We start from the raw sequence: 112,540 nt of genomic DNA, 5'->3' as shown, positions 1-112,540 counted from the left end.
CCCAGCGGACTGCCCAGGCCGCCGACGATGGCGGCGGCGAAGATCGGCAGAAGGATCTGGAAATAGTTGAAGGGCTTGAACGCCTTGTCCAGGCCGTACAGCACGCCGGCGATGGTCGCCAGGCCGGCGGCGATGATCCAGGTCATGCGCACGACCTTGTCCGGGTCGATGCCCGACAGCAGCGCCAGATCCTCGTTGTCGGAATAGGCGCGCATCGCCTTGCCCGACCGGGTGCGATTGAGGAACCAGAACAGCGCCCAGACCACGATCACCGCGACCACGACGGTCAGCGCCTGCGTCGATTTCAGGGCCAGGCCCTCTTGCAGGCCGGTCATCGCCTTGAAGTCGCGCACATTGATGACAAAGCGGGCGCCGTCCGCGAAACGCTGTTCATCGACTCCGATCAGCAACCGGGTCAGCCCGTTCATCAGGAACATCACGCCGACCGAGGCCATGACCAGGATGATCGGCGCCGCTCTCTGGACGCGGTAGAATCGATAGACCGCCCGATCCGTCACCAGCGCCAACGCGGCCGTCGCCGCAATCCCAACCGGCAGGGCCAGCAGCGCCGTGGGCAGCGGCCCCAGCGAGACGCCAAGCGCCTGCAGGCCCCAGGTGACGAGGATGGTGACGGCGGTGCCGAACGCCATCGTGTCGCCATGGGCGAAGTTCGAAAAGCGCAGGATGCCATAGATCAGCGTCACCCCGAGCGCCCCAAGCGCCAGTTGCGCGCCATAGGCCGCGGCGGGAATGAACACGAAGTTCAGGAACACGACAAGGGCGTTCGCAATGTCCATGTCTCAGCCCCCCAGGAAGGTGCGGCGCACCTCGTCATTGGCCATCAGTTCCTTGCCGGAACCGGTATGCGCATTGGCGCCCTGGACCAGCACATAGGCCTTGTCGGCGATCGCCATGGCCTGTTTGGCGTTCTGTTCCACCATCAGGATCGGCAGGCCGCCGCGCGCGATGGCAATGATGCGGTCGAACAATTCGTCCATCACGATCGGGCTGACACCGGCCGTCGGTTCGTCCAGCATCAGCAGGCTGGGTCGGGTCATCAGGGCGCGGCCCACGGCAAGCTGCTGGCGCTGGCCGCCCGACAATTCGCCCGCCGCCTGCCGGCGCTTGTCCTTCAGGATCGGGAACAGATCATAGACCTGCGCCATCGTATCCGCGATATCGTCGTCGCGGATGAATGCGCCCATTTCAAGGTTTTCTTCGCAGGACATTGATGGGAATGTGTTATTGACCTGCGGAACAAAGCCCATTCCGGCCCTGACGCGATCCTGCGGGTTCAACGCGGTGATGTCGCGGCCGTCCAGACGGATACTGCCTTCGCGCAGATCCAGCATCCCGAAGATCGCCTTCATCGCGGTGGATTTGCCGGCGCCGTTCGGACCCACGATGACCGCGATCTCGCCCTTTTCGACGGCGATGGTGCAATCGTGCAGGATGTCGGGGCCGCGCCCGTAGCCGCCGGACATGCCTTCGCCGATCAGGAACGGATCGTCCCTGCGGCCCGGCCCGGCCGCCCCGGATTTGCGGCTGCCCTCGAAGGTTCCCGCGGGGCGGGGATTGACCACCGAGGCGTCGCGGTTGCCGCGATTGCCGAAAGCCTGATCGCTCATGCGCCCACCATGTCCTTGTTCTTCAGCCCGGTGCCCAGATAGGCCTCGATCACCTCTTCATTGCTCATGATATCCTTCGCGCTGCCCCGCGCCAGCACGTGACCCTGCGCCATCACGATGACCGGATCGCACAGCTTGCCGATGAAATCCATGTCATGTTCGATCACGCAGAAGGTATAGCCGCGCTCGCGGTTCAGGCGGATGATGGCATCGGCGATGGTGCCCAGCAGGGTGCGGTTGACGCCCGCGCCGACCTCGTCGAGGAACACGACCTTGGCATCGACCATCATCGTGCGGCCCAGTTCCAGCAGCTTTTTCTGCCCGCCCGACAGGTTGCCCGCCTTTTCATGGCTCAGGTGACGGATGGTCAGGAAATCCAGAACCTCATCGGCGCGCTTTCGCAAGGCCGCCTCTTCGCGGTCGATCCGGCCGCGCTGGAACCAGGTCTTCCAGATCGTCTCGCCGCTCTGACCGCCGGGAACCATCATCAGGTTCTCGCGGACGGTCATCGAGGCGAATTCGTGGGCCAGTTGAAAGGTGCGCAGCAAACCCTTGTGAAACAATTCATGCGGGGGCAGGCCGGTGATGTCCTCTCCATCCATGAAGACGCGGCCCGAGGTGGGGGCAAGATCGCCCGCGATGACATTGAACAGCGTCGATTTTCCCGCGCCATTGGGGCCGATCAGTCCGGTGATCGAGCCGGTGTCGATGGTCAGGCTGGCGCCGTCGACGGCGCGGAAGCCGCCGAAATGTCTGTGCAGGTCTTCGACCCGGATCATGGTTCCGTTCCCATCCTCGTCTTGTCCGGTGAATCATGACCGCCCCGGGCCGTGGCTGTCACGAAAAAGCTGCGCCCTGGCCGCCTCGTCCCGTTCCGGCTCCACCAAGATCGGAATTCGCCCCGAGACGCGGCAGCACCGGGGGGCGTGCGGTTTCGATCCTGGGCCTTTTCCATCCCCGGCCCTGAAAAATGGCCCGGCACCGCGCGGGTGCCGGGCCGGAGCAACGGGTTGCGGTTCAGCGATAGCCGACGACTTCCATCTTGCCACCGTCAAAGGTGACTTCACGATAGATGCCGGCGGATTCGCCTGCGCCGACCAGTTCGACCGAGGTCGCGCCGACATAATCGATGTCGCCCCCGCCATTCAGGATCTCCAGCGCCTTGGCCAGTTCGCCGGGCAGGATCTTTTCACCCGGCGCATTGGCCACATCCATGATCTTGCCCTTGTATTCGGCCGGATCGCTGGATTTCGCGGCCGCCATCGCCAGCAGCATCAGCGATGCGGCGTCATAGGCCTCGGCCGAGAAGGCGCCGGTGCCGTCGAAGCCCGCTTCCTTGGCCATCGCGACATATTTGTCGCGGCCCTCGCCTTCGGCGGCGGGGTTCTGCCCGAAGCTGCCGTCGATCTCGGACTTGAAATTATCGACAAGCTGCTGGCCGACCATGCCGTCGGGGAAGACGAAGGTGTCAAAGGCGCCGGTATCCAGCGCCGCGCGCACGATGCCCGAGCCGCCCTGATCGACATAGCCCGCCACGACCAGCGCGTCGCCGCCCGCGGCGGCCAGCGCCGCGACCTCGGCCGAATAATCGGCCTTGCCGTCGTCATGGGCGCTGTTCACGGTGACGGTGCCGCCCTTCTTCTCGAACGCGGCCTGGAAACTGTCGGCCAGCCCCTTGCCGTAATCGTTGTTGGTATAGGTCACGGCGACGTTCTTGATGCCGCGGTCCAGGATGATGTCGGACATCACCTCGCCCTGACGCGCATCCGACGGCGATGTGCGGAAGAACAGATCGTTGTCTTCGATCGTTGACAGCGCGGGCGAGGTGGCCGAGGGCGAGATCATGACGATGCCGTTCGGCTTGGCCACGTTTTCCAGCGAGGCGATGGTCTCGCCCGAACACATGCCGCCGACGATGCCCTTGACCTTTTCGGCGGTGATCAGGCGCTCGACGGTCGCGGTCGCGGCGGCCGCGTCGGCGCAGGTCGAATCGCCCTCGACCGGGGTCACGGTCGATCCGTCCAGCAGCAGGCCGGAATCGCTGATTTCCTTCATCGCCAGTTCGGCGCCGTCGCGCATCGCGGGCGCCATCGATTCCAGCGGGCCGGTGAAGCCCAGCGAAATCCCCATCTTGATCTCCTCGGCGCCGGCGGCACCGGCGATCAGTACGCCGGCGGCACTGGCCAGAAGCAGCTTCTTCATTGACTTTTCTCCCAGTTGGAACGTTGTCCTGCGCGTCAGGTTAGAAGCCCGCTGCCCAAAAGAAAAGCACGATGTCGCAACGTCACGCCTGCCTGTTCGGGCAGGCTTGGGGCGTCGCGGTCAGGTGCGGCGGCGCGCTTGCGGCGATCAGCGCCAGCCCAGCCGTTCCCGGCCCCCGCCCAGCAACAGGCGCGGCAGAGAGGCCAGCAGCCAGCCCAGAAGAAATCCGATGCCCGCGGCAATCAATCCCGCGCGGGTCACGGGAAACGCGGGCCGGAAATCGCCCCAGGTGGCCTTCAGCGTCTCGCTGTCGCGCAGGCGATGGGGCAGGGCCATGCGTTCCAGCGGACCGGCCAGCCGCAGCATCTGCAAATCGGCGCGCGCACGGTCCAGCCGCCGGAAGGTGCGGCGCATGTCGGCCTGATGGGCGTCGCGGAAGGTGCTGCCCGACAGGTCGGCCAGCGCCTCGACCCGTGTCAGCCCGGCGCGTTCGGCACTGGCGTCGAATTCGGCGGCGACACGCGCCAGGGCATCGACCCGACCGCCAAGGCGCTGGACATACTGATCCGAAAAGGCCGGGAACTGCGACAGCGCGGCGGCAAATGCCACCGCCACGACCAGCCGCAGCAGCCCGATCACGGCGCCGGGGCCGGCATCGCGAGGATCGGGCGATAGACCCCGGTCACCCGCGCGATGGCGTCCTTGGGCGACATTTCCTCGCTGTCGCCGGTCTTGCGGCAGGTCAGTTCGACCCGGTTGTTCGACAAACCGCGCGGACCGACGGTGATCCGCCAGGGCAGGCCGATCAGGTCCATGGCCGCGAATTTCGCCCCCGCCCGTTCGTTCCGATCGTCATAGAGCGGGTCCAGCCCGCGCGCCTGCAATTCGGCATAGATCGCCTCGCAGGCGCTGTCGGTCGAGGAATCGCCCTGCTTCAGATTGACAAGGCCCACATGGAAGGGCGTCACGCCTTCGGGCCAGATGATGCCCTTGTCGTCGTGGCTGGCCTCGATGATCGCGCCCAGCAGGCGGCTGACGCCGATGCCGTGGCTGCCCATGTGGACCGGAACCCTGGCGCCGTCGGGGCCGACGACGGTGGCGCCCATCGGTTCGGAATACTTGGTGCCGAAATAGAAGATCTGGCCGACCTCGATGCCGCGGGCCTGGCGGCGGCGTTCCTGCGGGATCTGATCGAACAGTGCCGGGTCGTGGGTTTCGTCGGTGCGGGCATAGCGGCTGGTGAATTCGTCCATCACCGCCTGGCATTCCTCGTGGCTGTCGTAGTCGATCTGCCGGTCTCCGAAGGTCAGGTCGGTGATTGCACTGTCATAGAAGACCTCGGATTCGCCGGTCTCGGCGAGGACCAGGAATTCATGCGTGTCGTCGCCGCCGATCGGACCGCTGTCGGCGCGCATCGGGATCGCCCGCAGCCCCATCCGTTCGTAGGTGCGCAGATAGCTGACCAGGTGCCGGTTATAGGCGTGCAGCGCGTCTTCCCTGGTCAGGTCGAAATTATAGCCGTCCTTCATCAGGAATTCCCGGCCCCGCATGACCCCGAAACGTGGCCGGATCTCGTCGCGGAATTTCCACTGCACGTGATACAGGGTCAGCGGCAGATCCTTGTAGCTGTTCACGCCCGACCGGAAGATGTCGGTGATCATCTCCTCATTGGTGGGCCCGTAGAGCAGATCGCGCTTGTGGCGATCACGGATGCGCAGCATTTCTTCGCCGTAATCGTCATAGCGGCCGCTCTCGCGCCACAGATCGGCGGGCTGCAACGTCGGCATCAGCAGCGGAACATGGCCCGCGCGCTGCTGTTCCTCGTGCACGATCTGTTCGATCCGGCGCAGCACCTTGTAGCCCATCGGAAGCCAGGAATAGATGCCCGCCGCCTGCTGCTTGATCATGCCCGCACGCAACATCAGCCGATGGCTGACGATCTGGGCCTCTTTGGGATCCTCTTTCAGGAGGGGCAGGAAATAGCGCGACAGACGCATGGGCGGAATCCTTCACCTGGCTCGGCCGCAGCGTTAGCGGATCGGCCGCCGGTTGCCAAGAACCGGCCGTCTCGCGGCAGGCGAAGCCTTGCAACCGCGGCTTGAGACAGCCACATTCGCGACAATGTGAACATGACGAGGCCGGCAATGCACATGCCCGTTCAGCGGCAACTGATCTGGTGGGGCGTCGCGGCGCTGGCCCTGCTGATCGCCATGTGGCTGCTGGGTCAGGCCGTGCTGCCCTTCATCCTCGGGGCGGGCATCGCCTATCTTCTGGATCCGCTGGCCGACCGGCTGGAGCGGGCCGGCCTGTCGCGGACCATGGCGGTTGCGGTGATCACCCTGGCGGCGATCCTGCTGTTCGTTGCCGTGAGCCTGCTGATCGTGCCGATCCTCGTGCGGCAGGCGGTCGCGCTGATCGACACCGCGCCCGAGATGTTCGATCAGGCCCGCGCTTTCGTCACCGCCCGGTTTCCGCAACTGATGCCCGAAGACGGCACCGTCGCCTCGGCGATCAGCGATCTGGGCAAGGCGATGGGCGACCAATGGAGCCGGATCGCCCAGACCATCATGAGCTCGCTCGGCGGTGTGATCAGCACCGTGGCGCTGCTGGTCATCGTCCCGGTCGTGGCCTTCTATCTGCTGCTGGACTGGGACCGCATGGTATCCGAGATCGACCGGCTGCTGCCGCGCGAACACGCCCCGGTCCTGCGTCGGCTCGCATCCGAGATCGACCTCGCGCTGTCGGGATTCGTGCGCGGGCAGGGGTTGGTGATCCTGATTCTGGGAACCTGGTATTCCATCGCGCTGATGCTGGTCGGGCTGCCCTTCGGCTTCTTCATCGGGATCATGGCGGCGGCCTTGTCCTTCATCCCCTATGTCGGGGTTCTGATCGGCGGCATCACGGCGATCGGCGTCGCCCTGTTCAGCTTCTGGGGCGATCCGCTATGGGTTGGCGCGGTGATCGCGATCTTTGCGCTTGGACAGGTGGTCGAGGGCAACTACCTGCAACCCAAGATCGTCGGCGGCCATGTCGGGCTGCATCCGGTCTGGCTGCTGCTGGCGCTGTCGGTCTTCGGCGCGCTGTTCGGCTTTGTCGGCCTGGTCATGGCGGTTCCGATGGCGGCGGCGCTTGGGGTTCTGGCCCGCTTCCTGACCGAGCGTTACCGCGAAAGCGCACTTTATACCGGCCAGACCGTGCCGGCCGAACCGGACACGCCGACGCTGGTCGAGATCGTGCCGCGCGGCACCGTCGCGAAGGCGCTGGTCGAGGCGCGGTTGCAGGCCGACCGCAGCCTTGCCGCCGCGCAGATCGAGACGATGCAGGAAGACCTGCGACGCGACCGCGAGGCGTGAGGCCAGGATGTCGCGGCAACTGACGCTGGATCTGACCACCCCGCCGGCCCATGCGCGCGCCGACTTCCTGCCTGCTTCGGCCAATCAGGCGGCCCTGGCGATGCTGGATTCGCCACAGGCATGGCCGCAGGGACGGATGTTGCTGATCGGCCCGGAAGGGGCGGGCAAGACCCACCTCGCCGCCTTCTGGGCGGCCGAGAACGGCGCGCGCCGGCTGTCGGCCGCCAGCCTGCGGCCGGACGCGGCCGATGCACTGGCCGCTGACGGCGGCGCGCTGGTCGTCGAGGATGCCGATCATGCGGGCTTTGCGGCCGGCGCCGAACAGGCGCTGTTCCATCTGTGGAATCTTTGCGGGCCACGCGATTGCCTGCTGCTGATGACCGCGCGCCGGGCGCCGCGCGACTGGGGGCTGGTGCTGCCCGATCTGCGTTCGCGCATGGACGCGATGCCGCAGGTCCGACTGGGCCCGCCGGACGAGACGCTGCTGGCCGCCGTGCTTGTCAAGCTGTTCGCGGACCGGCAACTGGCGGTTCCGGCCGGGCTGATCGACTGGCTGGTTCTGCGCATGGACCGCGATCTGGGGCTTGCCCGGCGCCTTGTCGCGGCGATCGACCGCGCCGCGATGGCCGCGCAGGGCCCGGTGACACGCCGGATGGCGGCCGAGGCGCTGGACATCCTGACGCCTGCCGAGGCATGATCGGCGCCGTTTCCCAGCATTGTTGCAGACGCGATGACCCAGGCCGATTTTCTCCGCCATCCCTTTCCCGAACCGCAGGACCTGCCCGGAGGCCCGCCGCAGGGGGCGGCGCGGTTCTTCAACCGTGAAATCAGCTGGCTGTCCTTCAACTGGCGGGTTCTGGACGAGGCGCGCAATGCCCGCGTTCCGCTGCTGGAACGGCTGCGCTTCGTCTCGATCAGCGCGACCAATCTGGATGAATTCTACACCGTCCGCGTGGCGGGGCTGCGCGAACTGGTGCGCGAGGGAAACACCACGCCCTCCGACGACGGACGCACCGCCGCCGAGCAACTCGCGCTGATCAACACCGACGCCCGCCGCCTGATGAGCGCGCAGCAAGGCGTCTGGAACCGCCTGCGCCGCGAGATGGAAGAGGCCGGCATCGTCATCCTGTCGCGCAGCAACATCACCCGCAGCGAAGAGGAGTTCCTGCACCGCTATTTCGAGACCAGGGTCTTTCCGGTCCTGTCGCCGCTGGCCATCGACCCGGCCCATCCGTTTCCCTTCATCCCCAATACCGGCTTCTCGCTGGCGCTGGAACTGGCCCGGCAGACGGATGGACGTCAGATGCAGGCCCTGCTGCCGATCCCGGCCCAGCTTCCTCGCTTCGTTCCGCTGCCGGGGGGCGGGCGATTCCTGCGGCTCGAGGAATTGCTGCTGATGCATCTCGGCAGTCTCTTTCCCGGCTATCGCGATATCGGCCATTGCGCCTTCCGGGTCTTGCGCGACAGCGATCTGGAGGTCGAGGAAGAGGCCGAGGATCTGGTCCGTGAATTCGAGACCGCGCTGAAACGCCGCCGCCGCGGCAGCGTGATCCGGCTGAAGATCACCCATGGCGCGCCCGACCGGCTGCGGCGGCTGATCATGGAGGAACTGGAAGTCGGCCCCGACGAGGTGATCGAGGTCGAGGGCCTTCTGGGGATGGCCGATCTGCGCGAACTGGTGCTGGATGATCGTCGCGACCTGTTATGGCCCGGCTTCACCCCTCGTGTGCCGGAACGGGTGCAGGATCACCACGGCGACATGTTCGCCGCGATCCGGCAAAAGGACATGCTGCTGCAGCATCCCTACGAGACCTTCGACATGGTGGTGCGTTTCCTGCAGCAGGCGGCGCGCGACCCTGACGTGCTGGCGATCAAGCAGACCCTGTATCGCACCAGCCGTGACAGTCCGATCGTCGATGCGCTTTGCGAGGCCGCCGAGGCGGGCAAGTCGGTGACCGCGCTGGTCGAATTGAAGGCCCGCTTCGACGAGGCCGCCAATATCCGCCAGTCGCGGCGCCTGGAGCGGGCCGGCGCCCATGTCGTCTACGGCTTCGTGAACTACAAGACCCACGCCAAGATCAGCGCCATCGTCCGGCGCGAGGGCGAAAGCCTGGTCACCTATACCCATTACGGGACCGGCAACTACCACCCGATCACGGCGCGAATCTATACCGATCTGTCGCTGTTCACCTGCGATCCGGCCCTGGGCCGGGATGCGACGCGGGTCTTCAACTATCTCTCGGGCTATGTTCAGCCGGCGGGGCTGGAAAACCTTGCCATCTCGCCCATCGGGCTGAAAGACCGGCTGCTGGAACTGATCGCGCGCGAGGCCGAGATGGCCCGGGCCGGACGACCCGCCGCGATCTGGTGCAAGGCCAATTCGCTGATCGAAAAGGACATGATCGAATCGCTCTACGCGGCCAGCGCGGCGGGGGTCAAGATCAGCCTCGTCGTACGCGGAATTTGCGGAATAAGGCCAGGTATCAGTGGCTTGTCTGAAAATATTCGCGTGAAATCCATTGTCGGCCGCTATCTGGAACATTCCCGCATCATCTGTTTCGGCAACGGCTTTGGCCTGCCGTCGAAAAAGGCGCGGGTGTTCATCAGTTCGGCCGACCTGATGGACCGCAACCTGAACCGGCGCGTCGAAACGCTGGTCGAATGCGTCAACGAGACGGTCAAGGCGCAGATCGTCAGCCAGGTCATGGCCGCCAACATGGCCGACGAGGCGCAAAGCTGGCTGCTGCAACCCGACGGGCGTTTCGTGCGCTATCTGCCCGATGGGCGCGATGATCTGTTCAACTGCCACCGATTCTTCATGGAAAACCCCTCGCTTTCAGGACGCGGCACGGCGGGTGCGCGCGACGTTCCGGCGCTGACCCATTCGCCGGATTGACCGGGACGCCATCACGGGCCATTAACGGGGCCAATGCGCAAGCAGGGGGCCTGGGAATGAACGGCGTGCGGACCAATACCGGCCGGCAGATCGAGCCTTTCGGCAAGATGTTCGACACACTTCCCAAACGGGCGTTGAAACGGGTCGGCGTGGTCGATGTCGGTTCGAACTCGATCCGTCTGGTGGTGTTTGACGGTGCCGCGCGTTCGCCCGCCTATTTCTACAATGAAAAGGTCATGGCCGGTCTGGGGGCCGAGATGGCCTCGACCGGGCGCCTGAACCCGGCGGGCGTCGAGCGTGGCTTTGCCGCGCTCAGCCGGTTTGCCGCGCTGGCCAAGGGCATGGATATCGAGCCGCTGACCTGCGTCGCCACCGCCGCCGTGCGCGAGGCCGAGGACGGGCCCGACTTTCAGGCGCGAATCGAACGCGAGACCGGCATCAGGATGTGGGTCATCGACGGCGAGGAAGAAGCCCGTCTGTCCGCGCAGGGCGTGCTGCTGGGCTGGCCCGGCGCGAACGGGCTGGTCTGCGACATCGGCGGCAATTCCATGGAGCTGGCAGAACTGAAGGATGGCAAGGTCGGACGGCGGGCGACCTCGCAACTGGGGCCGTTCCGGCTGCAACAGATCAAGGGCGGCAAGGACGGGCTGAAAGCCCACATCCGTTCGATCATGGCCGATCTGGCGCAACGGATGGGCACGGATCACCAGCGGATCTATCTGGTCGGCGGATCCTGGCGGGCCATTGCGCGGCTGGACATGGAACGTTCCGATTATCCGATGACGGTGCTGCACGAATATCGCATGACGCCGCAGGCGGTCGCGGACACGCTGGACTGGATCGGGGCGAACGATTTGAACGAATTGCGCGGCCGGGTCGGGATCTCGTCTTCGCGAATGGAACTGGTGCCGCTGGCCTCGCAGGTGCTGTCGGAACTGGTCGAGACCTTCGGCCCCGCCGATCTGGCGATCAGCAGCTACGGCATCCGCGAGGGGCTGCTCTACGAGCATATGTCCGACACGCTGCGCAAGCGTGATCCGCTGATCGAGGCGGCCCGCTTCACCGAACGCCAGATGGCGCGGATGCCGGGCTTCGGCAAGAAGCTGTATCAGTTCCTGCTGCCGATCTTCGGCCGGGTGCCGGCCGATCGCGAGCGCCTGATCCGCGCGGCCTGCCTGCTGCACGACACGACCTGGCGCGCCCATCCCGACTACCGCGCCGAGGCCTGTTTCGACAACGTGACCCGTGCGAACATGGCCGCGCTGAGCCATCCCGAGCGCGTGTTTCTGGGTCTGGCCCTGCTGCATCGCTACAAGAACAGCCGGTCGAAATCGCCGATGCTGCCGCTGTTTGCCCTGCTGAGCGAGGCGGAAATCCGCGACGCCGAAATCCTGGGCAAGGCGATGCGATTCGGCGCGATGTTCTCGATCGACGATCCTTCCGACGCCGGCAGCTTGAAGCTTGCCGCCAGGAAATCGGTGCTGGAACTGACGCTGACCCGGACCGGGCGGCAATTGATGGGCGAGGTCGCCCATTCCCGTTTCAAATCGCTGTGCAATGCCATGGCGGTGGAGCCTCTGGTCAAGGATTGAGACGGCGCCGTTTCGCGGCCCGGGGCTGCAGCACCGCAATGAAAAAGGGCGTCCCGAAGGACGCCCTTTCCGTTCTGCCAAGGGCAGGGGGGATGATTACATCATGCCGCCCATGCCACCCATGCCGCCCATGTCGGGCATTCCGCCACCGCCCTGGCCTTTCGGTTCGGGCTTTTCGGCGATCATGGCTTCGGTGGTGATCAGCAGACCCGCGACCGAGGAAGCGTCTTCCAGTGCGGTGCGCACGACCTTGGCCGGATCGATCACGCCGAACTTGAACATGTCGCCATATTCCTCGGTCTGCGCGTTGAAGCCAAAGGCCTTGTCGCTGGATTCGCGCACCTTGCCCGCCACGACAGCGCCGTCGACGCCGGCGTTTTCCGCGATCTGCCGCATCGGTGCCTCAAGCGCACGGCGCACGATGCCGATGCCGGCTTCCTGATCCGAGTTCTCGCCCTTCAGGCCTTCCAGCGCCTTGCCACCCTGAACCAGGGCCACACCGCCGCCGACGACGACACCTTCCTGAACGGCCGCGCGGGTCGCGTTCAGCGCGTCATCGACACGGTCCTTGCGCTCTTTCACTTCGACTTCGCTCATGCCGCCGACGCGGATCACGGCAACACCGCCGGCCAGCTTGGCCACGCGTTCCTGCAGTTTTTCCTTGTCGTAATCCGAAGTGGTTTCCTCGATCTGCTGGCGGATCTGGCTGACGCGGGCCTCGATCTCGGACTTTTCACCGGCGCCATCGACGATGGTGGTGTTGTCCTTGTTGATCGTGATCTTTTTGGCCGTGCCCAGCATGTCGATGGTCACGTTTTCCAGCTTCATGCCCAGATCTTCGCTGATCACCTGGCCGCCGGTCAGGATCGCGAGATCCTGCAGCATGGCCTTGCGCCGGTCGCCGAAGCCCGGCGCCTTGACGGCAGCGATCTTCAGGCCGCCGCGCAGCTTGTTGACGACCAGCGTGGCCAGAGCCTCGCCTTCGACGTCTTCGGCCACGATCAGCAGCGGTTTCTGCGACTGGATCACCGATTCCAGCAGCGGAACCATGGGCTGCAACGAGGAAAGCTTCTTCTCGTGCAGCAGGATGTAGCAATCTTCCAGTTCGGCGACCATCTTGTCGGGGTTGGTCACGAAATAGGGCGACAGATAGCCACGGTCGAACTGCATCCCTTCGACGACTTCGACCTCGGTCTCCATGCCCTTGTTTTCTTCGACGGTGATGACACCCTCGTTGCCGACCTTCTGCATCGCGTCGGCGATCTGGCGGCCGATCGACGCTTCGCCGTTGGCCGAGATGGTGCCGACCTGCGCGACTTCGTCGCTGTCGTTGACCGGACGCGAGGCGGCCTTGATGGCTTCGACGACCTTGGTGGTGGCCAGGTCGATGCCGCGCTTCAGGTCCATCGGGTTCATGCCGGCGGCAACCGCCTTCATGCCTTCCTTGACGATGGCCTGGGCCAGAACGGTGGCGGTGGTGGTGCCGTCGCCGGCCTCGTCATTGGTGCGGGCCGCGACTTCGCGGACCATCTGCGCGCCCATGTTCTCGAACTTGTCGGTCAGTTCGATTTCCTTGGCGACGGTGACGCCGTCCTTGGTGATCCGGGGTGCACCGAAGGACTTGTCGATGACGACGTTGCGACCCTTGGGGCCCAGCGTGACCTTCACGGCGTCGGCCAGAATGTTGACGCCTTTCAGCATCCGGTCACGGGCATCCGTGCTAAACTTGACTTCTTTACCAGCCATTTGTTTCTCCTGAATTTATCGTTGAAGGAAGCGGGACGGATCTCAGGCGATGATGCCCAGGATGTCGCTTTCCTTCATGATCAGCAGCTCTTCGCCGTCGATGGTGACTTCGGTGCCCGACCATTTGCCGAACAGGATGCGATCACCCGCCTTGACCGACGGTGCGATCAGCTCGCCCGAATCCTTGCGCGCGCCCTCGCCGACCGAGATGATCTCGCCCTCGGCGGGCTTTTCCTTGGCGCTGTCCGGAATGATCAGGCCGCCCTTGGTCTTTTCGTCGGATTCGACGCGGCGGACCAGAACCCGGTCATGCAGCGGTTTGAATGCCATTGGAACACTCCGTGTTTCAGGTTGCAGTGCTGTTGGCACTCACTCTCTATGAGTGCCAATGGCGGTGATCTAGGCTTGGTCACGGCCGGTGTCAACGCCGCAAGCGGACAAAAATCGCGCTTCGGCTGGTCGCTGCCGGGCGGATATGTCAGCCTGTGCGGAACGGATTGCCAGACAAGAAAGGGCAGGCATGAATCGGGTCTTGTTGGCTGGCGTGCTGATGCTGTGGTCGGGGGGGGCTGCGGCCACGGCGGAATGTGTCGGCACCGACCTGATCGCCGCCCTGCCGCAGGATCAGCACGAACAGCTTGACCGCGCGGTTGCCGATGCGCCTTTCAACCGGGGCATTCTGTGGCAGGCCCGCAAGGACACCATGGTCATGACGCTGGTCGGCACCTTCCATTTCGCCGATCCGCGTCACGATTCGACGATGCGGCGGCTGTCCGGGCCCATGCAGGACGCCGCCGCGCTGTATGTCGAGGCGGGACCGAAGGAAAAGGCGCGGCTGAAGCAGGCCCTGGCCGAGGATCCGACGCTGATGGTGAACCCCGACGGCGCGACCCTGCCCGAGCGTCTGTCCGGGGCGGAATGGTCGCTGCTGTCGGATGCGATGGCCCTGCGCGGAACGCCTGCGATCGTGACCGCGAAGCTGCGGCCGTGGTACGTGGCGATGATGCTGGGAATCAGTCCCTGCATGATGCGGCAGATGGCCGGGAATGGCGCCGAGGGCGGCGGCCTGGATGATAGGCTGATCCAGAGCGCACAGGCCGTTGACCTGCCCGTTCGCGCATTGGAGCCCTGGAACACCATCTTCGCCCTGTTCCGGGATCTGAGCCCCGCGCAGGAACTGGACATGATCCGCGCCTCGCTGCCGATGGCGGCCCATGCCGACGATTATGCCGTGACGCTGGCCAACGCCTATTTCCGGGGCGATGTCTGGGCGATCTGGGAATTCAGCCGACAGGACGCCTATCGCGAATCCGGTCTGGACCGGCAGTCTGTCGATGAACAGATGACGCTGGCCAGGACGCAGTTGATGGATCGGCGCAACCAAAGCTGGATCGCGCCACTGACCCGGGGCGCGGCCGAGGCCGCGAAATCCGGCAAGGGCATCATCGCGGGATTCGGCGCGCTGCATCTTCCGGGTGATCAGGGCGTGCTGCGGCTTCTGGAACGGGATGGATGGACGATCGAAAGGCTGGATGGATGAACCGGGATTTTTGGGCGACCGAGCAGATTTTCTGGACCGGCAGCGCCGCCGAGGCGATCCGCAGGCTGGACGAGGCGGCGGTGATGGTCTTCGCCCCGACGGGCATCCTTCAGGGTCGCGCCATCGCCAGCAGATTGGGCGGCGCCCCGCGATGGGACAGCATCGTCATGGACCAGCGCCATGTCACCGAAAGCGATGATGTGACGATCCTCGCCTATCGCGCCACGGCGATGCGCGAGGGCATCACCTACAGGGCGTTCTGTTCCAGCACCTGGATCCGGCGCGACGACGGCTGGCGGCTGATCGCGCACCAGCAGACGCCCCTGTGATCCGATGCGCGGCGTCTGGCGCAGGCATTCGCGGTTTCTGGTCGCGCTGGCGGTTGGTGCGCTGGCCGTGCTTGTCGCGCCGCGCGGCATCATCGACCGGGTGCTGCTGGGCGGGGATCTGTTCTTTGCCGTCTATCTGGCGGCCTCGGGCCTGCACGCCCGTCACCTCACGGCGGGTGATCTGCGCCGGCATGGCCGCGAGGACGACGAGGGCGCCGGTCTGATCGTCGCACTGGCGGTCGCCGCCATCGCGCTGTCGCTCTCCGCCGTGATCGGCGCGCTTGGGACCGCCAAGGGTCAGGACAGCGCGCTGCAGCCGCTGCTGGCGGTCCTGTCCGTGCCGCTGGGATGGGCCACGCTGCACATGGTCATGGCATTCCACTATGCCTCGCGCTATTACGCCCGGCAGGGCAGCGGCAAGGCGGCCGGGGGGCTGGATTTCCCCGACACCCATGATCCGGGCGTGTGGGATTTCGTCTATTTCAGCTTTACGCTTGGCATGACGGCGCAGACCTCGGACGTCGCGATCCGGGACACGAGGCTGCGGCGTATCGCGACGCTGCATTCGGCGCTGTCCTTCTTCTTCAATACCGTGATCCTGGCGCTGGCGGTGAACCTTGCCGTATCCTTGGGTTGAAACCGCAATCAGAACCGTCCGCCAGGCCGCGGGCCAGGGCCGGCGGGACCAAGTCCGTGTTCGGGATCGGCTTCGTCCGCTCCGGCCGGGTAGGGGTCGGATTTCTCGGCAAAGCGTTCCAGAAGCGCCGCTTCCAGCGTGCGGTTCAGTTCGCGGCTGCGGGTGATGTAGGCTTCGTTCTGGTCCAGTGGCAGGCCCGGCTTCCAGATCTCGGCCAGTTCCCGCAGCGATGCGCGGTCCAGCCGGTAGAAGATCTTTTCCAGTTCGGACGCCTCGTATTCCGACAGGCCGGCGTTTTCCAGCACATAGCGGCCGGCGCGCAGCGAGCTGTCGAAGGTTTCGCGCACGATGTCGTTCGCACCGGCAGAATGAAGTTGATAGACGTTCACCCGGTCGCGGGCGCGGGCGATGATATGCAGGTCGGGGCGCCGTTCGCGGGCATAGCGGATCAGCTTCAGATTGGCCTCGGGATCGTCCAGCGCAGCGACCAGGATGCGGGCCTTGTCCAGTCCGGCAGCGGTCAGGATCTCGGGGCGCGAGGGATCGCCGAAATAGCCCTTGAACCCGAATTGCCGCATCAACTGGATCAGTTTCAGATCGTGGTCCAGGACCGTGGTTCGGAAACCCGACATGCTGACCAGACGGTTGACCACCTGACCGAACCGGCCGATGCCCGCGATGATGATCGGCTGCTGTTCGTCGATGGCGTCGGGCTGTTCCTCGGCGCGGGCATCGCCGATGCGGCGCGTCGCCTGATCATAGAGGATGAACAGCAGCGGCGTCGCCAGCATGCTGAGCGCGATGACCAGCAACATCGCCTTGGCAAGATCGGCGGGAAGGATCAGCAGCACGACGGCGTAGGAGACAAGGACAAAGCCGAACTCGCCAGCCTGCGCCAGCGACAGCGTGAACAGCGTGCGCGCCCGTCCGTCCATCCGGTGGGACCGGGCAATGACCCAGAGGATCGCGGCCTTCACGGCGATCAGCGCGGCCGCGGCGGTCAGGATCGGCAAAGGGCGATCGGCCAGCATCGCAAAATCCATGCCCGCGCCGACGGTGATGAAGAAAAGCCCCAGCAGAAGACCCTTGAACGGTTCGATCTGGGCTTCCAGCTCATGACGGAATTCGGACCGCGCCAGCATCACCCCGGCCAGAAAGGTGCCCAGTGCCGGCGGCAGCCCGACAAGGATCATCAGCGAGGCGATGCCAACCACGATCAGCAGCGCCATGGCGGTCTCCATCTCGCGCAGGCGCGAGGCGATGACAAAGCGGAAGACCGGGCGGATCAGATATTGGCCCAGCACGATCACCGCCAGCACGGCGCCGATGGTCACCAGCGCCGTGCCCCAACCGGGCAGCCCCGCCATCATGGACTGGCCCAGATGCTCGCCCTCCTGGGCCCCGACCTCTGCGGCGGGCTGTCCGAAGGGCGCCAGCAGCGGCATCAGCGCGATCATCGGGATCACCGCAATATCCTGCGCCAGCAGGACCGAGAAGATGGATCGCCCGCCGGCCGTCTGCATCAGCCCCTTTTCGGTCAGGGTCTGCAGCACGATCGCGGTCGAACTGACCGACAGGATCATGCCCAGAACGATCGCCTGCGGCCAGGCCGCGCCGAAGGCCGCAGCGATCAGCGCGAAAATGGCCAGCGTGATCAGGACCTGCGCCGCGCCCAGCCCGATCAGCCGACTTCGCATGTCCCACAGGCTGCGCGGCTCCAGTTCCAGCCCGATCAGGAACAGCATCATCACGACGCCGAATTCCGCGAAATTCTGAAGATCCGACATCCGGCCGCCGGTCAGGTTCAGCACCGGCCCGATCAGGATGCCGCAGATCAGATAGCCCAGGACCGAGCCCAGCCCCAGCCGCGCCGAAATGGGCACGGCCACCACCATGCTGATCAGATAGACCGTGGCCAGCAGCAGAAAGCCTTCCATCCCCGCTATTGGCCGTTCAGCACCGCAAGCTGCTGCGCGCGTCCGCCCTTCACGAAGGTGATCCGGCTGTTGCCGATTTCGGTGATGGTGCCGCCGTTGATCCTGTCGCCCAGACGCAGGGTCAGAACGCGACCGTTCGACAGGCGGATCAGGGCCCGGCTGGCCTTGCCCGCGCCGATCGTGCCGATGATCTGGGTGCGGTTGACCTGAATGCCCTCCTTGACGGTTGCCGTCGCCGCCGCGGTGGTGGTGATCCGGCCATCGGGCAGGGCGCCGCGGACCTCGGGTTCGTTCTCGGCCTCGGGCGGGGTGTATGATCGCTGGCGGCGCGTGGCGGCCAGACGCTCGGCCTCGACCTGGGCGCGGGCGCGGGCCTCGGCCTGGGCGCGGGCCTGCGCCTCGGCGCGGGCATCGGCGGCGGCCTGGGCCCGCGCCCGCGCCTCTGCCTGGGCCTGCAATTCGGCGTCTTGGCGCCGCTGTTCTGCCAGCGCGGCTTCGCGGGCGCGTTCTTCCTGCTGGGCTTCGGCGGCGGCGCGCAGGTCGTCGGCCGTGGGCGCCGCCGGCGCGGCGGCGGTTTCGCTTGCGCCCCCGTTGCGGCGCGGCGGAAGCGCGGATGAAGAAAGCGCCGTCAAAGCGACGGCGCCCGGCATGGCTGAACTGTTCGAGACGGCGCTGGCGATGGCATCGTCGATGGCGGCCCGCGTCAGGCTGGCATTGCCTGGTCCACCGCCGCCGGCGTCACCTTTGGCAATGTTTCTTTCGCCGGGCCGGGCGGGCGGTCTGACGGACCGGGCGAGGCGGGCAAGGCGGTCATCGCGGCGGGCGCCGACATCCGCGCCGGATCGCGATTCGGGCCTGGCCGAGCTTTCGATGGCGGCGGTCAGCGCGTTCTCGACCGCGCTCTGCGCGGCGGCGCCGACCGAGACCGGCTTGCGCTGCGGACGGGCCTGGGCCAGCACGATCAGCGCGCCGCGCTCGGCCGCATCAAGGCCGGTAGGACCGACCTCTGCCTTGCGCAGATCGCGCAGCAATTGCAGCGCCGACTGGCGTTCGGCCCGGGTCAGCTGCTTGGGCTGACCATCCTCGGCCGCGCTGCCTTCCTCGATCGAACCCAGATTGTCGGGGCGCGAGGGAGGACGGCGCGACGAGCCGGCCGGCCTGGTGGCCGGAACCTCGGGCGGGGTGGTCGCCGCCGATGCGGGCGCCGGTGTCGCCGCGGGGCGCGCTGTCGCGGGGGTTGCGCGCGGCGTGCCGGCGGCGGGCCGCTCTGGCGGGCGGATACCGGCGACGCGCGGCGGTTCGGGCTGGCTGCGCTGTGCGAAGGGTTGCGGATCGCGCGGCACGCTGGGAACACCATCCGGGCGGGCGGGCTGCGTTGCCCGCGCCGGCGCGGCGCGCGGCGGACGGGCGGAACTGGCCAGATTGTGAGCCGCGGCCGGTGCGTCGGGGGCGGCCGCCGCCTCGGGGCCGGGCTGCCTTTCCGCCGTTGGGGCCGCGGTGGGCCGGTCCGCCGTTGTCGTCGCAGCCGTGGCAGTTTCGGGCGTGGCTGTGCCGGTGGGGGCGTTTTCCAGCGCAGCGCTGGCCATCGTCGCGGCGCTGACCGGGCTGGACCCGGCCCCGGCGGGTTGTTGTGAAACCGGCTGCCGCGAGGCAGCTTCCGCGACGGATTGTTGCTGTGTCATCGCCTCGCGCAACGCGCGGGTCAGCGCGCCATCGGCTTGTGAATCGGGCTGGGCCGGGGCTTTGTCCGGGACACCGGCCGCCGCTGCCGGATCGGCCGAGGCGATCGTGTCCAGAACCGGCGGTTCGGCTGGTTCGGACGGCGTCGTTGCCGCAGCGGTAACCGCGGGCGTCGCGGGTTCCGGCGCCGTGGCCGCGGGTTCGGCGGGGCTGGCAATCCCTGTCTTGTCGCCGCGGCCGCCGAAAAGGACAAGAACCAGCACCAGCATCCCGACCAGCGCGGCCATCAGCACAGAAAGACGACCCGGGTTGAACTGACGCAGGCGCATCAGCAACGCGGACGCGGCCGGGGCGGCGGGTTCGCTTTCGCGGCGGGCGCGGGCGTCGCCGGCGCGGGCATGGATCGCCTCGGCGCGGGGGGACAGACGCGGTTTCGGGCCTCCGACAGGCAAGGGCGTGGCGATCGGCTTGCGCTCGCCATGCCGGATCACCGGCGCTGCGGAGGGATCCGTATCCGGCACGGCGGCCATGTCCGCGCGCCCGGCCCGCGCATCGCCCGCGCTTTTCGTGGATGATTGTTCCAAGTCATTGGACGGGGCACCTTCGGCCGATGCGGCAGCAGGCTGAACCGGCGCCGCGTCTGGCAGCCGTCCCGCAGGCGCAACGGGCGCCACATGCGGCACGATGCGCGAGATCGCGGCCGGGGCCCGCAGGCCGTCATCGGTGATGACCGGGGCGGTGATGCGCGCCCGGCTGAGATCGGGCTGGCTGAACGGCGGTCTTTCTGTTTGCTGCCGCGCCAGCTTGCTCAGCCCGAAATCGGGCAGGCCGTCAAAGCGTTCATCGCCTGGCCGCGAGAGATAGCCGGAGGGGCGGAATCCCTGCGCGCGGGCGAATTCCTCGGCCTCGTCCAGCGTGCGGCGGGCGACGGCGGCCACCCGCAGCGTCTCGATGTCTCCATTGGCAGCGGGGCACCAGTCGAAGGCCAGATCCTCGGCCCGGTAGGGGGTCATCGATTCGAGGATCCGCCCGATCACGGTCGGCGTGTCGGATCCGACCGGCACCGTCACCGAGGTATAGAGAACCTGATCGTCGGGAATCACCAGAACGACGTCGGCGGCATCGTCGCCGCTGCCGCCTGCCTCGTCGCGCAGCGCGTTCAATGTCGCGGCCATGCCGCCGCCCGCGAACAGCGCCTGTCCCACGGGCTGCCAGTCATGGCCCTCGCGACGTTCCAGACAAACCGCGTCCTGGGTAAAGCTCATGGCGAATTCGGGTCCGGCGGCGCGCTGGTTCATGATGGTCTGTCGCTCGATGTTATGTCGTCGCGGGTCTTTTGCCGCGATCTGTTGGCAATGTCGCGAATCTACTGCAATTTGTGGGGTGAGAAAAGCAAATCTGGCGTATCTGTGATCAGCGCCCGCGGAAACATCCGGGGCCGGCGCGGCGTTGCCTGCGCAGTCTTCGGCAACGGGAAAGAGAGAACGGCGAAATGACAGGACTTTCATGGAAGCGCGGCCCTGCGGCGCTGGCCGCCGGGGCGGCGCTGGCCGCCATGATTTCGGGGCCGGCCCTGTCCGCTCCGCAAGCGGGCAAGGCGGGGCACGATGCGCGCCCGATGTGCGGTGGCCAGATGTCGCGGCTTTCGGTCAGCGGCACGGGCGAGGCGCGGATCGCGCCCGACATGGCGACGATCCAGCTGGGGGTCACCACCCGCGCCGACAGCGCCGCCGATGCGATGCGCAGCAATGCGACCCAGCAGAGCGCGGTGATCGAGGCGCTGAAAGCCGCCGACATCGCTGAAAGGAACATCCAGACCTCGGGGCTGAGCCTCAATCCGGTGATGGATTACAGCCGAGACCGCGCGCCCACGGTGACGGGCTACGAGGCCAGCAACATGGTTTCCGTCCGGGTCGGCGACATCGCGCGTCTGGGCGAGGTGCTGGATGCCATTGTCGGCGCCGGGGCGAACCAGATCAGCGGTATCGAATTCACCCGCGAAGACGGTGCCGATGCCGAGGATCAGGCCCGCCGCGAGGCGGTCAGGGACGCCCGCCACAAGGCCGAGGTCCTGGCCGAGGCGGCCGGCCTGGAACTGGGGCCGGTGCTGATCCTGCGCGACAGCGTCGCCCCGTCGGGCCCACCGCGCCCGATGATGCGGGCCGCCGCCGCCGAGGCCGATATCCCGGTTCAGGCCGGCGAGGTTTCCATGTCCGCCCAGGTCGAGATGGAATTCGCGCTGAGGGGACCAGAGGCCGATTGCGGCGGCATGAAAGGCGGCGGCAAGGGCAAGGGTGACAGGGCCGGCAGGGATCGGGGCTTGCCCGAAGGCCATCCCCAGGTCGCACCGGGCGATCGGGTCACGAGCCCGCCGGATCCGGCCGATGGCGCCGCGCCGGCCGATGGCGCTGCGCCTTCGCAATCCGGGTCGCCCGCGGCGGGCGACATGCCTGCGCCGATGGGCACCGATACCGGCGCGCCCGCCCCGGACGAACCCATTGCCCCAATGGGCGGGGACAGGCTGCCGGACGACGCGGATGAAAGCCCGACCCCGGCGAACTGACCCATGGACCCGCGCCGCCGGCAAAGGCCCGGCGCGCGGACCTGCGGGCTTTGCTAGGTGGATGGCCGGCTGTATTTGATGAAGGGCGTTCGCGTGCCGACACGATCATAAAGCGTGCGGCCCGCGTAATTGAACTCTTGCGTCATCCAGTAGACGCCGGGCACGCCGGCCTGATCGGCCGCATCATAGACGGCATTGATCAGCGCCCGGCCCACACCGCGCCCGCGCGCCGCCGGATCGGTGAACAGATCCTGCAAATAGCAGACTCCTTCCCGTTGCCACAGATGCGGATGGAAGACGTAGTGGACCAGCCCCAGCAGCGTCCCGTCCGTCTGCGCCACCAGGCCGCGAAAATCCCGGTCGTCGCCCGATAGCAGGCGCCCGAAAGCGATGTCGAAGAAGGATTGCGGCAGATCCGGCCGCTGGTAGAAGGCGTGATAGCCGGCGTAGAGTTGTTGCCACGCCGTCTTGTCCCCTGCCATCAGCGGCCGGACGTCGATCGAGGTCATTGCCATTTCTCCCTGCTGCCATTCTTCCCGCAAATCGCCGCGCGCGGCAACGATTCGCGGATGCTCAGCGTCCCTGGCGCCGCGCCATGAAGGCCAGCTTTTCAAACAGCGCCACGTCCTGTTCGTTTTTCAGCAGCGCGCCGTGCAACCGAGGCAGTATCTCGCCCGGCTCGCGCTTCAGATCCGCGGGCGTCAGATCCTCGGCCAGGATCAGCTTCAGCCAGTCCAGCAATTCGCTGGTCGACGGTTTCTTCTTCAGCCCCGGCGCTTCGCGCAACTCGAAGAACTGGTTCAGCGCCTCTCGCAGCAGCGCCGGCTTCAGGCCGGGATGATGCACCGCGACGATGGCTTCCAGCGTCGCCGCATCGGGAAAGCGGATATAGTGAAAGAAGCAGCGCCGCAGAAAGGCGTCGGGAAGCTCTTTCTCGTTGTTCGAGGTGATCACGACAACGGGCCGGTGCCGGGCGCGGATGGTCTGACCGGTCTCGTAAACGTGAAACTCCATCCGGTCCAGTTCCTGCAACAGGTCGTTCGGAAATTCGATATCGGCCTTGTCGATCTCGTCGATCAGCAGGACGGTGCGGCGTTCGGCCTCGAATGCCTGCCACAGCTTGCCCCTGCGGATGTAGTTTCCCACCTCGTGGACGCGGGCATCGCCAAGCTGGCTGTCGCGCAGCCGGCTGACCGCATCGTATTCGTAAAGCCCTTGCTGCGCCTTCGTCGTTGATTTCACATGCCATTCGATGATCGGCATGCCCAGGCTGGCGGCCACCTGCCGGGCAAGTTCGGTCTTGCCCGTTCCCGGTTCGCCCTTGACCAGCAGCGGACGTTCCAGCGTCACGGCGGCGTTGACCGCGATGGCCAGATCGGGCGGGGCGACATAACGATCCGTGCCGGTGAACTGCATGGGAAGTCTCCTTTCGCGTGAACCGCTTGGGCGAAACGGGTGCAATCTGCAACCATGACGCGAGACGGGCACGATCAGGGCAGTTTCACCTAGTGACAAGGTGCCCATCATACTTTATGGGGGCGCGCAAGGTGCCGGATTACAGACCCACCCGGCCCAGCCGGAGGACGTATGAAAGCCCAGACCTTCCTGCCACAAGATTATCGCCCCGCCGAGGACGAGCCGTTCATGAATGAACGCCAGCTCGAATATTTCCGGCGCAAGCTGGAGGCGTGGAAGCAGGAATTGCTTGATCAGTCCGCAGAGACGCTGGAGGGTCTGCAAGACAGCGCCCGTTCGGTTCCTGATCTGGCCGATCGGGCCAGCGAGGAAACCGACCGCGCGCTGGAACTGCGCACCCGCGACCGTCAGCGCAAACTGGTCAGCAAGATCGACTCGGCGCTGCGCCGGATCGAGACGGGCGAATACGGCTATTGCGAGATGACCGGAGAGCCGATCAGCCTGAAACGGCTGGATGCCCGTCCCATCGCCACGATGACGCTGGAAGCGCAGGAACGCCACGAACGCCGCGAGCGCGTGCATCGCGACGATTGATCGCGGCGGCGAGATGGGCGATCCGGTGCTGAAACCCCTCCTCATTGTCCTGATCGACGGCTTCGCCGATTGGGAAACCCCGCTGATCGCAGGGATCGGTGGGGATTTCTACGGCCTGAACGCGCGCTACGTCACGCCCGGCGGCGGAGATCTGACCTCGATCGGCGGTTTGCGGGTTGCCGGTCTGCCGGATTTCCTGCCTCTCGGTGATGAGGTCATCGTGCTCTGCGGCAGCGACGGCTGGTGCCGAGCGGATGCGCCCGACCTGTCGGTTCCGCTGCGCGAGGCGCATGACAATGGCCAGACGGTCGCGGCGATCTGCGCGGCTACGCTGTCCCTTGCGCGTGCCGGCTTGCTGGAGGGACGCGCCCATACTTCGAACGGGCTCGATTTCCTGAAATATCACCTTCCGGATTATTCGGCGCAGCAGACCTATCGCGACCTGCCCCATGCCGTCGCCGACGGCGGAATCGTCACCGCCCCAGGCACGGCGCCGGTCACTTTCGCGGGCGAAGTCTTTCGCGCCGCCGGTCTGTCGCAAGACAAGCTGGCCCAGTTCCGTCAGATCGCCACCGCCGAACATCGCGCATGAAAGGGGTGCTGGCGGACCGCCCGGTGACCGTCATCGGGGCGGGCGTCGCCGGGCTGACGGCAGCCGTCGCGCTGGCGCGGCGCGGCGCCGTGGTGACGGTGCTGGAACGCAGCGACGGGATCCGAGAGGTCGGGGCGGGGCTGCAGATCTCGCCCAATGCGATGCGGGTGGTCGAGGCGCTGGATCTGGGTCCGGCGCTGCGCGACGTCTCGTTGCGCAGCCGGGCCGTGCAGTTGCGCGATGCGTCGGGCGCGCCGGTCCTTCGCCTCGATCTGCGGCGCCACCGTCCGATGGACGATTTCCGGCTGATTCACCGCGCCGGCCTGATCGCGCTGCTGGAGCGGGCGGCGCGCGATGCCGGGGCCCGTATCGCGCTTGGCCGGAATGTCGAAGTCCCACCCCAGGGGCCGCTGGTCATCGGCGCCGACGGTCTGCACAGCCAGGTCCGCAGGGTGCTGAACGGCCGCGAAGTGCCTTTCTTTACAAGGAACACCGCATGGCGCGCGGTGATCCGCGATCCCGGCGGCGCACCAGAGGCGCAGGTCTTCATGGGGCCGCGCCGCCACCTCGTCAGCTATCCGCTGACAGGAGGCCTGCGCAATATCGTCGCCGTCCAGGAACGCGATGCATGGCAGGCCGAAGGCTGGTCCCATCCCGACGATCCGGCGCAACTGCGCGCGGCCTTCGCCAGCTTCGGCGGCCCGGTGCCGGGCTGGCTGGGCGAGGTCGAATCGGTCCATATCTGGGGCCTCTTCCGGCATCAGGTCGCCCGCTGCTGGCAGGATGGTAGGCTGGTCCTGATCGGCGACGCGGCCCACCCGACGCTGCCCTTCATGGCCCAGGGAGCGGTCATGGCCATCGAGGATGCCTGGATCCTTGCCGCCTGCCTGGACGAGAATCCCGACCAGAAATCGGCCCTTGCCCGCTTCGAAACCCTGCGCAAACCCCGCGCCAGCCGGGTCGTCGCGGCCGCCAATGACAATGCGCGAAACTACCATCTGACCGGGGCCAGGCGCGTCGCGGCCCATGCCGCCCTGCGTCTCGCAAACCGCCTCGCGCCCGATCGGATGCTGGCCCGCTTCGACTGGCTCTATGACTACGATCCCACGGCAGGATCGGCCTGACCTCGCCCTCTTTCCAAATACCTCGCGGGGGTCCGGGGGCGCGAAGCCCCCGGCCGTCGCGGGACGCAGGAATCAGGCCGCCCGTTCGACCGCCGCCACGATTCCGTCCACGACCTCGCGCAGCATGTCCTCGTTTTCGGCCTCTGCCATGACCCGGATCAGCGGTTCGGTGCCCGATTTGCGGATCAGCACGCGGCCAGACCCGGCAAGCCGCGCCTCGGCCTGGGCAATGACGGCGCGAACGGCCTCGGCCGACAGGGGGTCGGCGCCCGCGGCGTATCGCACGTTCTTCAGCAGTTGCGGCACCGGATCGAATTGTGCCGCAAGCGCGCTGGCGCTGTCGCCGATCTCGGACATCGCGGCCAGAAACTGCATCGCCGCGATCAGCCCATCGCCGGTTGTGGCATAGTCGGTCATCACGATATGGCCCGATTGCTCGCCGCCCAGGTTGAAGCCGCCCTCACGCATCTTTTCGACCACGTAGCGATCGCCGACACGGGTCCGTTCCAGCTTCAGGGCATGACCCGACAGGAAATGCTCCAGCCCCAGATTGGACATGACGGTGGCGACCAGCGCCCCGCCGCGCAGCCGGCCCTGCGCCGCCCAGCGGGATGCCAGCAGCGCCATGATCTGATCGCCATCGGCCAAGCGCCCGGTCTCGTCGATGATCGCCACCCGGTCGGCATCGCCATCGAGGCTGATCCCCAGATCTGCGCCATGGTCCAGCACCGCGGCGGCGCAGGCTTCGGGATGGGTGCTGCCGACGCCGGCATTGATGTTGCGGCCGTCGGGATCGACGCCCAGCGGGATCACCTCGGCGCCCAGTTCCCACAAGACCTCGGGCGCCGCCCGATAGGCCGCGCCATTGGCGCAATCGACGACGACCTTCAGCCCGTCCAGCCGCTGCCCGGCCGGGAAGGTGGTCTTGGCATATTCGACATAGCGCCCGCGACCGTCATCGACCCGCCTGGCGCGGCCGATGTTGTTCGGCTGCGCCGGTTCGATCTCGCCTGCGACGATGGCCTCGATCTCTGCCTCGGCCTCGTCGGACAGCTTGAAGCCGTCGGGACCGAAGAACTTGATCCCGTTGTCATCGGCCGGGTTGTGGCTGGCCGAGATCATGATCCCCAGATCCGCCCGCATCGACCGGGTCAGGAAACCCACCGCCGGCGTCGGCACCGGACCCAGCAGCAATACGTTCATGCCGGTGCTGGTCAATCCCGCCGTCAGCGCGTTTTCCAGCATGTAGCCCGATTGCCGCGTGTCCTTGCCGATCACCACCCGGTGCCGGTTGCGCCCGTCGCGGCGGAAATATCGCCCGGCTGCGGCACCCAGCCGCAGCGCCATCTCGGCGGTCATCGGATGGGTATTGGCGCGTCCGCGCACCCCGTCCGTTCCGAATAATCCTCTGCTCATTCCTCTGCCTTTTCGTTCTGGTCAAGAGCCCGCCACAGGCGCAGCCCCTGATCTGTGCCCGCCACGTCATGCACGCGGTGGATCTGGATGCCCTGCGCGACCGCCGCCAGCGTCAGCGCCAGGGTGCCCGGCCCGCGTTCGGCGGCGCCCGCGACCCCGCCGATCGTGCCGATGAACCGCTTGCGCGACACGCCCAGAAGCACCGGGCAACCCAGGCCATGATACAGCGAAATCCGCCGAAGGATGGCAAGATTATGCGCCTGCGTCTTGCCGAATCCGATTCCCGGATCGATCACGATCCGATGGGCGGGGATTCCCGCCGAAACCGCCCGCGCCATCCGCGCCTCCAGCGCGTCATAGACGTCCAGCAGCACGTCGTCATAGCGCGGATCGTGCTGCATGGTTTCCGGCAGCCCCTGGGCATGCATCAGGCAGACCGGAACCCCTGCCGCGGCCACCACGCCGGGCAGGGCGGGATCGAAGTCAAAGCCGGACACGTCGTTGACGATAACCGCCCCGGCCTGCAACGCCGCCTGCGCCACGCTGGCCTTGCGAGTGTCGACCGAGATCGGGATCCGGTCCGCAAGGGCGCGGATCGCGGGCAGGATGCGGGCGGCTTCGTCGGCCGCGGGAACCGAGGTCGCGCCGGGGCGCGTCGATTCACCGCCGATATCGAGGATCGCGGCCCCCTCCGCCGCCAGGGCCCGCGCCTGTATGACCGGATCATAGGCGCCACCATCCGAGAAACTGTCGGGCGTCGCGTTCACGATCCCCATGAGATGCGGCCGATCCATGGCCAGGCCAACCAGCGTCGCGCGCGGGCGCGTCAGCGTCTCGAGCACATCATCGGGGATGGCATCGCTGATCCGGGGCGGCTGCCCGCGGCGCAGGATCTCGACTTTGGAAAAACGGACCCAGCCCCCGGCCAGCCTGTGCCGGCCATGCGGGCAGGGCAGGGGTCGATGATAGCGGCGGTCGTCCCTCATCAGCGTTCCGCCCGTCCCGTCGCCGCCCTCAGGCCCGCGGGCGCGACCGGCAGCGGCGTGTCCTGGGCAAAGTCGATCCTTGCGGCATCCAGCCGCCGCGCCAGCCAGAAACCCAGGCTTTCGACGTTCTCGCCGGCCTCGGGCGCGTCACAGGCCAGACGGCTCGGGGCCCAGACGACGGCTTGGCCAAGGCGGATCGCGTGATCGATCTCGGTTCGCGTCTCGGCGACGTCCAGACCCAGCCGCCCGGCCAGCGCCCAGGCCGCCTGATCCATCGCCAGAAGCGCGATGCGCCGACGGTCCCCGCCCTCGGGCAGCGGCAGGCCGGGCGCATCGGGCAGGATCAGCAGGGCACCTTCGGGCAGCGCAGCGGGCCGGCGCCAGATCAGAAGCCGCACCGGCATGACGCGTTCCGCAACGGCGACCCGGCCCGCGTCGCGGCTGATCGTGATGCCAAGGGCGCCCGGCCCCCGGTCCAGCTTTTCCACGGTCACCCGGACACGCGCCGCCTGAGGATGGACCAGAATCGCGGCCGCGATCCGTTCGGCCAGGGTTTCGACAAGATTGTATCGCTGATCGCACAGGGCAGTGTCGATCGCTTGAACCAGAAGATCATAGGACAGGATCCGGTCCACCTGATCCTCGGCCCCGCTGACCGGGGATGCAAGATCGACAGCGACATCAAAGCGCAACCGCTGGTCGCGGCCGCGTTCGGACTGGAATGCGCCGATCTCGGCAGAGACGACATGATCGCGCAGATGGATACGGTCAGGCTGGTCCATATCCGCCATTCACCGCAAATCCGACGCTGCCGCAAGCCCGTCCGCGCGGCGCCCCCGCGACCGGCGCGATCAGTTCGACGCGACCCGCTGACCGGTGCGATAGAAGATGTGGCGACCGATCTGCACGGTGCGCTGGAAACGCCTGGACCAGGCCGGACGAACCGCAGGCGTATGGAAATAGGTCGCGCCCTTGGTCAGCACCCGCGGCGCCCCTGCCAGAGCCGCCTCGGCGATCTGGCGGGCGCGCATATACGCGCTCTTGTTGCCGATCGCCTTGCGTCCGCCGATCGTATAGCTGAACTGGCTGGGCTGGTTGACGACGCCGCAGACGGTCGAGGGGAAGGCGCCGCTGTCAACGCGGTTCAGGATCACCTCGGCCACGGCGGCCTGACCCTTGGCCCCTTCGCCCCGCGCCTCGAAATACAGGGCCTCGGCCAGACAGCCCAGATCGCGGTTGGAATAGCGTGGCGTGGCCTTGGCAAGGAATATCTGGTCCGGCGCGGCCTTGACCTTCGCGGGCTCGGCATCGGAATAGAGCAGCGGTTTCCGGCGCGGCAAATCCATGGGGCTCTGCGCCGCCGAAAAGATTCCGGCTCCGGCAGAAAACAGCGAGGCATTGCCGCCGGCCTGGGCGGATTGCGAGACAAAGGAAATTGCTGAGGCGGCACCCAGGCAGATGAGTGCCAGCCGCGATGGCAGCATGGTCATTGTCGTTCCTATAAACGGGTCGCGTTGACAGGGTCTTAAATCGCGCCGCATCGCGAGCAGGTGACGGACGCAAGAGAACCAGGAAGTGACTAGAATTTTCCGGAACGATCTTTCCATGACACATATGCAAGTCCCGCGTTCCGGGGCGTGTTATCCCCGTTTCGGGCGAAATCCCGCCGACGCCTTTCTGCTGAACCGGCGAGTTTCGGCAGAGCGCGGAAAAATTGGGTCCGTTTCGGAAGCAGTTTCAACAACTTGCGGTTGAGATTTTCGGCGCGAGGCGACGAATCACCGGCATCCGGCCAAAACCGCGCTCAGGTCTTGTCGCGCAGCCGTGAATTGATTGCGGACTGGGCGGCGGCCAGTCGCGCGACGGGCACCCGGAAGGGTGAGCAGGAGACATAGTCGAACTGCGCCTCGGCGCAGAAATCGATGGATTCAGGGTTGCCGCCATGTTCGCCGCAGACCGCGATCGTGATCCCCGGCCGTTGCTGCCGGGCCCGCCGGGCGCCGACCAGAAGCAATTCGCCCACGCCCTCGTTGTCGAGAAAGTGAAACGGATCCTCGGCATAGACGCCTTGGCCGACATAGATGCCCATGAAGCGCCCGGCATCGTCGCGCGACAGGCCATAGGTCATCTGCGTCAGATCATTCGTGCCGAAGGACAGGAAGGCGGCATGGGCGGCGATGTCTCCCGCCCGCAGCGCGGCGCGCGGCGTTTCGACCATCACGCCCAGGCGATAGGTGAAATCGCTGCGACGTTCGTTGCGCACCGCGGCGGCGACTGCATCGACACGGGTCTTGACCAGTTCCACCTCGCGCATGGCCGAGACCAGCGGAACCATGATTTCGGGAACCACGGGCGCGCCCTTGCGGCTGGCCTCGACGGTGGCCTCGAAGATGGCACGGGCCTGCATGTCGTAGATTTCGGGAACGGTGATGCCCAGACGGACCCCCCGCATGCCCAGCATAGGGTTGAATTCCGACAGCGCCTCGACGCGCCTGGTCACGTCCGAAAGCGGCAGATCCAGCGATTCGGCCAGTTCGCGCAAGCCCTCGCGGTCGTGGGGCAGGAATTCGTGCAGCGGAGGGTCGAACAGGCGGATAGTGACGGGCAGGCCGGCCATGATCTCGAACAATTCGATGAAATCGCGGCGCTGCATCGGCAGGATCCGGTCCAGCGCCAGCTTCCGGTCGGCGGGCTTGTCGGCAAAGATCATCTCGCGCATGGCGGGCAGGCGGTCCGCATCGAAGAACATGTGCTCGGTCCGGCACAGGCCGATGCCCTGTGCGCTGAACCGGCGCGCGGTGCGGGCGTCCTCGGGCGTGTCGGCATTGGCGCGCACGCCGATGCCGCCGGCCGCGTCCGCCCAGTCCAGAAGCTGCGTGAACGCCTCGTCCAGCGCCGGATCCAGCAGGGCGGCCGCGCCTGCCAGAACCTCGCCCGAAGATCCGTCGATGGTGATCTCGTCACCCTCGCGCAGCAATCTTGCACCGGCGTGCAGGGTTCGGGCACGGCCGTCGATGCCGATGCCCGAGGCGCCGACGATGCAGGGCTTGCCCAGACCCCGTGCGATCACGGCCGCATGGCTGGTCGTCCCGCCCCGCTCGGTCAGCACGGCGACCGAGGCGTGCATGCCCCGGATATCCTCGGGCACGGTCTCGCGGCGGACCAGGATACAGGCTTCCTCGCGGGCGGCGGCGGCCTGGGCGGCGGCGGCGGAAAATACGATCCGGCCGGTGGCCGCGCCGGGACTGGCGTTGATCCCGCGCGCGATGACGTCGCGCGGGCTGCGCGGATCGACCTGATGATGCAGCAGATCGGCCAGGGCACGCGGCTCGACCCGCATCACGGCCTCGGTCCGGGGAATGATCCCGTCGCGTGCCAGGGCCACGGCGATCCGCACGCTGGCGCGCGAACTGCGTTGCAGCCGAACCGCGTCGATGATCGAAATCCGTCCGTCCGTCAGCACGAATTCGATCTGCATCTCTTCGCGCAGCCTCTCGCGCGCGGCGACGCCGAAGCGGACCAGATCGGCGAAGATGTCGGGGGCCACATCCTCCAGCGACGTGCCGCGTTCGTCGCAGGTCAGATACAGCGTCTCGGCTCCGCTGCCCACCGCCGCGCCGTGATGCTGGCCGCGGAAGCGTCCGGTGACGCGCGGCGTGCCGGTGACCGGATCGACGAACTGGATCGTGCCCGATCCCGACAGGCCCGGCCCGAGGGCCAGCGCCATGTCCTGAACCACCAGCCCCAGAGGGGCATCGGCGGGCGCGCCCTTGGCCTGCCGCAACAGGCGGGCGCTGGGTCCGTCCCAGGCCCGCGCCATCGAACGCAGGACCTCGGCCAGTTGCCGGGCCGGATCCTGCGGAAAATCCTCGTCCATCTCGTCACGGTAAAGGCGCAAAGCATGGGCCAGCGCGCCGTCGCCTTCCTGTGCGAACATGTCGGGATCCAGCCGGGCGATGTTGATCGCGTAGCTCTGCACGAAACTGAGATAGATCGCATCGGCGTTGCCGCGTCCGATCCGTCCGGCAAGGCGGGCATGGGTGGCGTCGTTGATGCCGACATTCAGCACCGTTCCCGGACCGCCCCAATCCGGCATCACGGCCGAGGGGCGCACGCTGACAAGCCCGTCGCCGGTCTCGAACAGGGCCGACAGCCCGGGCAGGCCGCCGCTGCGCCCCGCGGCAATGGTCTGGACCGCCGCGGCCGGAATGGCAAAGCTGCGCGGAACAGGCAAATCCATCCGCACCAGACGTTGCAGGCATTTGGCGCGCCAGCCGTGCCGCACCCGCTCGACCCCGGCCGAGGGTGTGATTTCCAGCAGATCGGGGCAGTCGCGCATGTTCATGGTCGCGCAGGATAGGCGCGCCGCCGCGGATGCCGCAAGGGCGAAAAACGGCTGTCGCGCGGGGCCTTGCCGGCCGAACCGGCCGCCTGCGCCGCGCGCCGCCGAAGACCGAATGCCGCGCAAGGAAATCGGGGCCCGTCAGGCGGACCCCGCTGCATCCGGAATTCTGCCGCCGATCACTCGGCGATGGTCACCTTGGCCATGTAATCGGGATTTTCGACCGCGCCATTGGCGTCGGCGTCGCCCTTCTTGATCGAATTCAGCACGTCCCATCCCTCGATCAGCTGACCCACGACCGTATATTCCCCATCCAGAAAGGTCGCGGGCGCAAGGTCGATGAAGAACTGGCTGTTGGCGCTGTCGGGATCCTGCGCGCGGGCCATGCCGACCGTGCCGGCCTGAAACGAGACATCGTTGAACTCGGCCTGAAGGTCGGGCTTGTCCGAGCCACCGGTGCCCGCCATCGCGGTCTCGCCATCGCGCTGGCCATATTCCACGTCGCCGGTCTGGGCCATGAACCCGTCGATGACGCGATGGAAGACGACGCCGTCATAGGCGCCCTCTTTCGTCAGTTCGACCAGGCGGGCGACATGGTTCGGGGCCTTGTCGGCAAACAGGTCCAGGGTGATCGTACCCTTGGGCGTGCCGTCGGCGGCGGCCACTTCGATCACCATGTTCGGGCCGGGGCCATCCTCGGCTTTCGGAGCCTCCTGGGCGAGGGCCGCACCGGCCATGAGCGCGAGGGCGGGGATCAGGATCAGGCTACGCATCGGCAGCCACCTTGACCGAGATCATCCGGTCGGGACTTGCGGGCGGTTCGCCGCGGGCGATCTTGTCCACGTGCTCCATCCCCTCGATCACGCGGCCATAGACGGTATACTGGCCGTTCAGGAAATGATTGTCGCCGAAATTGATGAAGAACTGGCTGTTGGCGCTGTTCGGATTCTGCGATCGCGCCGCGCCCAGCGTTCCACGGTCATGCGGCAGCTTCGAGAATTCGGCCGGCAGGTCGGGCAGGTCCGACCCACCCGTGCCCGCGCGGCCGGGATTGTAATCCTGTTCCATATTGGCGTGTTCCACGTCGCCGGTCTGAGCCATGAAACCGTCGATCACCCGGTGAAAGGCGACATTGTCGTATTTGCCCGCGCGGGCCAGCTCTTTCATCCGCTCGGCATGTCTGGGCGCCACGTCGGGCAGAAGTTCGACCACGACCGGGCCGTCCTTCAGCGCGATGATGACGGTGTTCTCGGGATCCTTGATCTCGGCCATACGGGCCTCCTTTCCACAGGTTCACCCGTGATCTAGGGCTTTCGCGGCACAAGGGCAACGCGCAAGCCCGTGACGGCGGGATCACGCTGCCGTCAGCCGACCGGCGCAGTTGACGCGCGCTTCGTCCTGCGGGACAAGCCTCGGCGACGGCAGAGATCGAAAGGACGCGCCATGGCAGATTTCCACACCATCGACGACATGGATCTGGAGGGAAAGATCGTGCTGACCCGCGTTGATCTGAACGTGCCGGTCGCAGAGGGCCGCGTCACCGATGCCACCCGGATCGAGAAGATCGTGCCGACCGTCAAGGACATCCAGGCCAGGGGCGGCATTCCGGTCCTGCTGGCCCATTTCGACCGTCCCAAGGGCCGTCGCGTCGAGTCGATGAGCCTGAAACAGATCGTCCCGGCGCTGGAACAGGCGCTTGGCCAAGGCGTCGTCTTCGCCGAGGACTGCATCGGCGGGCCGGCCAAGCGCGCCGTCTCCGCGCTGAATCCCGGCGATGTGGCCTTGCTGGAAAACACCCGTTTTCACGAGGGCGAGGAGACGAACGACCCGACCTTCGCGGCCTCGATGGGCGCGCTTGGCGGGGCCTATATCAACGACGCCTTTTCGGCCTCGCATCGCGCCCATGCCTCGACCGAGGGGCTGGCGCGGCTGCTGCCCGCCGGTGCCGGGCGCCTGATGGAATCCGAGATGAAGGCCCTGGATGCGGCGCTTGGCCATCCCGAACGCCCGGTGATGGCGGTCGTTGGCGGGGCCAAGGTCTCGACCAAGCTGGATCTGCTGTCCAACCTGATCGACAAGGTTGATCACCTGGTTATCGGCGGGGGCATGGCCAATACCTTCCTGGTGGCGAAGGGCGTCGAGGTCGGCAAGTCGCTGGCCGAGCGGGACATGGCCGATACCGCCCGCGAGATCATGGAAAAGGCCGACCAGAAGGGCTGCCGGCTGTATTTGCCGAAAGACATCGTGGTCGCGCAAGAATTCAAGGCCGGCGCGGAATCCGAGGTGCTTCCGGTCGATCAATGTCCGCCCGACGCGATGATCCTCGATGCCGGGCCGCAGACGGTGGCAGCCCTGTCGGACGCGATGGGACTGTGCCGCACGCTGATCTGGAACGGTCCGCTGGGCGCGTTCGAGATCGCGCCTTTCGACGGCGCCACCACTGCCGCCGCGCAAGAGGCTGCGCGCCTGACGCGCGAGGCCGGCCTGATCTCGGTCGCGGGGGGCGGAGACACGGTGGCGGCGCTGAACAAGGCAGGCGTGGCCGGCGATTTCACCTTCATCTCGACGGCAGGCGGGGCCTTTCTGGAATGGATGGAGGGAAAGGATCTGCCGGGCGTCGCCGCGCTGCGCGATTCGACGTCCTGACGCCAGCGAGCCGTCGCAAAAGATCAGGGCCTGCCGCAGAACAGCAGGCCCCGTCCTTTCAAGCCGACGTTGCGGATCATCCGAACAGCTTTTTCAGCCATTTGCCGAAAGGATCGCCCGAGCCGGAACCACCGGCTGACGAGGCTTGGTCGTTGCCGGCATTGGTATCACTGGCTTTGCCGTGGTCTTTCTTGGTATCGACATCATCGGCCTTGTCCTTGGCCTTCTTGTCGCCCTTGCCCTCGGTCACGACGGCATCATTGTCCGAACCGGCCGAATTTCCAGCCGCCTCATTGGCGGTCCGGCTGCCGTAGGAAATGACGCCCGAGTCGCTGTTTCCGCCATTCGCGGCACCGCGATATTCGTTCGCGCGCGCCAGCCATTCGCTGAAACCGGTCTTTTCGGGTTGAACCTCGACCTTGTCAGGCACGGATTCGATGGCGGTTTCGCCGGCCGTGGTGATCGGACGCAGGAACAGGCTTAGCTGATTCGACCCGATCTGGGCCGCCGGGGCACCCGAACTGGCCGCGAGCAGCGAAAGCTGATACCGTCCGATAGGGGTTGTCGTAAACATCAGAACTCCTTCACTTGCTGTCTTAGCCCTTCCGGTATCGGGCGACCCAGCCATTTTTGCGAATGAATTCCGGTTAAGATTTTATTAACGAAGGCAAACCGCCTTGCGATCTTCCCTGGCCGGCTGCATTCTGGATGCGTTGCGCCGAAGCGCTTGAACCCGGTGGCGATGGCTTCTATACCCGGACCAGTCGCGGGTGTAGCTCAATGGTAGAGCAGCAGCCTTCCAAGCTGAATACGTGGGTTCGATTCCCATCACCCGCTCCAACGCCTCCAGGACATATCGGATCGGCCGCACGCGAACCTGTCACCGGGCGCCACGGGCCGGTTCCAGCGACATGGCCGGCCCCCCTTCGGGCGGATGCGTTTGACGCGGAAAGGCCAGTGGTCAGCCGCGCAGGGCACCCCCGGTCGCTTTCGTGACCTTGTCGATGATCTTCTGGCAGACTGCCTCGATCTCGGCGTCTGTCAGGGTCTTGTCGCGCGGTTGCAGGCGTGCGGTGATGGCGATGGACTTGCGGCCATCGTCAAGCCCGGTGAACTGGTCGAACACCGTCACGCGGTCGATCAGCGTCTTGTCCGCGCCCTGCGCCGCATTGACCAGCGTCAGCGCCTCGACCTGCGGATCGACGACGAAGGCGAAATCGCGTTCGACCGCCTGCAATTCCGACATTTGCAGCGTGGGACGGGCAGACGATTTCTGCTTCGGGAAGGGAATGTTCGCGATGCTGACGGTAAAGCCGACCGCCGGACCCTTCAGCTGCATCCGGCGCATCACCCTGGGGTGAATCTCGCCGAACGTGGCCAGCATGTTGGGGCCAAGCGCGATATTGCCAGCGCGGCCCGGATGCCACCAGCCGTCCAGCTTGCGATTGATCTGCGCCTTCGCGGGCGCGCCAATGGCCGTCAGCACCGCCTCGGCATCGGCCTTGGCGTCATACAGATCCACCTTGCGATGGCTGCCGAAAGGATCGCGCGGAGCCGTGGCGCCGACCAGCAGGCCCGACAGCCGGATCGCCTGTTCGCCCGGCTCGCCGCCCGCGAAAACGGGACCGATCTCGAAAAGCGCCATATCGGTCAGGCCGCGCGCCTGGTTGCGCGCCGCTGCCGCAAGAAGACCGGGCAGCAGATCGGGACGCAGATGCGTCATCTCGCTGCTGATCGGGTTTTCGACCCGGACCGAATCGCCGCCGCCGCCGAAAAGCAGCGCCGCGTCCTGGTCGATGAAGGAATAGGTGACGCATTCGTTATAGCCAAGCGCCGCCGCCTGTCGACGCGCAGTCCTTTCGCGGACCTGCAGCGGCGTCAGGATCGGCTTTGGAACCCCCGGCTGCGGACGCGGCAACGGCTTGCCCTGCAGTCCGGTCAGGCTGGCGATGCGGGCGATTTCTTCGACCAGATCGGCCTCGCCCAGCACGTCGGGCCGCCACGAGGGGACATGGGCCAGATCGCCCGACAGGCGAAATCCAAGCGCCTCCAACGTCGCCCGCTGCTTGGCTTCCGGAATGTCGAGGCCAACGAGGCTGCTGGTGCGGGCCGGGTCCAGCCGATAGGCGCGGCCGGTATCGGGCAGGGTGCCGGCGGTGACGATTTCCGAGGCTTCGCCGCCGCAGAGATCAATGACCATTTTCGTTGCTAGTTCAAGGCCATGAAGCGTAAAATTCGGGTCGATTCCACGTTCAAAGCGATAGCGTGCATCGGAATTGATCTTCAGCGCCCGGCCGGTGGCGGCGGTGCTGATCGGATCGAAATAGGCCGCCTCGATGAAGACCTCGGTCGTGAATTCTCCGGCGCCGGAAGCGGCCCCGCCCATCACGCCGGCGATGCTTTCCGGGCCGGTCTGGTCACAGATCACGACGGCACCGGCGGGCAGCGCATAGGTCTTGTCGTCCAGGGCAACGATTTTCTCGTCCCCGCGCGCCGCGCGCAGGATCAGATCGCCCCGAACCTTGGCCGCATCGAAGACGTGAAGCGGACGGTTCAGGTCGTAGGTAAGGAAATTGGTGATATCGACCAGGGCGTTGATCGGTCGCAGCCCGATGGCGCGCAGCCGCTTTTGCAGCCAGGCCGGCGAGGGTCCGTTTTTGACGCCGCGCACGACGCGGCCACTGAAGAACGGGGCTTTTGCGGCTGCGTCGTCCGCGATCGTGACCTTGATCGGGCAGGGGAAACTGCCCGTTACCCTGGCCTCGGGCAGCGGTTTCAGCCGACCCAGACCGCGCGCCGAAAGATCGCGGGCGATGCCATGGACCCCAAGCGCGTCGGGCCGGTTCGGAGTGATCTTGACATGGATCACCGGGTCGATCTTCTCGGGCGCATGGGCCGCCAGCCAGTCGGTGAATTTCTCTCCGACCTCTCCCGAGGGCAGTTCGATGATGCCCTCATGTTCGTCCGACAATTCCAGTTCCCGCTCGGACGCCATCATGCCGTGGCTTTCGACGCCGCGGATCTTGCCGACGCCCAGCGTCACGTCGATGCCGGGCACATAATCACCGGGCTTGGCCAGCACCACGGTGATACCCGCGCGGGCATTCGGCGCGCCGCAGACAATCTGTTTCTCGCCCTCGTCGGTCATCACGCGGCAGACCCGCAGCCGGTCGGCGTCGGGGTGCTGCTCGGCCGAAACGACCCTGGCCAGCGTGAAGCGGTCCAGCCGGGCGGCCGGATCGCTGACATCTTCCACCTCGAGGCCCAGATCGGTCAGCGCCTCGGTGATGTCGGTCAGCGAGGCGTCGGTGTCGAGATGCTCCTTGAGCCAGGACAGGGTGAATTTCATGTCGGATCATCCGTTGAGAGGCGCGGGCCGCGCGGGCCGGGTGTTCGGCCCGGTTCCTAGCGCAAGCGACGGGGGATTGGTAGGGGCGCGAAGGGCGCCGTTCGCGCAGCGGCGCGCCCGGCCCAGCGGCAGCGACCGGGGCGGGCTTCGCCCGGCCCGTCCCCCGATCTCAGCGCCGCGCGGCGAAGAAGTCGCGCAACAGGCGTTGCGCGGCCTGGGCGCCGATTCCGTCGTAGATCTGGGGCCGATGATGGCACTGGGGATGATCGAAGACCCGCGCCCCATGCGCCACGCCGCCCATGCGAGGGTCGTCCGCGCCATAGAACAGCGTGGCGATCCGCGCGGCGGCGATGGCGGCGGCGCACATCGGGCAGGGTTCCAGCGTGACCCACAGGACATGGCCCGGCAGACGCTCTGTTCCCGCCTTCGCGCAGGCCGCGCGCAGGGCCAGAATCTCGGCATGGGCGGTCGGATCGGACAATTCGCGCGTCCGGTTGCCTGCGGCGGCGACGACGCGGCCCTGCGGCGACAGGATCACCGCGCCCACCGGCACCTCGCCCCGTCCCGCGGCCGCGCGCGCCTCTGCCAGGGCCTGCGCCATATGCGATGTGAACTTCGCCATGCCCGCTTGTCGCAAGGCCGCGATTGCCGCGCAAGCGGGCAAGACAAGGCTTTCCATGCGGTGCCGGAAAGCCTAGAACGCCCCTTTTGCCACCGCAGCGATGCGCAGGAGAGATCGCCATGACCGACAATCCCGAAAATCCCGGCAAACCGGCGGATGCCGACCGCATCGCCAAGGTGATCGCCCGTGCCGGCCTTGCCAGCCGCCGCGAAGCCGAACGGATGATCCGCGAGGGCCGGGTGACGGTCAACGGGCAAAAGATCGACAGCCCGGCCCTGGATGTCCTGCCCACGGACCTGATCGTGGTCGATGGCCGGAAGCTGGACGAGAAACAGGATACGCGGCTGTGGCTCTACTACAAGCCGGTCGGACTGGTCACGTCGGATTCGGACGAAAAAGGCCGGCAGACCGTGTTCGATGCGCTGCCCCGCGATCTGCCGCGGGTGATGAGCATCGGGCGGCTGGATCTGACCTCCGAAGGGCTTTTGCTGCTGACCAATGACGGCGAATTGAAGCGGCGGCTGGAACTGCCCTCGACCGGCTGGCTGCGCCGCTACCGGGTGCGGGTGAACGGCAATCCCAGCGACCTGACCTTCGCGCTCCTGCGACGGGGCGCGACCATCGATGGCGAGGATTTCGCGCCGATGGAGATTCGGCTGGACAGTCAGCAGGGGGCGAATGCCTGGCTGACCGTCGGCATCCGCGAAGGCCGGAACCGCGAGATCCGTCGCGCGATGACCCATGTCGGCTTGCAGGTGAACCGGTTGATCCGCGTCGGCTATGGCCCGTTCAAGCTGGCGGGACTGGAAAAAAACCAGGTGTCCGAGGTCAGGCGCAAGGTGCTGCGCGATCAACTGGGCGGGTTGCTGACCGGCGAGGTCGAGGAGAAGGACCGCGAGATGCGCCCGCGTGGCGCCGCGGGCGACCGCCCCCTGCGTGGCAGGCCGGATGATCGGTCGGGCGATCGGCCCGAGGGCCGGACGTTTCGCAGCGCCGGCCCGGACCGGCCGCGCCGCGAGGATGGCACGGGACCGCGTGGTCCGCGCGGCAAACCGGAAGGGCGGGGCGGCCATGCGGCTTTCGCCGATCGTGCGGCGCGCGGCCCGGACGACAAATCCGCCGGGGATCGTCCCTCGCGGGGGGGCAGTCCCGGGACCAAGGATGGCCGTCCGCGCGGCCCTCGCACGGAAGGCGATCAGGGTGACCGACCGCGCCGCAGTTTTGCCGGCAAGCCTGGCAAGGGTCGCTTCTCGCAGGATGGCAAACCCTGGGACAGGAAGCCGGCCGACAGGACGCCGAAGAACGCCATGTCCGGGGATGACCGCGCCGGACATGGCACAGGCGAGGAAGGCCGCGACCGTCCGCGCCGCGGCTTTGCGGCGAAGCCGGCCGAAGGGCAGGGCGCGCGGCGGAGCTTTGCGAAATCCGGGCCAAGGCCGCAGGGCGCAAAACCCGGCGCCAAGGGCGGGCGTCCGCTTGGCGGATCAAAGCCGTTCAAGGGCAAGCCGGGCGGCGGCGGCCGGCCATCGGGGAAACCGCGCAAACCGTGAAGGTCCGCCCATCGACCGCAGGCGCAATCTCGGCCGAACCTCGTGCCCGGCGCTGGCGGGCGCCGGGGGAATGCCGACCGGGTGGATCATTTCGTCAGGATCAGCTTTCCCGCGCGCGTGATCCGCAGTTGATAGATTTGATCATCGAGGATGATCAGCGCCTGGTTCCCGCCCCGTGTCAACTGCGTCGCATCATGCTGCGGCAGACGGGACAGGGGGTGCGGGCTGGCCGGGGTGAAATCGGCGGGACGAATGGCGGTCATCTTGGCCTCCTGGATCTGGGTGATGCTTCCCTAAGATCCTGACAAAATGTCTCTGGTATGTCAAAGTAAAAGAGTCGGAATTATCCTTCTGCGCGATAAAGTGCCCCGCGTCAGCTTTTGCCCAGGCAGCCGATCAGGTTGTCGGCCATGCCTTTCAGGATGTCCGAGTAAAGATCGGGGCCTTGCGGCATCGTCCGGCCCAGCAGGTCAAACTCTCCGGCGATCCGGGCATTGGTGCCATCGATCACTGTCCCGATCCGACGCGGATCCTGTCCATATTCGGAGAAGGCGCAGATCGCGTTGGTTGCGGCGATCTGGTTGCGGATATCTCGCAACCGCGCGGCCGAAGGGTCGCTGGCATCGCCCAGCGTCACGGCAAGCGCCGGACTCAGGCCGTAGTGACGGGTGAAATAGCCATAGGCATCATGAAAGACGACAAAGGCCTTGCCCGAAAGGGGGGCCAGTTCCGCCGCAATCTGCCGATCCAGTGCGGCAATCCTCTGCTGCGCGCTTCGGGCATTGCTTCGATAGCGCGACGCATTGCCTGCGTCGTGGCTGGCCAGGGCCTCGGCGATCGCAGCCAGCCACAGACCGGCATTGTCGGGATCCAGCCATAGATGCGGATCGGTCTTGCCATCGTTGCCGTCGTTGCCGTAGCCACGGGTCTGGACACCCGGCAGCGCGGCAAGCTCTAGATTGCGGCTCTCCGCGCTCAACGATTCGGCGGCGCGATCCAGCCAGGGCGTCAGAACCGGTCCGACCCAGATCAAGAGGTCGGCTTGCTGCAAGGCGCGTGCATCCGAGGGTCGCAACTGATAGCTGTGCGGATCGGATCCGGCTGGGAGCAGAACCGGAATTTCTGCCAGATCGCCCGCGACCTGCCGGACAAGCGAGGCTGTCACAGGCGTATCGGCGACGATTCTTGTCGATGCAGCCAAGGCAGGGCTGGCAAAGCCGATCAGGATCGCAATGAGAACCGAAAAGCGCATAGGTGACACCGTCGAACGAGTTGCGGGCCCTCCTCATGCAATGTTACAAGGTAACAAGTCAAATAAATTTGTGATAAGATAACATGAGCAATCAGGTTCCGGCGACCGCCTTTGTGCCACATGACCACCAGGCCTGCGCCGCCCGCGCGCTGGACGCGGCCGAGGCGCGTGTCGCCGCCGGGGGCGGGCGGCTGACTCCGGTCCGGCGGCGCACGCTGGAGATCCTGCTGGAATCGCACCGCGCGATGGGTGCCTATGACATCTTGCAGCGGCTGGCCGGTGCCGGGTTCGGGCACCAGCCGCCCGTGGCCTATCGCGCGCTGGAATTCCTGGTCCGGCACGGCCTGGCCCACCGCCTGCAACGGCTGAACGCCTTCGCGGCTTGCCTGCATCCGGGCCATGATCATCCTGCTGCCTTTTTCATCTGCCGCCAGTGCGACAGGCTGGCCGAGTTCCCGGCCACGCAGGTCCGCGATGCCCTGGCCGATCTGGCCGGCAAGACCGGCTTTGCCATCGAGCGCGCGACGATCGAGGCCGTGGGACTTTGCCCGGCCTGCGCAACCGACAGGATCGCCCTATGAGCGCGTTGATCGAGGCGCGCGACCTGACCATCTGGCGCCCCGGCACGAAAGAGCCGGTCCTGTCGCATGTCGATTTCCGCATCGATCCGGGCGAGGTCGTGACGGTGGTCGGGCCGAACGGATCGGGCAAATCGACGCTGGTGCGGGCATTGCTGGGGCATATGCCACTGGCGGGTGGGCAGGTGGTTCGGCAGGCCGGATTGCGGATCGGCTATGTCCCGCAGCGGGTGCAACTCGACACCGCGATGCCGATGAATGTCCGTCGCTTCCTGTCGCTGCCCCGGCGTGTCGATGCGGCCGCTGCCTCGGCCATCCTGGCGCGGACCGGGGTCGAGGGGCTGGAGCGCCGTCCGCTGAGCCAGCTTTCGGGCGGGCAGTTCCAGCGTGTCCTGCTGGCCAGCGCGCTGCTGCACGATCCGCATCTGCTGGTTCTCGACGAGCCAACGCAGGGGCTGGACCAGCCTGGCCTTGTGGCCTTCTACAAGCTGATCGACGAGGTGCGGCGTCAGACCGGCGCGGCGGTGCTGCTGGTCAGTCATGACCTTCTGGTCGTGATGCGGTCGTCGGACCGGGTCATTTGCCTGAACGGCCATGTCTGCTGCGAGGGCTCGTCCCGGCAGGTCAGCAGCGCGCCGGAATATCGCGCCCTGTTCGGGGGCGGCGCGGAAGGCATGCTGGCGCTGTATCGCCATGATCACGATCACGACCATGATCATGCCGTGGATCAGGCGCATCACCACCCGCGCGGCGCCAGCCCGGATGCTTGACGATTTCTTCATCCGCGGGCTGCTGGCCGGATTGGGGCTGGCGGTTGTGGCCGGGCCTCTGGGCAGTTTCGTGGTCTGGCGCCGAATGGCCTATTTCGGAGACGCCACGGCCCACGCGGCCATCCTGGGCGTGGCAATCAGCCTGGCCTTCGGTGTCTCGATCTATCTGGGCACGCTGGCGACGGCGATGGCGATGGCCGTGACGGTTTCGGCGCTGGTGAGCCGGGGACAGGCGATGGACACGATGCTGGGCGTGCTGGCCCATTCGGCGCTGGCGGTCGGGCTGGTCGGCGTCAGTTTCGTGCCATCTGCACGGACCGACCTGACCAGTTTCCTGTTTGGCGATATCCTGACGGTGGGCCGCCCTGATCTGGCGCTGATCTGGGGCGGCGCGGCGCTGGTTCTGGCGTTGCTGGTCTGGCGGTGGCAGCGACTGGTGACGGCGACGCTGAACGAGGAACTGGCAATGGCCGCGGGAATCGATCCGCGAATCGAAAGGCTTGTGCTGTCCATCAGCCTGGCGGTGGTGGTCGCGCTGTCGATTCGCGTGGTCGGATCGCTGCTGATTTCAGCCATGTTGATCGTGCCGGCGGCGGCGGCGCGCGGATTGTCGCGCACGCCCGAGGCAATGGCTGCGGCGGCCGCCCTGATCGCGGCCGGCGCGGTTGCGGCGGGGCTGTGGTTCTCTTTGCGGCTGGATACGCCGGCGGGTCCGTCGATCGTCGTTGCGGCGGCGACATTTTTCGTTTTGTCGCAGGTATTTCGTCGTGGCTAGTGCAGCTTTGCAACACTTGCGGCGAGGCGGGGCAGGGGCAGGAACCGATCGCGGCGGCGCGGTGTTGGCGATTATGCAACAGTAGAGACAACCCCTCGGAGATTTTGAATTGATGCTGCTTTTCAAGAGTTCTGGATTGTGTAACTGTCGCATCGATGTTGCCGGAGACGGCAGCCTTCAAACGAAACGGAGCATGATCATGACCAAATTCGCTACTTTCGCTGCCGCCCTCGGCCTGACCGCTTCCTCGGCTCTGGCCGGTGGCTATGTCGCACCTGTCGTCGACGTCGAACCCGTCGTCGTGGAAGAGAAGCCGGCTTCCTCGAACGCTGGCCTGGTTGTCCCCGCCCTGCTGCTGCTGGGCGTGATCGCCGCCGTCGCTTCCAACAACGACGACAGCTGATTTCGAAGCGGATCGGGCACGTCCCGGTCTGTTTCAACGGGGGGCTGGCATTCGTGCCAGCCCCCCTTTCGTTTTGTGTTCTTCGACCTTGCGGGTGGCGCCACGGCCTGCCGTCCGCCATCGACGCGTCGCCTGCGATGTCATATCCTCCGCCGGCAAACGGGCTCTGAAAGCGGGCTTGCCAATCGGTGCGGCATGGCTGGCCATGATCGGCGTCGAACAGATGCGGCCCGCGCTGGCGACCGGTCCGGATGGCCGGCCTGATGGCGGATCAGGGGCGCAGCGTCTGGATCGTCACGTAGCCCAGGGCCGGGCCGATCCATTGGCGCGACACGACGATCTGGCCGCCTTGTGAAATGTAGCTGTTCTGGAAACTGACGCCGTGACCGTCGCAGTTTTCCAGGGTCACGCCGGACTTGGGGCCGGGCTCGGTGGTGCAGGCAAATTGCAGCGGCCGTTCCAGGCCATCGCCCGTGAAATAGCGCATCACGCGCGTGCCACTGCCTGACGCGCCGGCGCGGATCAGCGCCTCGGTCTGCGGTTCCGCCACGGACAGATCGTTGCCCAGGCCACGGGTGCCCACCAACATTCCGCCGCGCAGGATCAGCGCCTCTTCCGTGGGCGTCATGTAGGTTCGCATGGCACCGTTCTGGCCGGTCATCGCCATCACCTGGTTGCGGCCCAGCGATTCAAAACCCGCCTGGATCAGCGGCGCGGGATTGACCTGCAGCGCCTCGGCCGCGGCCTCGGCGGGGGATTTCGGCGGTGCGGCCGGCTCTTGCCGGGCCGTGTCCCGCGCGGCGATGGCCTGCCGGGCGGATTGCGACAGCGCGCCGAAGATGCCGTTGTCCTGTTCGTCGGCCGTGCCGTTGCCGCAACCCGACAAGGTCGTCAGCGCCAGGGCGGCAAGGATGATCGTGCCTGCGGTCTTCATCGCCAGAACCTCCCCCAGCCGTCATAGAGTTTGGCGTCCTGCGCGTCGCGGACGCGGTCATAGAGGCGGCCTGACACGTCCACCCGCGCCCCGCCATCGCGCGACAGCGACCGCAGGGTGGTCGAGGCGCGGTCGCGCGTCGGCTGTCCGGTGGCCCAGGTGATCGGGATCGACAGGCTGATGCCCTTGTCGAAGCTGCCCTCGCCGAATTGCTCGGCCGACAGGTCGGTCTTGGTCGCGAAGGCACCGATCCGCCAGCCATTCGCGAATTCGCGCGTCACGCTGACGGTCGCGCCCTTGTCGCCCGCCAGATACTTGCCAAGATCGAGTTGGGCGGTGAAACCCTTCGCAAAGCCTTGCGTGACTTCGTAATAGACCGAAACGCGTCCCGTCGTGACCTCGTAGTCGCGGAAGCTGAAAAGCTGATCGAAATCGCGTTTGCGGACCCGGTTCACCTCGGCCCCGATGCCCAGGTTGGAATCGGCGGGTTTCCACAGCACCTCGGCCGAGACGCCACCATAGGCCCGTTCCAGCAGGCCGGCGGTGACGCGGGTATAGATGTTGGGTGTGGCCTTCGCGTAATAGGCCAGCGTCAGTTCGGGGATCACGGGGCTGGAATTGCCGGTATACATCCGCGTATCCGACCGCACGCGCGGCACCCCATCAACCGTTTCAAGTTCGGGCCGGGCCTCGTATTCCTCGGGCGTGTAATATTCGCCGCGATTGCCCCGAATACCCGGACCCCGCTGGTCGATATTGCCGAAGACACGCTGGCGCAGCGCGCCGGTCAGGATCAGGCCGGGCGAGATCTCGTAGCTGGCCCGCGCCTGGCCGCCGACTTCATAGGTCAGCCCGTCCTGGGCATCGAAGACGCCCAGTTCCAGATAGGGCGACAGCGACCAGCGAAAGCGCGGATAGACATTGTCCGAATAGACCAGACCGGCGGGCCGTCCGGCATCGCCGAGCACCGAGGCGGCGGCGATCTGGCCGGCTTGGGTGTTTTCCAGCCGCTCGATATCGGTGCGATGCAGCGTGACCGAGGATGTCGGCACGCCCTCGGCGGTCGAGGTGATCACGAAGGTCTCGACCGAGGGCGGCAGAGCGCGGGTCATCAGACGGGCGGTGCGGCCGATGGCCTCGGCCTGGCTGATATAGCGCTGGTTGCGCAGGCGCACCTCGGCCCGGTTCGCGGTCAGGGCCATGGCTTCGAGGATCTGGCCCTCATCGGCCATGGCATCGCCAAGCGCCTTCTGGATCGCCGGCTGGGCCGACGGATCCTGCGACCAGATGCCAGACCAGCCTTCGGGATCGGCGGCAGGCGCGGGGCGCGGGCGGACCGGGGCCGGGGCCTTTTCCAGCCCGGACGGATAAGGCGACTGGCGCGGGTTCAGCACCATCGAGAATTGCGCCCCGACCGTGTTGCCGCCAATCGTGTAAAGACCGGCCTGATAGGCCTCGCCCCAGCGGTAATAGGCGCCAAGGTTCAGCTTGCTGCCGGGATCCTTGTTGCCCTGCTGATAGACCACGCCGTTGCCGCGACGGGCGATATAGGTGTCGTTGGAATATTCCGCCACCAGCGACAGGCGGTCATTGACCTGCCAGCTGACCGAGCCGAAGGGTTTCGCCCCGCCCGAGAACCATTCATCGGCGTTCAGTGTGCCGCCTTGGCCGCTGTCGTCGAAAAGGCGCGGCTTTCCCGCCAGCGTCCCCCAGCCAAGGCCGGCCGAAACGCGAACCTTCGGCGTCACGCTTTTGGTGGCGACGATGTATTCGCCCGAATAGACGCCGGTGCCCAGAAAATCCTGAAGTCCCACGGCGACGGCGGGGCGCCATCCCTGTTCGCCCAGAATCTGATAGCGCATATCCAGCGACCGGTCCGAGATGAAGTCCTCGTTTCGGTAGTCGCTGACCCCGTTCACCCGGGAATAGCGCAGAACCGTGGTCAGGCCGGGCAGGACCTGAAAGCCGACATTGGCGCGCCGTCCGAAATCCGACCACGAGATGGCGGCGCTGAGCGAGCCGTCCGGCATCACCTCGGCGGTTGGCGTGTCGATGCCGCCGGGCAGGCCATAGGTGGACAAGGTGCGGCCCAGCAGCGGTTCGGCCACGGCAGTCGAACTGACCGATCCCAGCACCATCGCGACAGGCAGCGTCGTCACCAGAAGGCGGCGGACAAGCGGAGATCGGCGCATCGGGTCAGCTCCTCCCATTCGGATTCGGGCGATCATAACGATGCCGCGGCTCGATTGCATCCCGCCAGCGGCAGATCGCGGACCGGGTGCGGCTTCCGGGTCGCAGGTCGCGGGCCGTCGCAGGTCACTCACCGGGTCGGGGTGTCGGTCGATGCGTCGCCCGAAACGCTGGGCGGCGTCGAGGGAAGCCGCAGCGCGGGGGCGGGAACGCCGCTGCTGCCGGTGCCGCCGCCCGCCTCTGATCCGGCCGAGGCGTCCGGCGCGGGCGGCATCTCGCCCGTGCCTTCGCTTGCGGCCGGAGTTGCTGAGGCGGCGGCGGGCCTGGGTGCAGGCTTGGTCGAAGCCGGTTTGGGGGCCGCGGCACGGGCGGCTTTCGGCGCCGCCGGGGCCGGGGCCTTGACGGCCGCGACGGCCTGGGCGACCTCGGCCGATGCGGGCCCCGCGCAGCCGCGGTTGGTGCGGCCCGAGACGGTAAGGGCCGCGGTCATCGGAAAACGCTGGCCGGACATGTCGTCACGACAATCATCGCCGCGTACCGTCAGCACGAAGGGCCGTCCGCCCAGCACGCCGATATACTCCACGCCTTCGGCGAAGGCGATCCGGTTCACCCGCACGGCGCGGCCCTTCTGGTTGTCGGGCGTCCGGTAGATCGCGGTCGAGCCCGCTGCATCCACGGCCCAGAACGGCTCGTTTCCGCGGGCGCTGAAGGCGGCGGTGTTGTAGGTCTCGGGGTTGACGGTCGCGACCGGTGTCTTGCCACCGCCCGTCTCGATCGGCGTCTCCAGCGGCGAGACATCGGGCGGCCCCTTGTGACCCTGGGCCGCGGGTTCCTGCTGACTGCCCGAGCCGGGCAGGCCGGTGCCCTCGCAGGCGGCCAGCGTCAGGGTCATGGATGCGATGAAAGCGAGACGCGAAAACATCGGGCGGCCTTTTCAGTTTGTTGGATCACTGCTGCCCAAGCGTTAGCAATGCCACGTCGCCGGAGCAAGCGCCGCGACCCATTGCCGCATCATGGCGGCGGGCTGCCGCCGGTGGTGGCCGGGCGCAAACTCGGCCCCGGACCGGACCGGCCGAACGGCTTGATGCGGACAGGCTGCGGACCCTCACGGTGTTGAGCCATCGTGTCTAGGCTTCGCAGGTCACGCCGATGATGCGCCTCATGCGCTGTCGGCGTTTCCGTGACCATGGGGCTTGCCCTTGTCGTCAGCATTGTGGTGTCCGTAGAGATCGGCGTCATCGTGGGCGCGGTCCTCGTGCTCGAACTCCAGACTGGAATGGGTGATGCCGAAATCCTGTCTCAGCCGGTCCTTGATCGCGGACTTGATGCCTTCGCTTTCGTCCCATCCCTGGGCGGTCAGGACGACGTGGCAGTCCAGCGCGACCTCGTGTTCCTGCATCTGCCACAGATGGACGTGATGCAGGTCCGCAACGCCATCGACGTCGCGCATCGCCCTGACGACCGCCTCGTTGTCGATGTCGGGCGGGCTGCCCAGCATCAGCGTCCGTGCCGGGCCGCCGATTTCGGTGAAGGCCAGATAGAGGATATAAAGCGCGATGCCGATGGTGATGGCCGGATCGACCCACCGCATGTCGTAGAGGATGATCAGCGTGCCGCCGACGACGACCGCGACCGAAGCTGCCGCGTCCGAAAGGTTGTGCAGGAAAAGCGCGCGGATGTTCACGCTGCCCTTCATCATCGAATAGGTCAGCATCGCCGTCAGGGTGTCGATCACCAGCGCGATGCCCCCCAGGATGACGACCGTCCAGCCCTGCACCTGCGGGGGGTCGATCATCCGCATCCCGCCTTCGTAGATGAGGTAGAATCCGATCAGGATCAGCGTCGTGTAATTGATCAGGGCCGCCACGATCTCGATCCGGCCATAGCCGAAGGTCATGCTGGCATCGGCCGGCCGGCGGGCGATCTTGCGGGCCGCGAATGCGATCACCAGCGACGCCATGTCCGAGAAATTGTGCAGCGCGTCTGCAATCAGCGCGAGACTGCCCGAAAGAATGCCGCCGACGATCTGCGCGACGGTCAGGATCCCATTGGCCCAGATCGCGATCGATACCCGACGATCGCCTGAATCGGGGTCGATATGCGGGTGGGCGTGATCATGCGGCATGATGGATCCATCTTCTGGCGGGACGGTTCATCACATCACTTCCTCAAGCGCCAGCAGCAGCAGGAAGCCGACGAAGAACATCGCCGCGACCCAGGGCCGGTCGGGTATTTCATGGGCCTCGGCCAGCAATTCCTCGGTCACGAGGTAAAGCAGCGCGATCAGGCCGAAGCTGAGAAAGGCAGTAATATACTGGTCCGGAAGCCCGGCAATCGGTGTCGCGACCAGCGCGCCCAAGGGCAGAAACACCAGCAGGGCCACGACGGTCAGGATGATTCTGATCCGCGATTGCGTCGTCTTTGACAATTCCGTGACAATGGCCAGCCCCAGGAACAGAATCTCGACGCTCAATGCGATCGTCAGCAATATTCCGGCCTGCCCGCCTGCCGCGAAGGCGATCCCCAGAACCAGCCCGTCGATCAGAAGATCCACCCCGACCAGTGTCAGGAAACCGGCCGGCCCCTTGATGACCCGTTCCAGCTGACGGATCCCCAGCATGACCGCGATGCCCGCGAATCCACCGATGATCGTCACGAACGGAGACCCGCTATGGGCGATATCCGGCATGATTTCACCGGCGGCGGCGGCAAAGACCACGCCTGCGGCAAAGTGCTGGATGGCGCTGACAAGGACCGCCCCGGGCCGCAGGTTGACCGCGATGACCGCCGCCAGCAGCGTGACGGCGGCGGGAATCAGGGTATAGGCCCAGGCGGCGTTCATCCTTCGTCTCCATGCACTGCCTTGTGATGCTCGCCATGGGCATCGCGCAGGATCTTCACGCCGCCCCACAGGAACACCCCGGCGATGCCGACGCCGACGGCCAGATCGGGCCAGTTGTCACCCAGCCACCAGACCAGTCCTCCGGCAAGAAGGATGCCGCCATTTGCGGCAAAATCGTTCCAGCTGAAGGTGTTCGCGGCCCGCACATTGACGTCGGGTTCCTTCAGCCGTGATAAAAGCCAGACACAGATCACGTTGACCACGGCCGCAATCACCGACATCGCGATCATCAGCCCGCCCAGCGGTTCGGACCCGGCGTAATAGCGCCGGACGGCATCGACGAGGACGCCGACCGCGAACAGCAGCAGCATTCCGCCCGAAACGTTGGCGGCCGCCCGCTTCCATTTGCCGGCGCGTGACACCGCGAACAGGCTGATGGCGTAGACGACCGTGTCGGAGGTGTTGTCCAGCCCGTTGGCGATAAGACCGCTAGAATCCCCGATCGCGCCGGTGACGAAGAATCCGATTGCGATGGCGAGGTTGAGCAGCAGAACGATCCACAACACACGGCGCTGCTGTTCGTTCTTTTCGTCGATCGTCTCGGCCAATTTTCCTGTCCCCATGCGACGTTATGGTTCGGGGAACGCTACGGGCCCGGAACGGGTTCCGGCTTGGCGCGTGGTTCGCCGGTCCTGCCGCACAGCCGGATGCGCCCGGCCGAAGGGAAGGCGGCGCCCGTTTTCGGGGCGCCGCCGTCGAAGTCGTCCGGTTTGACGCGCTTGCGCGACCGCCGCGGCTACTGTCCTTTGATCGCGTAGTTCATCACCGAAAAGATCTCGTTCTGCTCCATCACGCCGCCGAACAGATGCGCCCAGGGACCGCGCGCGAACAGCGCCACGTCTTCGCCGGAATGGGTTTCGGAACTTGTCGGCAGCAGCGCCTGCTGCATGTAGTCGCGTCCCTCGGCCTCGTCCGCCGAAACCTCGGGCCGGGATCCTGACCAGGTGCCGTCGGCCTGTTCCTGCATGACCGAGCCCGGACCATTGAGATATCCGGCGACGGTATAGGGCTTGCCATCATCGCCCAGTGCCGGTTCGGCCAGCGCCTCGGTGCCGGCCTCGTCGATCTGCCTGCAAAGGCCGGTGATCGAGGAGCCGCGGCCGCAATAGCCGTTGAAGGCGATGGCGTGTTCGTGGTCGGCGGTGACGATGATGAGCGTGTCTTCGGGATTTGTCAGTTCGATGGCGCTGGCGACCGCATCGGCGAAGGCCTTGCCGTCCGTCACCGTGCGATAGAGATTGCCGCCGTGGTTGGCGTGATCGACCCGGCCGGCCTCGACCATCATGTAAAAGCCCTGGTCGTTCGCGGACAGCGCGTTGATCGTGGTCGCGGTCATTTCGGCAAGCGAGGGCTCGCCGCTGCGATCGGCCTCGTATTGCATGTGGCTGGATTCGAACAGCCCGAGGATCGGCGCATTGCCGCTGGCCTGGAGCGCGGCGAAATCGTCGCTTGCGAACACCACCTGGGCGCCGGCGTCCCGCGCCTCCTGGACAAGATCGCGCCCGTCGGTGCGGCGGCCCGGCTGACCCTCGGCATCGGTTGCGTCCTGGGGAAGGAAATGCCTGCGACCGCCGCCCATGGCGACATCGACGACGCCGTTCTTCATCTGGTCAAGAAGCTGAACCGCGATATCGGGCTGGGCGCAGCCTTCGGGAATGTCGGAATTGTCTTCCCAGTCGCGGTTGGCGGTGCGCGCATAGACCGCCGCCGGCGTGGCATGGGTGATGCGCGCCGTCGAGACGACGCCAACGGACTTGCCTTGTTCGGCGGCGATTTCGGCAAAGGTGCGGACGCCGTTCTCAAGTCCGGCCGCGCAGTCGCTGACGGCGACGTTTTCAGTGACGTTGATCAGATCGTTTTTCGTCTTGATGCCGCTGTTCATCGCGCTTGCCGTGGGGGCGGAATCCGGGGTCTGCCCGTTTGTCGAATAGGTCTTGATCAGGGCGACATTGGGAAAAGCCTCGAACGGCTGGACATAATCGTCGCCCAGCCCGCCCTGCTGCTGACCGGCAAAGAGCCGCGAGGCATAGTTCGTGCCGACACCGTTGCCGTCGGCCACGAACAGGATGACGTTTTTCGCACGCTTGGTGTTGGGCTGGTTGGCAAGCCGTTCTTGCAGCGCCTCCTGGGCCTGCTGATACCAGGGCGACGACGCCTGCGGCAGGTTCTGCGCATTTGCGACGCTGGCGCCAAGGATTGACGCGACTGCCCATATCGATCCACGCATCTCGGTCTCCATCGATGTTGTTCGCCCGTGTTCTAGTCGGGCAGTGCGACATCTTCGTGACCATTCGCAGATGACTGCCATGAATGGGGGTGCATCAGGAGGATCAGCGTTCGAATCCGGGCCCGGCGCTGACCGGCAGCGGGCCTGTCAGGCGCCCATCTGGTCGTGCTGGGTGAGACATTCGGTGTGGTCGCGCAGCACCTCAAGCACCCGGCAGTCGGCGGTGCGCCCGCCGCTGCATTCGTGAACCATCCGCTTCAGTTCGGTGCGAAGCGCCTTCAGGCGCGCAAGGCGCTGTTCGACCTGTTTCAGCTGACGGCGCGCGATCGCATCCGCCTCGTCGCAGGATTTGTCGGGATGGTCGCTGAGATCCAGCAGCTCGCGGATCACGTCCAGCGGAAAGCCGAGCTGCCGCGAGTGGCGGATGAAGGACAGGCGGTCGAGTTCGGCATCGCCATAGCGCCGCTGCCCGCCCCCGGTCCGGCCCGGTTCCGGCATCAGCCCGATCTGTTCGTAATACCGGATGGTCTGCACCTTGGTGCCGGTCTTTTTCGCCAGACTGCCGATCGTCAGCATCATCGCCTCCGTAAAAGGTAAAGTAGTTGTAGGTTTCGAGCGACGGATTTGCAAGTGCCGGCTAGCGGGCGCGCGTGACGTGTTGTCGCAACAGCCGTGCTTGAACCTCCAGCCACCAGAGGCTTTATGCGACAAGTCGAACCGGGAATCGGGCCGCGGCCATGCTGTCGGGCGTCCGGTCGCGGCGCCGGGCACTCGCGGGCACCCTGGCGCGCCCGGCCTCGACGGTCGGGAAATGCCCTATGGTTCAAAGGGCGCCGGTCGGCTAGAGGGCCGTCAGGCTGGTGGTGTCCTTCGGGTCCGAAACCACGGACCGTCGAAGGTCTTCACGGGGTTTTCGAAAGGCTGAACGGGCAATCCGGGACAAACACGATCATGGAATACCCTTCTCCGAACGGGCCCGGCTTGATCGGAAGCCTTGCCGACCGATCGCTTTGCGGCAGCCGTCAGAACAGGGTGGCAACGGGTCTGTCCGCCGGTTTCGATCTGAGGCCGTTTCTGGACATCTGGTCAGGATAAGATTATGGAAAAAAACAAGAAATCACTGACGATCGGAATCGCCGCGGCGCTTTTGGCGCTGACAGCCGATCAGGCGACCAAGGCGCTTGTCGTCGCCAAGGCAGTCGCGCTCAGTTCTGGCGTCGCCGTCTTTCCCGGCTTCAACCTTGTTTTTCTTCGCAATGACGGCGTGACCTTCGGTCTGCTTGGCGGCGCGCCGTGGTGGAGCCTGGTCGCGGTGGCGCTTGCCGTCTGCGTCTGGCTGGCGGTTCTGATGGTGCGAACCCCCAGCCGGGTCGAGGCGCTGGCCTATGGCACGATCATCGGCGGCGCCGCCGGCAATATCGTCGATCGCCTGCGCCATCGGGCTGTGACGGATTTTCTGGATGTCTATATCGGCGCGGCGCATTGGCCCGCCTTCAACCTTGCCGACGTGTTCGTGGTAAGCGGTGTGGCGCTGCTGTTCGCGGCGCCATGGCTGAGCGGTCGGGCTCAGGCGTAGATGTCGATGGGCGTGCCATTCTTCACCATGGCATAGATTTCCTCGATCTGGGCATCGGTGACCGAGATGCAGCCGGCGGTCCAGTCGCGCACATTCTCCGGATCGATGCCGGGACGCGGGCCGCCATGAATGAAGATGTCCCCGCCCGGAGACCGCCCGCGCGCCTCGGCAAAGGCGATGTCGGCCTCGTTGGGATAGGAAATCCCGATCGACAGGTGGAACAGGCTCTCGGGATTTCTGCGGTCTATGATATAGGATCCCTCGGGTGTCCGCCCGTCACCCTCGAACTGCTTGTGTCCCTCGGGTGCGAAGCCCAGCCCGATCGGATAGGTCTTCAATACCCGCTCCTTGCCATCGAGGAAAAGCAGCCGCTGCGCCTTGTACATTCGCAGCCGCGTCACTTCGGGCCCGCTATAGCTGCGGAACTTGCTGGCGCAGGCGGACAGGAAGGCAACCAGTCCCGAAACCACAAGCGCGCGTCGTGGAAGTTTGAAATTCGTCATGACGCGACGCTCCTCGTGTTCGGTTCCGGTTGCCTTCCAAGGCAAGCGGGGCGGGCCCGCCGGTTCAATGTCCGGGGGCAAGAACGCCGTCGGAAACCGGCCTGGCGGCGGGTTTTCCGCCCGAAGGCCTGGCGTCGGTCCGGTGCCCGTTCAGCAGTCTCAGCGCGTTGGCGACGACCACCAGCGAGACACCGACATCGGCGGCGATCGCGCCCCACATCGAGGCCATGCCAAGCACGGTCAACCCGACGAAAAGCGCCTTGGTCGCAAGCGAGATGCCGATGTTCTGGCGGATGATCCCCATGGTGCGGCGCGAATGGCCGATCAGCCACGGCACCCGGCCGATATCGTCGGTCATCAGGGCGATGTCCGCCGTCTCGATCGCCGCGTCCGAACCGACCGCGCCCATGGCGATGGCATAATTGGCCCGTGCCATGGCCGGCGCATCGTTCACCCCGTCGCCGATCATGGCGACCATGTCGTGCCGGGCGACCAGTTCTTCGATGGCCGTGACCTTGTCTTCGGGCAGAAGCTCGGCGCGGACCTCGTCGATGCCGACTTCCGCCGCGACCGCACGCGCGGTCCGTTCGTTGTCGCCGGTCAGCATGACGATGGTCTTCACGCCCTGTGCATGAAGCCGCGCGACGATGCCCTTCGCGTCCGGCCGGATGCGGTCGCGCAGTTCAAGGACGCCGGTGACCCCGGCCTCGTCTCCGACAGCCACAAGCGTGCTGCCCGCGCCTTCGATCCGGTCGCGCAATTCCTTGGGAATGATGCCGTCGAAGCCTTTTTCCTTGGCGAAGCGATCCGAGCCGAGCCAGACGGAACGACCGCCCGACCGCCCTTCGAGGCCGCGCCCCGGCACCGTCCGCGTATCATCGGCGGCAGAGACCGCGATGCTGTCGGCTTCGGCACGGGCAAGGATGGCGCGGGCCAGCGGGTGCGAGGACCGTGCTTCAAGTCCCGCCGCCACCGACATCAGGTCACGCGCCGAGGCGCCGCCCAGCGGATGAACCGCCGCCACCTCGGGTTCGCCCATGGTAATGGTTCCGGTCTTGTCCATCGCCAGGGCCGTGGTGCGGCCCGGCGCCTCGACATAGGCGCCGCCCTTGATCAGAACCCCGGCACGCGCGGCAGAGGTCAGCGAGGCGACGATGGAAACCGGGGTCGAGATGACCAGCGCGCAGGGGCATGCGATCACCAGCAGGACGAGCGCGTTGTAGAACCAGTAGTCCCAGGCCCCGCCGAAGACCAGCGTCGGCACGGCCGCGATCAGGATCGCCAGCACCATCACGATGGGGGTGTAGATGCGGGCGAACTTGGCCACCCACTGCTCGACCGGTGCGCGGCGCGCATGGGCGTCGCCGACCATGCGTATGATCTTGGCCAGGACCGTGTCGCTGGCGGCCTTGGTCGCCCGAACCGTCAGCGTGCCCTCGCCATTGATGGTGCCGGCATAGACATCCTCGCCCGGTTCCTTCGGCACCAGCGCGCTTTCGCCCGTGATCGGTGCCTGGTTGACCGCGCCCACGCCCTCGGTCACCTCGCCGTCCAGGGGAATGCGGTCGCCGCCGCGCACCACGAAGCGGTCGCCCACGGCCACCTGGGCCGCAGGGACATCGGCCTCGGTCCCGTCATCGCGGATCACCCGCGCCGTCGGCGGCGCAAGATCCAGAAGCGCCGAGACCGCGTTGCGCGCGCGCCCCACGCTCCAGCTTTCCAGGTAGAGAGAGAGCGAGAAGAAGAAGGCCACCGTCGCCGCCTCGAAATAGGCGCCCAGAAGGATCGCGCCGGAAACCGCGACGATCATCAGCAAATTCATGTCCGGTGACATCCGCCGGGCCGAGGACCAGGCCTTGGGCGCGACCAGCCATGCGCCGAAGACGATGGCCAGGAAAAAAGCGCCGATCTCGATCAGCGGCATCGGTGTCTCGCCGTGGTCCGAAAAGATTCGCACCAGACCCGCAGTGCCGGATTCCACGCCATGCCAGATGAATCCCAGAGCCCAGAACCCGCCCGAAAGCGCGGTGAAGAATTTCTGCCGCTTCAGGTGCGCGGCCTGATCCTCGGCCGCGTTCTCGGAACTCCAGGGCCTCGCGCTCATCCCGGTGCTTGCAACCAGCTTGGTCACTTCGTCATCCGAAATCGTGTCGGCGCTGTCGAGAATGGTCATGCGACCATTGATGACATCGAAGGCCAGATGCTCGGCACCGCCGATCTTCGGGCCGACGACCTTGTTCAGGATCGCCACTTCCTCGACGCAATCGAGACCGGAAACCTGAAAGCTTCTTCCCGCCGCGGAGGAGGGCGGCGGCGCCGGGACGACGCTGCTTGCCGCCTGGCTGCCGCAGCAGGCGCCGCCGCCATGATCGTGGCTGTGGGCCTGAGCATGTGAATGGCCGGCGTGATCGTGCTTGTGATCTTGATCATGATTGTGATCGTGATCGTGATCCTGTGCGTGATCCTGTGCGTGATCGTGCTTGTGATTGTCGGATGGCATGAACTGACCTCGGGATTCGATGAGTTCAGCAGAAGATAGTCCCTACAGCAACTGTAGCTTCAAGGCATAATTCGGCCTTGCCGGAATTTTTTCTGTCCGTTCACACTCGACACAAACTTGACCGCTGGCAGGCTTGTGAGTCAGGGGTTCAAATGCAACAAGGATACCGACAAGGTTCATCACGCAGGAAAACGACCCAGATGAAAAGAAAACCTTACTTTGTCCTGGCGACGGTTCTGGTCAGCACCGCTTGCACCAGCATGACACCCAGAATGCAGGTTGCCGAAACCGCGCCCGACGCCCTTCCGCCCGAACTTTACGCGCTTGCCGCGCCGGGACAGGACATCGCCTCTGCGCGCCTTCTGCCGCAGGACAACTGCTATTGGTACGAACATCGCGGACAGGTCGAAACCACGCTTCTTCCCCTGACGACGGCCGATGGCCGTCCCATCTGCAGGCAACCTCGAGCCTGACCCCGCCGGGGCATAGGCCCCGGCCGGCGATCCGGGGATGGGACCGGCCCCGGCTTCAGGACGTCACGCTGTCCGAGGCTGAATACAGGAACGCGGTCGAGCCGAGTTCCACCAGCGGATAGAGATCGTTGATATGCACCATGACCATGCGCACGCAGCCGGAACTGGCGCGGCTGCCGATGCTTTTGGGGAACGGCGTTCCGTGGATGCGCAGCATGGTGTCCCTGTCGCCGACATACAGATACAGGGCGCGCGACCCAAGCGCGTTCTCGGGTCCGGGCTCCATCCCGTTTTCAAACTTCGCGTAGATTTCAGGCTCGCGTTCGATCATGTTCTGGGTCGGGGTCCAGTGCGGCCATTCGACCTTGCGCTTGATCGTGTAGACGCCCGGTTCATACAGGTCGCCGCGCCCGATCGCCACGCCATAGCGCATCGCGGTTCCGCCGGTCTCGATGTGATAAAGATATTTCGCCACCGCATCGACATGGATATCGCCCGGGACAAGCCCGTCATTCGCCACGACCCGCTGGGGCAGATAGCGCGGGTGCAGACCCCACGGATTGGTCGTGGCCGCATCATAGCCCGGCGGCGTGACCTCCGCGTCCCAGGCGGCCTTCTGGGCGGCATCCGGCCAGGTGCTGGCAAACAGGGGGCCAGATATTGACGCAGAGAACAATGTCGTGGTTGTCTGGATGAAGTGTCGTCTCGTCAGCATCTTTTGCCCTTCCTTGGTCGTTCGATATCGTCAATGCCTGTGACATCAATGAAGTGATCGTTGCCCAAAAGTCCAATACCCCTGCGGCAATCTCGATTTGGTCCCGTTCCGATAAAACCTGCAGCGGCCAGAGGTTCAACAAAAACTCGCGTGATCCGGGCATGAAGCTGAAAAAAATTTCAGACCTGTTGCCGCCGCCCTGGCCGATCCCCGTCCCGTCCTGGACAGGCGCAATGTCCGTGTCGCCTGGTCGAATTCATCCCGACGCCGGGAGACAGCGACGCCGATCTTGCCGCGGATCGGGCGCCGAAAGCCTGCGACACCATGTCACGTCCGCCCCTGAAGCTGCGTCTTTTGCAAGAGCGCGATCAACTCGTTGAACTTTGCGCGTTGTTCGTCCGGTTCGCCGCTGGCGATCGCGGCCTCGACGCAATGTCGGGCATGGTTTTCCAGAAGCATCCGTTCGACCCCCATCAGCGCCGAATGAACGGCCGCGGTCTGTGACAGGATGTCCACGCAATAGCGATCCTCCTCGACCATGCGGGCGATACCACGGACCTGACCTTCGATCCGCGCAAGACGATCGAGCGCGCGCTGCTTGTTCGGTTTCATCGCCGCCATCGTGGAACCCGATCCCCACCATGGGGTTTGGGGATACATATAGTGGGTATTGGTATAACGCAACGAAAAGGGGATCAATTCGTCATGAAGAAGACCAATGAAGGCCATGGGGGCGGGGGCGGAATGGGTTACGGCCGCTTTGCCGCGATGATCGCCACGTCGACGGTGGTGATGTTCGGTCTGATGTATCTCAACACCTATCTGCTTTCGCATGTGTTCTGGTCGGAAACGCGGGCCTACATGGCGCTGCTGATGGGGGCCACGATGGCGGTCATCATGCTGGCCTTCATGCTGTCGATGTATTCCAGCAAGTCTCTGAACATCGCCATTTTCCTGGGCGCGGGCGTGGTCTTCGGCGTTTCGCTGTGGCTGGTGCGCAGCCAGTTCACGGTGGGCGACACAAGCTACATGCGCGCGATGATCCCGCACCATTCGATCGCGATCATGACATCGAGCCGGGCCGATATCTCGGATCCGCGCGTGCGCAAGCTGGCCGACGAGATCATCTATGCCCAGGACAAGGAAATCGCCGAGATGCGGTATCTGATCGCCGACATCGAAGCCTCGGGCGATGCGACCCAGCAGGAAAATCCCCCGGCGGCCCAGGTCGTCAGCGTCGATCAGGCCCTGTCCTCGGCCGAGGTCAGCGTCCTTGATCCGGAATTCCTGACCAATGATGACATCGCGCAGATATTCCCGAACGGCGCGGCCTGCACCTTCACCTACACCGAAACCAGCCAGCCTGTCCTGGCGATCGGTCAGGATGGCGCGGCCCTGACCAAGATCAGCGGCAACTTGATCCGCCTGGACGCGGAGGATGCCGCCGCGGTCGCGACGGGGCCGGCCCTGACCACCGCGGGCATGGCCATGCGGGTCAGCGCGCCCGGTGAGGGCGCCGGACTGGAGGCTGGAAGCGGCCGTCAGGAGGCGGATCTGGTCATCAATCTCGATGCGGGCCTGCAAGCGGGCTATCGTGGCCTTTACGGCTGCAATGCCTGAAGATGCCAGCTCGTCGCGATCTGCGACATGATGGCGCAAGATGACCGCGAGGCCGTCGGGAAGGCGGCCTCTTTTTCTGCCGCGTGACGGCATGGCCTTGCCTGTCGGTCGCGGATCGAAATCATGGCCGGCCCGGTCTGCAACCCTGCGATAGCGGGTCGCGACAGCTTTCCAGGGCCTGTGCCTGGCAAAGAGGTGTATGCCGGGATGTCGGCCGGTCCCGTCACGCGCTGCAGGGCCCCGGGGCGCCCGGCCGCGCAGATTGGCAGGATCCCGAAAATCTTCATTTTCCTGCGACACGGCATCATCTTGCCCGGCGGGTTCGGCTGACCTATCTGCCGAACCAATCCGGGGCTGGATTCGCAACCATCCGACAGCCGGCCCGGCCAACCTGTCGCACGTCACGTTCTGAACTCTCACTCAAAAGGATCGGATCACCAGATGGCACTCATCCCCGGCATCAGTCGCCGACGTTTCCTGTCAACGGCAGGTCAATTGGCGGCTGTCACGGCCCTCGGCTCTTTCGGGGCGCAAGCCTGGGCGGCACAGGGTGCGCGGCGACTGACGGCAGGCACGCGCACGATCGAGGTTCAGGGCCGGGTTGCGACGGTGTTTGGTCTCACCGACGAACGCGGCCGGCAGGGGCTGACCCTGGACATCGCGGATGGTTTCGACGTCGCGCTGGCCAACGAGGCCGGGGTGCCGACGGTCATTCATTGGCACGGTCTCACGCCGCCTTTCGGACAGGACGGAAATACCCTGTCGCAGGAACCGATTCCGGCCGGGGGGACAAAGAACTTTGCCTTCGATCTGCCGCGGGGCGGCACCAACTGGATGCATTCGCATTTCGGTCTGCAAGAGGCGCAGTTGATGGCCGCGCCGCTGATTCTTCGTGATGGCGCTGCCGACCGGCAAGAGGTCGTGATGCTGCTGCACGACTTTTCCTTCACGTCGCCCGAGGAGCTGATGGCGCGACTGGTCGGCGATGACGCAGGCCGTATCGGATCGGGCATGGCGGCGATGCAACACGGCATGGTGCGCGGCCCGTCGCAGGATGGCACTGGCATGGCGGGCATGGATCCATCCGGCATGGAGGGCATGGAGGGCATGGATTCGATGGGCATGACGATGACGATGCCGATGTCCGGCATGGATCAGGACGACATGCCGATGGATCTGAACGACATCTCCTTCGACGCTTTCCTTGTCAACGATCGGGATCTGTCAGACCCCGAGGTGATCCGCGTCGATCGCGGCGCACCGGTCCGGCTGCGGGTCATCAACGCGGCGTCATCGACCAATTTCTGGATCGATCTCGGCGCGGTTCGGGGCAGACTGGTCGCCGTGGACGGGATGCCGGTCAGGCCCATCATCGGGCGGCGCTTCGAACTGACGATGGCGCAGCGCGTCGACATCGAAATCGATATTCCCGAAGCGGCGCTGGCTCTGCCGATCCTGGCGCAACGCGAAGGCGACACGGCGCGGACGGGGCTGATCCTCGCGACGCAAGGCGCCAGGATAGACCGGATCTCGTCGCAGGCGGACCGGACCGCGCCCCCGGTGCTTCTCGATCTGGAACGCAAGCTTCTGGCTGAGACACCTCTGCAAAAGCGCACCGTCGACCGGACGCTTTCCTGCGATCTGACCGGCAGCATGGAGCCCTATGTCTGGGGCATCAATGGAAAGACGTTCGAGAACCGCGCGCCGCTGGAGGTGAAGCAGGGCGAACGGGTCGAAATCGTCATCCGCAACCGCACGATGATGTCGCACCCGATGCATCTGCACGGTCATCACTTCCAGGTCGTGGGCATCGGACCCGCGAGACTGTCGGGTGCCATGCGTGACACGGTGCTGGTTCCGGCGATGGAATCCGTGACGATCGCCTTTGACGCCGACAATCCGGGGAACTGGCCGTTTCACTGCCACAACCTGTATCACATGCAGGCGGGAATGATGACGGCCCTGCGATATCTCTGACGGACCGGCACGGGCGAGGCTGCAGGTGCGTGCCCTGGGCCGCGGCGACCCGGATCCCGTTGCGGCAGGACCGTATCCGAACGCGATCCTGAACCAGGCGTCGATCCGCCGCCCGGCCGGAGTCGCGGATGCAAGGGCATTCGCGGGCCGATATTGACGCCATGGCGCGCGCTGGCTACCAGCCTTGCCATGAGCCTCGATCTTCCCACTCCGCGCGGCGCGCTGACGCCGAACCGTCCTCTGGACGGGCTGACATGGCTGCGCGTCGGCGGCCCCGCCGAATGGCTGTTCCAGCCCGCCGATCCCCAGGATCTGGCGGAATTCCTGGTTGTCCTGGATCCGGGCATCGGGGTCTTTCCGATCGGCGTCGGCAGCAATCTGATCGTCCGCGACGGCGGCATTCGCGGGGTGGTGATCCGTCTCGGCCGGGCGTTCAATGCCATCGACATCGACGGCGACATCGTGACCGCGGGCGCCGCCGCGCTGGATGCCCATGTCGCCCGCCGGGCGGCGGAATCCGGGCTGGATCTGACCTTCCTGCGCACCATTCCCGGCAGTATCGGGGGTGCGGTTCGCATGAATGCCGGTTGCTATGGCAGCTATGTCGCCGATCACCTGATCGATGCCCGTGCCGTCACCCGCGAGGGCCGCCAGGTCACGCTGACGCCCGCGGATCTGGGCTTTGCCTATCGTCATGCAGATCTGCCCGATGGCTGGATCCTGACGGATGCGCGCTTTCGCGCCGACCGGGCCGATCCCGACGCGCTGCATCAGAAGATGGCCGACCAGATCGCCAGGCGCGATCTGGCCCAGCCGACCCGCGACCGCAGCGCCGGATCGACGTTTCGCAATCCGGCCGGTTTCAGCTCGACCGGCCGCGCCGATGACAGCCACGAATTGAAGGCGTGGACGCTGATCGATCGGGCGGGCCTGCGCGGGCATAGCTGGGGCGGGGCGCAAATGTCCGAGAAACATCCCAATTTCCTGCTGAACACCGGCGGCGCCACGGCGGCAGAGCTTGAAACCCTGGGCGAACTGGTGCGCCGCCGCGTTCGCGAGGACAGCGGCCACGATCTGCAATGGGAAGTCATGCGCGTGGGCGAGCCGCTGCCGGAAACCTGACACCATAGCCCAAGCGAACATTCTGACGAGAAACGCGAAATTTGTCTTTTGCGGCGGGTGCTTTGCGGCTATCCTGTCCGGGCATGGCGCAAGATCGGGAAGAATCCGACCGCGCCGATCAAGACAGGCCCGGATCAACCGGGCTCAAGAGGCAGAAGCGTGGCGGGCAAGTCGAGCAGGACAGCCCACACCGTAGCCGTTCTGATGGGCGGACCCTCGGCCGAGCGCGAGGTGTCGCTGTCATCGGGTCGCGAATGCGCGGCGGCGTTGCGGGTGGCGGGCTATGATGTAACCGAGGTCGAGCTCGGGCCGGAACCGGGGGCGGAGATCGCCACGCGGCTGAATGGCCTGCGGCCCGATGTCGTCTTCAATGCCTTGCATGGCCGCTGGGGCGAGGATGGCTGCGCACAAGGCGTTCTGGAATGGCTGGACCTGCCCTATACCCATTCCGGCGTGCTGGCTTCGGCCCTGGCGATGGACAAGACGCGGGCCAAGGATGCGTTCCGCGCCGCCGGCCTGCCGGTTCTGGAAAGCGTGATCGCCGAACGCGCCGATGTCAGCGCCCGCCACGTCATGCCGGCCCCCTATGTCGTCAAGCCGAATGACGAGGGTTCCAGCGTCGGTGTCTATATTATCGCGTCGGAAAACAATGGCCCACCCGCGCTGGACGACAGGATGCCGGCACGGGTGATGGTCGAAACTTATGCACCGGGCCGCGAATTGACGACCACGGTGATGGGCGAGCGCGCGCTGGCCGTGACCGAGATCTTCGCCGAGGGCTGGTATGATTACGATGCGAAATACCGCCCCGGCGGCTCGCGCCACGAAATTCCGGCCGATCTGCCCGCCGACATCACCGAAGCCTGCCTCGATTACGCCTTGCGGGCGCATCGCGCGCTTGGCTGTCGCGGCCTCAGCCGGTCGGATTTCCGCTGGGATGACAGCCGCGGCCGCGACGGGCTGTATCTGTTGGAGGTCAATACCCAGCCCGGCATGACGCCGACCTCGCTGGCGCCGGAACAGGCGGCCCATGCCGGCATCGATTTTCCCGCCCTGATGCGGTGGATGGTGGAGGATGCGCTGTGTCGGCCGTGATCGATCATCGTCCGCAGCAGCGGCAATTGCAGCCGCCGCCGCAGCCCCGGCAAAGGCGCGATCCCGCGCCGTCGCGGTTGCAATACCGGCTGGAGCGGGTGTGGCTGAAGCCGCTTTATCGCCGGGTGATCCGGGTGGGTGTGCCGGCATTCCTGATCGCGATGACGGCGGGCCTGTGGCTGTCGGACCAGGATCGCCGCGCCGCGCTTGGCGCCGGCGTCGCCGGGCTGGTGGACAAGGTGCAGAGCCGCGAGGAATTTCAGGTCCGCATGATGACGATCGAAGGCGCCTCGCCCGTCGTGGACAAGGCCCTGCGCGGGATGCTGCCGGTCGATCTGCCGGCCTCCAGCTTCGATATCGACCTGACGGCGATGCGGCTTCAGGTGATGCAACTGGACGCGGTCGAATCCATCGACCTGCGGATCAAGCCCGGCGGCATCCTCTCGGCCGTCGTCAAGGAGCGGGTGCCCGCGCTGCTGTGGCGCCATGCCGCCGGGATCGACATTCTGGATGCGACCGGCAATCGGGTGGCCAGCGTGACCTCGCGCGATGTGCGGCCCGATCTGCCGCTGATCGCCGGCGATGGGGCGGATCTGGAAACCCAGGAGGCCCTGCAACTGCTGGATGCGGCGGGACCGATCCTGCCGCGGGTGCGTGGCCTGGTGCGGCGCGGCGAACGCCGCTGGGATCTGGTGCTGGACAACAACCAGCGCATCATGCTGCCCGAGGAAGGCGCGGTCATCGCGTTGCAGGCCGCCATTGCGCTGAACCGGTCGCAGGACATGCTGGGCCGCGACATCCAGGTTGTCGATCTGCGCAGCCCCTCGAGGCCGGTGCTTCGGCTGGGGATCGACGCGCGCAATTCGATCCGCAAGGCGCGCGGCCTGCCGTTGCTGGGGCCGGACGGCAATGTTCTGGACGAAGACGATAGAAAGAGGGGCTGAGCGGCGATGGTCGAATTGTATCAGACGCAGCGGGCGATGCGAAACATCCGCCGGGCGGCATTGCAACGGGGCGTGGTTGGCATCCTTGACATAGGCACCTCGAAAATCGCCTGTCTCGTTCTGAAATTCGACGGCACCGGAACGGATCGCGAGGTCGATGGCGTGGGTCCGATGGCGGGGCAGGCCAATTTCCGCGTGATCGGCGCGGCGACGACGCGCTCTCGCGGGATGCGCCGGGGCGAAATCGACACCATGGCCGAGACCGAGCGCGCGATCCGCACCGTGGTGGCCGGCGCGCAGAAGGTGGCCGGCTGCCGGGTCGATCATGTCATCGCCTGCATGTCCGGCGGGCGGCCCGCATCCTACGGGCTCGATGGCGAGATCGTGCTGGAATCGGGCAAGGTCAGCGAACATGACGTGGCCTCGGTCCTGGCGGCCTGCGAAACCCCCGATTTCGGGCGCGGACGCGAGGTGCTGCACGCGCAGCCGGTGAATTTCGCCGTGGACAATCGCAGCGGGCTGTCCGATCCGCGCGATCATGTCGGCAACCGCCTGGCCTGCGACATGCATGTGCTGACCGTGGATGAAGACGTGATCGGCAACCTGGTGCAATGCATCCGGCGCTGCGATCTGGAACTGGCCGGGGTCGCCTCGGCCGCCTATGCCTCGGCCCGGGCCGCGCTGGTCGAGGACGAGCAGGAACTGGGCGCGGCCTGTATCGACTTTGGCGGGGGCGGGACGGGCGTATCTGTTTTCATCAAGAAACACATGATCTTCTCGGACAATGTTCAGATTGGCGGTAACCTGATCACACAGGATATCGTCCAGGGGCTGCGCGTGCCGCTGGCGGTGGCCGAGCGGTTGAAGACGCTGAACGGCGGGGTCGAGGCGACCGGCCGCGACGACCGCGACATGATTGCCGTCGGCGGAGAGACAGGCGACTGGGAGGCCGACCGCCGCGTCGTCAGCCGCGCGGACGTGATCGGAGTGATGCGTCCGAGGGTCGAGGAAATTCTGGTCCATGTGCGGCAAGTCCTTGATGCGGCTGGATTTGACTTCATGCCCAGCCAGCAGATCGTGCTGACCGGCGGCGGCAGCCAGATTCCCGGCCTGGACGGGCTGGCCGCGCGCATCCTGGGCCCGAACATCCGTTGTGGCCGGCCGCTGCGAATCGACGGGCTGGCGCATCAGTTGACCGATCCCAGCTTTTCCGGCGCGGTCGGGCTGGCGCTGTTCGCCGCCCATCCGCAGGACGAATGGTGGGATTTCGAGATGCCGGCCGAGACCTATCCCGCCCGCAGTCTGCGACGGGCCTATCGCTGGTTCCGCAACAACTGGTGATTGCGACATTTTTCCGTTTGTGTGGCGTCAGGCCGGCGCCACCATATTCAGCGTGTATGGCAAGATACCGCCGATACCTGTTGAGTTCCCCGCCAGATTTTGCGGTACCTCCGCCTTTTTCGGGTGACGCGGGGGCGTTCAATCGCTACGATTGCAGTTGATACGGGGGATTCGAACGGACGGTTCACGTCCGCAACGATCAGCGACAGACAGGCGGAAACCATGAATCTCAATCTCAATCTGATGATGAACGACGAAGAAGAACTGAAGCCGCGCATCACGGTATTCGGTGTGGGCGGCGCAGGCGGCAACGCGGTCAACAACATGATCGAGAAGCAGCTCGACGGGGTCGAGTTCGTGGTCGCCAATACCGACGCGCAGGCGCTGGCCGGATCGCGCGCCAACAACCGCATCCAGATGGGTCCGAAGGTGACCGAGGGTCTGGGCGCCGGGGCCAAGCCGGTGATCGGCGCCAAGGCCGCCGAAGAAACCATCGAGGACATCGTCGATCACCTGATGGGCGCGCATATGTGCTTCATCACCGCCGGCATGGGCGGCGGCACCGGCACCGGGGCGGCCCCGATCATCGCCCAGGCCGCGCGCGAGATGGGAATCCTGACCGTCGGCGTCGTGACCAAGCCCTTCCAGTTCGAGGGCAGCAAGCGGATGCGCCAGGCCGAAGAGGGGGTCGAGGCTCTGCAGAAGGTCGTCGACACGCTGATCATCATCCCCAACCAGAACCTGTTCCGGCTGGCCAACGAGAAGACCACCTTCACCGAAGCCTTCGCGATGGCCGACGACGTGCTGTATCAGGGCGTCAAGGGCGTGACCGACCTGATGGTCCGTCCGGGCCTGATCAATCTCGACTTCGCCGATGTCCGCGCCGTGATGGACGAGATGGGCAAGGCGATGATGGGCACCGGCGAGGCCGCGGGCGAGAACCGCGCCCAGGAGGCCGCCGAACGCGCCATCGCGAATCCGCTTCTGGACGAGATCAGCCTGAACGGCGCCAAGGGCGTGCTGATCAACATCACCGGCGGCTATGACATGACCCTGTTCGAACTGGACGAGGCCGCGAACGTGATCCGCGACAAGGTCGACAGCGATGCCAACATCATCGTCGGCTCGACCCTGGACCCGGACATGGATGGCTCGATCCGCGTTTCGGTCGTGGCGACCGGCATCGACGCCGCGGCCGCCGCGGCTGCCGAAGCGCCGGCCCCGCGCCGTTCGATGGCCGAACCGCTGACCCAGAACCCAACCATGACCCGCAAGGAAGAACCCGCCGCCGAGGCTGAGGAATCGGTGCCGCCGCGCCGCACGGCCGCACCGGTCGAGGCACGCAATCCGGCGCCGGCACCGGCACCGCAGGCCACGGAAGATATGCCGCAACCGGCCTATCAGCCCCGGCCCACGGCCCGCCCTGCCGCCGTGCGGATCGACGAGCCTTCCGAAAGCTTCTTTGCCCCGCGCGCGGCCTCGACGCCAGCCCGCGGCGAGCCGGCGCCCGAGGTTCTGGATCGTCTGCGAAAGGCGGTCGCCCATGGTGGCGAACGCAGGGCCCAGCAGGCCGCCGCGCAGCAACCCCAGCATCAGGACGCGGCGCGCGGCCAAAGCCGCATGGCCGGACTGGGCAGGATGCTGGAACGCATGGCCGGGCACGGCGAACAGGGCGGCGCCTCGAAACCCGCCGCGTCCTCGATCGCGGAACGTGTCAGCGACCGCGTCGCGGCCCGCGCCCGCCAGCAGGATGCCGATTTCGATGATCTGGCCAGCCCCGACAGCGCCCAGGATGATGTCGAGATTCCCGCTTTCCTGCGCCGCCAAGCCAACTGAGCCCATTCACGAATTCGTCACGACCTCACCCTTGAAAGGGCCGCGCATGGCGGCCCTTTTTAGTTTTTTGTCAGAACGTTACGCCATTTCGCGCGATGATTGTCTCTTTCCGCGCGGTGAATGTTTCAGGCGGTTACAATTCGTTAATTGAACGCCCGTGCGGCTGGGCCTAGCTGAAGTTGCACCGGAACGCACGATTTCGGAACAGGAATGATCGGGCAGGCAGAACCATGCAGGCGACATTGAAGAAGACGGTAAGACTGGATGGTGTCGGATTGCATTCCGGCGCCCCGGCACGTCTGGAAATGCATCCTGCCCCCGCGGGCCACGGAATCGTCTTTCGCCGCGTCGACCTGGCCACGGCGCGAGACATCCCGGCGCGGTGGGACAATGTGATCCCATCGAAATTGTGCACCCTGCTGGAAGGCGAGGGCGGCGTGACTTTGTCCACGGTGGAACATGTCATGGCGGCCCTGGTCGGGACCGGCATCCAGAACCTGCTGATCGAGGTTGACGGCCCCGAAGTGCCGATCCTCGACGGTTCGGCCGCGCCCTTTGTCCGCGCCATTCTTCGGGCCGGGATTGCCCTTCAGAACACTCCGCTGCGCGCGATCCGCGTTCTGCGCCCGGTCGAGGTTCGCGAGGGCGAGGCATTTGCCCGGCTGTCGCCCGCCGACCATCTGGAGATCGAGTTCCAGATCGACTTCACGGACGCCGCGATCGGCCGCCAGGAAAAGCGTCTGGACATGGCCAATGGCGCCTTTCTGCGCGAACTGGCCGACAGCCGCACCTTCTGTCGTCAATCCGACGTCGAGGCGATGCGCCGGAACGGGCTGGCGCGCGGCGGCAGCTACCTGAACGCGGTCGTCGTGGACGGGGCCGACATCCTGTCGCCTGGCGGTCTGCGCCATGCCGACGAGGCGGTGCGCCACAAGATGCTGGACGCGATGGGCGATCTGGCGCTGGCAGGTGCGCCCCTGCTGGCGCGCTATACCGGACATCGTGCGGGTCATGCGATGACCAACCGGCTGCTGCGGGCGCTGTTTGCCGATCCCACCGCCTGGACATGGGAAGATTGCGATCCGGCGTTGGAAAATCGCCTTCCCGGCGCGGGCGTGGCAGCCTATGGCGTAGATGCGGGAATCGGCGTCGTGGCCGTTTTGTGAGGCCCCGCGGCGGCGGTCTTGCCGTCGCCGGTCGCGCCTCAATTCACGCGCGGAATTCAACGGATTGCCATTTTGCGCCCCCTGATGTTCTGTGCTACGAGGTGCCGGCAGCCCCGCCATGGACGGTCGGCCGCACAGCAGAATGGAATGGCAGGGTGAAGATGGCGCGCTCGAAAATCTCGGCTTCGATCTTGGCTGCGGTCCTGGCAAGCGTGACGCTGGCCGGCTGTTCTTCTCTTGGCGGGTCGGATGGCGACAAGCGCAACCTGGATCGCTTTACCGCCGAACAGATCTACAAGCGCGGCGAATACGAGTTGGAGAACACGAGGAAGGCCAAGGACGCGGTCTTCTACTTCTCCGAGGTCGAGCGGCTTTACCCCTACTCGGAATGGGCCAAGCGGGCGCTGATCATGCAGGCCTACGCCAATCACCGCGCCAAGAATTACGAAGAGGCCCGCGGTGCGGCCCAGCGTTTCATCGACACCTATCCCGGCGACGAAGATGCGGCCTATGCGAAATATCTGCTGGCCCTGTCCTATTATGACCAGATCGACGAGGTCGGTCGCGACCAGGGGCTGACCTTCCAGGCCCTGCAGGCGCTTCGTGATGTGATCGAGCAATATCCCGACAGCGAATATGCCCGCAGCGCGATGCTGAAATTCGACCTGGCCTTCGATCACCTCGCCGCGAAAGAGATGGAGATCGGGCGCTATTACCTCAAGCGCGGGTATTACCCGGCCTCGATCAACCGCTTCCGCGTTGTCGTGGAGGAATATCAGACCACGGCCCAGACGCCCGAGGCGCTGCTGCGTCTGGTCGAGGCCTATCTGGCGCTTGGCCTTTATGACGAGGCGCAGACGGCCGGCGCGATCCTGGGCTACAACTTCAAGTCATCGCCCTTTTACGAGGATGCCTTCGCGCAGCTTCGCGGGCGGGGCCTGTCGCCCGAGGCTCGGGGCGAAAGCTGGCTGACCAATGTCTATCGCCAGATGATCCAGGGCAGATGGTTGTGACCAGGGGGAGGCTGCGCTGAGGCGCGGCCGACGATTGCCATGCTGCGATCGCTGGACATTCGGGACATGCTGCTGATCGACCGGCTGGCGCTGGAATTCGGTCCCGGCCTGAATGTCCTGACCGGCGAGACCGGGGCGGGAAAATCCATCCTGCTGGATTGTCTTGGGTTCGTCCTGGGCTGGCGCGGTCGCGCCGATCTGGTGCGACAGGGGGCCGCGCAGGGCGAAGTCACGGCGGTTTTCGATCTGCCCGCCGCACACCCCGCCCGCGCGGTGCTGGCCGAGACGGGGATCGAGATTGACGATGACGAACTGATCCTGCGGCGGGTGAATGGCGGTGACGGACGCAAAACCGGCTTCGTGAACGACCGCCGCGTTTCGGGCGACGTGCTGCGGCGCTTGTCCGAGGCGCTGGTGGAGCTGCACGGACAGCATGATGACCGCGGCCTTTTGAACCCGCGCGGCCACCGCGCGATGCTGGACGCCTTTGGCGGGCTGGATCTGTCGGGCATCCGTCAGGCCTGGTCGCTGCGCCGCGTCGCCGCCCGGCGATTGCAGGAGGCCGAGGCGCAGCTTGCTGCGGCCCGCGCCGAAGAGGATTTCCTGCGCCACGCGGTTGCCGAACTGGACCGGCTGGACCCGCAGCCGGGCGAAGAGGCGGAACTGGATACCCGCCGCCGCGCCATGCAGGCGGCCGAGCGGATCGGTGGCGATGTGTCCCGCGCCCTGCAGATGCTGGGGCCGGAAGGTGCCGAGGGTGCGATGCTGGATGCGGGACGCTGGCTTGAGGGTGCCGCCGACCGGGCCGATGGACGGCTGGATCCGCCTCTTGCGGCATTGTCGCGGGCCCTGACCGAACTGGGCGAGGCGTATCGCGGGGTCGAGGACGCGCTGAGCGCGATGGAATTTCAGCCCGCCGCCCTGGAAGCAACGGAAGAGCGTCTTTTCGCGCTGCGCGGACTGGCGCGCAAGCATGACGTCCTGCCCGACGATCTGGCCGGGCTGGCCGAGGATCTGCGCGCCCGGCTGCAGGGGATCGACGCCGGGGAGATGGCCATCGCGACCCTGCGCAGGGATGCCGAGGCAGCCGAGGCGGCCTATCAGGTTGCGGCCGAGGCCCTGTCGGCGGCGCGGTGCGAGGCGGGCCGGAGGCTCGACCAGGCAGTAATGGCGGAACTGGCGCCGCTGAAGATGGAACGCGCGGTCTTTGAAACCCGGCTGTCCCGGGCCGAGCCGGGACCGGAGGGGCTGGACCTGGTGGCATTTACCGTCGCCACCAATCCCGGCGCGCCGTCGGGGCCGCTGGACAAGATCGCCTCGGGCGGCGAATTGTCACGCTTCCTGTTGGCGCTGAAAGTCTGCCTGGCGCGCGGAAACGAGGCGCTGGTGCTGATCTTTGACGAGATCGACCGCGGCGTCGGGGGGGCGACCGCCGACGCCGTCGGCCGCCGGCTGAAGCGTTTGGCCGAGGATGCGCAGGTGCTTGTGGTGACGCATTCTCCGCAGGTCGCGGCATTGGGTGCGTCGCATTTCAGGGTCGCGAAATCGGTCTCGGCGGGGATGACGACCTCGGATGTCGAGGCGCTGGACCCCGAGGCGCGGGTGGCCGAAATCGCGCGGATGCTGTCGGGGGACAGGGTGACGCGCGCCGCCTCGGAAGCGGCGCGGGAATTGCTGGGCGGATAGCCCGCGGCTCAGTCCAGAATTGCGTCAATCAGCCGCAGGATCGACAGGATCTTGCCACTGTCGGAATCGACCCTGACCAGACGTTTGTCCACGATCGCATAGCTGTCACCCGCGGGCGGGACGCTGAGCCCGTAAGCCCCCGGCCGGGTCACGACATGGACCGATCCCAGGTCGATAACGTCGCCCACACGGATCGGCGACTTCTTCGCCTGACCGGGCGGGATGCAGGGCAGTGACTTTTTGGCCAGACCGGGCGGGCAGTTCTGCGCATAGAGCACTTGTGCACTTTTCCCTTTCATCAGCGCCGGGACGTGTCGGCTCATGACGCCCTTCTGCGTTTTCCTGAAGCCGCTTCCGGGATTGGCGGTGGCCGCAAGGGGCAGCAATCCGATGCCCAGAGCGGTTATGGCTGCGATAAGATGTCGAGCGGTTGTCATGCGAAATTCCCTGACATCTCGCTCAACCGTTCATCGGGGTTTCCGGTTCCGTTCCCGTCCGCCATCGGAAACGCCGCAGGACGGGATCGGCTAGCGAGAGGCTGCGGCTTCTTGCCGCAGCACGGACAATATGCGGAAATTCTTCGCATCGAGACGGACCAGCTTTCCCTCGACGATCGCATAACGGCTGCCCGGGACATCGCGGCCCAGACCGTAGAAACCGGGTTCGGTGACGATCGCCGCTTTTGCCCGGGGCACGATATCACCCACCCGAAGCGCGGCTTCCTCGGCCTGGACGGCAGGCACGGGCCGAGCCCCCGTGGGCAGGATGGCGCCAAGGCTGGCTGCCAGCGCGATCCCGAGGGCTGCGATCACGCCGATCTTGATGGTTCCCATTGTTTCGCTGTCCAGGCTGTCTTTTCGTCATCGGCGGGGTAAACCGATCACGCGCGCGCGGGTTCCGCCTTGCGGACGCGGTTCCTGCATCCGGCCGGCCATCAGCGGTCTTTTTCCTCGAAGCGTTGCAGAATTGCCGAAAAGTCACGGCCACGACCTCCGCCGTCATGGACGAAAGAATCGTAAAGATCACGCGCCAGCGATCCGATCGGCGTGGCGGCCTTCACGGAAACGGCCGCCTTGCGGGCAAGATCCAGATCCTTCAGCATCAATTCGGACGCAAAGCCCGGCCGGTAATCGTTGTCCGCGGGTGAATTCGGGCCGATGCCGGGGGCGGGGCAATAGGCGTTCATCGACCAGCTATAGCCAGAACTGGTCGAGACCACATCGAACATCTTCTGCCGGTCCAGACCCAGACGGTCGGCCAGCGCAAAGGCCTCGCAGGTGACGACCATCGTCGCGCCGAGGATCATGTTGTTGCAGATCTTGGCGGCCTGTCCCGCCCCCGATGGCCCGCAATGGACGATCTTCGGGCCCATGACCTCGAACAGCGGCAGGACAAGGGCGAACGAGGCGTCATCGCCGCCGACCATGAAGGTCAGGCTGCCCGCCTGCGCGCCGCCGATCCCGCCAGAGACCGGCGCATCCAGCGCGCCCAGTCCCGCAGCGCGGGCCTGATCGGCCACCGCGCGGGCGCTGTCCACATCCACCGTCGAGCAGTCGCAGAACACTGCGCCCGGCTGCATGGCGGGGATGACCTGATCGGCGACGGATCGCAGGATCGCACCATTTGGCAGCATGGTGATGATCACCTCCGCGCCGCGCACGGCCTCGGCTGCGCTGGCGGCGGCGATGACGCCGGCCGGTTCGGGGGCGGCGGTGTCGTAACCCACCACTTCATGTCCGGCCTCGGCCAGATTGGCGGCCATCGGCGCGCCCATGTTGCCCAGCCCGATGAATCCGATTTTCATGATCCTTCCTCCCAGATCAGTTCCTCATCCCCCAGCGGCGCCATCAGCGCCTGGACATGCGCATCCGACGCATCGGCGGCCCATTTCGGATCGCGATCCTTGTCGATGATCTGCGCGCGCACGCCCTCCAGAAAATCGCTTTCCTCGGTCGCGCGATAGGTGAACCGGTATTCGCGGCTCAGCGAATCCTGCATCCGCCTGTCGCCGCGCGAGGTCCGAACCAGCGCCAGGCCGACCGCCATCGACAGGGGAGAGTTGCGGCGGATCGGTTTCAGCGCATCCTCCTGACCGATCTTTTCCAGGGCGGCCGCGATGTCGCCGACGCGGCGCTCGCCGAAGGCCGACAGGTCGCGACGGGCCAGGGGGGCAGAGGGCGGCGCCACGCCCACGATCCTTGTCGCATCGCCGGTCCGTTCCAGATCTTCGATCAGGGAAGGCCATTCCGCCTCGGGCAGGTAGCTGTCGGCGAAACCCGCATGGATCGCGTCACCGGGGCCCATCCGGTCGCCGGTCAGGGCCAGATATTCGCCGATCCTTCCCGGTGCGCGGCCCAGAAGCCAGGAGCCGCCGACATCGGGGATCAGCCCGATTCCGGATTCGGGCATGGCGATCCGGGTCGTGTCGCCCACGATCCGGTGGGCCGCATGGCCGCCGACGCCAACGCCGCCGCCCATCACGAAGCCCTGCATGAAGGCGACGACAGGTTTGGGATAATCCGCAATGGCGGCATTCATCCGGTATTCGTCGCGGAAAAACTCGCGGCCCGTCCGGTGATCGCCTTGCAGGCCGGCGCGATAGACCGCGGCGATGTCGCCGCCGGCGCAGAAGGCGCGATCGCCTTCGGCATCGATGATGATCAGATCGACGTCCGCGTCGTCGCGCCAGTCTTCCAGAGCGGTGCGGATCGCCACCGCCATCTCGTGGGTCAGCGCGTTCAGCGCCCGCGGCCGGGTCAAGGTGATCCGGCCGGCGTGGTCGCGTTTGCGGATGTTCAGATCGTCCAAAGCCTTACCCCCGTTCGGCCAGCATGGCACGTGAGACGATCAGTCGCATGATCTCGTTGGTGCCTTCAAGGATCTGGTGCACCCGCAGATCGCGCACGATCTTCTCGATCCCGTAATCGGCCAGATAGCCGTAGCCGCCATGCAGCTGCAGGCATTGATTGGCGACTTCGAAGGCGCGGTCGGTCACAAGCAGCTTGGCCATGGCGCAGAACTTGGTCGCATCCGGTGCCTGCTGATCCAGCTTCCAGGCCGCCTGGCGCAGGAAGATGCGTGCCGATTGCAGGGCCGTCTCCATCTCGGCCAGGCGGAATTGCAGCGCCTGGAACCGGTCGAGGCTTTGACCGAAGGCTGTCCGCTGACCCATATAGGCCATCGTTGCGTCCAGCGCCGCCTGCGCCCCGCCAAGCGCCCCGGCCGAGATGTTCAGCCGCCCGCCATCCAGTCCCGCCATGGCATAGGCAAAGCCGCGGCCTTCCTCGCCCAGCAGGTTGTCCGCCGGCACCAGGCAATCGTCGAACTGGACCTGCGTGGTCGGCTGCGCGCGCCAGCCCATCTTGTCCTCCAGCGATCCGAAGGACAGACCGGAAGATCCGTTTTCGACGATCACCGCGCTGATGCCGCGCGGGCCTGATGTGCCGGTGCGAACCATGGCGATATAGGCGTCGGAATAGCCGCCGCCCGAGATGAAGGCCTTGGTGCCGTTCAGCCGCCAGCCCTCGTTCGTGCGATCGGCGCGTGTCCGCAGCGCCGCCGCGTCCGATCCGCTGCCGGGTTCGGTCAGGCAATAGCTGAAGATGGTCTCCATGCTGCAAAGCCCGGGCAGCCAGCGGGCCTTCGTTTCCGGGTCGCCGAAGGTGTCGATCATGCCGCCGCACATGTTGTGGATCGACAGGAAGGAACCGACAGCGGGATCGGCCATGGCCAGCGCCTCGAAGACCAGCGTCGCGTCCAGCCGGCCAAGTCCTGAACCACCATGTTCCTCGCCGACATAAAGCCCGCCGAAGCCAAGCTGCGCGATCTCGGTCCACAGGTCGCGCGGGATGGTTCCTGCGGCCTCCCATTCGCGCGCATGAGGGGCGATGCGGCGCTGGCCGAAGTCGCGGGCCATATCGAAAATGGCCTGCTGTTCCTCGCTCAAGGCGAAATCCATGGCTGCCTCCCTCCCCGGAGCGGTTGAATTGAACGTCCGTTTAATTGCAGGAATTTCCGTTTTCGTTCAAGTCCGCGTCCCCTGCCTGCAAATCATGTCGGAATTCATCGATGAGATGGCGCACGACTTCGCACAGGGCCTGATCGCGGGTGGCCCCGGCGGCCATGGCCCGCGACAGCACCGTGCGCTGACGATCCGCCGAGCCGGGCTGCGTCGCCATTTCGCGCAGGTGCGCGGTGGCGGGCTGACCGCCCAATGCCTCGGCGTCCTCAGCGATCAAAGCCAGCCAATCCTCGGCCAGATCCGGAAACGGCAATATCCTGCCCTCACCGAAGTCGATCATCCCACCAGAGATGCCATAGCGCACGGCGCGCCAGCGGTTCTCGCCCAGCAGGAAGGTGTCATATTCGCGCCAGCGGGTGTTGCCGCGCGCCAGACGCCACAGCATTCGCACCGTCGCCTGGATCAGCGCCGCAAGCGTGATCGTGTCGTCCAGACGCGGACAGGCATCGCAGATCCGCGTCTCCAGCGTCGGAAAACTGGCAGAGGGGCGCAGATCCCACCAGATCTTGCTGGCATCCTCGACGATGCCCAGTTCGATCAACAATCCGACCGAGCGATCGAACTGGTCCCAACTGCTCAGCCTCGGCGGCAGACCGGTGCGCGGCATGTCCCCGAAGACCGTCGTGCGATAGGATGCGAGGCCGCTGTCCACACCCTGCCAGAACGGGCTGGACGCCGACAGCGCCAGAAGATGCGGCAGGAAATAGGACAACTGGTTCATCAGGTCGATCCGCTGTGCCTTGTCGTCCAGGCCGACATGGACATGCATCCCGCAGATCAGCATTCGCCGCGCCACCCCGGCCATGTCGCGCGACAATTGGTGATAGCGGTCCTTGTCAGTGTGATGCTGGTCGCGCCAGTTGCCGAAAGGATGGCAGCCGACCGAGATCGGAGCCAGGCCGAATTGTGCCGCCTGCCGCGCGATCGTGGCGCGCAGATGGCGCAGATGGGTGCGGGCGTCGCCGATATTGGCGCAGACCGGTGTGCCGACCTCGATCTGGCAGCGCAGGAATTCGGGGCTGACCTGATCGTCCAGTTCGGTCTTGCAGGCTTGCATCAGGGCATCGGGCGCCTGTGCCAGTTCGCCCGATTCGGCATCAACCAGCAGATATTCTTCCTCGATGCCCAGGCTGAATTCGGGTTCTTCCATGACGTGGTTGCGCTCGCATCGTTTGCAGAATGGTCGATCGCCGGCATGAAGGAGCATCACGTTTTCGTGAATTTCCGACTGTGCCGGTTCCGATTCACCTGTACATTCGCACGAAAGATCATTCGATTTCAGCAGCCAAGTGTCCGGTTCATTCTTCGACTGGAAAATCCTGCAATCCTGGGCGTTTGTACTGTATTTCCGTCGCCTCTGGGTTGTGCCTGGATCGATGCAATCATGTCGACAAGGTGCCCGACACGCGGTAAACGAAAAGAACATGTGTTTTTCCGATGGAGAGGTTCAGTTGAAATATTGGAAAGAAGCCGCCGTGGGGGCCTTCATGGCCGTGGCGGCGTCCGGCGCCTCGGCTGCGACTTGCGGCCCAGCGACGGGTGACACCAAGACCGTCACCGTGACGTCGGGTTCCGCGACCGTCGAATGCTATGCCTACGGCTCGGGCAACATCAACGGCAATGTGAAACAGGATCCGATCCTGAACGGTCAGACCACCGGCAAAAATACCTTCACGCTGGTGAGCGGTCCGGTCATCACCGGACTGACTTTCCTCGACAATACCAGCGAGTCGGGCGGTGCGAAGGATGGCGGCGTCACCTCGAACGGCAGTTCCACCGTTGGTCAATCCGTGTTCGGAAAGGTCACGGTCGGAGATGTGTCGCCCTATAGCGGCCTGATCCTGGCACTGAAGATCGGCAACAAGACCTCGCTGTCCTGGGCCGCCTTCAAGATTTCGACAGACGGTATCTTCGACTTCGTGATCACGCCCAAACAGGGCAGCGGATTGTCTCATGCCAATCTCTACGGGATCCCGAAACTGGCGCCTGTGCCTCTGCCGGCCTCGGCGCTGCTGCTCATGGGTGGCCTGGGCGGATTCGCCGCGCTGCGCAGACGCAAGAAGGCCTGATCGGCGGGACTTGCAAGATTTGAAGAAAAAGGCGGCCGCGTTCGCGCAGCCGCCTTTTCTCGTCAATCCATCGCCTTGAAATTGAACTCTCCGCCTTCCTTGATTCCCGACGGCCAGCGCGCTGTGACCGTTTTGGTCCGGGTGTAGAAGCGGAAGGCATCGGGGCCGTGCTGGTTCAGGTCTCCGAAGCCCGATTTCTTCCATCCGCCGAAAGTGTGATAGGCCAGCGGCACCGGGATCGGGACGTTGATCCCCACCATGCCGATATTGATCCGGTTGGCGAAATCGCGTGCCGTGTCGCCGTCGCGGGTGAAGATCGCCGTGCCGTTGCCATATTCGTGGTCCATGGCAAGGCCGATGGCCTCTTCATAGGACCCGGCGCGGACGGTGGACAGGACCGGGCCGAAAATCTCGGTCCGGTAGATGTCCATGTCCGGCGTCACGCGGTCGAACAGGTGCGGACCGACGAAAAAGCCGTCTTCATAACCCTGCAGCGCGAAGTCACGGCCATCGACAACCAGTTCGGCGCCCTGATCGATGCCGGTCTGGACCAGCCGCCGGATGTTCTCCATCGCGGCCTTGGTCACGACGGGGCCGTAATCCACATCATCGCCGGCGGTGTAGGGGCCGACCTTCAGCTTCTCGATCCGCGGCACCAGCTTTTCGATCAGCGCATCGGCGGTTTCCTCGCCCACCGGCACCGCGACCGAAATCGCCATGCAGCGTTCGCCTGCCGCGCCGAAGCCTGCACCGACCAGCGCATCGGCCGCCTGATCCAGATCGGCATCCGGCATGATGATCATGTGGTTCTTGGCACCGCCGAAACATTGCGCCCGCTTGCCGTTGGCCGTCGCGCGTTCATAGATATATTGCGCGATCGGGGTAGAGCCGACGAATCCCACCGCCTGGATGACGGGATTGTCGAGGATCGCATCCACGCTTTCCTTGTCGCCGTTGACGACCTGCAACACGCCGTCGGGCAGTCCCGCCTCTTTCAGCAGCGCAGCCAGCATCAGCGGGACCGAGGGGTCACGCTCGGACGGTTTCAGGATCATCGCGTTGCCCGCCGCCAGTGCCGGCCCCATCTTCCACAGCGGAATCATCGCCGGAAAGTTGAACGGCGTGATGCCCGCGACGACGCCCAGCGGCTGACGCATGGAATACATGTCGATGCCTGTCCCGGCGCTGTCCGTATATTCGCCCTTCAGCAGATGCGGCGCGCCGATGCAGAATTCGATCACCTCCAGCCCGCGCTGCACGTCGCCCTTGGCATCGGGAAAGGTCTTGCCGTGCTCGGCCGACAATGCCTCGGCCAGCTTGTCCATGTCGCGATTCAGCAGGTCGACGAATTTCATCATCACCCGCGCGCGACGCTGCGGATTGGTCGCGCCCCAGCCAAGCTGGGCCTTGGCGGCGCTGGCTACGGCGGCATCCAGTTCGTCCTTTCTGGCCAGCGCCACCTTGGCCTGAACCTCGCCGGTGGCCGGGTTGAACACATCCGCGAAACGGCCTGAGCCACCTTCCGCCTCCTTGCCGTCGATCCAGTGGTGAATCTCTTTCATCGCATCCTCCATTCATGACTTGCGGTCAGGATAGCCTTGCGGAAATGCCGGGAAAAGGGGCATGATGGCAAAAGCGTTTTGCGTTTTCGCAAGGATTAATCGAATGGACTGGGACGACCTGCGCATCTTTCTGTCCGTGTCCAGAACCGAAAGCCTGTCGGGTGCGGGGCGCCGCCTGGGGATGGATGCTTCGACAATCGGCCGCAGGATCGCGCGGCTGGAACGGGCCGTCGGCGCGACATTGTTTGCCAAGACCCCGCAGGGCTATGCGATGACGGCCGAGGGCGCGCGTCTGGTCGCCCCCGCCGAGGCGGCGGAAAAGGCAGCGCTGGCTGCGGCCGAGGCCACCCATGGCGAAGCCGGCATCAGCGGGCAGTTGCGGATCGGCGCGCCCGACGGCTGTGCGAATTACCTGCTGCCACAGGTCCTGCGCGATATCTGCGCGGTGCATCCGGGGCTCGAGATCCAGATCGTCGCGCTGCCCCGTGTGGTGAACCTGTCCCGGCGCGAGGCCGACATGGCCATCGCCGTCTCGCCCCCCGACACCGGACGGCTAAGCGTGCAGCGGCTGGTCGATTACCAACTGCACCTGGCCGGACATGATGATTACCTGCGCGCCCATCCGCCGATCGCCGAACTTGCCGATCTGCACCGGCATCGCCTGATCGGCTACATCCCCGACATGATCTTCGACCGCGAACTGGATTACCTTTCCGAGACGGGGGCCGACAGTGCCGCGATCACCTCGAATTCGGTTTCGGTTCAAATGCAGGCGATCCGGGCCGGCGCGGGACTTGGCATCGTTCACGATTTCGCGCTGCCCTTCGCGCCGGGCGTCCGCATCGTGCTGCCACAGCGCATCGCGCTGCGGCGCAGCTTCTGGCTGATCCGCCACGCGGACGATCGCCGGTCGCGCCGCCTGACGCGCCTTGCCGAGATGCTGTCCCAGGGATTGCGTGCCGAAGTGGCGCGGCTGGAGGCGCGGCTTCCCGCGGACCGCGATCGTCGGGCTTGACGCAGGGCCCGGTGAGGCGAAAGATGAAATCAACCACGCGGTGAGAAGGGGATTTGCGATGCTGGTCAGACAATTGCTGTCGATGAAAAGCGATTCCGGCAAGGCCGGGATCGAGGCCGGAACGATCATCACCATCAAGCCCGAGGCGACTTTGGCGGAAGCCGTGAAGCTTCTGGCCGACCAGCGCATCGGCGCGGTGGTCGTGTCCAGCGATGGCCGCACACCGGAAGGCATCCTGTCCGAACGCGACGTGGTGCGGCAATTGGGCGCGCACGGGTCCGGCGTTCTGGACACGCCGCTGGGCAAGGTGATGACCCGCGCCGTCCAGACCTGCACCACGGGCGAAGACGCGCTGACCATCCTTGAACGCATGACCCAGGGGCGGTTTCGCCATTTGCCGGTGGTGGACGATTCCGGACACATGCTGGGGCTCATTTCGATCGGCGATGCGGTCAGCGGCCGCCTGAAGGAACTGGCGGCGGAAAAGGACGCGCTGACCGGCATGATCATGGGCAGCTGACGCGCCGCGAAATTCTGGCAAATACTTGCCTTTCGGTGAAAAATGGGCTTTGGCTGACGGCTATCTTCAACGGGGACAGCGGATGATGCGCATAGGCCTTTATCCCGGTACATTCGATCCGATCACGCTTGGCCATGTCGATATCATCCAGCGTGCGATGGCTCTGGTCGATCGGCTGGTGATCGGGGTGGCGATCAACCGCGACAAGGCGCCGTTGTTCGATCTGCAAGCGCGGGTCGATATGGTGCGCGCCGAATGTGACGAGATCGCCGCGCGCACCGGCGGCGAAATCCTGGTTCATCCGTTCGATAATCTGCTGATCGATTGCGCCCGCGATGTCGGTGCCACCGTCATTGTGCGGGGGCTGCGCGCCGTTGCCGATTTCGAATACGAATTCCAGATGGTCGGCATGAATCGTGCACTGGATGCCAGTATCGAGACCGTGTTCCTGATGGCTGACGCCCGCCGTCAGGCGATCGCATCGAAACTGGTCAAGGAAATCGCACGACTGGGCGGTGATATCTCGAAGTTCGTGACCCCGCGGGTAGCGCAGGCGCTGGTCGCGCGGTTCGAGTGATCTGCCATGTTGTCCGGCACCGCGTATCCGCGCCTTGCCTGGGCGCACTGGAAGGGAGATTGCATTGACCCGCTCGGACGATCCCGATCCTCAACCGATCCCCATGCCGCCAAGCCGGCCCCTGCCTGACCCCGCGCCAGACCGCCCCGACGACCGGCCGCGGCCGGCATGGTTGCGGCAGCCCCCGCGGACGCCGCTGTCAGTCTCGATCAGCCGCGTCCGATGAAGGGCATCCTGGTGGCCATCACGGTCATGAACTGAACGTTGGCACCATCCGGAACCGAGGCCATGTGCAGCACCGCATCAGCCACGGTGGCGACATCGATCATCGGTTCGGGCTCGGCCTGACGCCGGCTGACCTGGGCCAGCAATTCGCTGGCCGCATTGCCGATGTCGATCTGGCCGCAAGCGATGTCGAAGGGCCGTCCGTCCAGCGACAGCGATTTCGTCAGGCCGGTCACGGCATGTTTGGAGGTCGTATAGGCGATCGAACCCGGACGTGGCGCATGGGCCGAGATCGACCCGTTGTTGATGATCCGTCCGCCTTGCGGGTCCTGATCGCGCATGATGCGAAAAGCGGCGCTTGCGCACAGGAACATGCCGGTCACGTTGACGTCGATGATGCGGCGAAAGTCGCTGGCCGAAACCGCATCGGGCAGGGCCGCCGCCAGCGCCTGTCCGGCATTGTTGAACAGGACGTCCAGCCGACCCCAGGCCGCCATGGCCCGATCGAATGTCTGCCGGACCTCTGCTTCCGCGCTGACATCGCAGGGCAGGATCAGCGCATTGGCCGCGTCTTCGGACGTGTCTTCCAGCGCCGCACGCCGACGTCCGATCAGACCCGTGCGCCAACCCGCGCGCAGGAAATGCCGCGCAGTGGCCCGGCCGATCCCGCTGCCAGCGCCGGTGATCAGGATGGTGCGCGGACCCGTCATGGCTGCCGAGAACGGCGCCGGTTCCGCGTCAGGCCGGGCGCGGGGTGGCGAAACGGCCGGTCACGCAGGCCAATCACAAAAGCCGTGCCGGCGGTCTTCAATTGCCTGCGGGCGGGGCCAGTTTCTTGGTCGCGCCATCGGCCAGGGGATCGTCCTGACGCTGGACCGAGCCTTCGAAATGCGCACCCGATTCGATGGCGATGGTCTTGTGGATGATGTCGCCCTCGACCCGGGCCGCGGCCGAAAGCCGGACCTTCAGCCCGCGCACCCGGCCGACCACGCGACCGTTCACGATGATTTCGTCGCCCATGATCTCGCCGTTGATCGTAGCGGTTTCGCCCACCGTCAACTGGCGGGCGCGCACGTCGCCTTCGACCTTGCCTTCGATCTGGATATCGCCGTCGGTGCGGATATTGCCGGTTACGATCAGGTCCGAGGACAGGACCGACGGGCTTGCCTGCTTGCGCGGGGGCTGCGGGGTCGCCGCGGTCTCGCCACCCGAGGCACGCTGTTCCTGCGCCGGGGCGGGGGCTTTGACGGGCTCGTCGCCTGCGGCGGCGGCATTCTGTTGAGGACGGTTTTCGGTCACGCGGGTCTTACTGAACATTGCTTGCTGCCTTGATGAAACTCATCGGGTCCACCGCCCGGCCTTTCATGCGCACTTCGTAATGAAGATGCGGCCCGGTCGAGCGTCCGGTGCTGCCAATATCACCGATCGGGTCGCCTTGCGACACCCTTTGCCCAACCTTCACGCCAATTTTCGACAGATGGGCATAGCGTGTCTCGACGCCCAGTTCGTGTTCGATCTTGATCAGGTTGCCATATGCCCCCTGCCGGCCGGCGAATATCACGACACCGTCGCCGGGCGCATAGACCTTGGTGCCGGTCGGGCTGGCCATGTCCAACGCATTATGCATCCGCCCCCAGCGACGACCGAAGCTCGAAGTGAGCCGGTAAGAGGCCTTCAGCGGCGTCGCGAAAGGAAGCTTTTCCATCGCAATGCGATAGGTGTTGATCTGGTCCAGCGTCACGAGGATCTGGTTCGCCTTGGTCTCGCCCTGGCGCAGCGCCGCGTCGCCGCGGGTCGAGTAGGACATCGGCGTCAGCGGACCGCCCTGGCCGGAATAGCCCTTGCGAATTTCCGACAGCATGTCATCGGGGTCCACCCCGATCGCGCGGAAAACCTTGTCCAGCGGTTCGACCGAAACCGACATGGCATCCTCGACCTGGGCCAGGATTTCGTCGTTTCGGGCCACGATCGCGTCGCGTTCGGCGGCCATTCTTTCGGCCTCGCCGCGCGCTTCGGCCGCGTCCTTCTGGGCCTTGGTCCGTGCCTGTGCGGTGTCGCGAAGCTCGCCCGACAGGATGTCCAGCGCGACGGTGACATCCTTGCTTCGGTCCGCATCGCCGGACGGGCTGTCGGCGGCGCCGGCGGCATGCAGGGATCCGTCGCGCTCGCCGATCGCGTCACGCAGGGTCGATTGCACGGTGGTCAGACCGCTTTGCAGCTCTCGCCGTTTTTCTTCCGATGCCAGAAGCTGTGACTGCATCTGCGAAACCTGATCCAGCGCCACCGAAAAGCGGCTCTGCGCCGCCACCGCCTCGGCCGCACGGGCATCGCGTTCCGCAGACAGCTGATCCAGGCGTTCCTCGAACGCGGCCTGGACACGCAGCATCTGTTCGCGCGAGGATCCGGAACTGACCGCATCGATCACGAGGATCGAACTTGCCACCAGCATCCAGCCAAGGCCCAGTGTCGCCCCGCCGATTCCGACAAGCTGGGTCACGGGGCGCAGGCGCAGGAAGCGGGTGCTGTCATCGGATCGAAGGAACAGGCGCTGTTCGGGCAGAAGACGTTCAAGTGAGGCGTTCAGGCCATTCAGCAACTTCTTCGACAAGTCCAGTCCCCCGGTCCCGCGACCCTGTTTCCAGTCTGGCCGGATCGCTTTGGTTCCATTCGGAGGTCGGTAAACAAGACCTGTGCCCTGATGGCAACAGGTCATCCGCCGGGCCCGTTGCAGATGCGCGGATACATGCCTTTGCGGGCGGGATTCCGCCGAAACCGGCAGCCATTCGCCAAAGTCTTCACGCAATTTCATAGGGAAGCGGCCCGTTTCGGTCGGTTGGTATGCGCAGGGGCCGATCGATCGGCGGAACCGAGCGCTGGTGACAATCCCTGCGCGGACAAATCCGGCACGAGATGCCGATCGGCTCGAACGCCCGCGGGCGGGACAGATCCAGGCCGTCGCCATAGACGAGCTTGCCCGCGTGACCGATCTCGCAGCCCAGGCCGATGGCAAAGCGGCGCACAGGGGCATCGAAGGCGCCCGCATGTTTCGACACGTCGCGCGCCAGAAGCAGATAGCGGACGCCGTCGGGTGTTTCGGCCAGTTGCCGCAGGAAATGCCGGGGCTGTTCAAAGGCGCGGTGGACGTTCCACAGCGGACATGCGCCGCCGAAACGCGCGAATTGCAGGCGCGTGGCGGAATGACGTTTGGTGATCGTGCCCGCCTGATCGACCCTGACGAAGAAGAATGGCACGCCTTTCGCGCCGGGCCGCTGCAGGGTTGACAGGCGATGTGCGACCTGTTCCAGCGAGGCGCCGAAAAGATGCGCCAGCCGCTCCAGATCGTGCCGTTCCGCCTGCGCGGCCGCCAGGAAGGCGCGGTAGGGCATCAGAGCGGCGCCGGCAAAGTAGTTGGCCATCCCGACGCGGGCGATCTCTCGCGCGGCGGGGTCACGGAAACGGGCCAGATCCAGCATTGCCTCCAGCAGGTCGGATTGGCGTTCCACCGCCACCAGGTGCAGAAGCTGGAAGACGCGGGTGGCGGATTCGGCTGCGGCATTGAGGTGAATTTCGTTGCCGCTGCGCCGGAACACGGCATTGGCGGGCAATTCCATCTCGCGGATGCGGATGCCCGATTTTGCCAGGGCCGAGACCGCCGCCTGCCATGGATCGGCCCGCACGCCGTCGGGGCAGGCGAACCGTTCGGCCGCACGGTCCACCGCGTCGATGTAATTGTCGCAATAGTGGAAAAAGTCGCGGACCTCCTCCCACGGGGTCGAAAGCGCATTCTGCCCGGCCGCGCCGATCGCCTCGTCCAGGGCGGCCAGCCGCTCTTGTCCCTGCCGGTGGGCGCGGTAGAGGTCCAGAAAGGCGCGCGCCAGACTGGGCGCGTTCGTCGCGGCCAGACGCAGATCATTCAGCGGCGGCGCGGTGTCGAAGATCGGATCGGCCAGGGCCTCCTGCATGTCGATGACCATGCGTTCCGCATCGCCCGCCGAAAGCGTGGTCAGATCGACGCCGAATTCCTGTGCCAGCCGCAGCAGCACCCCGGCCGAGATCGGACGGTGATTGTTCTCCATCTGCGACAGATAGGGCAACGAGATCCCCAGCCGTTCCGCGAAGACCCGCTGGGTCAACCCTGACCGGGCGCGGGTTTCGCGCAGGGATGTACCCGCATAGATTTTCTGAACCGCCATGATCGCCCCCGTTCTTTGCAAAGCAGGCTGTAGCCTTTGCAAAGGGCGCCCGGCAAGCGCCCGCGACGGTGCGGGGCGGGCTGGCGGAAAGGATCGGGCGAGGTTCGACATGGCCGCACCATGGACCAGAAGGATTAAGATCCGGTTGTGGTGTGCCGGATCGTCCCCAAGCGTCTTTCGCGCCGCAGCACCCACAGGATCGAGGCCAGCGAGCCCGCCGCCGACATCACCATGATGGTCAGCAGCGGCGTGGCGCCTGAGCCGGGCTGCAACAGCGCCCCGGCCAGGGCCGAGAGGGCGGCGCCTCCGGCGACGGCCAGCGCCCCGCCCAGACCGCTGGCGGTGCCAGCCAGTTCCGGGCGGACGCTCATCATGCCGGCATTGGCGTTGGGCAGAACCAGGCCGTTGCCCAGCCCCATGACGGCAATCGCTCCGAAAAATGTCCAGGGATTCGTCAGGCCCGTCAGCGTCGTGATCAGCGACAGGAACAAAGCCGCGAGGCTGATCGCCGTGCCGTAAAGGATCATTCTGTTCAGACCCAGCATCGCCGAGAAGCGGCCAGACAGGAAATTGCCCGTCAGGTATCCGATCGAGGGCGCGGCGAAGAAGTAACCCACTTCCGCCGGGCTCAGGCCGAAGACCTGCCCGCCCACGAAGGGCGCGCCGCCCAGATAGGCGAAGAAACTGCCGGACGCCATGGTCGCCGCCCCGCAATAACCCCAGAAGCGAACGGACCGCGCCAGCACAGGGTAATTGGCGACCTGTTCGCGCAAGGGGATGCCGCCGCCGCGCACGGTCTCGCCCAGATCACGCCAGGAGACGGCAAGAACCACCAGTCCCAGCAGGCCCATGACGGCGAAATTCGCGCGCCAGCCGAAGGCCTCGTCCAGAACCCCGCCGATTACCGGCGCGATCATCGGCACCACCGACATGCCCATCGTGACATAGCCGATCATCGAGGCCGCGCGGTTGCCATCGAACATGTCGCGCACGACGGCGCGCGGGACCAGCATGCAGACGGCGATTGCAGACTGGATCAGCCGGAACAGCAGGAACAGCCCCGCATCGCGTGCCGTCAGCGTTCCAAGCGTGGCAAGCAGGAAGATCACGAGGCCCACCAGCACGACCGGTCGTCGGCCATAGCGGTCGCTGACCGGCCCGGCCAGCAATTGCAGCACCGCGCTGGCCCCGATATAGGCCGAAACCGAAAGCTGCATGATCGCATAATCCACGCCGAAGTCCCGTGCCATGCCGGGAAGCGAGGGCAGGAACACGTTCATCGACAGCGCGGCGACGCCCGATAGCGCGATCAGCGTCAGGATATGCGGCGCAGTCCGTTTGCCGCGATCAGTTCCGGTCATGGAACACGAACCACGCGCCCGAACAGGTCAGCGGCAAGCAGACCTGCCGCGTGGCCGGAACGGGCGGGTTCAGTCCCATTGGCTCTGACGGTCCTTCGCCAGGTTGCCAAAACGCGTGAACTGGCCCTCGAAGGACAGTTCGACCGTGCCGATGGGGCCGTGGCGCTGCTTGCCCAGAATTACCTCGGCCTTGCCATGGACCTGTTCCATGATCTGTTGCCACTTCGCCATCGCATCCAGATCGCTGTCCGAGGGTTTTTCACGTTCGCGATAATATTCCTCGCGGAACACGAACATCACGATATCGGCGTCCTGTTCGATGGACCCTGATTCGCGCAGGTCGGAAAGCTGCGGGCGCTTGTCCTCGCGATTCTCGACCTGACGCGACAGCTGCGACAGGGCGATGACGGGGATGTTCAATTCCTTGGCGACGGCCTTCAGCCCCTGCGTGATCTCGCTGACCTCGTTGACGCGGCTGTCCTTGGCGGATGCGGCTTTCAGAAGCTGCAGATAATCCACCATCAGCACATCCAGGCCATGCACCCGCTTCAGCTTGCGCGCGCGGGCGGCAAGCTGGTTGATCGGCAGGGCGGGGGTGTCGTCGATGTAAAGCGGGCAGTTCTGAAGCGCATGGGCAGCCTCGACGAAACGGCGGAACTCGCCCTCGTCCATATTGCCCGACCGGATTCTTTCGCTGGGCACCTCGGCGGCTTCGGACAGGATCCGTGCGGCCAGTTGCTCGGCCGACATCTCGAGGCTGAAAAAGCCGACCACGCCGCCCTCGATCGTGCCATGGGTGCCGTCGGCGCGTTCGCCCTGCTTGTGCGCGCGGGCGATGTTGAAGGCGATATTGGTTGCCAGCGAGGTTTTGCCCATCGAGGGACGCCCGGCGATGATGATCAGGTCGGAATTGTTCAGACCGCCCATCTTGCCGTCCAGATCCACGAGCCCGGTCGAAATCCCGGACAGCTTGCCGTCCCGCTGATAGGCGGCATTGGCCACCTGAACCGCACCCGTCACCGCCTTCAGGAAGGACTGGAATCCGCGCTCCGCCACACCCTGTTCGCCCAGTTGATACAGCGTCTGTTCGGCGACCTTGATCTGTTCCTCGGCATCGTCGCCCACCTCGACCGTCGAGGCGCGCGACGAGATGTCATGGCCCAACTGGATCAGTTCGCGCCGCAGCGCGAATTCGCGGATCATCTGCGCATAATCCCGCGCCGCATAGGCCGAGATCGCGGCGCTGGCCATGCGCGCCAGATAGGCCGGCCCCCCCAGTTCCTTCAGCCCCTCGTCGTTTTCCAGGAACGCCTTGATCGTCACCGGGCTGGCCAGCGCATTCTTGCGGATCCGTTCGGAACAAATCTCGAAGATGCGGGCATGGACAGGGTGATAGAAATGTTCCGGCTTGATGACCTGCGTCACCCGGTCGAAGACATCGTTGTTCGTCAGAAGCGCGCCCAGCAATTGCTGTTCGGCCTCCAGCGAATAGGGGATGGCGGCCTTTTCCTCGGCTGCCGAATCCTGCCCCGGAATGATCGCCCGCAAACCGTTCATCTCGCTGCCCCCGCCGATTCTTGTTTGGGCGTTTATCTCATATCGGGACAGGCGCGGCTATCGGGATATCCTGTGGACAGGCTGTGGATAAGCCGGCCCGTCAGCCATTCGCCGCCTGCCAGCCGCGCGGATCGGTCAGGAAGGTGCGGACCTCGGCAAGCGTCCGGTCGTCGAAGGATTGCGCGGCCTGGGCCTCGGCCAGCACGTCCCACCAGGTGCAGAGATGGTGCAGCCTGACGCCGTGATCGGCCAGTCGCCGGGTCGTTTCGGGGAAGATACCGTAGTAGAAGATCACCGCCGTGTGCGCGCAGGTTGCGCCGGTTTCGCGGATGGCATCGACAAAGGACAGCTTGCTGCCGCCGTCGGTCGTCAGGTCCTCGACCAGCAGCACCCGCTGGCCCTCCTCCATCACGCCCTCGATTCGGGCATTGCGGCCATAGCCCTTCGGCTTCTTGCGCACATAGGTCATCGGCAGGGCCATGCGTTCGGCCATCATGGCGGCGAAGGGAATGCCTGCCGTCTCGCCGCCCGCGATATTGTCGAAAGCCTCGAAACCGGCATCGCGCATCACCGTCGCGGCCATGAAATCCAGCAGCGTCTGGCGCACGCGCGGAAAGCTGACGATCCGGCGGCAATCGACATAGGTCGGCCCCCTGAGCCCCGAGGCATAGGTGAACGGCGTCTCGGCGTTGAAATCGACGGCCTTGATTTCCAGCAGCATCCGGGCCGAGAGCCGGGCGATTTCCTCGCGCGCGGGGTAGGGCAGGCTCATGAATCCTCCAGGTGCCAGAACAGCGTGAAGAAGGGATCGAAGACCGTCACGGTCTCTTTGCCCGCCGTGATCGTGGCCGGATATCGGGCCGGCACATCGCGCTTGACCAGTCGGATGCGGTCCTCGTTGGCGGGCAGACCATAGAAGGCGGCGCCGTTAAGGCTGGCAAAGGCTTCCAGCCGGTCCAGCGCGTCTTCTTCCTCGAAGACATGAGCCAGGATCGACATCGTGTTGGGCGCGGTAAAGCAGCCGGCGCAGCCGCAGGGTTGCAGCTTGGCGCGGTCGGGATGCGGCGCGCTGTCGGTGCCCAGGAAGAACCGCCCCTCGCCACTGGTCGCGGCCTCGCGCAGCGCCAGGCGGTGCGATTCGCGTTTGGCCACCGGCAGGCAGTAATAATGTGGTCGAATGCCGCCTGCGAGGATGGCGTTGCGGTTGATGACCAGATGATGCGTGGTGATCGTGGCGCCCAGACCGGGGCCGCCGTCACGGATATAGGCCACGCCGTCGCTGGTGGTGATATGCTCCATCACGACGGTCAGGCCGGGGGTGGCGCGACGGATCGGATCCAGCACGCGGTCGATGAAGACGGCCTCGCGGTCGAAGATATCGACCTCCGCGTCGGTGACCTCGCCGTGAACGCAAAGCGGAATGCCCGCCTCGGCCATCGCGTCCAGAACCGGCCGGATCCGGGCCATGTCGGTCACGCCGCTGGCGGAATTGGTGGTTGCCCCGGCCGGATACAGCTTGACCGCGCGGATGATCCCGTCTCGATGTGCGGCGACCACATCCGCCGGATCGGTCGTGTCGGTCAGATACAATGTCATCTGCGGCTGAAGCGCGCTGCCTTCGGGCAGCGCGGCCAGGATGCGGTCGCGATAGGCGGCGGCCTCGGCACCGGTCACGATCGGAGGCACCAGATTCGGCATGATGATCGCGCGGCCGAAACCGGCGGAATGGGGCGCCACGGCGTCCAGCATCGCGCCGTCACGCAGATGCAGGTGCCAATCGTCGGGGCGGCGGAGGGTCAGGCTGTCGGTCATGATGCCTGCCTCTATACACGGCAGCAGACGGTTGCCAAGCATGCGCGATCCGATTTCGCGGTGTCGCCTTGAAACAGTGCCTTGTCCTTGCCGCCCGCCCGTCCCACATTGACTCAGCAGCGTGTTATGCACATTCTGCAATAATCAGGACGGGATGGCATGAATTCGTTGAATATTGGTCAGGTAGCAGGCAATCCCATGCGCCTTTGGGCGCAGATGGCACGGCTTTCCATCGAATCGCAGACGGTGATCGGGTTGCGCATGGCGGGCATGATGGGCTTGATGGTCCAGTCGCCGGGCGAACCGCTTCGCATGATCGCCGAGAAGCAGGCGGCGGCATCCGAGGCGATCTTTGCCATGGTCCGCGTCGCCGGCAGCGGAGCCAGCGCCGATCGCGTTCTTTCCGCCGGCCTGCGCCCCTATGGCAAGCGCACCCGCGCGAATTCGCGCCGTCTGACCCGCAGCCGGCGCTGACCGGGAACGGGTTCGGCCCCTGGCGTGTTTTGCCGCCGGACCAGGGTGAGGACAGGGATGACACGCACAGCACTGATTACCGGTGGGGCTCAGGGGATTGGCCGCGGCATCGCCGACCGACTGGTCGAGAACGACTGGAAGGTCGCGATCTTCGACAAGGACGCCGAGGCGGTTGATGAGGTCTCGGACACGCTTCCAGGCAGTCTTGCGCTGCCCGTGGATGTGGCCGATGAGGCATCCGTTCATCAGGGTTTCGCGACGCTGGCTGATTGGCTGGCCGGGGCAGGGCTGGATCTTCTGGTCTCGAATGCGGGTATCGCCGATCCTGTCAGCGGGCCGGTCGAGGATCTGTCGCTGTCGGAATGGCGAGAATGGCAGGACAGCCATCTGACCGGCGCGTTCCTGTGCATTCGCGGCGCCGTGCCGCTGTTGCGCCGGGCGCGCGGTTCCATCGTCACCATCGCCTCGACACGGGCTTTGCAGTCGGAACCCGATTGCGAAGCCTATGCCGCAGCCAAGGGCGGACTCTGTGCGCTGACCCATGCGCTGGCCATCAGTCTGGGGCCGCAGATTCGCGCGAACTGCATCCTGCCCGGCTGGATCGAGACCGGCCCTTGGCAGAAGCGGTCAGAGCGCAGCGACCCGGATCATTCGCGGAGCGACAAGGCACAGCATCCGGTCGGCCGCGTCGGCACGCCGCAGGACATCGCGGCGCTGGTCGCCTACCTCGCCTCAAGCGAGGAGGCAGGCTTCGTGACCGGTCAGCACTTCGTGGTCGATGGCGGCATGACACGCAAGATGATCTATCTGGAATAAAGACCTGAAGGACCAGATGAAAACGGCGGGGCCATAGCCCCGCCGCGGCACTTTTCCGGCTGTCCCGGTTTCAGATCAGCCTGCCCATCGCGACCGCCGTATCGGACATGCGGTTCGAAAAGCCCCATTCATTGTCATACCAGGTCAGAATGCGGCACAGCTTGCCTTCCATGACCTTGGTCTGGTCCATGTGGAATACCGAGGAACGCGGATCGTGGTTGAAGTCCGACGAAACGAGCTTTTCCTCGGTATAGCCCAGAATACCGTCCAGCGATCCATCGGCGGCGGCCCTGATCGCCTGGTTGATTTCCTCGACGCTGGTCTCGCGCTTGGCCTCGAAGACCAGATCGACGACCGAGACATTGGGTGTCGGCACACGGATCGCCACACCGTCCAGACGGCCCTTGAGTTCCGGCAGCACCAGGCCCACGGCCTTTGCGGCGCCGGTGGAGGTGGGGATCATCGACAAGGCGGCGGCGCGGGCGCGATACAGATCCTTGTGCATCGTGTCCAGCGTCGGCTGGTCGCCGGTATAGGAATGGATCGTGGTCATGAAGCCGCGGTCGATGCCGATCGCGTCGTTCAGCACCTTGGCGACGGGCGCCAGGCAATTGGTGGTGCAGCTTGCGTTCGAGACGACCAGATCCTCGGCCGTCAGCGTGTCATCGTTGACGCCGAAGACGATGGTCTTGTCGGCGCCTTCGCCGGGGGCCGAGATCAGCACGCGCTTGGCGCCGGTCGTCAGATGCGGCTGGCATTTCTCCTTCGAGGCGAAGATGCCGGTGCATTCCATGATGACGTCGATTTCGGCCCAGGGCAGATCGGCCGGATTGCGGATCGCGGTGACCTTGATCGGGCCGCGACCCACATCGATCGTATCGCCGCTGACCGTCACCGTGGCCGGAAAGCGGCCATGCACGCTGTCATAGCGCAGAAGGTGGGCATTGGTCTCGACCGGGCCCAGATCATTGATGGCGACCACCTCGATATCGGTGCGGCCCGATTCGATGATGGCGCGCAGCACGTTGCGCCCGATGCGACCGAAACCGTTGATGGCGACCTTGACTGCCATGGTTATCTCTCCCGACCAGATGACGTTGCGCCATGCTCTAGCCTGCGCTTCTCGCGGATGCAAATCCCTCGTTGTTGCGAACTTCGTCACGAGGCCACCCCATAGCCCTTGCACCGGGCCCAAGGCTTTCAGCGCCAGAAGCTGAGATATTCGATAAAGCGATCCATCGCCTTGCCGACCATGACCGGCAGTCCCAGGTTCAGAAGGAAATGATCGGCGGCGAAAATCGCGACGATCAGGGCAAACAGAATATACGCGATCAGGTTGGTCAAGGCAGGCTCCGGCAGATCTTATCGGATCGCCGGTCCGGCGACGCAAGAGGCCGTGTCGTTCCGCCGGGTCCTTCGGTTGCAGTCCGCCAGAATGATCGCGGTGGTGACAGGATTCTCCGCGCCAATCGGCCGGGGGTCAGTTATCTTCCTCCTCGGCCATCGGGATCAGCGTGATCTCACCTTCGGTTTCCAGCCTGCGGATGACCGTCACCACCTGTTTCGTCGCCTCCTCGATTTCGGCGGGGCGAAGGTTGCTCAGTCCCTCGCGTTCGTCGCGCAATCCGTCGGCCATGCGTTGAGAGAGGTTCGAAAGGATGAATTCGGCAGCCGCCGCGTCGGCATCGGAACCGGCTGACAACGCGCGCAGCAGCACGGGCTGCTCGACCTCGCGGACGATGCGCGGCAAGTCGCGGGCCTGGACACGGCGCGGGATGTGATCGAAGGTAAAGATCGCGCGGCGCACGCCGCCGGCGAAGTCGGCATCCTGCCGGTCCAGATTGTCCAGAACCTCTTCGCGCAGATCAGCGGCGGCGAAATTCAGAATCGCCCCCATCCGTTCGCTGGCCGGGGTTTCGATCGCCGGTCGCGGCAGGGCCTCGGCCGCCTGCAGCAGCACCAGACCCACGCGATGCAGGGCCTGTGCGCTGACGCCGCCGGTCATCGAGATTGCCTGCGCAACCTCATGCGCACGTTCGCGCGACAGGGCGGAAAATGTCTCGGACGCCTTCGAAACCGGCAGCTTGGCCAGCATCAGCGCGACGATTTCGACCGATTCCGAATTGGCCACCGCGATAAGCCGATTGACGGGCTGGCTGGCAAGGCGGGTCCAGGGATCGCCCTTGCCGGACATCGCCGACAGCCGCCGCAGCCGGTCAACGCTGTCTTCCGACAATCGTGCGCCCAGCATCGCCAGCGTGCCGTCGAGATTGCCGGGAAAGGTCACGCCCACCGATTCCAGCCGGTCGCAGAATTCGGTGATGACGGCGTCGCGGGTGTCACGGTCCACCAGTTCCATCCGCGCCATTTCTTCGGCCACCAATGTCTGACTGTCGCTGTCCAGCCGCGCAAGGCCGGACGCCTCGTCATCGTCCAGAAGAAGCCGCACGATCACCGCGGCTTTCTGCCGCTGGCTCAGTCTTGCCCCGGTCATCGTCTGCTGCCCCCTGGTCGGTCCGTCATCTGTCATGCGGGCCAATCTGGCAGGATCTGGCTAACAGGCCGTTACCGGCGCCGGGAATAATTACCCAAGATTTGAATCGAATACGCGGCGGAAGATCGTATCGACATGTCTGGTATGATAGCCCAGATCGAATTTCTCTTCGATCTGGTCCGGGCTCAGTGCCGCGGTCACATCCGGATCGGCCAGCAATTCCTGTTTGAAATCCTTGCCTTCCTCCCAGACCTTCATGGCGTTTCGCTGCACCAGGCGATAGGCATCCTCGCGCGAGACGCCGGCCTGGGTCAGCGCCAGAAGCACGCGCTGCGACATCACCAGACCCTTGAACCTGTTCATGTTGGCCAGCATCGTCTCGGGATAGATCACCAGCTTCTCGATCACCCCGGCCAGCCGGTTCAGCGCGAAATCCAGCGTGATCGTCGCGTCGGGTGCGATGCCGCGTTCGACCGAGGAATGGCTGATGTCGCGTTCGTGCCACAGGGCGACGTTCTCCATCGCCGGGATCACCGCCATCCGTACCAGCCGCGCAAGACCGGTCAGGTTTTCGGTCAGGACCGGATTGCGCTTATGCGGCATGGCGGAACTGCCCTTCTGGCCGGGGCTGAAATATTCCTCGGCCTCGAGAACCTCGGTCCGCTGCATGTGGCGAATCTCGATGGCGATGTTTTCCATGCTGCTGGCGATCACGCCCAGCGTGGCAAAGAACATCGCATGGCGATCGCGCGGAATCACCTGCGTGCTGATCGGTTCGGGACGAAGCCCCATCCTTGCGCAGACATGTTCCTCGACCGCCGGATCGATATTGGCGAAGGTGCCGACCGCGCCGGAGATGGCGCCGGTTGCAACCTCGTCGCGGGCCCGTTCCATCCGGGCGCGACCGCGCGCCATCTCGGCATGGAACCGAGCGAAGGTCAGGCCCATCGTGGTCGGTTCGGCATGGATGCCGTGGCTGCGGCCGATCCGCAGCGTGTTCTTGTGTTCATAGGCGCGTTTCTTCAATGCCGCCAGAACGCGGTCCAGATCGGCCAGCAGAATGTCGGCGGCTCGCACCAACTGGACGTTCAGCGTCGTGTCCAGAACGTCGGAAGAGGTCATGCCCTGATGCACGAAGCGGGCGTGATCGCTGCCGACATGTTCGGCCAGATGGGTCAGGAAGGCAATCACGTCATGTTTGGTCACGGCCTCGATTTCATCGATCCGGGCAACGTCGAACTGGACGTCCTTCGCCCGCCAGACCGCCTCCGCGTTCTCGCGCGGGATCACGCCCAGATCGGCCTGCGCGTCGCAGGCATGAGCCTCGATCTCGAACCAGATCCGGAACTTCGTCTCGGGCGACCAGATCGCGGTCATGTCGGGGCGGGAATAGCGCGGGATCATGGCGGGCTCCTTCGTGGCTGGCTGCGGCATAGCGGGGTGGCGGGCCGGGGGCAAGATTTCTGCGCGCGCGGCTGCGGAACATTCGGGCGGGGCTGGCGGTTGATCAGGCAAGTTTTTCCGCCAGGACGAGGATTGCCGCGATGCATCACAGCGAAGACGACCCGAACCACCTGACCGAAGCCGACCGCACCAGCGAGACCCGCTTTGGCCCCCGGCCGGTCCCAGAAGGTCATCGCCCCCCCGGCAGCCATCCGCTGCGGGCACTGAAAGCCAGCCGCCGCGCCGCCGCTCGCGGCCCGTCGCTCAGCGCCAAGATCATCGTCTGGGGCGGCGTCGGGCTGGGCGTGGCCGGCGTCACGGCCGGCACGCTGATGGCGGCGCGCAAGATCGTGGGCATCCCGGAATCCGATCGGCCCCGGACGGGAAGGGCCACGATTCGAGACGACGCCAGGCTGGCGCCGCGTTTTTCGGCACTGGATGAGGATGAACGCGAGGCGATCCGCCGTCGCACCCGTGAACAGGCCCGTCAGGATCGCGCAGAGTCGGCGCGCCTTCGGGCCGAGGCGGCGCGCGATCGCAATCCGCCACGGCGTCGCAATGCTGCCGAGGAACTGACGCGGACGGCCTCTGAATTGTCTTCCGGGCTCGAAGGGGTTGCCCAATCGCTGCTGACAGCATTCCAGGCCTTTCGCGGTGTGGCCGCACAAGCCAGCGGCATCGTCGCGGAATTCGCCGCCGCGGCCGACGCGGTGCGCGAAGCCGTGCGTGGAAATCCGCCCCCCGCCCAGCAGGATGAGGCTTCCATGCCACGCAGGCCCGACGATTCCCGGCAGCATCGCTTGTGAGCGCCGATCCGACAGGGCAGGGTTGAGCGCATGGTGACACAGAATACTGATGGCAGCGGGGCGCGCAGATCCGTTCTGGATGCCCTGATCGGGGAGCTGGACGACCAGACCCGTCGCGATTACGGTTTGCCGACCGCCTCCGGGACGGTCGATCCCCCCGCCATCCGGAGAGACCTTGGCGGCAAGATGCCTCATCTGGGCGATCTGGGCTTTCGCGATGTGGCCACGATCGTCAAGCGGACCTTCGGGCAGATCGGCGTCGACCGTGTGACGGCCGTGGCGGGCGGTGTCACCTTCTTCGGCCTGCTGTCGCTGTTTCCCGCGATCACGGCCTTCGTGTCGATCTATGGACTGGTGGCCGACCCTTCCTCGATCGCTGGTCATCTGGAGGTGCTGAACCGTTTCCTGCCTCAGGGCGCGCTGGACATCATTTCGCGCCAGGTCGAAGCCATCGCGACCTCGCCCTCGGGCGCGCTTTCGCTGGCCGGGATCGTCGGCCTGCTGGTTGCCTTCTATTCGGCGAATGGCGGGATGAAGGCGCTGCTGTCGGCGCTGAACGTGGCATTCTTTCAGAAAGAGACCCGCAGCTTCGTCCGGCTGAATCTGGTCGCGATGGGGTTTACGCTGGGCGGACTTTTGCTGCTGATGCTGATGCTGGGCGTGATCGCCGTCATCCCGATCCTGCTTGCGTGGCTGCCGCTCAGCGATACCAGCGAAAGGCTGATCAGCTTCATCCGCTGGCCGATCATGTTCCTGGTGCTGCTGGTGGCGCTGGCGGCAGTCTATCGCTGGGGGCCGGCGGTGCCCAACCGCCGCTGGCGCTGGATTTCGCCCGGTGCGATCTTTGCCGCCGTGACCCTAGTCGTCACCTCGATCCTGTTCTCGTGGTATGCCGCCAATTTCGCCAATTACAATGAAACCTACGGCTCGCTCGGCGCGGTGATCGGCCTGATGATGTGGCTGTGGCTGGCCGCGATGATCGTGCTGGTCGGGGCCGAAATCAATTCCGAGATCGAACGCTACATGAAGCAACTGGCCGGCCTGGACGATTCGGCCAAAGTAGCCGACAGGGCGGGGTGATGGCATCGCCCTACCTGCCCCTGGCCATGGCGATCGCGCTGGAAGTGGTTGGCACCTCGCTTCTGCAACGCTCGCAGCAATTCAGCCGGTTGTGGCCGACACTGGGCATGGCCATCTGCTATCTGGCCAGCTTCTACCTGCTGTCACTGGCCTTGCGTGTCCTGCCCCTGGGCGTCGCCTATGCGATCTGGAGTGCGCTTGGCATCGTGCTTGTGGCGCTGATCGGCCTTTTCGTCTTTCATCAGCGGCTTGACTTGCCGGCCGTCATCGGGCTGGGGCTGATCGTTGCGGGCGTGATCGTCGTCAACCTGTTCTCGCAGACGGCAGGGCATTGAGCCGAGGCAAGGCGCCCTCAGCGCTCGGTCAGTTTCAGCTCGATCCGGCGGTTCTGGGCGCGGGCCTCGGGCGAGGCGCCGTCGGTAATGGGACGGGTATCCGCAAATCCCGTCGCCGCCAGGCGGTTTGCCGGAAACTGCAATTCGTCGATCATGAAGCGCACCACGGCCAGTGCACGGGCCTGGCTGAGTTCCCAATTGTCCCGGTAGCGGCCCGTGCCCGACAGGGGCGTGCTGTCGGTATGACCGTCCACGCGGATCATCCAGTCGATTTCGGGCGGGATCTTGTCGGCGATGTCTCCCAGCATCCGGACGACGCCGGCGATCTGGGCGCGGCCGGCGGGCGACAAGCTGGCTTCGCCCGGAGGAAAGAGAATCTCGGACTGGAACACGAAGCGGTCGCCGACCACCTTCACCCCCTCGCGCCCCGACAGGATCTGCGACAATTGCCCGAAGAATTCCGACCGATAGCGGGCCAGATCCTTGGCTTCTGCCTCGGCCTTGCTGCGTGCCTCCCGTTCCAGGGCCAGCCGGCGCTCTTTTTCCTCGGCCGCGCGCAGCAGGGCGGCGTTCAACTGCCGGCCCAGCGTCTCGACCCTCACTTCGGCCTGTTTCTGATCATCGCCCGCCGTTTCCAGCAGCGCCTGCAACGATCCAAGCTGCGAGGTCAGCGATGCAACCTGTTCGTTCAGCAGCGCGACCCGGCGCTGACTGTCCTGCGAGATCTGCTGGCTCTGGTCCAGCTCCTCGCGCGCCTTTGCCAGCAGCGCGGCCTGCCGTTCGGTCTGGGCAGCGTTCGTGCGGACCTCGTTCGACAGCCGGTCGCGCGCGTTTTCGGCGGCGGCGAGAAGCGTCAGCGTGTCCTCGGCCTTCTTGCGGCTTTCTTCCAGCGACAGCGTCATCGCGGTCAGTTCGGCATCGGCGCCTTCCAGCCGCGCGCGCAGCGCCCTGGCAGCCTCGGCCTCGGTCAGCCGCGCGGCCTCGGCCTCGGACAGGCGCGACTGCGCGGCGGTCAGATCGGCCTGCAGGGCGACCTTGTCCTGACCCGCATCGGCATTGCGACGCCGCAGATCGGCGACCAGGGCCTCCAGAGCATCGCGCCGCGCCGCCGCCAGACGCGCCTGTTCGGTCTTGGCGTCGATCTCGTTGCGGGCCTGGGCGACGGCCAGCGCTGCCGCCGACGCGCGGTCCCGCTGATCGGACAATTGCGTTTGCAGATCGGCCTGCCGCGCCTCGGCCTCGATGCGATCCTGCTGACGCGCGGCCATCAGGGCCGCCACCTCGGCCTCGAAATCCGTCAGCCGCGATCTTGCCTCGTCCAGCCGGGTTCTGCTGGCATCAAGCTGGTTGTTCAACCGGGTGATCCGCGCCGCCCTGTCGCGCGCCTCGGCCTGGGCCTGATCCAGCGACCTTTCGGCGTTTTGGGCGCGTTGGGACTGACGCAGGGTCTCGTCCTGCAGCGCCGCCTCGCGCCCTTCCGACGCGGTCAGGGCCTCGCCAAGCGCGGCGACGCGCTGGCCAAGCTGGTCGATCTGCTGTTCCTGACGCGACAGTTTCCGGTCCTGCCGGGTGATCGTGTCGTCCTGCGTGGTGATCTGTTCGCGCAGCACAGACTGCACCACCATGAAAATCGTCAGCACGAACATCAGCACCATCAACAGGGCCGTCATCGCATCCACGAAACCCGGCCAGATCGTGGCCGAGAAGCGATTGACCGAGGATGCCCGGCGCAGTGCCATGATCTAGCGTGCGCCCCGGTCGATCAGCGGATCGTGCAGCAGATCGTCGCGGAACGGATCGCCGAACCGCGCCGCGCGCACCGCCCGTGTCAGCACCAGGATGTCCGAGCGCAGTTCGGCCAGCATCTCGTCCCGGCCCTCGTTCAGATCGGCGACCATGCGTTGCAGCGCGGTTTCGATTCCCGACAGGTCGGGCGGAACCGGCGCCGGTTGATCGGCGCGCGATTGCGCCAGTTCGACCAGCCTTTCCTGACCCTCGGCCACACGGTTCAGCGCGCCGCTGAGGCTGGCCGCGCGGGCCACGGTCGATTCCCGTTCGGCCTCGGCCCGGCGGACCAGCGCCTCCAGCGCCTCGGCCATGACCACGATGCGTTCATCCGCCATGGCGGCGGCGTCGTCGCGGCCGGCATCGCGTTCGGCATGGTATTGCTGCAACCGCTCCATCTGGTCGGCCATCTGTTCCAGAAAGCCCGCGATGGCGGCATCATTCGCCCCCTCGCCCTCTGTCGAGCCCAGCGAGACGCGAGTAAAGCCCGACATCCATTCTTCCAGCTCACGGTAATAGCGGTTCTGGCCATGAGTGACGAACAGTTCCAGCAGGCCCACGACCAGCGATCCGGCCAGACCCAGAAGCGACGACGAAAAGGCCGTGGCCATGCCGCCGAGCTGCGCTTCAAGTCCGCCCATCAGCTTGTCGAAGACCGCGATGCCGCTTTCGCCTTCCTGTGGGGCCAGTGCCCGGATCGTGTCCACGACCGCCGGAACGGTGGTGGCGAGGCCATAGAAGGTGCCCAGAAGGCCAAGGAAGATCAGAAGATTGGACAGGTATCGCGTGATGTCGCGCAATTCCTCGATCCGCGTCGCGACGGAATCGAGGATCGACCGCGCCGAACCGGTCGAGATCACGCCGCCTGCCGGCCCGCGGGTTCCCAGCAGCGCCGCCAGGGGCGCCAGCAGGCGCGGCGGCACGTCGCTGTCGCCCATGCCACGCGCCGCGACGCCCTTTTCCACCGCGTTGCGCCGGCGAGAGGCGAACCGTTCGATCCAGCTGACCGATCGGACAAGCTGGCCGACCTGCCAGAAACAGGCCAGCACGCCCAGTCCGAAGACGGTCAGGATCAGTCCGTTCAGCCAGCGATTGGCCATGAAGATGGGCAGAATCCGGCCATAGGCGATCCAGCCGCCGGCCAGGACCAGCGCCAGCACCGTCAGCATCAGCATGATCTGCCGGACCGGTTGCGAGAAATGCGGATGGGACGGGCTGGCGGCGCCGGTGCCGCGTGTTGCGGTAATCCGGCGGCTTGGCAGACTCAACCTGCCGGGCCGGGCCGGGCCGCTGCCGGTCCCGGCGGGTTCTGGGCCGCTGTCCTGTTCACGCAAGGCTTGGCATTCCCGTTCCCGGCATCCTCGTACACGCACGAGTGTAGGGCGCGACCGGACGCTTGCCAAGCGATCCGACGGTCAGGGTAAACCGATGCTCAGCCCTCTCGTGAGGGCTGCCTCGTCGCGATCAGCCGCCGCACCCGGTCGGAAAGCTGGTCCATGGCGCTGTCGGGCAGGCCGATCCGGGCCAGATGCAGGGCGGTGTTGAACAGATAATCGGCATTCGGACCCCGGCCGCCATGAGCTCCGGCGATGATCCGCGCCTGTTCGTCCGCGCCCAGGTCACCCGCATATTGGGGATGATCGCAGCGCATCACATAGGCCAGGGCCTCGACGCGGCGGCCATCTTCCAGCGTCAGCGTGACGATCGCCTCGCGATAGGCTTCGGTGCCCATCTCGCGCGCGCGAAGATAGGCCATCACTTCGTCATGCTGCACTGGGTCGATGGCAAGCGCGAGGCCCCTGCAATGGGCCGAATCGTCGGGGTCGAGGCCCAGCACCAGCCCCGGCGCCTCCGCGGTGCCGCGATGGCGCACGGATCGCAGGCAGAAACGTCGCGCATAGCCGTCAAGCCGCGCCTTCACGGTCTCAAGCGGCTGAAAGCCCGGATCCCACATCAGCGATCCGTAGCCGAAGACCCAAGCCGGTTTCCGAAAGTCCCTTGCCATGCTCCAAATCTAGGCGAGCGGGGCGCGGGATGAAAGACGGCTCAGGATCCCCGGGGTGCGTCGTCGTGGCCGCGGCCGAAATCGGGCGCCCCGGTATCCTGGCCGGCCTCGATGATGCCGCGGCGGATGGCACGGGTGCGGCTGAAATAATCGAACAGCTGCTGGCCGTCGCCCATGCGGATCGCGCGCTGAAGCACGAACAGCTCTTCGGTGAAGCGGCCCAGAATGTCCAGCGTCGCCTCCTTGTTGTGCAGGAACACGTCGCGCCACATGGTCGGATCGCTGGCGGCGATGCGGGTGAAGTCGCGGAACCCGGCGGCCGAATACTGGATCACCTCTTCATCGGTGACGCGGCTGAGATGATCGGCGACGCCGACCATCGTATAGGCGATCAGGTGCGGCGCATGGCTGGTCACGGCCAGCACCAGATCGTGATGGCCCGGCTCCATCCTGTCGGTCTTGGCGCCCATGGCGCGGACCAGATCCGACAGGCGCGCCACCGCTGCCGGATCGCTGCCGGGCAGCGGGGTCAGCAGCCACCAGCGATTCCTGAACAGTGTCGCGAAACCTGAGCGGGGGCCGGAATGTTCGGTGCCCGCAAGGGGATGACCGGGAATGAAATGCACGCCGTTCGGGATATGCGGGCCGACAGCGTCGATGACCGCCTGCTTGACCGAGCCGACATCGGTTACCGTCGCGCCCGGTTTCAGATGCGGCGCGATCGTGGCCGCGACATCGCCCATGGCGCCGACCGGCACCGCCAGCACCACCAGATCCGCGCCCGCGACGGCCCTGTCGGCGCTGTCCTCGATCCGGTCGCACAATCCGATCTCGCGCGCGGTCCTGCGCGTGGCATCGCTGCGGGCATGGCCGACGATCTCGCCGGCCAATCCGGCCTTTCGCATCGCATGGGCCATCGAGCCCGCGATCAGCCCCAGACCGATCAGGGCCACACGGTCATAGATCACGCTCATGCCGGTCTCCGCGCGGCCATGAAACGGCCGAGGCTGTCGATCACGCGCGTCGTGCCGATTTCGTCGCCCAGCGTGATGCGCAGCGCGGCGGGCAGGCCATATCCGCCGACGCGACGGACAAGGATGCCGTCACCGCGCAGGGCGGCATCGGCGGCTTCGGCCTCGTCCGGATCGGCAAAGCGGGCCAGCACGAAATTGGCGAAACTCTCGTCGCAGCCGATCCCCATCTGGATCAGCGATTCGCGCATCCGCCGGCGCATCCTTGCATTCAGGTCGGCGCAATGGTCGCGAAAGGCGGTGTCGCGGACCGCGGCCTCGGCCGCCGCCATCTGGGCACTGGACAGGTTGAAGGGCTGGCGGATCCGGTTCAGAACATCGATCACGCCGCGCACGCCGTAGCCCCACCCGATCCGTAGCCCGCCCAGCCCGTGAATCTTGGAAAATGTCCGCGTCATGAACGCGTTCGGATGCCGGTCCACCAGCGAGGCGCCGCCGTCAAAGCCATCCGCGAATTCGGTATAGGCTCCGTCATGGACCAGGATCGCCCGCGGCGGCAGCCCCTCGGCCAGCCGCGACAGATCGTCCGCGCCCAGCATGGTGCCGGTCGGGTTGGCGGGGTTGGCGATGAAGACGATGCGCGTCCGTTCGGTCACGGCGCCAAGGATCGCGTCCACGTCGATGCGGCGCACAGCCTCGGGCACGGTGACGGGGATCGCGCCGACCATCCGCGCCAGGATCGGATACATCGAAAAGCCATGCTCGGTGGTGATGATCTCGTCGCCCGGCCCGGCATAGGCATGGGCGACGAATTGCAGCACCTCGTCCGATCCCACACCGCAGATGATGCGGTCCGGATCCAGCCCGTGAACCTCGCCGATCGCCCGGCGCAGGGCGGCATGGTCGGTGGCGGGGTAGCGGTGCAGATCCGGCGCCGCCGCGGCAAAGGCGGCCCGCGCGGCCGGGCTGCACCCCAGGGGATTTTCATTCGAGGACAGTTTCAGCACATCGTCATGGCCCGCCAGTCGGCTTTCGCCGCTGACATAGGGTGCGATCTCCATGATGCCCGGCTGCGGTTCGATCCCTGTCATGCCCGTCTCCCCCGTCATTCGCCGCCCTCATAGCGGGGGAACGGGGGCAAGGAAAGTGGACGCTGCCGGCGCCGTCACAGGACGGGCATGGCGGGCGTCGGGGGCGACCATCTGAAACGGGCCAGAACGATACCGTGGTCGTTGCTGCCGCTGGTCTTGTGATCGTTCCAGTCAAGGTGGTCGTTCAGCAGCAGCATGTCGTCGAATCGCCACAGCCGCTTGCGCGAATTGTCATAGAACTGCTCGCTGACCAGCACATGGTCCAGGCTGTCGTGCTGCTCCTGATAGATATGGGTATAATAGACATCGCGGACCGAGCGGTATTCCTGCAGGACCTGCGCCGTGTAGAGCGCGTTGTCGCCACCGCCGCGCGACAGCGCGGTCAGATATCGCGGCTGTTCGGTCAGAAGGTTGAGCGTGTTCGAATCCTTGCCGTCATTCATGTCGCCCAGCACGACGACGGGATTGTCCGAACCCTTTGCCAGCCGCGTCATGATGACCCGCAGCGCCGCCGCCTCGGCGGTGCGTCGGATGGTCGAGATGGCGTAGCCGAGCGCATTGGCGTGGGGGCCGTGAATCTCGCGGTCATACCAGTCGCCTTCGCGCCAGATCTCGGCCGGGCGCCGGGATTTGAAATGGCACACGAAGACCTCGATCACCGGGGTCGAGGGATCGGGCTGCACGCGCAGATGCAGGACGGGCCGCGAAAACCCCTCCAGCGCCACCGAGATCCGGGGCTGCTGCGGATCGTCCCCGGTCGAGCGCAACACGAGCTCGGGCGGAAAATCGGTGATCCAGTCCGGATCTCCCACCAGCATGTGACGGCGCACCGCCGCCGCGCAGGTGATCCGCGTGCCCGGATGATCGGGTGGCGCGATCATGACATGGCTTTCGCCCAGGCCGGCCTGATCCACTGCTTCCTGCAAGGCTTCCGGCGCCCATAATTCCTGAAAGCCGAACAGATCGGCCTCCATCCGGGCCAGGGCCCGCGCGGTAAAGTCGATCTTGCGCCGATAGACATCCTGGGGCCAGCCGTCCCTGTCGGAATAGACCGCGCGGCCCGGCAGCTGAAGGTTCAGCAGGTTGAACGAACAGAACGAGATATCGCGTCGGGCCATCCCGGCCTCCGGTCTCGTGGCAGGGAAAGGGCGCAAAGTGCGGCGATGATACCACGAGGCCTATGAAGCCAATATCGAAATCGTCGCGGGCTGCCGCACCATACCCTGCCGCATCGGCACGACGAAAAAGGCCGCATCCGAAGATGCGGCCCTTGAGGATCGGGTGTCGGCGAAGATCAGTTCTTCGCGTAGAATTCGACGACCAGGTTCGGCTCCATCTGCACGGCATACGGCACGTCGCCCAGGGCCGGGATGCGCACGAAGGTCGCGGTCATCTTGTTGTGGTCCACTTCCAGATAATCCGGCACGTCACGCTCGGGCAGGCCGACGGCCTCCAGAACGATGGCCAGCTGGCGCGAACGTTCGCGAATCGAGATCACGTCGCCTTCCTTGACACGATAGGAGGCGATGTTGACGCGCTTGCCGTTCACCTCGACATGACCGTGGTTGACGAATTGACGCGCGGCGAAGATGGTCGGCACGAATTTGGCGCGATAGACGACGGCATCCAGACGCCGTTCCAGCAGGCCGATCAGGTTCTCGCCGGTATCGCCCTTGACGCGCTCGGCCTCGGCATAGATGCGGCGGAACTGCTTTTCGGTCAGATCGCCGTAATAGCCCTTGAGCTTCTGCTTGGCGCGCAGCTGGGTGCCGAAATCCGACAGCTTCTGCTTGCGGCGCTGGCCGTGCTGGCCGGGACCGTATTCGCGGCGGTTGACCGGCGATTTGGCGCGGCCCCAGATATTTTCGCCCATGCGGCGGTCAATCTTGTACTTGGCAGACGTGCGTTTGGTCACGGCTGATCTCCTTCCTTCATGTGAAGGGCGTTGTCCTCTGGCTTCAGGCCCGACAGGCATCCCCTTGCGGGGGCCACCAACACCAATGAAGTGCGCGCTTATAGAGGCCGTGCCGGCGGTGTCAACCGCGATCGTGACCGCACCCCGCCGACGGATGGGCGCGGTCTCAGCCAAGCTGGCCGTCGGGCTGGAAGAAATGCGACAATGGCAACGCGGCGGCACCCAGGACGCGGGCATTGCGGCCAAGGCTGCCCGCGATCACCTCGGGCGGCACGATGCCTTCGCGGGGCAGGGCCGTCATCGCATGTCGCGTCGCCGCGACCAGCCGGGCGCGGGTCGCGGGCGGTACCGCGCCGTCGATGACCACCAGCGGCAGATCGGCGATCGACACCGCCGCCAGGGACACGAATGCCAACGCGCGTCCGGCCTGTTCGGCCCATTCCGCCTCGATCGCCTCGGGAACGTCCCAGGCCGAATCGTCGGGATGCACGGCCCGGCCAAGCCGCGCCTCAAGCGAGGCGACCGAGGCGCGTTCCAACAATTGTCCGCCATCGGGCACCAGAATCGATCCCAGTGCGGCCGCGTTGCGTTGCGGCCCGAAGCGCAGCTTGCCGTCCAGGACCAATCCGCCACCCGGAAAATGCGCGATGTAGATGTGCAGGAAATCGGCGGGAAGGTTCTGGCGGCCGAAGATCAGTTCGGCCCCGCATGCGGTGGTCGCATCGTTTTCCAGAAAGACCGGAAAAGGCAGATCCCGGGCCAGTTCCGCGCGCAGATCGTGATCCTTCCAGGCGGCCATCTCGGCGCCCCAATCCCACAATCGGAAGGGTGTGGCGATGCCGAGGCCGGCGATCCGGCGGTGCGCTGATCGCGGCAGATTGGCCATGAAGGTGGCGATCCCGTGCCGCGCGAAGCCCAGAACCCGCTGGGGGTGCAGATAGGATGATATCTCCTGGCGGTGAAGTTTCGTCTGGCCGGTGAAATCGACCAGCGCCAGTTCGGCCAGTCTGCGACCCAGCTTCAGCCCCAGAAACCAGGCCCCGTCCGGCGCCAGCGCCAGCGGCGTCGAAGGTTGACCGACCTTGCCGCGCACGACCTTTTCCTGCGCCAGAAAGCCCTGTTCGATCAGCTTGCGGCTGAGGTTGGTGATCGCCTGCGGCGACAAGTCCATTGCCTGGGCCAGCGCCGCGCGCGACAGCGGTCCGTGGCGCCGGATCACCGACAGGATCAGCCGCTCGTTCCGGCTGCGATCGCCGCTGGTCACGTCTGCGCTCGGCATTCAGAGATCCTCCTGCCGGGTATTAATCAAGCAAATTGATTTATTGACAAGCGGAAAGATGTAAGGCTTTGTATCGGCCAGGGCGGAAGAGGAATCCGCCGTCGTGGAGGAGTGTAGAAATGACGATGACACATCTGATCCGTCTGTCGCTGGCGGCGTCGGCGCTGGCCATGACCGCCGGTCTGGCACAGGCACAGGAACCGGTGAAGGCCTGTCTGATCACCAAGACCGATATCAACCCATTCTTCGTGAAGATGAAGGAAGGCGCGACCGCCAAGGCGGATGAACTTGGGATGCAGTTGATGAGCTTCGCCGGCAAGGTCGACGGCGATCACGAGACCCAGCAGCAGGCGATGGAAAGCTGCATCGCGGCGGGCGTCAAGGGCATCCTGATCACCGCCTCGGACACGAAGGCCATCGTCGATTCGGTCAAGCAGGCGCAGGATCGCGGGATCCTGGTCATCGCGCTGGATACGCCGCTGGACCCGATCGACGCGGCCGACGCCACCTTTGCCACCGACAATTACGAGGCCGGCCGCCTGATCGGCGCCTGGGCCAAGGGCAAGATGGGCGAGGAGGCCGCGAACGCAAGGATCGCCTTCCTCGATCTGTCCGAAAGCGCGCCCTCGGTCGATGTGCTGCGCGACCAGGGTTTCATGGAGGGCTTCGGCATCGACGTGAAGGACAAGAACACGATCGGGGACGAGGATGATCCGCGCATCGTCGGCCATGAGGTGACTTCGGGCAACGAAGAGGGCGGCCGTCAGGCGATGGAGGCCCTGTTGCAGAAGGATCCCGGCGTCAATCTGGTCTATACGATCAACGAACCCGCCGCCGCGGGCGCCTATGAGGCGCTGAAATCCTTCGGCAAGGAAAAAGACGCACTGATCGTGTCGATCGATGGCGGCTGTCCGGGCGTCCAGAACGTCAAGGAGGGCGTGATCGGCGCGACCTCGCAGCAATATCCGCTGAAGATGGCCTCGATGGGGATCGAGGCGATCGCCGCCTTCGCCAAGGATGGCACCAGGCCCCAGGCCAGCGAGGGACTGGATTTCACCGATACCGGCGTGAACCTTGTCACCGATCAGCCGGTCGAGGGCGTCCCGTCGATCACCGTGGCCGAGGGAACCGATCAGTGCTGGGGCTGATACCTGGCTGAGCGACGTCTTCCAGTCACGCAATCCGGGCGGCGCGTCACGCCGCGCCGCCCATCACCCCGTATCCGGAGAGAACCATGTCGGATGCCCCTGATCCCCCGGCCGAGCGGAGCGCGACCGAATCCGTGGCCTCGTTCGAACAGCATTCGCGCGGCCCGCTGGAGAGTTTGCAGCATTTCCTGCACCGCTACCCGACCATGGTGCCGGTCATCGTGCTGGTGCTGTCCCTGATCGCCTTCGGTCTGATCGCGCCCAATTTCTTTTCCGCCTTCAACCTGTCGCTGATCATGCAGCAGGTGGCGGTCGTGGGCACGCTGGCCGCCGCGCAATCGCTGGTCATCCTGACCGCGGGCATCGACCTGTCGGTTGGCGCCGTCATGGTGATGATTTCGGTCGTCATGGGGCGGCTGTCGCTGGATCTGGGCATACCCGTGCCGATCTCGATCCTGCTGGGGCTGGGCTGCGGCCTTCTGACCGGCGGGCTGAACGGCCTTCTGGTCACCCGCCTGAAGCTGCCTCCCTTCATCACCACGCTGGGCACCTGGAATATCTTCCTGGCGTTGAATTATTATCTGTCCGGACGCGAGACGATCCGCAGCCAGACGCTGGACGCCGAGGCGCCGCTGCTGAAGCTGTTCGGCGCGCGGTTCAATCTGGGCGGCGCCGTGCTGACCTGGGGCGTGGTTCTGATGCTGATCGTCTTCGCGGTCCTGTGGTATGCGCTGAACAAGACCGCCTGGGGCAGGCGCGTCTATGCCGTCGGCGACGATCCCGAGGCCGCCGCCCTTGCGGGTATCCAGACCAGACGCGTGCTGATGTCGGTCTACATGACGGCCGGGTTCATCTGCGCGCTGGCCGCGTGGTCTTCGATCGGGCGGGTCGGTTCGGTCAGTCCGACCTCGTTCTTCGAATCGAACCTCGAATCGATCACCGCCGTGGTCATCGGCGGGATCTCGTTGTTCGGCGGGCGCGGCTCGATCCTGGGGCCGCTGATCGGCGCGCTGATCGTCGGCGTGTTCAATTCGGGGCTGCGCCTTGCCGGCGTGGACGTTCTTTGGCAACTCTTCGCGACCGGCTGGCTGATCATCGTCGCCGTCGCCGTGGACCAGTGGATCAGGAAGATCTCGTCATGACCGAACCACTTCTGACAGCCCGCAACATCGTCAAGCGCTATGGCCGCGTGACCGCGATCGACCATGCCGATTTCGATCTCTTTCCCGGCGAGATCCTGGCCGTGATCGGCGATAACGGCGCCGGCAAGTCCAGCCTGATCAAGGCGGTATCGGGCGCGGTCCAGCCCGATGAGGGCGAGATCCGGCTGGACGGCCGTCCGGTCAGCTTCGACAGTCCCCTGCAGGCGCGCAAGGCCGGGATCGAGACCGTCTATCAGACGCTGGCCCTGTCGCCCGCCCTGTCCATCGCCGACAATATCTTCATGGGCCGCGAGATCCGCAAGGAAGGTGTCATGGGCCGGTGGTTCAGGATGCTGGACAAGGCGGCGATGGACAAGTTCGCGCGTGACAAGCTGTCGGAACTGGGGCTGATGACGATCCAGAACATCGGCCAGCCGGTCGAGACGCTGTCGGGCGGACAGCGCCAGGGCGTCGCGGTGGCCCGCGCTGCGGCCTTCGGCAGCCGGGTCATCATCCTGGATGAGCCGACGGCCGCGCTTGGGGTCAAGGAAAGCCGGCGCGTGCTGGATCTGATCCTGGACGTTCGCTCGCGCGGGATTCCCATCGTGCTGATCAGCCACAACATGCCCCATGTCTTCGAAGTCGCCGACCGGATCCACATTCACCGGCTGGGCAAGCGGCTGTGCGTGATCGATCCCAAGGATCATTCCATGTCGGATGCCGTGGCCTACATGACCGGCGCGAAGATTCCCGACGAGGCCGCGGCATGAGCGATCGGGCAGGGGGGCGCCGCCCCCCGTCCTGCGGACTCCCCCCGGGGTATTTCGACAACGAAGAAGGCCGCGCGCTGATCGATCGCATCGGCGCCTTGCCCGGTGACCGGATTCTGGTCGCGGTGGCGGGCGCGCCGGGATCGGGGAAATCCACCCTGGCCGAGGCGCTGGTGGCGCGGTTGGAGCAGGCGGTCCTGGTGCCGATGGACGGATTCCACCTTGATGACGCGGTTCTTGAGGCGCGGGGTCTGCGGGAGGTGAAGGGGGCCGTCCAGACATACGATGCCGAGGGATTTGCGGCGCTGGCCGCGCGCCTGTCGCATGCGCAGGCGGAAGTGGTCTTTCCGCTGTTCGACCGCGGGCGGGAATTGTCGGTTGCCGGGGCGGGCGTGGTCGCGCCCTCGGATCGGATCGTGGTGATCGAAGGCAATTACCTGCTTTTGGATCGGGCGCCGTGGAACCGGATCCGCTATGATCTGAGCGTCTTTCTGGATGTGCCCGAGGCCCGATTGCGCGACAGGCTCGAGGCGCGCTGGCGGGGCTTTGGCCGAGATCGCGCGGCAGTCGCTGCGCATCTGGCCAATGATCTGGCCAATGCGCGGCTGGTAGCGCGGCAATCTCGTGCAGCCGATGCCGTTCTAGTCATAGAGAAAGCGCATCAGGAACCAAGCGAGACCTGAACAGATCAGCGTCGCCGCGACCACGGGAACCGCCGTGCCGTCGTAGAGCAGACCGACGGGAGCGGCGATCAGTGTCGCCGCTACGGTCGATATCGCGGCGACGATCGAGGCCGCCATGCCGGCGATATGGCCGACATATTGCAGCGCCAGCGCGTTCAGGTTGCCGAATGTCACCCCCGCCATGAAGAAGACGCTGACACACCAGAGGAAGAAGGCCGGAAACTGCAGGCCGGCCGGCAACAGATCCCCCGCCAGCAGGACCAGCATCGCGCCGCTGACGAAGGTTTGCATGATATAGGCCCATTTCGCGATCCGCCGCATTCCGAAGCGCGTCACGAAGGTGGCGTTCAGGATCGTGCCCGATCCCGACAGCAGCGCCATCGCGGCAAACCAGGCCGGGAAGGCGTCGCCCTTGCCATAGGCCTCGCCGAACAATTGCTGCGCCGAGGACAGCAGGCCGAACATCTGCCCGAAGCCCAGCGTCAGGATCAGCGTGCACATCATGACATGCGGGCTGGACAGAACCTCGCGCGCGGCCGCCTTCAACGGGCCGGCGCGCAGCGGCCGGCGTCGTTCGGGCGGGAGCGTTTCGGCCTGGCGGAGATTCAGCCAGGTGCAACCGATCAGCGCGAAAATCAGGAAGCCTCCGAAAACGCCGTGCCAGCCCGCCAGGCGGATCATTCCCGCCCCGATCGACGGTGCCAGCGCCGGGATCATGATGAAGACCATCATCACGAAGCTGGTGATCCGCGCCATCTCGCGGCCGGCATAAAGGTCGCGAACCAGCGCCAGGCCGACGATCCGCGGCGCCGCGGCACCAAGGCCTTGCGCGAAGCGGGCGGCCAGCAGCATCTCGATCGAATTCGACATGATCGCGGCAAGGGTGGCCAGGATGTAGACGCCAAAGCCGATGGTGATCGCGCGCTTGCGCCCGATCGCGTCCGAGATGGGACCGGCAAAGAGAGTGCCCGTGCCCATGCCGGCGACGAAGGCGGTGAGGATCAGTTGGGCGCGGTTCTGGTTGTCTGGGGTCAGGTCTCGCGCGATCTGCGG

The 112,540-nt window shown here is 65.7% G+C and carries 106 protein-coding genes and 1 tRNA gene (2 of these 107 only partly in view); 43 read left to right on the top strand and 64 right to left on the bottom strand.

All coding sequences use genetic code 11. The features are described from left to right. From AC13CR_RS10915 to proS, 6 genes are all read right to left on the bottom strand, one after another. A protein-coding gene (locus AC13CR_RS10915; RefSeq protein ID WP_292953957.1) for a branched-chain amino acid ABC transporter permease crosses the window boundary here: on the bottom strand, window positions 1-797 show its 5' portion. Its footprint begins 211 nt before the window's first position; only the first 797 of its 1,008 coding nucleotides appear in the window; it begins with the start codon at window positions 795-797; its stop codon lies off the left edge, out of view. A 3-nt stretch (window positions 798-800) separates the two neighbouring features. Continuing rightward, on the bottom strand, window positions 801-1,628 hold the full coding sequence (locus AC13CR_RS10910; RefSeq protein WP_292953954.1) for an ABC transporter ATP-binding protein: 828 nt from the start codon (window positions 1,626-1,628) through the stop codon (window positions 801-803). Then, window positions 1,625-2,407 carry an ABC transporter ATP-binding protein gene (locus tag AC13CR_RS10905; RefSeq protein ID WP_292953951.1) on the bottom strand — a complete coding sequence of 261 codons (783 nt, stop codon included), beginning with the start codon at window positions 2,405-2,407 and terminating at the stop codon, window positions 1,625-1,627. The genes AC13CR_RS10910 and AC13CR_RS10905 overlap by 4 nt, the downstream gene beginning before the upstream one ends. Window positions 2,408-2,645: 238 nt before the next feature. Beyond that, window positions 2,646-3,830, bottom strand: coding sequence for an ABC transporter substrate-binding protein (locus AC13CR_RS10900; RefSeq protein WP_292953948.1), 1,185 nt, complete (start codon window positions 3,828-3,830; stop codon window positions 2,646-2,648). Window positions 3,831-3,977: 147 nt separating this feature from the next. Continuing rightward, the gene (locus tag AC13CR_RS10895; protein ID WP_292953945.1) at window positions 3,978-4,469 is read right to left on the bottom strand and encodes a DUF2937 family protein; all 492 of its coding nucleotides are present in this window, start codon (window positions 4,467-4,469) and stop codon (window positions 3,978-3,980) included. Further along, on the bottom strand, window positions 4,466-5,827 hold the full coding sequence (proS, locus tag AC13CR_RS10890; RefSeq protein WP_292953942.1) for a proline--tRNA ligase: 1,362 nt from the start codon (window positions 5,825-5,827) through the stop codon (window positions 4,466-4,468). The genes AC13CR_RS10895 and proS overlap by 4 nt, the downstream gene beginning before the upstream one ends. Window positions 5,828-5,959: 132 nt before the next feature. Between proS and AC13CR_RS10885 the strand changes: the two genes are divergently transcribed. Genes AC13CR_RS10885 through AC13CR_RS10870 form a run of 4 tightly spaced genes read left to right on the top strand, consistent with a single transcriptional unit; the run spans window position 5,960 to window position 11,671 of the window. Further along, window positions 5,960-7,183, top strand: a complete 1,224-nt coding sequence (locus AC13CR_RS10885) for an AI-2E family transporter (RefSeq protein WP_292953939.1) — start codon at window positions 5,960-5,962, stop codon at window positions 7,181-7,183. 7 nt (window positions 7,184-7,190) lie between these two features. Continuing rightward, window positions 7,191-7,880 (top strand): P-loop NTPase family protein, encoded by a 690-nt coding sequence (locus AC13CR_RS10880; RefSeq protein ID WP_292953936.1) that lies wholly within the window; start codon window positions 7,191-7,193, stop codon window positions 7,878-7,880. A 33-nt stretch (window positions 7,881-7,913) separates the two neighbouring features. Continuing rightward, complete coding sequence (locus tag AC13CR_RS10875) at window positions 7,914-10,079, top strand: RNA degradosome polyphosphate kinase (RefSeq protein ID WP_292978122.1); 2,166 nt, start codon at window positions 7,914-7,916, stop codon at window positions 10,077-10,079. A 56-nt stretch (window positions 10,080-10,135) separates the two neighbouring features. After that, window positions 10,136-11,671 (top strand): Ppx/GppA family phosphatase, encoded by a 1,536-nt coding sequence (locus AC13CR_RS10870; protein ID WP_292953930.1) that lies wholly within the window; start codon window positions 10,136-10,138, stop codon window positions 11,669-11,671. 96 nt (window positions 11,672-11,767) lie between these two features. Here AC13CR_RS10870 and groL read toward each other — a convergent pair whose 3' ends face one another. Further along, the gene (gene groL, locus AC13CR_RS10865; RefSeq protein WP_292978123.1) at window positions 11,768-13,417 is read right to left on the bottom strand and encodes a chaperonin GroEL; all 1,650 of its coding nucleotides are present in this window, start codon (window positions 13,415-13,417) and stop codon (window positions 11,768-11,770) included. A 42-nt stretch (window positions 13,418-13,459) separates the two neighbouring features. Next, the gene (locus tag AC13CR_RS10860) at window positions 13,460-13,747 is read right to left on the bottom strand and encodes a co-chaperone GroES (RefSeq protein WP_292954863.1); all 288 of its coding nucleotides are present in this window, start codon (window positions 13,745-13,747) and stop codon (window positions 13,460-13,462) included. Window positions 13,748-13,937: 190 nt separating this feature from the next. Here AC13CR_RS10860 and AC13CR_RS10855 point away from each other — a divergent pair, with 190 nt between their 5' ends. The 3 genes from AC13CR_RS10855 to AC13CR_RS10845 are packed head-to-tail and all read left to right on the top strand — an operon-like array spanning window position 13,938 to window position 15,923. Continuing rightward, the gene (locus AC13CR_RS10855; RefSeq protein ID WP_482900827.1) at window positions 13,938-14,957 is read left to right on the top strand and encodes a TraB/GumN family protein; all 1,020 of its coding nucleotides are present in this window, start codon (window positions 13,938-13,940) and stop codon (window positions 14,955-14,957) included. Then, window positions 14,954-15,286: a nuclear transport factor 2 family protein gene (locus tag AC13CR_RS10850; RefSeq protein ID WP_292954857.1), complete on the top strand. Its 333-nt coding sequence runs from the start codon at window positions 14,954-14,956 to the stop codon at window positions 15,284-15,286. Before AC13CR_RS10855 ends, AC13CR_RS10850 begins: the two co-directional genes overlap by 4 nt. 4 nt (window positions 15,287-15,290) lie before the next feature. Further along, window positions 15,291-15,923: a DUF1345 domain-containing protein gene (locus tag AC13CR_RS10845; protein ID WP_292954854.1), complete on the top strand. Its 633-nt coding sequence runs from the start codon at window positions 15,291-15,293 to the stop codon at window positions 15,921-15,923. An 8-nt stretch (window positions 15,924-15,931) separates the two neighbouring features. Here AC13CR_RS10845 and AC13CR_RS10840 read toward each other — a convergent pair whose 3' ends face one another. Further along, window positions 15,932-17,860: a cation:proton antiporter domain-containing protein gene (locus AC13CR_RS10840; RefSeq protein WP_292954851.1), complete on the bottom strand. Its 1,929-nt coding sequence runs from the start codon at window positions 17,858-17,860 to the stop codon at window positions 15,932-15,934. 5 nt (window positions 17,861-17,865) lie between these two features. Continuing rightward, complete coding sequence (locus AC13CR_RS10835) at window positions 17,866-20,838, bottom strand: hypothetical protein (RefSeq protein ID WP_292954848.1); 2,973 nt, start codon at window positions 20,836-20,838, stop codon at window positions 17,866-17,868. A gap of 194 nt (window positions 20,839-21,032) precedes the next feature. On the opposite strand from AC13CR_RS10835, the gene AC13CR_RS10830 reads away from it, so the two are divergent. After that, complete coding sequence (locus tag AC13CR_RS10830) at window positions 21,033-22,103, top strand: SIMPL domain-containing protein (RefSeq protein WP_292954845.1); 1,071 nt, start codon at window positions 21,033-21,035, stop codon at window positions 22,101-22,103. Between the two features lie 53 nt (window positions 22,104-22,156). Here the strand turns inward: AC13CR_RS10830 and AC13CR_RS10825 are convergent, their stop codons facing one another. Next, window positions 22,157-22,612 carry a GNAT family N-acetyltransferase gene (locus AC13CR_RS10825; RefSeq protein WP_292954842.1) on the bottom strand — a complete coding sequence of 152 codons (456 nt, stop codon included), beginning with the start codon at window positions 22,610-22,612 and terminating at the stop codon, window positions 22,157-22,159. 64 nt (window positions 22,613-22,676) lie between these two features. Further along, the gene (locus AC13CR_RS10820) at window positions 22,677-23,519 is read right to left on the bottom strand and encodes an AAA family ATPase (protein ID WP_292954839.1); all 843 of its coding nucleotides are present in this window, start codon (window positions 23,517-23,519) and stop codon (window positions 22,677-22,679) included. Between the two features lie 171 nt (window positions 23,520-23,690). On the opposite strand from AC13CR_RS10820, the gene dksA reads away from it, so the two are divergent. Genes dksA through AC13CR_RS10805 form a run of 3 tightly spaced genes read left to right on the top strand, consistent with a single transcriptional unit; the run spans window position 23,691 to window position 25,829 of the window. Continuing rightward, window positions 23,691-24,113, top strand: coding sequence for an RNA polymerase-binding protein DksA (gene dksA / locus AC13CR_RS10815; RefSeq protein ID WP_292954836.1), 423 nt, complete (start codon window positions 23,691-23,693; stop codon window positions 24,111-24,113). 25 nt (window positions 24,114-24,138) lie between these two features. Next, window positions 24,139-24,705, top strand: a complete 567-nt coding sequence (locus AC13CR_RS10810) for a DJ-1/PfpI family protein (RefSeq protein ID WP_446236579.1) — start codon at window positions 24,139-24,141, stop codon at window positions 24,703-24,705. Beyond that, window positions 24,702-25,829 carry an FAD-dependent monooxygenase gene (locus AC13CR_RS10805; RefSeq protein ID WP_292978127.1) on the top strand — a complete coding sequence of 376 codons (1,128 nt, stop codon included), beginning with the start codon at window positions 24,702-24,704 and terminating at the stop codon, window positions 25,827-25,829. The genes AC13CR_RS10810 and AC13CR_RS10805 overlap by 4 nt, the downstream gene beginning before the upstream one ends. A 72-nt stretch (window positions 25,830-25,901) precedes the next feature. Here the strand turns inward: AC13CR_RS10805 and glmM are convergent, their stop codons facing one another. The 7 genes from glmM to AC13CR_RS10770 form a co-directional block, all read right to left on the bottom strand. Beyond that, the gene (gene glmM / locus AC13CR_RS10800; RefSeq protein ID WP_292954827.1) at window positions 25,902-27,245 is read right to left on the bottom strand and encodes a phosphoglucosamine mutase; all 1,344 of its coding nucleotides are present in this window, start codon (window positions 27,243-27,245) and stop codon (window positions 25,902-25,904) included. Further along, window positions 27,242-28,231, bottom strand: coding sequence for a dihydropteroate synthase (gene folP / locus AC13CR_RS10795; RefSeq protein ID WP_292954824.1), 990 nt, complete (start codon window positions 28,229-28,231; stop codon window positions 27,242-27,244). Before folP ends, glmM begins: the two co-directional genes overlap by 4 nt. Further along, a complete protein-coding gene (locus AC13CR_RS10790) occupies window positions 28,231-29,013 on the bottom strand; it encodes a dihydroneopterin aldolase (RefSeq protein ID WP_292954821.1) in 783 nt (260 codons plus the stop codon). The genes folP and AC13CR_RS10790 overlap by 1 nt, the downstream gene beginning before the upstream one ends. A gap of 69 nt (window positions 29,014-29,082) precedes the next feature. Next, a complete protein-coding gene (locus AC13CR_RS10785; protein ID WP_292954818.1) occupies window positions 29,083-29,721 on the bottom strand; it encodes a cell wall hydrolase in 639 nt (212 codons plus the stop codon). Between the two features lie 314 nt (window positions 29,722-30,035). Beyond that, window positions 30,036-32,576 (bottom strand): putative PEP-binding protein, encoded by a 2,541-nt coding sequence (locus AC13CR_RS10780; RefSeq protein WP_482900826.1) that lies wholly within the window; start codon window positions 32,574-32,576, stop codon window positions 30,036-30,038. A 176-nt stretch (window positions 32,577-32,752) separates the two neighbouring features. Next, window positions 32,753-33,346 carry a peptidylprolyl isomerase gene (locus AC13CR_RS10775; protein WP_292978129.1) on the bottom strand — a complete coding sequence of 198 codons (594 nt, stop codon included), beginning with the start codon at window positions 33,344-33,346 and terminating at the stop codon, window positions 32,753-32,755. Further along, entirely contained in the window at window positions 33,339-33,845 is a 507-nt protein-coding gene (locus tag AC13CR_RS10770) for a peptidylprolyl isomerase (RefSeq protein WP_292954812.1), read from the bottom strand. The genes AC13CR_RS10775 and AC13CR_RS10770 overlap by 8 nt, the downstream gene beginning before the upstream one ends. 171 nt (window positions 33,846-34,016) lie before the next feature. On the opposite strand from AC13CR_RS10770, the gene AC13CR_RS10765 reads away from it, so the two are divergent. Beyond that, the gene (locus tag AC13CR_RS10765; RefSeq protein WP_293014473.1) at window positions 34,017-35,219 is read left to right on the top strand and encodes a phosphoglycerate kinase; all 1,203 of its coding nucleotides are present in this window, start codon (window positions 34,017-34,019) and stop codon (window positions 35,217-35,219) included. Between the two features lie 76 nt (window positions 35,220-35,295). On the opposite strand, the gene AC13CR_RS10760 is transcribed toward AC13CR_RS10765, so the two are convergent. Continuing rightward, a complete protein-coding gene (locus AC13CR_RS10760) occupies window positions 35,296-35,793 on the bottom strand; it encodes a hypothetical protein (RefSeq protein ID WP_292954807.1) in 498 nt (165 codons plus the stop codon). Between the two features lie 192 nt (window positions 35,794-35,985). Between AC13CR_RS10760 and AC13CR_RS10755 the strand changes: the two genes are divergently transcribed. Next, window positions 35,986-36,059 (top strand) — tRNA-Gly (locus tag AC13CR_RS10755). Window positions 36,060-36,180: 121 nt separating this feature from the next. On the opposite strand, the gene pheT is transcribed toward AC13CR_RS10755, so the two are convergent. Both pheT and AC13CR_RS10745 read right to left on the bottom strand, forming a co-directional pair. Then, complete coding sequence (pheT, locus tag AC13CR_RS10750) at window positions 36,181-38,568, bottom strand: phenylalanine--tRNA ligase subunit beta (protein ID WP_292954804.1); 2,388 nt, start codon at window positions 38,566-38,568, stop codon at window positions 36,181-36,183. A 169-nt stretch (window positions 38,569-38,737) separates the two neighbouring features. After that, the gene (locus tag AC13CR_RS10745; RefSeq protein ID WP_292954801.1) at window positions 38,738-39,190 is read right to left on the bottom strand and encodes a nucleoside deaminase; all 453 of its coding nucleotides are present in this window, start codon (window positions 39,188-39,190) and stop codon (window positions 38,738-38,740) included. Window positions 39,191-39,309: 119 nt separating this feature from the next. Between AC13CR_RS10745 and AC13CR_RS10740 the strand changes: the two genes are divergently transcribed. Next, window positions 39,310-40,740, top strand: coding sequence for a pseudouridine synthase (locus AC13CR_RS10740; RefSeq protein ID WP_293014475.1), 1,431 nt, complete (start codon window positions 39,310-39,312; stop codon window positions 40,738-40,740). A gap of 86 nt (window positions 40,741-40,826) precedes the next feature. Here the strand turns inward: AC13CR_RS10740 and hemP are convergent, their stop codons facing one another. Both hemP and AC13CR_RS10730 read right to left on the bottom strand, forming a co-directional pair. Then, complete coding sequence (gene hemP / locus AC13CR_RS10735) at window positions 40,827-41,003, bottom strand: hemin uptake protein HemP (RefSeq protein ID WP_292954795.1); 177 nt, start codon at window positions 41,001-41,003, stop codon at window positions 40,827-40,829. A 110-nt stretch (window positions 41,004-41,113) separates the two neighbouring features. Further along, a complete protein-coding gene (locus AC13CR_RS10730; RefSeq protein ID WP_446232132.1) occupies window positions 41,114-41,992 on the bottom strand; it encodes a zinc ABC transporter substrate-binding protein in 879 nt (292 codons plus the stop codon). Between the two features lie 83 nt (window positions 41,993-42,075). Between AC13CR_RS10730 and AC13CR_RS10725 the strand changes: the two genes are divergently transcribed. The 4 genes from AC13CR_RS10725 to AC13CR_RS10710 all read left to right on the top strand — a co-directional run bounded on the left by AC13CR_RS10725 (window position 42,076) and on the right by AC13CR_RS10710 (window position 44,518). Continuing rightward, window positions 42,076-42,573 carry a Fur family transcriptional regulator gene (locus AC13CR_RS10725; protein ID WP_292954789.1) on the top strand — a complete coding sequence of 166 codons (498 nt, stop codon included), beginning with the start codon at window positions 42,076-42,078 and terminating at the stop codon, window positions 42,571-42,573. Further along, a complete protein-coding gene (locus AC13CR_RS10720) occupies window positions 42,570-43,340 on the top strand; it encodes a metal ABC transporter ATP-binding protein (protein ID WP_446233796.1) in 771 nt (256 codons plus the stop codon). Before AC13CR_RS10725 ends, AC13CR_RS10720 begins: the two co-directional genes overlap by 4 nt. Continuing rightward, window positions 43,333-44,115 (top strand): metal ABC transporter permease, encoded by a 783-nt coding sequence (locus tag AC13CR_RS10715; RefSeq protein WP_292954783.1) that lies wholly within the window; start codon window positions 43,333-43,335, stop codon window positions 44,113-44,115. Before AC13CR_RS10720 ends, AC13CR_RS10715 begins: the two co-directional genes overlap by 8 nt. A gap of 199 nt (window positions 44,116-44,314) precedes the next feature. Continuing rightward, the gene (locus AC13CR_RS10710) at window positions 44,315-44,518 is read left to right on the top strand and encodes a hypothetical protein (protein WP_414692156.1); all 204 of its coding nucleotides are present in this window, start codon (window positions 44,315-44,317) and stop codon (window positions 44,516-44,518) included. A 271-nt stretch (window positions 44,519-44,789) separates the two neighbouring features. On the opposite strand, the gene AC13CR_RS10705 is transcribed toward AC13CR_RS10710, so the two are convergent. From AC13CR_RS10705 to AC13CR_RS10670, 8 genes are all read right to left on the bottom strand, one after another. Next, the gene (locus AC13CR_RS10705) at window positions 44,790-45,452 is read right to left on the bottom strand and encodes a YjbF family lipoprotein (RefSeq protein ID WP_292954777.1); all 663 of its coding nucleotides are present in this window, start codon (window positions 45,450-45,452) and stop codon (window positions 44,790-44,792) included. Further along, window positions 45,449-47,644: a YjbH domain-containing protein gene (locus AC13CR_RS10700; RefSeq protein WP_446236581.1), complete on the bottom strand. Its 2,196-nt coding sequence runs from the start codon at window positions 47,642-47,644 to the stop codon at window positions 45,449-45,451. Before AC13CR_RS10700 ends, AC13CR_RS10705 begins: the two co-directional genes overlap by 4 nt. 128 nt (window positions 47,645-47,772) lie before the next feature. Beyond that, window positions 47,773-48,564, bottom strand: coding sequence for a hypothetical protein (locus AC13CR_RS10695; RefSeq protein WP_482900825.1), 792 nt, complete (start codon window positions 48,562-48,564; stop codon window positions 47,773-47,775). A 237-nt stretch (window positions 48,565-48,801) separates the two neighbouring features. Continuing rightward, window positions 48,802-49,767: a cation diffusion facilitator family transporter gene (locus AC13CR_RS10690; RefSeq protein WP_292956844.1), complete on the bottom strand. Its 966-nt coding sequence runs from the start codon at window positions 49,765-49,767 to the stop codon at window positions 48,802-48,804. 30 nt (window positions 49,768-49,797) lie between these two features. Then, window positions 49,798-50,484 (bottom strand): ZIP family metal transporter, encoded by a 687-nt coding sequence (locus AC13CR_RS10685; RefSeq protein WP_446232107.1) that lies wholly within the window; start codon window positions 50,482-50,484, stop codon window positions 49,798-49,800. Continuing rightward, a complete protein-coding gene (locus AC13CR_RS10680) occupies window positions 50,481-51,092 on the bottom strand; it encodes a cation efflux transmembrane domain-containing protein (RefSeq protein WP_414692173.1) in 612 nt (203 codons plus the stop codon). The genes AC13CR_RS10685 and AC13CR_RS10680 overlap by 4 nt, the downstream gene beginning before the upstream one ends. Before the next feature lie 188 nt (window positions 51,093-51,280). Further along, window positions 51,281-52,771, bottom strand: a complete 1,491-nt coding sequence (locus tag AC13CR_RS10675; protein ID WP_292956853.1) for an alkaline phosphatase — start codon at window positions 52,769-52,771, stop codon at window positions 51,281-51,283. 147 nt (window positions 52,772-52,918) lie between these two features. Further along, the gene (locus tag AC13CR_RS10670) at window positions 52,919-53,347 is read right to left on the bottom strand and encodes a MerR family transcriptional regulator (RefSeq protein WP_292957053.1); all 429 of its coding nucleotides are present in this window, start codon (window positions 53,345-53,347) and stop codon (window positions 52,919-52,921) included. A gap of 523 nt (window positions 53,348-53,870) precedes the next feature. Between AC13CR_RS10670 and lspA the strand changes: the two genes are divergently transcribed. Continuing rightward, complete coding sequence (gene lspA, locus AC13CR_RS10665; protein WP_482900824.1) at window positions 53,871-54,347, top strand: signal peptidase II; 477 nt, start codon at window positions 53,871-53,873, stop codon at window positions 54,345-54,347. On the opposite strand, the gene AC13CR_RS10660 is transcribed toward lspA, so the two are convergent. Together AC13CR_RS10660 and AC13CR_RS10655 are read right to left on the bottom strand one after the other, a co-directional pair. Further along, entirely contained in the window at window positions 54,338-54,850 is a 513-nt protein-coding gene (locus AC13CR_RS10660; protein WP_292956859.1) for a L,D-transpeptidase family protein, read from the bottom strand. The two genes, lspA and AC13CR_RS10660, sit on opposite strands and share 10 nt — an antisense overlap. Before the next feature lie 64 nt (window positions 54,851-54,914). Next, window positions 54,915-57,350, bottom strand: coding sequence for a heavy metal translocating P-type ATPase (locus tag AC13CR_RS10655; RefSeq protein WP_482900823.1), 2,436 nt, complete (start codon window positions 57,348-57,350; stop codon window positions 54,915-54,917). A 200-nt stretch (window positions 57,351-57,550) separates the two neighbouring features. Here AC13CR_RS10655 and AC13CR_RS10650 point away from each other — a divergent pair, with 200 nt between their 5' ends. Further along, the gene (locus AC13CR_RS10650) at window positions 57,551-57,823 is read left to right on the top strand and encodes a hypothetical protein (RefSeq protein WP_482900822.1); all 273 of its coding nucleotides are present in this window, start codon (window positions 57,551-57,553) and stop codon (window positions 57,821-57,823) included. Between the two features lie 55 nt (window positions 57,824-57,878). Here AC13CR_RS10650 and AC13CR_RS10645 read toward each other — a convergent pair whose 3' ends face one another. Further along, window positions 57,879-58,538, bottom strand: a complete 660-nt coding sequence (locus AC13CR_RS10645) for a L,D-transpeptidase (protein WP_292956865.1) — start codon at window positions 58,536-58,538, stop codon at window positions 57,879-57,881. Window positions 58,539-58,865: 327 nt separating this feature from the next. Next, complete coding sequence (locus AC13CR_RS10640; protein ID WP_292956868.1) at window positions 58,866-59,150, bottom strand: metal-sensitive transcriptional regulator; 285 nt, start codon at window positions 59,148-59,150, stop codon at window positions 58,866-58,868. Window positions 59,151-59,282: 132 nt separating this feature from the next. Here AC13CR_RS10640 and AC13CR_RS10635 point away from each other — a divergent pair, with 132 nt between their 5' ends. The 10 genes from AC13CR_RS10635 to recN all read left to right on the top strand — a co-directional run bounded on the left by AC13CR_RS10635 (window position 59,283) and on the right by recN (window position 72,338). After that, entirely contained in the window at window positions 59,283-60,158 is an 876-nt protein-coding gene (locus tag AC13CR_RS10635) for a DUF305 domain-containing protein (protein WP_293014522.1), read from the top strand. A 441-nt stretch (window positions 60,159-60,599) separates the two neighbouring features. Next, the gene (locus AC13CR_RS10630) at window positions 60,600-62,135 is read left to right on the top strand and encodes a multicopper oxidase family protein (protein ID WP_482900821.1); all 1,536 of its coding nucleotides are present in this window, start codon (window positions 60,600-60,602) and stop codon (window positions 62,133-62,135) included. Window positions 62,136-62,324: 189 nt separating this feature from the next. Then, complete coding sequence (murB, locus tag AC13CR_RS10625; protein WP_292956877.1) at window positions 62,325-63,257, top strand: UDP-N-acetylmuramate dehydrogenase; 933 nt, start codon at window positions 62,325-62,327, stop codon at window positions 63,255-63,257. A gap of 159 nt (window positions 63,258-63,416) precedes the next feature. Next, window positions 63,417-64,352: a D-alanine--D-alanine ligase gene (locus tag AC13CR_RS10620; RefSeq protein WP_292956880.1), complete on the top strand. Its 936-nt coding sequence runs from the start codon at window positions 63,417-63,419 to the stop codon at window positions 64,350-64,352. Beyond that, complete coding sequence (locus AC13CR_RS10615; protein WP_335661652.1) at window positions 64,340-65,296, top strand: cell division protein FtsQ/DivIB; 957 nt, start codon at window positions 64,340-64,342, stop codon at window positions 65,294-65,296. Before AC13CR_RS10620 ends, AC13CR_RS10615 begins: the two co-directional genes overlap by 13 nt. A gap of 6 nt (window positions 65,297-65,302) precedes the next feature. Next, window positions 65,303-66,637 carry a cell division protein FtsA gene (gene ftsA / locus AC13CR_RS10610; protein WP_292956883.1) on the top strand — a complete coding sequence of 445 codons (1,335 nt, stop codon included), beginning with the start codon at window positions 65,303-65,305 and terminating at the stop codon, window positions 66,635-66,637. 222 nt (window positions 66,638-66,859) lie between these two features. Continuing rightward, window positions 66,860-68,473: a cell division protein FtsZ gene (gene ftsZ, locus AC13CR_RS10605; protein WP_292956886.1), complete on the top strand. Its 1,614-nt coding sequence runs from the start codon at window positions 66,860-66,862 to the stop codon at window positions 68,471-68,473. Window positions 68,474-68,703: 230 nt separating this feature from the next. Continuing rightward, entirely contained in the window at window positions 68,704-69,639 is a 936-nt protein-coding gene (gene lpxC, locus AC13CR_RS10600; protein WP_292956889.1) for a UDP-3-O-acyl-N-acetylglucosamine deacetylase, read from the top strand. A 161-nt stretch (window positions 69,640-69,800) separates the two neighbouring features. Next, a complete protein-coding gene (locus AC13CR_RS10595; RefSeq protein ID WP_292978828.1) occupies window positions 69,801-70,652 on the top strand; it encodes an outer membrane protein assembly factor BamD in 852 nt (283 codons plus the stop codon). A gap of 39 nt (window positions 70,653-70,691) precedes the next feature. After that, complete coding sequence (recN, locus tag AC13CR_RS10590) at window positions 70,692-72,338, top strand: DNA repair protein RecN (protein ID WP_293014503.1); 1,647 nt, start codon at window positions 70,692-70,694, stop codon at window positions 72,336-72,338. 8 nt (window positions 72,339-72,346) lie between these two features. Here the strand turns inward: recN and AC13CR_RS10585 are convergent, their stop codons facing one another. The 6 genes from AC13CR_RS10585 to AC13CR_RS10560 form a co-directional block, all read right to left on the bottom strand. Beyond that, complete coding sequence (locus AC13CR_RS10585) at window positions 72,347-72,661, bottom strand: hypothetical protein (RefSeq protein ID WP_482900820.1); 315 nt, start codon at window positions 72,659-72,661, stop codon at window positions 72,347-72,349. A gap of 204 nt (window positions 72,662-72,865) precedes the next feature. Continuing rightward, window positions 72,866-73,171 carry a hypothetical protein gene (locus tag AC13CR_RS10580; RefSeq protein ID WP_292956901.1) on the bottom strand — a complete coding sequence of 102 codons (306 nt, stop codon included), beginning with the start codon at window positions 73,169-73,171 and terminating at the stop codon, window positions 72,866-72,868. 101 nt (window positions 73,172-73,272) lie between these two features. Beyond that, window positions 73,273-74,142, bottom strand: coding sequence for a 3-hydroxyisobutyrate dehydrogenase (gene mmsB / locus AC13CR_RS10575; RefSeq protein WP_482900819.1), 870 nt, complete (start codon window positions 74,140-74,142; stop codon window positions 73,273-73,275). Further along, window positions 74,139-75,146 (bottom strand): enoyl-CoA hydratase/isomerase family protein, encoded by a 1,008-nt coding sequence (locus AC13CR_RS10570; protein ID WP_292956907.1) that lies wholly within the window; start codon window positions 75,144-75,146, stop codon window positions 74,139-74,141. The genes mmsB and AC13CR_RS10570 overlap by 4 nt, the downstream gene beginning before the upstream one ends. A gap of 4 nt (window positions 75,147-75,150) precedes the next feature. Continuing rightward, window positions 75,151-76,296, bottom strand: a complete 1,146-nt coding sequence (locus tag AC13CR_RS10565; RefSeq protein ID WP_293014508.1) for an acyl-CoA dehydrogenase family protein — start codon at window positions 76,294-76,296, stop codon at window positions 75,151-75,153. Between the two features lie 40 nt (window positions 76,297-76,336). Further along, complete coding sequence (locus tag AC13CR_RS10560) at window positions 76,337-77,509, bottom strand: carboxylate-amine ligase (RefSeq protein WP_292956916.1); 1,173 nt, start codon at window positions 77,507-77,509, stop codon at window positions 76,337-76,339. A 274-nt stretch (window positions 77,510-77,783) separates the two neighbouring features. On the opposite strand from AC13CR_RS10560, the gene AC13CR_RS10555 reads away from it, so the two are divergent. Beyond that, window positions 77,784-78,428 carry a VPLPA-CTERM sorting domain-containing protein gene (locus AC13CR_RS10555; RefSeq protein ID WP_446233433.1) on the top strand — a complete coding sequence of 215 codons (645 nt, stop codon included), beginning with the start codon at window positions 77,784-77,786 and terminating at the stop codon, window positions 78,426-78,428. Window positions 78,429-78,490: 62 nt separating this feature from the next. On the opposite strand, the gene AC13CR_RS10550 is transcribed toward AC13CR_RS10555, so the two are convergent. After that, window positions 78,491-79,990: a CoA-acylating methylmalonate-semialdehyde dehydrogenase gene (locus AC13CR_RS10550; protein ID WP_292956922.1), complete on the bottom strand. Its 1,500-nt coding sequence runs from the start codon at window positions 79,988-79,990 to the stop codon at window positions 78,491-78,493. A 103-nt stretch (window positions 79,991-80,093) separates the two neighbouring features. Between AC13CR_RS10550 and AC13CR_RS10545 the strand changes: the two genes are divergently transcribed. The 3 genes from AC13CR_RS10545 (at window position 80,094) to coaD (ending at window position 82,102) form a co-directional block, all read left to right on the top strand. Continuing rightward, window positions 80,094-81,005 carry a LysR family transcriptional regulator gene (locus AC13CR_RS10545; RefSeq protein ID WP_292956925.1) on the top strand — a complete coding sequence of 304 codons (912 nt, stop codon included), beginning with the start codon at window positions 80,094-80,096 and terminating at the stop codon, window positions 81,003-81,005. Between the two features lie 58 nt (window positions 81,006-81,063). Beyond that, entirely contained in the window at window positions 81,064-81,525 is a 462-nt protein-coding gene (locus AC13CR_RS10540) for a CBS domain-containing protein (protein WP_292956928.1), read from the top strand. An 85-nt stretch (window positions 81,526-81,610) separates the two neighbouring features. Then, entirely contained in the window at window positions 81,611-82,102 is a 492-nt protein-coding gene (gene coaD / locus AC13CR_RS10535) for a pantetheine-phosphate adenylyltransferase (RefSeq protein ID WP_292957066.1), read from the top strand. Window positions 82,103-82,311: 209 nt separating this feature from the next. Here the strand turns inward: coaD and AC13CR_RS10530 are convergent, their stop codons facing one another. The 8 genes from AC13CR_RS10530 to pyrC form a co-directional block, all read right to left on the bottom strand. Beyond that, entirely contained in the window at window positions 82,312-83,037 is a 726-nt protein-coding gene (locus tag AC13CR_RS10530; RefSeq protein ID WP_292956931.1) for an SDR family oxidoreductase, read from the bottom strand. A gap of 97 nt (window positions 83,038-83,134) precedes the next feature. Then, a complete protein-coding gene (locus AC13CR_RS10525; RefSeq protein WP_292956934.1) occupies window positions 83,135-83,644 on the bottom strand; it encodes a bactofilin family protein in 510 nt (169 codons plus the stop codon). Then, window positions 83,634-84,935, bottom strand: a complete 1,302-nt coding sequence (locus tag AC13CR_RS10520; RefSeq protein WP_482900818.1) for a DUF5930 domain-containing protein — start codon at window positions 84,933-84,935, stop codon at window positions 83,634-83,636. The genes AC13CR_RS10525 and AC13CR_RS10520 overlap by 11 nt, the downstream gene beginning before the upstream one ends. Window positions 84,936-85,122: 187 nt before the next feature. Next, complete coding sequence (locus AC13CR_RS10515; RefSeq protein WP_292956940.1) at window positions 85,123-86,520, bottom strand: helix-turn-helix domain-containing protein; 1,398 nt, start codon at window positions 86,518-86,520, stop codon at window positions 85,123-85,125. A 134-nt stretch (window positions 86,521-86,654) separates the two neighbouring features. Beyond that, the gene (locus AC13CR_RS10510) at window positions 86,655-87,881 is read right to left on the bottom strand and encodes a multidrug effflux MFS transporter (protein WP_446232318.1); all 1,227 of its coding nucleotides are present in this window, start codon (window positions 87,879-87,881) and stop codon (window positions 86,655-86,657) included. Between the two features lie 69 nt (window positions 87,882-87,950). After that, the gene (locus tag AC13CR_RS10505; RefSeq protein WP_292956946.1) at window positions 87,951-89,438 is read right to left on the bottom strand and encodes a replicative DNA helicase; all 1,488 of its coding nucleotides are present in this window, start codon (window positions 89,436-89,438) and stop codon (window positions 87,951-87,953) included. Window positions 89,439-89,538: 100 nt separating this feature from the next. Then, window positions 89,539-90,210 carry an orotate phosphoribosyltransferase gene (locus AC13CR_RS10500; RefSeq protein ID WP_292956949.1) on the bottom strand — a complete coding sequence of 224 codons (672 nt, stop codon included), beginning with the start codon at window positions 90,208-90,210 and terminating at the stop codon, window positions 89,539-89,541. After that, window positions 90,207-91,250 carry a dihydroorotase gene (pyrC, locus tag AC13CR_RS10495; RefSeq protein ID WP_292956952.1) on the bottom strand — a complete coding sequence of 348 codons (1,044 nt, stop codon included), beginning with the start codon at window positions 91,248-91,250 and terminating at the stop codon, window positions 90,207-90,209. The genes AC13CR_RS10500 and pyrC overlap by 4 nt, the downstream gene beginning before the upstream one ends. 216 nt (window positions 91,251-91,466) lie before the next feature. Between pyrC and AC13CR_RS10490 the strand changes: the two genes are divergently transcribed. After that, on the top strand, window positions 91,467-91,724 hold the full coding sequence (locus tag AC13CR_RS10490; protein WP_292956955.1) for an antibiotic ABC transporter: 258 nt from the start codon (window positions 91,467-91,469) through the stop codon (window positions 91,722-91,724). Window positions 91,725-91,781: 57 nt separating this feature from the next. Then, a complete protein-coding gene (locus AC13CR_RS10485; protein WP_292956958.1) occupies window positions 91,782-92,540 on the top strand; it encodes an SDR family oxidoreductase in 759 nt (252 codons plus the stop codon). A gap of 70 nt (window positions 92,541-92,610) precedes the next feature. Here AC13CR_RS10485 and gap read toward each other — a convergent pair whose 3' ends face one another. The 4 genes from gap to purB form a co-directional block, all read right to left on the bottom strand. Beyond that, on the bottom strand, window positions 92,611-93,612 hold the full coding sequence (gene gap / locus AC13CR_RS10480) for a type I glyceraldehyde-3-phosphate dehydrogenase (protein WP_292978840.1): 1,002 nt from the start codon (window positions 93,610-93,612) through the stop codon (window positions 92,611-92,613). Window positions 93,613-93,740: 128 nt separating this feature from the next. Beyond that, window positions 93,741-93,884, bottom strand: a complete 144-nt coding sequence (locus tag AC13CR_RS10475; protein WP_292956964.1) for a hypothetical protein — start codon at window positions 93,882-93,884, stop codon at window positions 93,741-93,743. A gap of 136 nt (window positions 93,885-94,020) precedes the next feature. Further along, window positions 94,021-95,070: a FliG C-terminal domain-containing protein gene (locus AC13CR_RS10470; protein WP_335661639.1), complete on the bottom strand. Its 1,050-nt coding sequence runs from the start codon at window positions 95,068-95,070 to the stop codon at window positions 94,021-94,023. A 54-nt stretch (window positions 95,071-95,124) separates the two neighbouring features. Then, window positions 95,125-96,438, bottom strand: coding sequence for an adenylosuccinate lyase (purB, locus tag AC13CR_RS10465; RefSeq protein ID WP_292956970.1), 1,314 nt, complete (start codon window positions 96,436-96,438; stop codon window positions 95,125-95,127). Between the two features lie 140 nt (window positions 96,439-96,578). Here purB and AC13CR_RS10460 point away from each other — a divergent pair, with 140 nt between their 5' ends. From AC13CR_RS10460 to AC13CR_RS10450, 3 genes are read left to right on the top strand one after another with little or no spacing between them, the layout of a single operon-like run. Continuing rightward, on the top strand, window positions 96,579-97,283 hold the full coding sequence (locus tag AC13CR_RS10460; RefSeq protein ID WP_292956972.1) for a hypothetical protein: 705 nt from the start codon (window positions 96,579-96,581) through the stop codon (window positions 97,281-97,283). A gap of 30 nt (window positions 97,284-97,313) precedes the next feature. Then, complete coding sequence (locus AC13CR_RS10455; protein ID WP_292956975.1) at window positions 97,314-98,363, top strand: YihY/virulence factor BrkB family protein; 1,050 nt, start codon at window positions 97,314-97,316, stop codon at window positions 98,361-98,363. Continuing rightward, complete coding sequence (locus tag AC13CR_RS10450) at window positions 98,363-98,698, top strand: SMR family transporter (RefSeq protein ID WP_292956978.1); 336 nt, start codon at window positions 98,363-98,365, stop codon at window positions 98,696-98,698. The genes AC13CR_RS10455 and AC13CR_RS10450 overlap by 1 nt, the downstream gene beginning before the upstream one ends. Before the next feature lie 17 nt (window positions 98,699-98,715). Here AC13CR_RS10450 and AC13CR_RS10445 read toward each other — a convergent pair whose 3' ends face one another. From AC13CR_RS10445 to AC13CR_RS10410, 8 genes are all read right to left on the bottom strand, one after another. Beyond that, complete coding sequence (locus tag AC13CR_RS10445; protein WP_292956981.1) at window positions 98,716-100,437, bottom strand: peptidoglycan -binding protein; 1,722 nt, start codon at window positions 100,435-100,437, stop codon at window positions 98,716-98,718. Between the two features lie 3 nt (window positions 100,438-100,440). After that, complete coding sequence (locus AC13CR_RS10440) at window positions 100,441-101,658, bottom strand: biopolymer transporter ExbB (RefSeq protein WP_292956984.1); 1,218 nt, start codon at window positions 101,656-101,658, stop codon at window positions 100,441-100,443. 257 nt (window positions 101,659-101,915) lie between these two features. Next, a complete protein-coding gene (locus AC13CR_RS10435) occupies window positions 101,916-102,488 on the bottom strand; it encodes a gamma-glutamylcyclotransferase (RefSeq protein ID WP_292956987.1) in 573 nt (190 codons plus the stop codon). 41 nt (window positions 102,489-102,529) lie between these two features. Further along, window positions 102,530-103,462 carry a prephenate/arogenate dehydrogenase family protein gene (locus tag AC13CR_RS10430; RefSeq protein ID WP_292956989.1) on the bottom strand — a complete coding sequence of 311 codons (933 nt, stop codon included), beginning with the start codon at window positions 103,460-103,462 and terminating at the stop codon, window positions 102,530-102,532. Further along, on the bottom strand, window positions 103,459-104,550 hold the full coding sequence (gene hisC / locus AC13CR_RS10425; protein WP_335661635.1) for a histidinol-phosphate transaminase: 1,092 nt from the start codon (window positions 104,548-104,550) through the stop codon (window positions 103,459-103,461). The genes AC13CR_RS10430 and hisC overlap by 4 nt, the downstream gene beginning before the upstream one ends. A 74-nt stretch (window positions 104,551-104,624) precedes the next feature. Beyond that, entirely contained in the window at window positions 104,625-105,668 is a 1,044-nt protein-coding gene (locus tag AC13CR_RS10420) for an endonuclease/exonuclease/phosphatase family protein (protein WP_292956995.1), read from the bottom strand. A gap of 176 nt (window positions 105,669-105,844) precedes the next feature. After that, the gene (rpsD, locus tag AC13CR_RS10415) at window positions 105,845-106,465 is read right to left on the bottom strand and encodes a 30S ribosomal protein S4 (protein WP_292956998.1); all 621 of its coding nucleotides are present in this window, start codon (window positions 106,463-106,465) and stop codon (window positions 105,845-105,847) included. Window positions 106,466-106,631: 166 nt separating this feature from the next. Further along, window positions 106,632-107,744 carry an ROK family transcriptional regulator gene (locus AC13CR_RS10410; RefSeq protein ID WP_292957001.1) on the bottom strand — a complete coding sequence of 371 codons (1,113 nt, stop codon included), beginning with the start codon at window positions 107,742-107,744 and terminating at the stop codon, window positions 106,632-106,634. Between the two features lie 119 nt (window positions 107,745-107,863). Here AC13CR_RS10410 and AC13CR_RS10405 point away from each other — a divergent pair, with 119 nt between their 5' ends. The 4 genes from AC13CR_RS10405 to AC13CR_RS10390 all read left to right on the top strand — a co-directional run bounded on the left by AC13CR_RS10405 (window position 107,864) and on the right by AC13CR_RS10390 (window position 111,487). Beyond that, window positions 107,864-108,892 carry a sugar ABC transporter substrate-binding protein gene (locus tag AC13CR_RS10405; protein ID WP_292957004.1) on the top strand — a complete coding sequence of 343 codons (1,029 nt, stop codon included), beginning with the start codon at window positions 107,864-107,866 and terminating at the stop codon, window positions 108,890-108,892. A gap of 86 nt (window positions 108,893-108,978) precedes the next feature. Beyond that, window positions 108,979-110,034, top strand: a complete 1,056-nt coding sequence (locus AC13CR_RS10400) for an ABC transporter permease (protein ID WP_292957007.1) — start codon at window positions 108,979-108,981, stop codon at window positions 110,032-110,034. Next, window positions 110,031-110,804, top strand: coding sequence for an ATP-binding cassette domain-containing protein (locus tag AC13CR_RS10395; RefSeq protein WP_292957010.1), 774 nt, complete (start codon window positions 110,031-110,033; stop codon window positions 110,802-110,804). Before AC13CR_RS10400 ends, AC13CR_RS10395 begins: the two co-directional genes overlap by 4 nt. Next, window positions 110,801-111,487 (top strand): AAA family ATPase, encoded by a 687-nt coding sequence (locus AC13CR_RS10390; RefSeq protein WP_292957013.1) that lies wholly within the window; start codon window positions 110,801-110,803, stop codon window positions 111,485-111,487. Before AC13CR_RS10395 ends, AC13CR_RS10390 begins: the two co-directional genes overlap by 4 nt. Here the strand turns inward: AC13CR_RS10390 and AC13CR_RS10385 are convergent. After that, on the bottom strand, window positions 111,446-112,540 hold the 3' portion of the coding sequence (locus tag AC13CR_RS10385; protein WP_292957016.1) for a multidrug effflux MFS transporter. 126 nt of this gene lie beyond the right edge of the window; 1,095 of the gene's 1,221 nt are visible here — the last part of the coding sequence; its start codon lies off the right edge, out of view — the gene reads right to left on this strand; its stop codon occupies window positions 111,446-111,448. The two genes, AC13CR_RS10390 and AC13CR_RS10385, sit on opposite strands and share 42 nt — an antisense overlap.

This window comes from Paracoccus sp. L-17 (genome assembly GCF_056857655.1).
Note: the sequence above shows the minus strand (reverse complement) of the source record. Positions and strands in the feature narration are given on the sequence as shown.

Excerpts from the sequence above, each read along its gene's own strand:
- AC13CR_RS10650 (WP_482900822.1), top strand. The coding sequence starts at position 57,551 with ATGAAAAGAAAACCTTACTTTGTCCTGGCGACGGTTCTGGTCAGCACC.
- groL (WP_292978123.1), bottom strand. The coding sequence starts at position 13,417 with ATGGCTGGTAAAGAAGTCAAGTTTAGCACGGATGCCCGTGACCGGATG.
- murB (WP_292956877.1), top strand. The coding sequence starts at position 62,325 with ATGAGCCTCGATCTTCCCACTCCGCGCGGCGCGCTGACGCCGAACCGT.
- AC13CR_RS10690 (WP_292956844.1), bottom strand. The coding sequence starts at position 49,767 with ATGCCGCATGATCACGCCCACCCGCATATCGACCCCGATTCAGGCGAT.
- AC13CR_RS10560 (WP_292956916.1), bottom strand. The coding sequence starts at position 77,509 with ATGGAAGAACCCGAATTCAGCCTGGGCATCGAGGAAGAATATCTGCTG.
- gap (WP_292978840.1), bottom strand. The coding sequence starts at position 93,612 with ATGGCAGTCAAGGTCGCCATCAACGGTTTCGGTCGCATCGGGCGCAAC.
- AC13CR_RS10855 (WP_482900827.1), top strand. The coding sequence starts at position 13,938 with ATGAATCGGGTCTTGTTGGCTGGCGTGCTGATGCTGTGGTCGGGGGGG.
- AC13CR_RS10635 (WP_293014522.1), top strand. The coding sequence starts at position 59,283 with ATGGGTTACGGCCGCTTTGCCGCGATGATCGCCACGTCGACGGTGGTG.
- hemP (WP_292954795.1), bottom strand. The coding sequence starts at position 41,003 with ATGACCGCCATTCGTCCCGCCGATTTCACCCCGGCCAGCCCGCACCCC.
- AC13CR_RS10450 (WP_292956978.1), top strand. The coding sequence starts at position 98,363 with ATGGCATCGCCCTACCTGCCCCTGGCCATGGCGATCGCGCTGGAAGTG.
- AC13CR_RS10485 (WP_292956958.1), top strand. The coding sequence starts at position 91,782 with ATGACACGCACAGCACTGATTACCGGTGGGGCTCAGGGGATTGGCCGC.
- AC13CR_RS10770 (WP_292954812.1), bottom strand. The coding sequence starts at position 33,845 with ATGGCCGAGATCAAGGATCCCGAGAACACCGTCATCATCGCGCTGAAG.
- lpxC (WP_292956889.1), top strand. The coding sequence starts at position 68,704 with ATGCAGGCGACATTGAAGAAGACGGTAAGACTGGATGGTGTCGGATTG.
- AC13CR_RS10440 (WP_292956984.1), bottom strand. The coding sequence starts at position 101,658 with ATGCTGATGCTGACGGTGCTGGCGCTGGTCCTGGCCGGCGGCTGGATC.
- AC13CR_RS10885 (WP_292953939.1), top strand. The coding sequence starts at position 5,960 with ATGACGAGGCCGGCAATGCACATGCCCGTTCAGCGGCAACTGATCTGG.
- ftsZ (WP_292956886.1), top strand. The coding sequence starts at position 66,860 with ATGAATCTCAATCTCAATCTGATGATGAACGACGAAGAAGAACTGAAG.
- AC13CR_RS10745 (WP_292954801.1), bottom strand. The coding sequence starts at position 39,190 with ATGGCGAAGTTCACATCGCATATGGCGCAGGCCCTGGCAGAGGCGCGC.
- AC13CR_RS10675 (WP_292956853.1), bottom strand. The coding sequence starts at position 52,771 with ATGCGTGGATCGATATGGGCAGTCGCGTCAATCCTTGGCGCCAGCGTC.
- AC13CR_RS10840 (WP_292954851.1), bottom strand. The coding sequence starts at position 17,860 with ATGGAAGGCTTTCTGCTGCTGGCCACGGTCTATCTGATCAGCATGGTG.
- AC13CR_RS10700 (WP_446236581.1), bottom strand. The coding sequence starts at position 47,644 with ATGCGCCGATCTCCGCTTGTCCGCCGCCTTCTGGTGACGACGCTGCCT.
- AC13CR_RS10670 (WP_292957053.1), bottom strand. The coding sequence starts at position 53,347 with ATGCTGACGATCGGCAGTCTGGCGAAAAAGACCGGCACCAAGGTGCAG.
- AC13CR_RS10780 (WP_482900826.1), bottom strand. The coding sequence starts at position 32,576 with ATGAACATGCGCGACTGCCCCGATCTGCTGGAAATCACACCCTCGGCC.
- AC13CR_RS10645 (WP_292956865.1), bottom strand. The coding sequence starts at position 58,538 with ATGCTGACGAGACGACACTTCATCCAGACAACCACGACATTGTTCTCT.
- AC13CR_RS10405 (WP_292957004.1), top strand. The coding sequence starts at position 107,864 with ATGACGATGACACATCTGATCCGTCTGTCGCTGGCGGCGTCGGCGCTG.
- AC13CR_RS10395 (WP_292957010.1), top strand. The coding sequence starts at position 110,031 with ATGACCGAACCACTTCTGACAGCCCGCAACATCGTCAAGCGCTATGGC.
- AC13CR_RS10595 (WP_292978828.1), top strand. The coding sequence starts at position 69,801 with ATGGCGCGCTCGAAAATCTCGGCTTCGATCTTGGCTGCGGTCCTGGCA.
- AC13CR_RS10875 (WP_292978122.1), top strand. The coding sequence starts at position 7,914 with ATGACCCAGGCCGATTTTCTCCGCCATCCCTTTCCCGAACCGCAGGAC.
- AC13CR_RS10505 (WP_292956946.1), bottom strand. The coding sequence starts at position 89,438 with ATGAACGGTTTGCGGGCGATCATTCCGGGGCAGGATTCGGCAGCCGAG.
- AC13CR_RS10410 (WP_292957001.1), bottom strand. The coding sequence starts at position 107,744 with ATGCCGAGCGCAGACGTGACCAGCGGCGATCGCAGCCGGAACGAGCGG.
- glmM (WP_292954827.1), bottom strand. The coding sequence starts at position 27,245 with ATGAGCAGAGGATTATTCGGAACGGACGGGGTGCGCGGACGCGCCAAT.
- AC13CR_RS10705 (WP_292954777.1), bottom strand. The coding sequence starts at position 45,452 with ATGAAGACCGCAGGCACGATCATCCTTGCCGCCCTGGCGCTGACGACC.
- AC13CR_RS10400 (WP_292957007.1), top strand. The coding sequence starts at position 108,979 with ATGTCGGATGCCCCTGATCCCCCGGCCGAGCGGAGCGCGACCGAATCC.
- AC13CR_RS10835 (WP_292954848.1), bottom strand. The coding sequence starts at position 20,838 with ATGAACCAGCGCGCCGCCGGACCCGAATTCGCCATGAGCTTTACCCAG.
- AC13CR_RS10775 (WP_292978129.1), bottom strand. The coding sequence starts at position 33,346 with ATGCGTAGCCTGATCCTGATCCCCGCCCTCGCGCTCATGGCCGGTGCG.
- AC13CR_RS10580 (WP_292956901.1), bottom strand. The coding sequence starts at position 73,171 with ATGGGAACCATCAAGATCGGCGTGATCGCAGCCCTCGGGATCGCGCTG.
- AC13CR_RS10460 (WP_292956972.1), top strand. The coding sequence starts at position 96,579 with ATGCATCACAGCGAAGACGACCCGAACCACCTGACCGAAGCCGACCGC.
- AC13CR_RS10390 (WP_292957013.1), top strand. The coding sequence starts at position 110,801 with ATGAGCGATCGGGCAGGGGGGCGCCGCCCCCCGTCCTGCGGACTCCCC.
- AC13CR_RS10585 (WP_482900820.1), bottom strand. The coding sequence starts at position 72,661 with ATGAGCCGACACGTCCCGGCGCTGATGAAAGGGAAAAGTGCACAAGTG.
- AC13CR_RS10860 (WP_292954863.1), bottom strand. The coding sequence starts at position 13,747 with ATGGCATTCAAACCGCTGCATGACCGGGTTCTGGTCCGCCGCGTCGAA.
- AC13CR_RS10490 (WP_292956955.1), top strand. The coding sequence starts at position 91,467 with ATGGCACGGCTTTCCATCGAATCGCAGACGGTGATCGGGTTGCGCATG.
- proS (WP_292953942.1), bottom strand. The coding sequence starts at position 5,827 with ATGCGTCTGTCGCGCTATTTCCTGCCCCTCCTGAAAGAGGATCCCAAA.
- AC13CR_RS10870 (WP_292953930.1), top strand. The coding sequence starts at position 10,136 with ATGAACGGCGTGCGGACCAATACCGGCCGGCAGATCGAGCCTTTCGGC.
- AC13CR_RS10765 (WP_293014473.1), top strand. The coding sequence starts at position 34,017 with ATGGCAGATTTCCACACCATCGACGACATGGATCTGGAGGGAAAGATC.
- AC13CR_RS10845 (WP_292954854.1), top strand. The coding sequence starts at position 15,291 with ATGCGCGGCGTCTGGCGCAGGCATTCGCGGTTTCTGGTCGCGCTGGCG.
- AC13CR_RS10805 (WP_292978127.1), top strand. The coding sequence starts at position 24,702 with ATGAAAGGGGTGCTGGCGGACCGCCCGGTGACCGTCATCGGGGCGGGC.
- AC13CR_RS10785 (WP_292954818.1), bottom strand. The coding sequence starts at position 29,721 with ATGACCATGCTGCCATCGCGGCTGGCACTCATCTGCCTGGGTGCCGCC.
- AC13CR_RS10455 (WP_292956975.1), top strand. The coding sequence starts at position 97,314 with ATGGTGACACAGAATACTGATGGCAGCGGGGCGCGCAGATCCGTTCTG.
- AC13CR_RS10525 (WP_292956934.1), bottom strand. The coding sequence starts at position 83,644 with ATGTTCAGTAAGACCCGCGTGACCGAAAACCGTCCTCAACAGAATGCC.
- AC13CR_RS10905 (WP_292953951.1), bottom strand. The coding sequence starts at position 2,407 with ATGATCCGGGTCGAAGACCTGCACAGACATTTCGGCGGCTTCCGCGCC.
- AC13CR_RS10790 (WP_292954821.1), bottom strand. The coding sequence starts at position 29,013 with ATGGACCAGCCTGACCGTATCCATCTGCGCGATCATGTCGTCTCTGCC.
- AC13CR_RS10910 (WP_292953954.1), bottom strand. The coding sequence starts at position 1,628 with ATGAGCGATCAGGCTTTCGGCAATCGCGGCAACCGCGACGCCTCGGTG.
- AC13CR_RS10685 (WP_446232107.1), bottom strand. The coding sequence starts at position 50,484 with ATGAACGCCGCCTGGGCCTATACCCTGATTCCCGCCGCCGTCACGCTG.
- recN (WP_293014503.1), top strand. The coding sequence starts at position 70,692 with ATGCTGCGATCGCTGGACATTCGGGACATGCTGCTGATCGACCGGCTG.
- AC13CR_RS10435 (WP_292956987.1), bottom strand. The coding sequence starts at position 102,488 with ATGGCAAGGGACTTTCGGAAACCGGCTTGGGTCTTCGGCTACGGATCG.
- AC13CR_RS10655 (WP_482900823.1), bottom strand. The coding sequence starts at position 57,350 with ATGCCATCCGACAATCACAAGCACGATCACGCACAGGATCACGCACAG.
- AC13CR_RS10740 (WP_293014475.1), top strand. The coding sequence starts at position 39,310 with ATGACCGACAATCCCGAAAATCCCGGCAAACCGGCGGATGCCGACCGC.
- ftsA (WP_292956883.1), top strand. The coding sequence starts at position 65,303 with ATGGTCGAATTGTATCAGACGCAGCGGGCGATGCGAAACATCCGCCGG.
- AC13CR_RS10720 (WP_446233796.1), top strand. The coding sequence starts at position 42,570 with ATGAGCGCGTTGATCGAGGCGCGCGACCTGACCATCTGGCGCCCCGGC.
- AC13CR_RS10540 (WP_292956928.1), top strand. The coding sequence starts at position 81,064 with ATGCTGGTCAGACAATTGCTGTCGATGAAAAGCGATTCCGGCAAGGCC.
- pyrC (WP_292956952.1), bottom strand. The coding sequence starts at position 91,250 with ATGACCGACAGCCTGACCCTCCGCCGCCCCGACGATTGGCACCTGCAT.
- AC13CR_RS10660 (WP_292956859.1), bottom strand. The coding sequence starts at position 54,850 with ATGACGAATTTCAAACTTCCACGACGCGCGCTTGTGGTTTCGGGACTG.
- AC13CR_RS10825 (WP_292954842.1), bottom strand. The coding sequence starts at position 22,612 with ATGACCTCGATCGACGTCCGGCCGCTGATGGCAGGGGACAAGACGGCG.
- coaD (WP_292957066.1), top strand. The coding sequence starts at position 81,611 with ATGCGCATAGGCCTTTATCCCGGTACATTCGATCCGATCACGCTTGGC.
- AC13CR_RS10430 (WP_292956989.1), bottom strand. The coding sequence starts at position 103,462 with ATGAGCGTGATCTATGACCGTGTGGCCCTGATCGGTCTGGGGCTGATC.
- AC13CR_RS10760 (WP_292954807.1), bottom strand. The coding sequence starts at position 35,793 with ATGTTTACGACAACCCCTATCGGACGGTATCAGCTTTCGCTGCTCGCG.
- AC13CR_RS10830 (WP_292954845.1), top strand. The coding sequence starts at position 21,033 with ATGACAGGACTTTCATGGAAGCGCGGCCCTGCGGCGCTGGCCGCCGGG.
- AC13CR_RS10630 (WP_482900821.1), top strand. The coding sequence starts at position 60,600 with ATGGCACTCATCCCCGGCATCAGTCGCCGACGTTTCCTGTCAACGGCA.
- AC13CR_RS10715 (WP_292954783.1), top strand. The coding sequence starts at position 43,333 with ATGCTTGACGATTTCTTCATCCGCGGGCTGCTGGCCGGATTGGGGCTG.
- AC13CR_RS10550 (WP_292956922.1), bottom strand. The coding sequence starts at position 79,990 with ATGAAAGAGATTCACCACTGGATCGACGGCAAGGAGGCGGAAGGTGGC.
- purB (WP_292956970.1), bottom strand. The coding sequence starts at position 96,438 with ATGATCCCGCGCTATTCCCGCCCCGACATGACCGCGATCTGGTCGCCC.
- AC13CR_RS10850 (WP_292954857.1), top strand. The coding sequence starts at position 14,954 with ATGAACCGGGATTTTTGGGCGACCGAGCAGATTTTCTGGACCGGCAGC.
- AC13CR_RS10500 (WP_292956949.1), bottom strand. The coding sequence starts at position 90,210 with ATGAGCCTGCCCTACCCCGCGCGCGAGGAAATCGCCCGGCTCTCGGCC.
- AC13CR_RS10530 (WP_292956931.1), bottom strand. The coding sequence starts at position 83,037 with ATGACGGGTCCGCGCACCATCCTGATCACCGGCGCTGGCAGCGGGATC.
- mmsB (WP_482900819.1), bottom strand. The coding sequence starts at position 74,142 with ATGAAAATCGGATTCATCGGGCTGGGCAACATGGGCGCGCCGATGGCC.
- AC13CR_RS10730 (WP_446232132.1), bottom strand. The coding sequence starts at position 41,992 with ATGCGCTTTTCGGTTCTCATTGCGATCCTGATCGGCTTTGCCAGCCCT.
- AC13CR_RS10565 (WP_293014508.1), bottom strand. The coding sequence starts at position 76,296 with ATGGATTTCGCCTTGAGCGAGGAACAGCAGGCCATTTTCGATATGGCC.
- AC13CR_RS10470 (WP_335661639.1), bottom strand. The coding sequence starts at position 95,070 with ATGACAGATGACGGACCGACCAGGGGGCAGCAGACGATGACCGGGGCA.
- AC13CR_RS10515 (WP_292956940.1), bottom strand. The coding sequence starts at position 86,520 with ATGGCGGTTCAGAAAATCTATGCGGGTACATCCCTGCGCGAAACCCGC.
- AC13CR_RS10510 (WP_446232318.1), bottom strand. The coding sequence starts at position 87,881 with ATGACCGGAACTGATCGCGGCAAACGGACTGCGCCGCATATCCTGACG.
- hisC (WP_335661635.1), bottom strand. The coding sequence starts at position 104,550 with ATGACAGGGATCGAACCGCAGCCGGGCATCATGGAGATCGCACCCTAT.
- AC13CR_RS10710 (WP_414692156.1), top strand. The coding sequence starts at position 44,315 with ATGACCAAATTCGCTACTTTCGCTGCCGCCCTCGGCCTGACCGCTTCC.
- AC13CR_RS10820 (WP_292954839.1), bottom strand. The coding sequence starts at position 23,519 with ATGCAGTTCACCGGCACGGATCGTTATGTCGCCCCGCCCGATCTGGCC.
- AC13CR_RS10880 (WP_292953936.1), top strand. The coding sequence starts at position 7,191 with ATGTCGCGGCAACTGACGCTGGATCTGACCACCCCGCCGGCCCATGCG.
- AC13CR_RS10420 (WP_292956995.1), bottom strand. The coding sequence starts at position 105,668 with ATGGCCCGACGCGATATCTCGTTCTGTTCGTTCAACCTGCTGAACCTT.
- AC13CR_RS10445 (WP_292956981.1), bottom strand. The coding sequence starts at position 100,437 with ATGGCACTGCGCCGGGCATCCTCGGTCAATCGCTTCTCGGCCACGATC.
- AC13CR_RS10900 (WP_292953948.1), bottom strand. The coding sequence starts at position 3,830 with ATGAAGAAGCTGCTTCTGGCCAGTGCCGCCGGCGTACTGATCGCCGGT.
- AC13CR_RS10640 (WP_292956868.1), bottom strand. The coding sequence starts at position 59,150 with ATGAAACCGAACAAGCAGCGCGCGCTCGATCGTCTTGCGCGGATCGAA.
- lspA (WP_482900824.1), top strand. The coding sequence starts at position 53,871 with ATGGAAAAAAACAAGAAATCACTGACGATCGGAATCGCCGCGGCGCTT.
- AC13CR_RS10555 (WP_446233433.1), top strand. The coding sequence starts at position 77,784 with ATGTGTTTTTCCGATGGAGAGGTTCAGTTGAAATATTGGAAAGAAGCC.
- dksA (WP_292954836.1), top strand. The coding sequence starts at position 23,691 with ATGAAAGCCCAGACCTTCCTGCCACAAGATTATCGCCCCGCCGAGGAC.
- AC13CR_RS10695 (WP_482900825.1), bottom strand. The coding sequence starts at position 48,564 with ATGTTTTCGCGTCTCGCTTTCATCGCATCCATGACCCTGACGCTGGCC.
- pheT (WP_292954804.1), bottom strand. The coding sequence starts at position 38,568 with ATGAAATTCACCCTGTCCTGGCTCAAGGAGCATCTCGACACCGACGCC.
- AC13CR_RS10545 (WP_292956925.1), top strand. The coding sequence starts at position 80,094 with ATGGACTGGGACGACCTGCGCATCTTTCTGTCCGTGTCCAGAACCGAA.
- folP (WP_292954824.1), bottom strand. The coding sequence starts at position 28,231 with ATGAGGGACGACCGCCGCTATCATCGACCCCTGCCCTGCCCGCATGGC.
- AC13CR_RS10725 (WP_292954789.1), top strand. The coding sequence starts at position 42,076 with ATGAGCAATCAGGTTCCGGCGACCGCCTTTGTGCCACATGACCACCAG.